Genomic DNA, 115343 nt, shown 5'->3' on the forward strand with positions numbered 1-115343 from the left:
TTTCGGCCGTTATTGGGCTGGGCGACTGCTTGGAGTTTTGATGCTTTAAAATTATGGTTAGAGAAGGGGTTGCACCCTAGATTACTAATTAGAAGAACAATGACATACTGGCTCGTATGTTTTTTATTTGCATTTGTATGGATGTATCAAGGAATAGTGCCGAAACTAGTGTTTACTCATTCAGAAGAACTAAAAATGCTATCTGTGATGATTGGTTCAACTGAACATAGTATTTTTGTACTTAAAATAATGGGATTACTAGAAATTATTTTTGGTGTCCTATGGCTGTTGCCATTTCCGAAACGAAAAGTATTTGTCGTACATATCTTTATGTTAATAGCCTTAACGATTTCGGCAGGATTTACGAATATCGTAAGCTTTACAGAGCCGTTTAATCCAATTGCATTAAATGTTCTACTAATGGGGTTATCAATTGTCGGTTACATAAACAGCACGAATTTGCCAAGTGCAAAAAATTGTAAGAGGAAGAGAGAGGGATAATGTATGGCTAATATGTATGAAAGACTATTAGGGGATTCTTATAAAAAACTTCATCCGAAATTACAGAAACGCTATGAGATTACGGAAGAAAAGTGCTTTACTGGAGAAGGAAAGATGGATGAAATTTACGGAGGTTCTATTTTCGTAAAATTAATATTAAAAATTGCATCGAAGTTTAGAATGTTTTTCTCTGAGCGGGGGAAGGAAGTGCCATTTACAATCCATAATACCGCTGAGCGAGATGAACATGGAAATGAACTTGTGCGGTGGAATCGTACTTTTTATTTTCATAATAAGAAAAGATACTTTAACGCTATTATGCAGAGGGATAAAGAGAATAATGAAATTGTAGATTATTTTGGTGAACCGCATATACTTATTTCTACATTGCATTTTCATATTGATGAGGTGGGGGCAATGCATATTTCTTCAAAGAAACAATGGTTTTACATGTTTGGAAGGAAAGTTCCGTTACCTACGTTTTTATACGGGGATGCCAACATTGTAGAAAGTTATGATGAAACACTACAATGCTTTCGAATTCATGTACAAGTACGAAATCCGTTAATTGGTTCATTATTTTCATATAAGGGAACATTTGTGGAGAGGAAATAAATGATATGAAAAATATAATAGTTGGACTTGCTTGTTATATTATTTTTCTAATATGTGAGTGGTCAAATGTAAACCCAGTGGAAGCAATTATTTTATTATCTATTTTGTTATTTATACCGATGTCATTTTACATCATTGATAAGAAAACAAGAAATGGATCATATGTATTCTTTTATAAACTGGTATCGCTGTTATATCCAATCGCAGCAATTAGTGAAACGCTAGCTTTCGTAACAAATCACTATTTCTTTGCGTTACTTTGGTTTGTATATACAGGAATTGTTGCGTTATTTGGTGTAAGTAGATTACTAGAAAGAGGCTGGAAACCGTTAGAAGAGGTGGCTATTGATAGTGCGTTTATGTATTTGTTTTTAGGTGGTTTCTGGTTTTTTGCTTCAGTAGCAAAACTTTCCATTATGCATTTTAGTTCTGAAATTGTTTTGCTTACCGCTGCACACTTTCATTATTCGGCATTTCTATTGCCGTTATCAGCTGGTTTCATTGGGAGAAAAAGAGAAAAGAGAAGTAAAATATATGATGCTATTATGTTTATCATAATCATTTCACCTATGACAGTTGCAATAGGAATTACGTACTCAAGAGTATTTGAATTTTTTGCAGTGTTCCTATATTTATGTGCGATTTATGGTTATGGGATGTATGTTTGGCGCACGAAATTTAATGCTATCAGTGCAAAGGTTCTTCTGATCATATCGTCTAGTACACTCATGGTAACAATTATGTTTTCACTTATATATTCATATGGGAATTTGAAACATGTAATGACGATTACAATTGCTCAAATGGTTTGGATTCACGGTGTTGTCAATGGAATTGGAGTGGCGTTACCAGCATTTGTCGGTTGGATGATTGAAGAGAGTGCTCCGAATTATAAATATTACGGGAAATCAATGAGCAGGTTAAGAGGAAATACGACAGTTGGGGAAGCATTTTTACATAACAGAAATTTAATAGATAGCAAGGAATACAAAGGTTTAGTTGATAATATGAATGATTTTCATAGTGAGGCATTTAACATGGCGAAGGTTCCTTTAAGTATTATTCGGTTTTATGAACATACAAAAGAGTATGAGTTACAATCGCATATTAAATGGACTCGCTGGTTCCGCCCGGTTGCATTTTGTTATGAGAAAATGAGTAAGCGTGTAGGTCAAGTACATTTAGGAATGGGCGGCAAGTGGGAAACGATGCAAGGCTCTATCATTGGGATAATAGATGCAAAGGATGGAAGAGAGAATGTAAGGGCTTGGCTGAGAAAAAATGAAGCAGGAGAATCTATATTTGTAGCTCTTTACTCAAAGCATACATATATGAACGAGACATATATGAATATTGCATTACCTTTACCATATTCAAATATGACGGGGGTTTTGAAATTATGTAATAAGAGTAATGATTTAATTATTACTAGTAAGCTAAGAGAAAATGGTAAGGGAGATGAGGGTATTTATTTACATACTCATTTCTTTACAATACGTTTACCGTTAGCAGAGACATTTATTATTACAGAGAGAACGGATCACATATTAGAAGCTAATCATAGAATGTGGATATTTGGAGTTAAGTTTTTAGAAATTGATTATGAGATTAAGAAAATAGAGGAGAAGTAGGAAAAGCTTGGAGAGATTCCAAGCTTTTTTATGTATGGGTAATTGTCATAGCAACTTGTTTATCTAAGTCTCGGTCCCAGACGCGTTGAATTTCAAACGTACCTTTTTCAAAAAATAATGGGAATCTCTCTTTAAACCAATCTTGCATAGGAAGATTTAATGCTGTATCGATTGGTACCCATAATAATTCGCCCTCTGGAGGATTCATAAGAAGTTCGCCTTCAAATGAGTCTGTCCAATAATTAAATACCATATATCGAACATTTTCTTTCGGATTTACGTATTCATCTAATCCCTTAAAATTTAAATTTGAGACAAGTAATCCAGTTTCTTCTTTTACTTCTCGTGTAGCAGCTTTAACGATACTTTCTGGGAAATCTACTTTTCCGCCAGGAGCGATATAGCCAGGGAAGCCTAGATGATCGGGGCGCTGTATTAGCAATACTTCGTTATTCCGCTGAATCATACACATCGTGTAAATACGGTGTTCTATATCTTTCCAATTGTTGCTCATATGAATCTCTCCCTTATAAAACCTTATAGTTTTTAACTATAGTTATATATGACAAAAAATACAATAATAATACAAAATTATACAAATTACAATTGACTATTACTAATTTTCAGAACTATAATTAGTCTGTTACATAAATACATTGTACTTGAGAGGGGAATATATTCTATGAAAAATAGAATAATCGCAGCAGGAGTAATCGCAGCTAGTATATTATCTTATTCATCTAGTAGTTTCGCACAAACAAAAAAATTTCCAGATGTCCCAGCTAAACATTGGGCAGAAGATTCTATTTACTATTTAGTAGATAAAGGTGCAGTTAAAGGTAACGATAAAGGAATGTTCGAGCCTGAAAAAGAAATCACTCGTGCAGAAGCAGCTACAATGATGGCTCAAATCTTAAACTTACCAATCGATAAAAATGCTAAACCATCTTTCGGTGATTCTCAAAACGAGTGGTATACTCCATTCATCGCAGCTGTAGAAAAAGCTGGTGTTGTTAAAGGGAAAGGACCAGGTGTATTTGATCCAACTGGGAAAATTGACCGAGTTTCAATGGCCTCTCTTATTGTAGAAGCTTACAAATTAGATTCTAAAGTAAATGGTACTCCAGCAACTAAATTCAGTGATCTAGAAAAAAGTTGGGGTAAAGCAAAAGCTAACATCCTAGTTGAATTAGGTATTTCTGTTGGGACTGGTGACAGATGGGAGCCTGAAAAAATTCTAACTAAAGCAGAGGCAGCTCAATTTATTAAAAAGGCAGATTCTCTTAAAATAGGCAACCCTTTAGTAGAACAGATGATTATTATTGATCCAGGTCATGGAGGAACAGATCCTGGGAAAGCGACACAAGGATTACATGAAAGTGATATTGTATTAGATACATCTAAAAGATTACAAAGTTTAATAGAGAAACAAACTCCATTCCGTGTGATGTTAACACGTGAAACAGATATTCGTCTTGGTGAAAAACAAGGAGAAGACCTTAAAAATCGTGTGGATTTCGCGAAGGAACATAATGGAGATATTTTTGTAAGTATCCATGCAAATGCTTCTCAAAAACATGATGGACATGGAACAGAAACTTTTTATTATAAAGGATCTGAAAAGAAAGAATTAACTGAGCGTGAAAAAGATAGTTATATGTTAGCTGATAAAATACAAAAGCGATTAGTTAAAGCTCTAGATACAAGAGATCGTGGTGTGAAACCAGAAGACTTTTATGTACTAAGAGAAAATGAGATGCCAGCAGTATTAACGGAGCTAGCGTTTTTAGATAACAGCGCGGATTATGAGAAGTTAGCTTCAGAATCAGGAAGACAAATAGCAGCTGAGGCAATTTTTGCGGGTATTTTAGATTATTATGAGTGGAAAGGTTTTGATGTTTCAAAATCTCGTTTAACAAAATAATAATGTTGATTGCTAGGCCCATCGTCTATATAGAGATGGGCTTTTTATGTAAGTTTTTGTAATTTTATATCAGGATAAAAAGATATATCGTATTATACTAATTATGAATAAAATAATGGTAGATTAGTTTATTTTTATCACGTATACTTTTACTGTTGACTAATTAAGAGTTTGTTAGTTTAATAGGGAAAATTATACGATAAAGGGAGGCAAGTTAACACGGGACAAGTATATACATAACGTGTTAAAAAAAATATGAAAAAAGTTATTTCTAATGTGTTAGCAGTGACAGTCGCACTTCAAGTAGTGATGGCTCCAGCAACTTCGTTTGCAGCTGAAAAAGAATTTCCAGACGTACCGAAAAATCATTGGTCATATAAAGCAATTACTAATTTAACGTCAAAAGAAATTATTGCAGGATATGATAATGGTAAGTTTGGCTTTGGGGATGTTGTAAATCGTGAGCAAGTAGCCGCATTAATATATCGTGCATTAAAACCAGAAGCAAAAAGCGATTATAAAAATCCATACTCTGATATTAGCGAAGGAATAACAATGTTCCAAAAAGAAATTTTAACTTTAACAGATATGGGGATTTTCGTAGGTGATGGTAAAGGAACATTTAGACCGAAAGAATCTTTAACTCGTGCTGAAATGGCGGTAATTTTACAGAAAGCTTTTAAACTAAAAGTAAAAGCCGATCATACATTTAATGATGTTCCGAAAGATCATTGGGCAAGTGAAGCGATTAGTGCATTAGAGTCTAACGGCGTGACTGCAGGTAATGGAGCAGGTGCATTTAATCCAAATAGTGTTTTAACGCGTGAGGAATATGCACAATTTTTATATAACGCTATGGCATCGTATATCAATCTAGATGTAACGTTACCATCTAATATAACGGCACAACAGATTGATAATTTTATTAAAGAATGGCATCCTGACAGTCCGCTTATTGGAACGGGTAAAGATTTTATTCAAGCACAAAATGAGTATGGTGTGAGCGCATTATACTTAGCTGCACATGCAATCTTAGAATCTGGTTACGGGAAATCAGAAATTGCATATCGTAAACATAATCTATTTGGACTAAAGGCATTTGATTGGGATCCATTTGCATATGCAAAATATTTACCATCGTACGGGCAAAGTATTTCGTATAATGCTGATTATGTAAGAAAGAACTACTTAGAAGAAGGCGCTCCTCATTTCAATGGTTACACATTACCTGATATGAATGTTAAGTATGCAACAGATAAAGCATGGGCTGGAAAAATAGCTAATATTATGGAACGTATTAAGCCTTTCAATAACAAAGATTATCAAAATGTAAAACGATTAGCGAAAAATCCTAATACATTAAATGTAAATGCACTAGGCGAAGCGATTCCATATAAAGATTATGCAAAAGATGCAAAAGCTACAGTTCAATCGGTAGGATCTTACTACCAAGTTCCATTCCCGTTTAACAATCCAATTAAGAGTGTACCAAATGTTACACAAAATGAAGTTGGGAAATTAGAAAATGGTAAGAAAGTAAATGTATATCGTGAAGATCCAAACGGCTGGGTAGAATTTTCATTTGAAAATGCTCAAGAAAAGTATTGGACATTGAAGAAGAACTTAAAATTATAGAAAAAAAGGTGTTTTCATTTATGAAAACACCTTTTTTATATTTTTACCAATAATTTAACAGTTTCATATATAATTTAAAGTGTTAAAGATTGAATTTTCTGTTTTATATTTGGTGTTAACTTAATTTGAAAAGAGGAGAGCAGTATGCAAGGAGAAATACGAACAGAGAAACATGTAAGTTATGTCGGTAAATTGTTATTGCCAGTTAAAGCGTCACCACATTTTAAATTTTTGTGGATTGGGCAATTACTTTCGACTTTAGGTAGTTCGATAACGATGGTTATTTTGCCGGTCGTTGTGTATTCATTGACTGGTTCAACAGTTGTAATGGGAATGACTATGGCGATGTACATGCTTCCTAATATTCTTGCGTTACCGTTTGCTGGATTAGTAGTAGATCGAATTGATCGAGTGAAATTAATGTTATTTACAGATATACTTCGTTGCATATTAATGCTATTACTTGCAACGCTTATATTTATGGACGTTTTAACAATTCCACTTCTATACGTACTCGTAGCGTTATATGGGCTTATGGAAGGGATATTTCAGCCAGCATATGCGGCTGTAAGGGCGAAAGTATTTGTACCGGAAATTCGAAATGCAGCTAATGCATTAACGCAAATGAGTAATCAAGGTATACGACTAATTGGGCCGGCTCTTGGAGGATTGATTGTTTCAGTTGCATCTGCCGGAATAGGATTTGGACTGGATGCAGTAACATATTTGCTATCATTTTTATGTTTAATATTTTTAAGAGAAATAAAGTTTAAAAAAGTAAAACCCATCGAAAAGAGAAAGATTGATTATAAACAAGAGTTTATGGAAGGTGTTTTCGTTTTAAAAAGTCATCCGTGGCTGTGGGTTACAATTTTAGTTTTTTCTTTCGTAAACATTTGTTATGCCGGCATTATCGTCGTATTAATTCCATGGTTATTTAATGTTCATCATCATTTTGAAGCATACGTGTATGGATTAGGAATGGCATCTTCTGGTGTTGGAGCTGTAATTGCCGCACTTATTTTTGGTGGGAAGGAGCGGTGGCCTAAGCGGGGATTACTTGCCTATGGTGGTGTTTTAATAAGTGGTTGTGCGCTTTTGATAATGCCGTTTATTACTTGGGCACCTGTTTTAATTGGATTAATGGCAATTGAAGGTTTCGGTATGATGATATTTGGACTCATTTGGGAAACAAGTTTACAAGAGCTTGTGCCAGAAGAAGCATTTGGAAGAGTGGCAAGCCTTGATATGTTAGGTTCATTTGCTTTATTGCCACTAGGTTATGTGGTTGTAGGATGGCTAGCTACTGTCATAGGTGGCGAGATAACGATTATAACATTAGCTATTTTAGTACTTGTAACAATTGGAGTAGCATTATGTGTACCGAGTATTCGAAGATTTGATTGATGATATAAGGGAGGGGGAAACGACTTATATGATGATAAAAAACTTGAACGATATAGTCGTAAAGGAATTGGACAGCCAATACACTTTGCAGGAAAAGATCTTTGAAGCAAAAAATTTCACAGTCTATATTGCTACCCATAGAGAAAATAAGCTAGCATATAACCAACTAGTATTAATAAAACATTTTTGTAACGAAAAGCCTTCCGTATATATTTGGCATAAGAAAATTAGCACCGATGCAACAAAACTGGATATCACAAAAGAAGTGACAGAAGCAATTCAATCTGGTTTTGTAAATGAAGAGTAAGCCCTAATCAAATTAGGGCTTATTCTTCATTAAATACAAATGATTGTTTCATTTGTTTCCCTTCATTTACCGGATGACCGTTGTAAGAGAAATTCTTTTCTTCCCAAGTGATGACGACTTTGAAATTGTGGCTGTTAAAATCTAAAGGGAATACAATGTAGTCAAAGCTCGTCTGATTTTTTGAAACGTTGCTATTTAGCAAAGTAGGATTAAAAGTAGCTTTAGAGGTAGGGGTGTTATCAACTATTTCTACAGCTACGTTTGACACATCATTGCCGATGTTTTTTACGAGTAAGCGATATGTATCGTATACACCTTGTTTTGGCTGCACTGCTTGCTTGTTTGCGTTATGGGATTTATCAATTTCGATATACCACTGTTTAGACTTTGATTCAATTGGTAGTGATTGAAATGTGTATGCACTAGCTTGTATTGGTAGTGCTAAACAGATTAGTGCAAAGAGAGAAAATATTTTTCGTTTCATTTTTAGAGAGCTCCCATTCTGTAACGGATTTATTTATTATTATTTTCTTTTTGTGAAAGGGTATACCATATAATGTAAGAGTTTGTTTTGTGAATATCGGATTAGGAGTTATTATCTTAGTTGTTACGCTTATACTTAGTGTTAGTACAGCTTTTTCCCAACAAGAAAGCCGATTGCCTTTAGGCATAGAATGAAAGGGAAGCTGGATCCGGAATGCTACTAAAAATCGTAAGGTCCGTGGTAATTTAAGTATCCAAAGTATAGGTAGTTTCTTCAGGTTTTTTGTTTAATTTTTCCGAAATAAATGATTATAGAAGGGTGTTTCAAAGTATTGGTTGAAGGGATATGTAACGAGCTTGATATGGTTAGTATCGCAATGTTATGTGATACTAATCGCGTTCATTTGTTTTTAAGTACACGGACAATCACTCCTTAGCCCTGCGAATATAAGGAGAAAATAAAATGAGTGACATCAAAATGTTTGAGAGCAGAATGCCCTCATTAGAACGTTAAATAGTATATTCAATATATTTAGGGGATTAGAGGAAAAAGCTGTGTAGAGGCCATACTACACAGCTTTTTTCGTACGTCTGACTCTAGGATAACCACTTAAGCTTGTTTAATTGTTACGTATACGCACTTCTGTATCACTATCAAAAAAATGTGCTTTTGTTAAACTAAAGGCTACTGAAAGCTTATCGCCAGCTTTCAGTTCTGATCGAGCATTAATTCGTGCGACAAAACTTTGATTTTCAAGTTTTCCATGTATCATAGTCTCAGCACCTAATAATTCAGCAACTTCAATATTAATTTCGACAGTTGAATCGGGAGAAGATTGAAGGACAATTGGTTCATCGTGAATGTCTTCTGGACGAATACCGAGTATAAGTGTTTTTTGGTTGTATCCCTTTTTCTGCAATTTTTTTAATTGTCCTTCTGGTACTTTAAAACGAATGTTTTCTATATGAAAATAGTTATCTTTTAATGTTCCAGTAAAAAAATTCATGGCCGGAGAACCAATGAATCCGCCAACAAAAACATTCTCTGGAGTATCATAGACTTCTTTTGGTGTACCAACTTGTTGGATGATACCATCTTTCATCACAACAAGGCGTGATGCCATTGTCATTGCTTCCGTTTGGTCATGTGTTACATATATAGTAGTTGTGTTTAAACGACGATGAAGCTTAGAAATTTCTGAACGCATACTTACACGTAATTTAGCATCTAAATTGGATAGAGGCTCGTCCATTAAGAATACTTTTGCGTCACGAACGATAGCTCTTCCTAATGCAACACGCTGTCGCTGCCCACCTGATAATGCTTTTGGTTTTCGCTTTAAATAATCTTCAAGACCTAATATTTTTGCCGCCTCAGTTACGCGATGATTAATTTCATCTTTTGGTAGTTTTCGTAATTTTAAACCAAACGCCATATTATCGTAAACAGACATATGTGGGTATAGTGCATAATTTTGAAATACCATTGCAATGTCACGATCTTTTGGAGCGACATCATTCATAAGTTTACCATCAATATAAAATGAGCCATTAGAAATATCTTCTAAACCTGCAATCATACGTAGAGTAGTTGATTTTCCACAACCAGAAGGACCAACAAATACAATAAATTCTTTATCTTGAATATGTAAATTGAAATCAGAAACAGCAGTTGTTTTATTATCATATAATTTGAAAATATGATCTAATACGAGTTCGGCCATTATACATCACCCCTATTTTTATAATTAACTGAATTATAAGGTTTATTGATTGTAAGGTGAATTGGCAAGTTGCACAAAAAATGTTAATTTTTTTATGCAAAATTACGAGATGTTCAAAGAAAGAAAAGCCAAATAGACAGCCACAGCACCTTCAAATGTTTTTATATTCAATCCTGTTTTTTCAATAAATTTGTCAATTCGATACTGTAAAGTATTTCGGTGTAAATATAATTGTTTGGCCGCAAGTGATACATTTAAATTACATTGGAAGAATACTTTAATACTCTCTATTAGCTCTTTATCATTGAAAACATGTGCTAATAAATGATTTGTATATTTTTCCCTCTTTTCTTTTGGTAATAAGGTCATTAATTGATAAGGAAGGAGTTGTTCAATGTATGTAATTTTCTTTGATAGATAGGGAGAAAGATAAGAAAATAAATTTCGTTCCCATTGATACAAGTGAGAAATTTGATTGGTATGGGTGTAGTGTCTGCCGACAAAAAAGGATAAGGATATAAAAAAATCTGTTTCCAGCGTATCAAGGGCTGTTTGCAAGCTATATTCAGATATATTTTCTGTTAAGATGAGGACTCCAGTTTGTGAAGTTTCCCATATTGTAGGATTATCAAAACCAAGTATTGAATGTAAAGCATTATGAAATTCTTCTCGTTCCGTTATAGGGTGCGTTGTGAAGAAATGTAAAAAGCGTACAGATGTTATTTGAATATCTTTACTCTGATATAATGCTTCGTACCAATACTTTTCTATTTCTGTTTCATAGCATGTGTCAGTATGGAGGGGGGTTAAGAGGGATGAAAGTAATTGACACTCTTGTTTATGTAAGCGAGATTTACGAATTCCTACTCTATTCCCATCAATCAAAAACCAACTGTACTCTTCAGAAAGTATGGCCTCATTAATTTTTATATCTTTATCGTAATATCTTTTTAATTGTTGAATCATATGAACACTCCTTATCTTTATATTATTTATTAATAACAAATGCTATAGGGATAATGGATTGACATAGTTTGTGTTAAAAATTTAAAAAATTCAGAAAATATATTGCGGAGGAAAAAGTGATAGTGTTATACTTCATAACAACTGGTAATGACAACATCATGTCGTGATCGAATTGGTATATGTATAAATAATATATCAATGATAGTTTATTCCTTCAACTGGTAATGACATAAGTCTACTAAAATTGATAGGAAGGGAGAGAAGAGCATTGTTTTTATAAATGAATAAAATTCGTTTGTAAACGCTTTATTTATAAGGTGCTCCAAATCTTTTGTAAAGTTGATTATATTAGTTTGATTTGTTGTCAGTGAGTTACAAGAAACAGAAGTAAGGATTTTGTTATATAGATGATTGTTTCTAGAGGAGGAAAAGGGATGAAAAAGTGGTTTATTTTCTTTTTGTCAACATTGCTATTGGTAATAGTAGGATGTTCTAACAGTGGCGAAAAAGTTAACACGTCATCTAAAGATGAAAAGATAGAATTACGGTATGCACTTTGGGATAAGAAACAACTACCAGCAGTGGAGAAAGTGGTTCAACAGTTTAATGAAAAACATCCGAATATTAAAGTGAAAATAGAATTAACAGCGTACGGACAGTACTTTCAGAAGCTTGAAACGGCAGCAACAGGAAATGCATTGCCGGATGTATTTTGGATGAATGGACCAAATGTCGTGAAATACGCTTCGGGAAAAGTATTGATGCCTTTGGATGATAAAGCGAAAAAAGATAATTATAAATTGGAAAATTACCCAAAATCTTTAGTTGATTTATATACAGTAGATAATAAAACTTACGGTATTCCAAAAGATTTTGATACAACGGCACTTTGGTATAACAAAAAATTATTTGATGAAGCTGGAGTAGCATATCCAGATGATTCATGGGATTGGGAGAAAATGAAAGAAGCTGCAAAGCAATTGACGAAAAAGGAAAAAGGTGTTTGGGGATTTGCAGCAGCAATGGGAAATCAAGGTGGTTATTATGATCTCATTTATCAAAATAAAGGGTATGTTCTTTCTAAAGATAAAAAAACAGTAGGATTTAATAAACCACAAGCAATTGAAGCATTTAATTATAACATTAGTTTTATTAAAGAAGGATTATCACCAACATTTGCTCAAATGACAGAGACAACAGCATCTGATTTGTTTTTATCAGGTAAAGTAGCGATGATTTTTGACGGGCCTTGGATGGTACCAGAATATAAGAAAAATCCTGATTTAAATATTGCTGTTATGCCAAAAGGGAAAGAAAGAGCTGTTATGATTCATGGTCTAGCAAATGTCATCTCAGCGAAAACAAAATATCCGGATGCAGCTTGGGAATTTGTGAAATATTTAGGTTCTAAAGAGGCAGCAGATGTGTTTGCAGAAACTGGAACAGTCATTCCTGCTTTTAATGGAACACAAGAAGCGTGGGTTAAATCCGTTCCAAACTTGAATTTACAAGCGTATATCACTGGTCTTGAATATTCTTACCCATTACCGAGTGTGAAAAATACAGGAGCTTTATGGGAGCAAGAAACAAAAGTATTAAAAAGGGTATGGGGAGGAGAATTGAATGTTGAAGAAGCAACAAAAGAATTAACAGAGAAAGCAAATGAAGTTCTTTCTAAAAAATAAGGAGAGGGATCCTCTCCTTGCTTTAAATCAAAAATTATGGGAGGAGTGAAGAGATGGAGGATCTATCAATAAAGGTAGTGGAGCAAAAAAACACACATATACAAAAAAAATATAAAAAGAAAAAGAAATTAGATTATATATGGGCATATGTCATGATTGCCCCAACTATGTTAGGGTTATTCATTTTTTATATGTGGCCAATTGTGCAAAATATTTATTTTAGTTTTACAGCGTGGGATGCGTTTGGTAGCTATGAATGGATTGGACTAGAAAACTATAAAAAGATGTTTACTGATAAAGATTTAGGAAAGGCTTTTCAAAATACATTTATTTATATCGTGCTTACTGTTCCAATCGGTATATTTTTATCCATCATATTAGCGGTGCTATTAAATCAAAACATTAAAGGGAAATCCCTTTATAGAACATTATATTTTTTACCTGTTATTACAATGCCTGCTGCAATCGCTATGGTATGGAAATGGATCTATAATTCTGACTATGGGTTACTCAATTACATGTTATCATGGTTTGGAATTGATGGTCCTAATTGGCTTACCAACCCTAACATTGCATTATATTCAATTATTATAGTTGCGATTTGGGGGGGGATAGGATATAACATGGTTATTTTTCTATCTGGTCTCCAAAACATCCCTAAAACATACTATGAAGCGGCAATTATGGATGGAGCCCGGCCAATTACAATTTTCTTTAAGATTACATTGCCACTTTTATCGCCAGTTATTTTCTTCGTAACGATTATGTCTTTAATTGGAGCATTTCAAGTATTCGATCTCATCTTTATGATGATTGGTAGAACAAGTAATGTAATTGAAAATACACAATCTATTGTTTATTTATTTTATCAAAGTGCCTTTATTTTAAATGAGAAAGGATATTCGGCAGCCATAGCAGTTGTATTATTAATTATTATATTAATCATTACAGCGATTCAAATGATATTACAGAAAAAGTGGGTGCATTATGATGAATAAAAGAGTAGGTGCAGTCAATAAAAATACAATTATGATTCATGCAATACTTATCATAGGTGCCTTATTAACCATTGGTCCTTTTATTTGGATGATATTAACGTCTCTAAAAACTTATACAGAATCTGTTCAAGTTTCACCAGTTATTATCCCATCTCAATTTATGTGGAGTAACTATACAGAAATATTCAACTTATTACCATTTTTTAAATTTATGATGAATACTGTAATTGTTACAATAGCTAGAACGGTCGGGCAGTTGTTTTTATGCTCATTAGCAGCTTATGCTTTTGCTAGAATACAATTTCCAGGTAGAAATGTACTGTTTTTACTAACTCTTTCCGTCCTAATGGTTCCGGCTCAAGTGTTTTTGCTTCCACAATATTTAATTATGGTAAAACTGGATTGGTTGAATACATTACAAGCGGTAATTGTACCTGGGTTATTTAGTGCATTTGGTACCTTTTTATTACGTCAGTTTTTTATGGGCGTTCCAAAGGAACTAGAAGAAGCAGCAAGATTAGATGGTTGCAATCACTTCCAAATTTATTGGTATGTTATGCTGCCTCTTGCGAAACCAGGTTTAATTGCGCTTGGTATATTTACAACACTCTGGTCTTGGAATGAATTGATGTGGCCGATGATTGTAAATAATTCACCAGATATGATGACATTGTCAGTTGGTTTATCTTCACTACAAGGGCAATATGCAACAAACTATCCGGTACTAATGGCGGGATCATTTTTAGCGATTTTACCAATGTTGCTATTGTTTGTTTTTTTACAAAAACAATTTATTGAAGGAATTACAATTACAGGTGGAAAATAAGAATAATAGAATAGGAGAGGATATGAATGATTACAGCGGCATTAATTGGGGCAGGAAGTCGTGGAATGTACGCTTATGCTTCTTACGCGTTAGAACATCCAACAGAGATAACTTTTGTTGCGGTTGCAGAATTGGATAATGCAAAAAGACAGAAATTCTCTGAAATGCATAGCGTTTCGGAAGATATGCAATTTGAAACATGGGAAGAGTTATTAGCGAAAGAAAAGCTTTGTGATGTATTGCTTATTTGTTCGCCCGACCGGTTTCATTATAAACCTGTTATGCAAGCGATTGAGAAGGGATACAAAATTTTATTAGAAAAACCAATGTCACCAAGCCCTACAGAGACATTGGAAATTGCAGAGGCTGCCACGAGATATAACGCATTATTAACAGTATGTCACGTATTAAGGTATGCACCGTTTTATAGGACTTTAAAAGAAATTGTTGATCAAAAGAAGATAGGGGACATCGTTTCAATTCAATGGAATGAAAATGTTGGTCATTGGCATCAAGCGCATAGTTTTGTAAGAGGGAATTGGCGTAATAAATCTGAATCAAGTTCAATGATTTTGCAAAAATGTTGTCATGATATGGATGTGCTACAATGGCTTGTGGGTGCAGAGTGTGAAAAGATTTCATCTTTTGGAAGTTTGACTCATTTTAAATCCGAACATGCACCTAAGGGTTCGACGTTACGTTGTACAGATGGTTGTGAAGTTGAAGAAAACTGCCAATATTCTGCTTTAAAATGGTATTTACACGAGAGAGATGAATGGCCAGCGAATGTAGTTTCTATTGATACAAGCATTGAAAATAGACTGGAGGCACTAAAAAAAGGACCTTATGGGCGTTGTGTGTACCATTGTGACAATGATGTTGTAGATCATCAAGTAGTAAATTTACTATTTGATAATGATGTAACAGTTGCTTTTACAATGTCTGCATTTACGAAAGAGTGTTGCCGTACGTTTAAAATTATGGGAACACATGGTGAAATTCATGGTCATGATGTATTAAATGAATTGAAGGTCAAATATTTTTCAGGTGAGGTTGAAACGATTTACCCAGAAACAATAGAAGGTGGACATATGGGAGCAGATAATGCAATTATGAATGATTTTATCGAAAAGGTAAAAAGCAATAAAACAGAAAGTTTAACGTCTGCAATGATTTCGGCAAATAGTCATTTGATTGCCTTTGCCGCTGAAAGATCAAGAATAACGGGTGAAACAGTAAATCTTAAGCAATATGTGACAGACTTACAAGAATCGATGAATCCAGCAAAATAAGAAGAGCGCATATAAAGGAACAAATTAAATGTACGATTAAAGTAAATTTTAACAGTTGGAATAAGCTTATCTTTCTATGTGAGAAAGTGATGGTAATTCCTATTTTCATTCGATATAATAGCCGTAAACTGGTTATAACAACTTTATAGATGAGGGAGTAAAACATGATTGCAAAAGATAATCGAACACCATTATACTACCAATTAATGGATATTATTGTGGAGCAAATTGAAACTGGGAATTTACAAGAACATGATAAGCTTCCATCAGAACGCGAGCTATGTGAGATTCATGATGTAAGTAGAACGACAGTAAGACAGACAATGCAAGAACTAGAAAAAGAAGGATATATTTATAAAAAACATGGTAAAGGGAGTTTTGTCTCACCTCGTGTATTTAATCAAAGCCTTGTTCGCTTTTATAGTTTCACAGAAGAAATGAAAAAATTTGGAAAGGTTCCATCATCAACAGTCGTATCATTTTCCATAATTCATTGCGATAAAAAAATATCGAAAATTATGAATCTTAATCATGAAGAAGAGGTATATCAAATTACAAGACTAAGGTTAGCTGATAAAGAACCGATGCTATTTGAAACATCTTATATTCCTGTAAAGTTCTTTCCATATTTAACGAAGAAAGAATTAGAAGAAACACCAATGTACGAGATTTTTCGTACAAAATATCAAGTCCATATCACGCGCGCGGTGGAAAGTTTCAAAGCGATTGCAGCAGAAAAAGAGCATGCAACATGGCTACAAGTTGAAAAGAATGAACCATCTTTATCTCTAGAACGGATTGCATATGCGAAAGAAAATATAATCGAATACACGCAAACCATTGCAAGAGGAGATAAATTTACTTACACAGTTGAATTACAATAAGTATGGTTATACTTATTGTAATTCAACTGGTAATGATGACGTAATAAGATATGAACTAATATTAAGGGGGTTCTCAAATGTTATTACATGCAAATGATGAAATAAGAGAAATATATGGAGCATGTTTTACAGCGAAAGAGATTGCACAACAGCCAGATCTTTGGGAGCAAGTATATTTGAATTTTCAAAGCAAGCAACATGAAATTATAGGTTTCTTTTCAAGTATTTCAAGAAAGCATGAACAAGTGAGAGTTATTTTCACTGGTGCAGGGACATCTGCTTTTGTTGGAGACACAATTGTTCCATATATAAAAAGAATAACAGATTTAAAGAAAATGCATATTGAAAGTATTCCCACAACAAATATAGTTTCAAGTCCTTATTACTATCTTCAGCCAGACATCCCAACAATTTTAGTATCTTTTGCTCGCTCTGGCAATAGTCCAGAAAGTTTAGCGGCAGTACAATTAGGAGAACAAATTATTCGTTCAGTTTATCATATTATTTTAACATGTAATGAAGAAGGAAATTTAGCGAAGCAGTTTCAACATAAAGAGAACGCTTTTGTTATGTATATGCCGCAGGAGGCAAATGATCAAGGATTCGCAATGACAGGAAGTTTTACCTCTATGATGTTAACTGCACTTATGTTATGTAACTATAATCATATCCATCTTTTAGAACCTAGCATTATGGAAATTGTAAGATTAGGAAAAGGTGTTATCGAAAAACAAGAACGGGAAATTCAACGAATTGCAGAAAAAGAATTTCGTAAAATTGTATTTTTAGGATCAGGCGTATTTGAAGGGCTTTCTCGAGAGGCTGCTTTAAAATTTCTAGAGTTAACTGCTGGTCGTATCCCAGTTATGTTTGACACCCCCCTTGGGTTTAGGCACGGACCGAAATCAATTTTAGATAAGGATACAGTTGTTGTATTATTTTTATCTAATGATGAGTATACGAAAAAATATGATCTTGATTTATTAAAAGAGATTTTTCAAGAGAAAGAAAGGAGCGAGATTATTGTTATAGCACATCAAGATAATCAAGAAGCAAGGAGACATTGTAATACGTTTTTATGCAATGAAGGACGAAATCTAAAAGATGACATGTATATTACGTTTATTTATATATTATACGGACAAATTTTAGCATTATATAAATCAATTGCATTAGGGATTACTCCAGATAACCCTTGTCCAAGTGGAAGTGTAAATCGTATCGTTCAAGGGGTAACAGTACATCCTTATAAAGGAAAGGAATAGTAATTTATGAACTACTACGTCAAAGCATCTATATATCTACTAGAAGATGGTGTTCGTGAAAGTGGATATTTACATATTGTAAATGGATACTTTCTAAAACATGTTGAAGAAATAGTAGACGGAGCGTTAGTAATGGATTTTGAAGGTAGAATTATTTCTCCAGGATTTGTTGATACACATATTCATGGTGTAGCGGGACATGATGTCATGGATAGCACATATCAATCGTTAAACAATATCTCTATTAAGTTATTGGAAAATGGTGTTACGAGCTTTTTGCCTACAACATTAACTGATTCTTCGGAAAATATAATGGGAGCTTTGAAAAATATAGCTCATGCAAAAAAAAGAGGGGTAGAAGGGGCAAGTATTATTGGATCTTTTCTTGAGGGACCTTGTTTTACGGAGGTATATAAAGGTGCACAAAATCCTAAATATTTTATTGATCCAACCATTGAAATGTTAGAGGAGTGGATTGTTGCATCAGAAGGGACCATTAAAAAAATTGCAATGGCACCAGAGAGAAGAGATGCTATTGCTTGTATACGTCATGCTGTGAAAAAGAATGTCCGTGTAGCAATTGGTCATGCGAATGCAAGCTATGAGATATGCCAGAATGCGATTCAAGCAGGAGCGACGATTTTTGTGCATACGTTTAATGGAATGAGAGGATTACATCACCGTGAACCTGGCGTTGTTGGAGCGGTACTCTCAACTGAGCATGTGTATGGTGAAATCATTGCAGATGGACATCATGTACATCCAAGCGTAGTGAATATTTTATATAAATGTAAAGGATACGACAAAACTTGTTTAGTTAGTGACTGTATGCGAGCGGGCTTATTAGGGGATGGCACATATAATTTAGGAGAATTTGTTGTCCAAGTGCAAGACGGCATTGCCCGAACAGAGGCGGGTTCTTTAGCGGGAAGTACACTTCGATTTATTGATGGTGTGAAGAATATGGAGAAATGGACAAATGCATCGTTATGGGAATGTGTTCATATGGGATCGTTAATTCCTGCTAAAAGTATTGGAGTTGATAATGAAATTGGAAGTATAGCACCAGGGAAAAGAGCTGATTTTCTTATATTAACAGAGGATTTAGATCTTATAGGAACAGTTGTAGGGGGAGAAATGAAATATAAAAAGAATAAAGAGAGGATTTGAGAGTATGCTTGTTTCAACTCAATTTATACTGAGAAATGCACAAGAACAGGGTTATGCGGTTCCGGCTTTTAATATTCATAATTTAGAAACTTTAAAAGCTGTAATTGAATCCGCAGTAGAGCTTAGGTCACCTGTTATTATAGCTGCTACACCAGGCACGATAAAATATATGGGAAAAGAATATCTTTTGCATATGATTGAAGCAGCGAGAAAGCGATATGATATACCAATTAGTCTACATTTGGATCATCATGAAGATATAAGTGATATTAAAAATTGTATCGATTTAGGAGTTAGCTCTGTTATGATTGATGCTTCGCATCATCCATTTGAAAAAAATATTCAGATTGTTCAGGAAGTTTCGGCGTATGCAAAACAATATGGAGTAACAGTAGAGGCTGAGTTAGGGCAATTATCAGGAATAGAAGAAGATATAGTAGTGGAAAACTCAATTTATACAGATCCTTACCAAGCGAAAGAGTTTGTAGAACGTACAAATATTGACTCATTGGCAGTTGCAATTGGAACGGCACATGGACTATATAAAGGGAAACCAAAATTAGATTTACAAAGATTAACAAATATTAGAAAGCAAGTTGATATTCCCCTTGTATTACATGGTGCCTCCGGATTATCGGACAGTTTAGTGCAAGAAACGATTCGTTTAGGAATTTGTAAAGTGAATATCGCAACAGAGTTAAAAATTGCATTCGGAACAGCATTACGTCATTATTTATTTTCTCATCCAGAAGAAAATGATCCGCGTAAATATTTTTCAGATGCAATTATGGCGATGAAACGGGTTGCTGCAGATAAAATAAAGATGTGCAAAAGTTTAAATCGTGTGTAAGGAGATATTCTTATGATTGCGACAATTACATTGAATCCATCTGTTGATATGCGATATGAATTAGGAGAATTAAAACTAAACAAAGTACATCGCACGAAAGACTATGAAAAAACTGCGGGTGGAAAAGGCATTAATGTATCGAGAGTACTTCGTTTGCTAGGAGAAGAAGTAACTGGAGCCGGGTTACTTGGTGGTAGTAATGGTGAGTTCATAAGAAAAAACTTGAAAGATTTATCAATTATTGATGAGTTTGTTTCCGTTAAAGAAGAAACTCGCAATTGTATAGCGTTAATCACAAAAAAATCTGCGTCAGCTACTGAAGTATTAGAAGCAGGACCAGCTATTTCAGAGGATGAAATAGCTCTTTTTATAAAAAAATATGAAAGGATAGTAAAAGATTTTGAGTTTATTGTTGCATCGGGAAGTTTACCTAAGGGTATTCCAAATTCATTTTATCAGCAGTTGGCACAAAAGGCAGCTGAAAATGGTAAAAAATTCATATTAGATACAAGTGGAGAACCATTATTGCATGGCATACAAGGAAAACCATTTTTAATTAAACCAAACAGGCAAGAAATTTGCCAGTTGCTTCAAAAAAAATGTGTGTCACAGGAAGAAATGATTACGGAAGCAACTAAAATCTGCGAGAGGGGCGTGCAGTATGTTTTGTTATCACTTGGAAGAGAAGGAGCGATACTTATTACGAAAGATGAAAGCATAAGGGCGATTATTTCAGAAATAAAAACTATCAATGCTGTTGGCTCAGGTGATGCAATGGTTGCAGGAATAACGTTAGCACTCGCAAAGGGGTATGGGATAAAGGATGCACTTCGTTTTTCAGTGGCGTGTGGAATGGCTAACGCAGCTGAGGAAATAACAGGTTACATACAGCTTAAAAATGTAGAGAATTTCTATAATGAAATTATAATTGTCTAAAAGTAGGAAGGGGAGAAATATGGGGAGGTACGTTGCTTGTTTTGATATTGGAGGAACTTTTATAAAATATGCAATGATTGATGAACAAGGAATAGTACATGAACAAGGGAAAATAACAACACCAGTACAAAATCAAAAGAAAGAAATTTTGTATCGTATTTGTGAAGTAATATATGAGTTTGAAAAGAGCTATAAAATTCATTCTGTAGGTGTATCATCGTGTGGGATTATCGATAATATCAAAGGGGAAGTTCTGTATTCTGCCAATATTTCGGGATATAGCGGTACAAAAATAGCAGATTATATTTATAGTAAGACAGGGTATGTTACGAGTGTTGAAAATGATGTTCGTTCAGCTTGTCTCGGTGAAATGTGGAAAGGGGCAGGCAAGGGGAAGGAACATATAGTTTTAATCACACTTGGAACCGGGATTGGTAGTGGAATCATTACAAATGGCAAAATGCTTCAGGGAGTGAAAGGGCTAGCTGGAGAGCTTGGTCATATGATAATTGTTCATAATGGAGAAAAATGTAGTTGTGGCGGAGAGGGATGTTATGAGAGATATGCATCGACTTCGGCGTTGATTCGTCAGTATAAAGAAGCATCCAAAATTCAAGGGCTAGAGATAGGCACAATCACAGGTGAAGAAATTATAGAACGTATGTACAGAGGAGAGTGGTTGGCGAAAAATGTATATGAACAGTTTCTACAGTATGTTGTTGCTGGTTTAGTAAATATTACTTATATATTTAACCCCGAATTAATTATTATTGGGGGAGGTATTACAGGGCAAGGTGAACCATTTTTGAAACAAATTCAAGAAAGGTTCTATGACAAAATAATGGAAATCTATCAAAATAAGGTGAAAATCGTTTTAGCATCATTACATAATGATGCTGGTGTATATGGAGCTTGTTATGTAGCGTTGAATCGATGTGAGGAAAAGTCAATGAATATATAATCTTAGAAGATATTTATCGAGAATAGTTAACATGTGTAGAGCTTTTTTATTCAATTCACACAACCATCATCTTGTTTATGTAGAAGATGATGGTTGTTTTTATTTTGGGATTTAAGGGGAATATACATTCGTTAATGATGTACTATAAAGTATTTACGGATGTGATTTATCATTTCGGTTTTCGATTTGAAGTATAAGTCAAAAGGAATATAATTATGAAAAAATTTCCAAAAATACGTTAAAATAACATTGTCATACAACAAGGGGGATTTGTTTTATGGAAAATGGAGTTCTTGCTAAAGTAGATGTAACGAAAAGAATTGAATCGAAATCTAAGTACAATAAGAAACTTGAAAAATATCAAAGACGCTTATTAGCATTGCAGCAAATAGTAAAAGAAGAAAAAATCGCAGTTATGCTCGTTATGGAAGGCTGGGATGCGGCTGGAAAAGGCGGAGCGATTAAGCGAGTGACAGAACACCTTGATCCACGTGGGTTCCAAGTAAATCCAATTGGAGCACCAGCGCCTCATGAAAAACGGTACCATTACTTGCAACGTTTCTGGCGGAAACTACCTCAGTACGGGCAAATTACTATTTTTGATCGCTCATGGTACGGCCGTGTGTTAGTTGAGCGTGTTGAAGGTTTTGCTACAAAGGAAGAGTGGACGAGAGCGTATGATGAGATTAATGATTTTGAAAAACTATTAACAGATGATTATTATATAGTCGGAAAGTTTTTCTATCATATTAGTAAAGATGAACAATTAAAGAGGTTTAAAGATAGAGAGAACAACCCTTTGAAAAAATGGAAAATTACAGACGAAGATTGGCGTAACCGTGAAAAATGGGACGAGTATGTTGAAGCGATGGAAGACATGTTTGAAAAAACAAATAAGCCAAATGCAAAATGGCAAATTATCGCGAGTAACGATAAATTATACGCTCGATTGAAAACGTTGAAAGTGATTATTTCATTAATTGAGGATTATCTCTTAGAACATAATATAGAATTACCTTCGTATTATTATGAAATAAAAGAAGGAAAGACAGAGGGTTTTGCAGCTAATGAAGATGCAGTTGTAAAATAGTACAGAGTTTACATATGAAATATAAAGTAGAGTTACCCTGTAAGTTTGGGAACCCCTCGGTAATGGGAAAACATAAACCGTGGGGTTCTTTACATGTATAAATAAATTTTAGTATTTTAAATTTGGGGATTTTGTTGTTCTATAGTACATTAACAAGAGGTATTAGTTTTATAGAAAGGATGAGAAAATGATAGATACAGCAGATGCTTCAATAAGTAATCATATATATACAGAAGAAGAGCAACAAAAATTATACAAACGAACATTAGTAATCGTAAGTATTTCACAAATGTTCGGCGGAGCAGGATTGGCTGCTGGGATTACAGTAGGTGCACTTCTTGCGCAGCAAATGCTTGGGACAGATGCATATGCAGGATTGCCGGCAGCTATGTTTACAATGGGATCTGCGGTAGCAGCTTTCTTTGTTGGGAAGTTATCGCAAAAACATGGTCGCCGCATAGGGCTTTCAGCAGGTTTTATAGTAGGTGGATTAGGAGCTATTGGAGTTGTGGGGGCAGCTTTAACAAATAGTATTATTCTTTTACTAGTTTCTTTACTTATATATGGCGCGGGCACAGCTACGAATTTACAAGCGCGTTATGCTGGAACGGATTTAGCGAATAAGAAGCAAAGAGCAACTGCTATTAGTATTACGATGGTAATGACGACTTTTGGTGCAGTCGCAGGTCCCAATTTAGTAGGAGTAATGGGAAGGTTTGCTCATTCAATTGGAATTCCTGAACTTGCTGGTCCTTTCATATTATCGGCAGCAGCATTTATACTAGCCGGTCTTGTTCTATTTGTTATGCTTCGTCCAGATCCGTTACTTATTGCAAATATGATAGAAACATATAAACAAGAACATACATATAAAGGGCAAGCAGTAACAGAAGAAGCGACAGAAAACAAACGAGGTATTACTGTTGGAGCAATTGTAATGATACTTACGCAAATTGTGATGGTTGCAATTATGACGATGACACCAGTTCATATGGGGCATCACGGTCATGGATTAAGTGCAGTAGGACTAGTGATTGGTTTTCATGTAGGTGCAATGTATCTTCCATCTCTCGTTACGGGAATGTTAATTGATAAAATTGGAAGAACTACGATGAGTATAGCTGGTGGAGTAATTTTACTAGCGGCAGGTGTCATAGCTGCAATAGCTCCGAGTGATTCTTTAATACTATTAATTGTTGCTTTGTCTTTACTTGGATTAGGATGGAACCTCGGTTTAATAAGTGGTACGGCTCAAATTGTTGATGCAACTATACCTTCCACACGTGCAAAAACACAAGGGAAGATAGATGTGTTTATTGCGCTAGCTGGAGCTTCAGGCGGAGCGATGTCAGGTATGGTAGTAGCGAATTCAAGTTATGCGGCATTGTCATTAGCTGGAGGAGTTTTAGCTTTCATGCTGATTCCTGTTGTGATATGGACTCGGACAGGTAAATAAAATTAAGATAAAAGAAGCTGCGTTCAAAGAGAGATAACCAATCTTTGAATGCAGCTTTTTTGTAGTTAGTTGTATAAAAGAAAAATGTTAGTTTAAATCCCACTCTATAATAAGTCCTAAATGTGTAAGACCACCGCCAAATCCATATAGTAAAAGTGTATCTCTGTTATTTAATTTCCCTTCTTTTCTAGCTAAATCTAGAGCGAGTGGAATGGAAGCTGAAGATGTATTCCCCATGTATTTTACACTCATTAAAGTTTTTTGAATTGAAATTTCGGTTTTCTCACAAATAGATTCAATCATTCGTAAGTTAACACTGTGTGGTATGAACCAGTCTATATCATTTATTTGCATATTTGCAGTATGTAATAGTTCTTTTATACCTGCTGGCACCGTGCGTGTTGCCCATTTATATACTTCTCTTCCATTTTGCACGATTTTTTCATTTGTTTGCAGTGGTGTACCATTCATAGTAGTAGATAAGTTTGTTCGGTATAGATGAATACCACCGTGCCCATTTGTTCCCATATGCGTAGCAATAAAGCTTGGTTTGTTTTCATCTCTTTCTAATAAAATAGCTCCAGCACCATCGCCAAATAAAATACAAGTCGTTCTATCGGTGTAATCAGTAACTTTAGATAATGTCTCTGTTGCTACGACTAGTACTTTTTCATGTGATCCAGAAGTGATTAAGCTATTCCCAACGTGCAATCCATATGTGAAACCAGCGCAAGTTGCATTTAAATCAAATGCAATTGTATGAGGTATGCTGAAGTGTTGTTGTATTTGACATGCGACACTCGGAAAAAAATAGTCAGCGGTTGTTGTAGCGACGATGATACAGTCTATATCTTCTAAGTTCTTTTTAAAAGTTGTACATAAATTTTCAATTGCTTTAATGGCTAAGTGTGAGGAGTATTCGTCTTCGCTCGCGATTCGTCTTTCCTTCATTCCTGTTCTTTGTACAATCCATTCATCATTCGTATCAATCATTTTCTCTAAAGCGTTATTAGATAATATGTGATCTGGAACATAAGTACCAATTGCAGTAATACGAGATTTAGAATGCATAGGAACATCTCCTAACTTGTTTTTATAACCTGATACTAATATCAGGTTATAAAAATGTCAATAAAGATTTTTATTGTATTGAAGTGATACTCCTTAACTTACTATGAAGGAATTTGGCGAGTGGTGTAAAAATAATATACGATAAGTTTTTAAAATTGATTATGAAGAGAGTTGGGCTCTTTGAAAAGAATTTTGTATATATTGCCTGTTGTCATTATTTGTAGCGTTATTCTTATTATTTTTCCAGGGAAATCTTATGCTTGTGATTGTATTAACGTATCAGCAGAAGATGCATTTCAAAAAAACGATGTAGTATTTGAGGGGAAGGTAATTGAGGTTGGAAGGAAAGAAGGGATTGGGATTGAAGTATTATTTGAAGTGAAGGGAATTTGGAAAGGGACAACGTCTTCGCAAATTATTGTGTATACAAATGGTGGGGATTGTGTGTATCACTTTTTAGAGGGAGGAGAGTACTTAGTATATTCTTCTCAAAGAGGATCTGAAAAACAATTACACACACATAGTTGTAGTGGAACGAAGAGATTAGATGAGGCAGGAGCGGACAAAGTGGCTTTAAGTCAAATTGCAAAAGAATCTGTTCCGACGAAGAAAGTCGATTTAAAAGATGACATGTTGAAAGGTTTAAGTTGGTGGCAAGTTGTTACTCTTTCTATAGGTCTGTTACTGATAGTAGTTCTTGTGATTTTTATTGTAAGAAAAACGCGCAAAAAATGACGATTAAAGTAAATATATAAAGATTTTCTTTCGGTTTCTATAGGTGGTTTAATCTTGTGAAAGCGAATTACTTATGCTACACTTTATGTAACTTAAATGAACGGAGGGGCTTCCTTTGATCTTAATCAGATTACGTCTCAATACTTTGTGCCAATAATTGAATAGCGCTCAAAGGCTCTGTCTGTGTACAGAGTGAACGGGATTGGTCTGCCTATTTTAAAGGAACCCTTTATTAAGCTTATATGTGAAAAAGAGGGAGGGACGAATACGCCCTCTTTTTGTTTTGCCTTTATAAATAGAATGGGATCGCATAGGTGAACACTTATTGTGGATGCCTATATGATCTTGGGACTTTTTGACTATGAGATAGGATGAAAGTATAACTTTCTTCTATTTCTTTGGTGAACCCTTATCCGTTTACGAAAACACAGGCAGTAACCTGTGTTTTTTATTTTACGTAATCGAAATGGAGGAATAAATATATGGAAGAATTATTACAAAGAGCAGTTTTAGTTGGAGTAAATTTAGGTAATGAAGATGATTTTGCATATTCGATGGAAGAGTTAACAAATCTTGCAGAAGCTTGTGATGTAGAAGTAATTGGGCAAGTGACGCAAAATTTACAACGAGTAAATCCATCACATTATATTGGAAAAGGAAAGATTGAAGAAGTAGCAGCCTACGTAAATGAAGTAGATGCGAATATGGTAATCTTTAATGACGAATTGTCTCCTTCACAAATTCGAAATTTAGAAGCGGATTTAGATTGTAAAGTAATTGACCGTACCATATTAATTTTAGATATTTTTGCACAACGTGCGAAAACGAAAGAAGCGCAGTTGCAAGTTGAGGTAGCGCATCTTCAGTATATGATGCCTCGTTTAATCGGTCTTCGTGAATCGTTAGGAAGACAGAGCGGCGGAGTTGGTACGAAAAATAAAGGTGTCGGTGAGAAGAAATTAGAGTTAGATCGTCGTAAAATTGAAGAACAAATTTCAGTTTTAAATAAAGATCTAGAAGCACTTGTTGCCCAGCGTCAAACGCAGCGAAAGCAGCGTAAGAAAAATGAAGTACCAGTTGTAGCATTAGTAGGATATACGAACGCAGGAAAGTCAACGACGATGAATACGATGCTTGAGATTTATAATGGTACAGAAGAGAAGCAAGTATTTGAAAAAGATATGTTATTCGCGACGTTAGAAACATCGGTACGAAATATTGATTTGCCAGATAACAAATCATTTTTATTAACGGATACAGTTGGATTTGTAAGCAAATTACCGCATCATCTTGTGAAGGCGTTCCGTTCAACATTAGAAGAGGTAGCGGAAGCGGACTTACTTATTCACGTTGTAGATTACGCAAATCCAAATTACGAACAGTTAATTGATATTACAAATGAAACGTTAAAGAAAATTGGAGTAGAAAATATTCCAACCATTTATGCTTATAACAAATCAGATATGGCAGACGTTGAAATTCCGAAAGTACAAGAAGACCGTGTTTATTTATCAGCGAAGAAACACGTTGGAATTGAAGAACTTGTAAAAATGATTCGCTCACACATCTATAAAGAGTATACGAAGTGTGAAATGTTAATTCCGTATGATCAAGGACAGGTAGTTTCTTATTTCAATAATCATGCGCACGTTCTATCTACGAGTTATGAAAACGAAGGTACGAAACTAGAAGTAGAATGTAAGACGAGCGATTACGAAAAGTATAAGCGTTTTGCAATTTAATAAAAAAGGCGATCCTAATATGTTTTAGGATCGCCTTTTTCTTATTCTGTAATAGAGGCCCACTTATAAGAATAAATTCCTGCAAATGGACGAACAACAACACCTTTTACTGTTGGACGTTCTAAATATACAAGTCCTGATTGGAAGATTGGAGCGATAGCCGCATCATCTTCAAGTAAGATTTTCTCAGCATCTTGGAACGCTTTCCAACGTGCCGGTAAGTCAGTTACTAAAGTAGAGCTCGTTTTCTCAATTAATTCATCGTATTGTTTGTTTGAATAACTCATTTTATTAAACGGTCCGTCAGTGACAAACATATTTAAAAATGTTGTAGGATCAGGATAATCTGGTCCCCATGTAGAAAGTGAAATGTCATAGTCACCATTTCCTTCACGATCTAAAAATGCTTTTACTGGAAGAGGCTGTAATGTGATTTTTAAGCCAGGTAAGTTTTTCTCTAGTTCACCTTTTAAAAACTCGCTAATTTTTTTATCGTTAGATTCATCAGTTGTTATGATGGAAAGAGAAGCGTTTTGTAAATTTGTTTCTTTTTTCGCAGTTTCCCATAGTGTTTTAGCTTCTTTCACATTTGTTTCTACTTTGACATGACTTGTACTACGAAAATCTTTATTATCAGGTCCTTTTACAAATCCTTTCGGAACGAATGCATTCGCAGGTATAGAACCATTATTTAAAATTGTTGTTGCGATTCCTTGTTTATCAAAAGCAAGCGAAATAGCTTTTCGAGCGTTTTTGTTTGCTAATAAAGAATTTTTTTGGCTAAATCGGAAAAACGTCATAGAAGGACGTTCCATCTTCTTTAAGCTCGGATCTTTTTGATATTTATCAACAAACTCTGAATTAATCGTAATTCGGTCTACTTGTTTACTTTCAAATAAATTAACAGCTGTTGAAGTATCTTTTACGATATTTACATTAATTTCATTTAATTTCACATTTTTATTATCCCAGTAGTTCGGGTTTTTTGTCATTTTGTAACTTGTATCATGTTTCCATTCACTTAATTGGAACGGCCCGTTATACACTACATTTGCAGCTTCAAGTCCGTAATTTTTCCCTTGTACTTCTACAACCTTTTTGTTTTGAGGATAAAAGGTTGCAAATCCCATTAATCCTAAAAAGTATGGAACAGGGTGTTCTAACTGTACTTCAAGTGTTTTATCGTCAATTGCTTTTACACCAAATGAGTCAATTGGCAATTCTTTTTTATTTATTTTTTCTGCGTTTTTAATATCGAACATAATATGTGCGTATTCAGAAGCAGTTTCTGGATTTACGGCACGCTTCCATGCATATTCAAAATCATGAGCAGTTACTGGATCACCATTTGACCATTTTGAATCGTGTAATGTAAATGTATATGTTTTTCCGTCTTCGCTCAGTTTGTATGATTCAGCTGCCGCAGGAACAGGTTTATTGTCAGGACCAGGCATATATAATCCTTCCATTACGTTGTTTAAAGCAGCGTAAGAAAACCCATCGGTTGCGATAGACGAATCAAGTGTAGAAATTTCCCCAGCTTCTACAATATTTAATACTTGTTTTGAAGATTCTTTTTTCTTTTCCCCGGTAGTTGTTGCCTCTTGTTTTTGACCACATGCTGTTAAAAACATAGATAATGTGATTGAGAGTGCAACGATCCCTTTTGTTTTTTTCTTCATATTTGTCAACCTTCCCTTCATCTCTGCCTTAGTATAAAAGAAAATATAGAAAATTTCTATAAATAAATCCGATAAAACGTATAGAAAAAATATATTATGTAAGAAGTGATATTTCTGGAAAAAGAAATGAAACCAGTATAGAATAGAAATGTTTCAAAAGTCAGAATTTACCGAGGTTAAAGTTTTACTTTATTACACTTGCTGTAATAAATATATATTTTGTACAGGAAGGAGAGATTCATATATGCAGGCAGTTTCGAAAAAAAATACGATAGAAACACCGACTATATATCGAATACTATTTGCGATTAGTTTCGGTCACTTTTTAAATGATTCGATGCAAGCAGTTGTGCCGGCACTGTTTCCTATTTTGGAAAAAACGATGAATTTATCCTATATGCAAGTAGGGTGGATTGCGTTTGCGTTAAATATGACGTCATCGATTATGCAGCCAGTTTTTGGTATGTATTCTGATAAGAAGCCTTCACCATTTTTATTACCGCTCGGTATGTTTTCGAGTATGCTTGGGATGATTGGACTTGCATTTGCACCGAACTTTATTATTGTTATTATTTCTGTTTTATTTATCGGATTAGGTTCCGCAGTCTTTCATCCAGAAGGGGCTCGAGTTGCTTATATGGCAGCCGGTGCAAAACGAGGTTTAGCGCAAGCGATTTATCAAGTAGGAGGAAATACAGGGAATTCCCTAGCACCTATTTTTACAGCTTTAATTTTCGTTCCGCTTGGCCAAATTGGCTCTTTAGGTTTTACCGCATTTGCAGCGGTAGGAATTGTATTATTAATTTTCGTATCAAATTGGTATAGGAATGAATTAGCTACTGGTGCTGTAAGAAGAAAGAAGAGGGCTGCGCTTGAGGCTGAAAATGCGATAGTAAGTACACATATTAAATTTGTTATTATACTTCTTGTTTTTCTTACTTTTGTACGTTCTTGGTACGGTGCTGGTATCGGGAATTTTTATCAATTTTACTTAATTGAGCATTACGGTTTATCTATAAAAAATGCCCAGTATTTCGTATTCGCATTTATGATTGCCGGTGTATTAGGAACTTTTTTTGGTGGACCGTTAGCGGATCGATTTGGAAAGAAAACAATTATTGTATTTTCAATGTTAGGTTCGGCGCCACTTGCCCTTTTATTACCTCACGTTTCGCTCGTGTGGGTCGTACCGCTATTTTTATGTATCGGTTTTATTAGTTCAAGTAGTTTTAGTGTAATTGTTGTTTATGCGCAAGAGCTTGTTCCTGGAAAAGTAGGGATGGTATCTGGATTAATTGTAGGGCTTGCGTTTGGACTCGGCGCTTTAGGTTCTGTAGTTCTTGGGAAATTGGCTGACATATATAGTCTACAATTTATTATGTTACTATGTAGTTGTCTACCATTAATTGGACTTACTTCTTGGTTATTACCAAGTGATAAGAAAACGATAGAATAGGAGATGCACTATGAAATTATGTGAAAATGTTACAGAATTAATAGGAGATACACCTGTCGTCCGATTATCTAAATTTATTCCAGAAGACGCAGCAGATGTGTATGTAAAACTAGAAATGTTTAATCCGTCACGCAGTGTGAAAGACCGTGCTGCCTATAATTTACTGCACGTTGCAGAAGAGAATGGTCTTATCAAACCAGGAGATACAATTATTGAACCGACAAGTGGAAATACAGGAATAGGCTTAGCAATGAATGCAGCTGCGAAAGGATATAAAGCGATTTTAATTATGCCAGACAATATGTCAAAAGAGCGTATAAATTTATTGAAAGCATACGGCGCAGAAGTAGTTTTAACACCAGCAGAACAAAGAATGCCAGGAGCAATTGCGAAGGCGTTAGAACTACAAAAGCAAATACCAAATAGTTTTATTCCGCAACAATTTGAAAATCCAGCGAACCCGAATATTCATCGTTATACGACTGCACTTGAAATTTATGAACAAATGGATGGGGAGCTTGATGCATTTGTAGCAACAGCTGGAACTGGTGGGACGATTACAGGGACTGGAGAAACGTTAAAAGAAAAACTACCAAACTTATATATTGCAGTAGTAGAACCGAAAGGATCTCCCGTTTTATCAGGCGGTGTTCCAGGTCCTCATAAATTAGTAGGAACAAGTCCAGGATTTATCCCGAAAAACTTAAATACAGAAGTGTATAACGAAATTATTCAAATTGCAGACGAAGAGGCTTTAACGACAATGAGAAACTTAGCAAGACAAGAGGGGTTATTAGTTGGGCCATCTTCAGGAGCTTCTGTTTACGCAGCGATTATGATAGCAAAACGATTAGGCGCTGGTAAAAAAGTTTTATGTATTGCACCTGATACAGGTGAGCGTTATTTGAGTATGGGATTATTTGAATGAAAATGATAGAAACCCCTTAATGGTGAAATAGCGCTATTAAGGGGTTTGTTATAGGTTATTAAGAGAGGAGAAACACAATGAAACTATTAAAACCGACAAATGAATATAGCGAACTAATTATGGAGTATCGAGAGGCATTTTCACATGTGGATGAACAACCACATGGCAGTAGTTCTTTACAAAATTTTGATTCTCTCGATGAATGGTTTGAAAAAGTGAGTATACAAGAAGTGGGAGAAAACTTACAAGGTAATCGAGTACCATCTAGCCAATTTTTAAGCTTTGAAAAAGGGGAACTTATAGGTTTTGTGAATATTAGACATCGATTAAACGAAGAATTATTGCGGGAAAGTGGTCATATTGGATATAGTGTTCATCCGAATAAACGTCGCCAAGGTTACGCGACAAAACAATTGGAACTTGCATTAGATGAAGCACAAAAATTAGGATTGCAGAAAGTGTTAATAACTTGTGATAAAGCTAATATTGCTTCGGCTAAAACGATTCAAAAGGTTGGTGGTGTGATAGAAAATGAAGTAGTTTCTTCTCATACTGGTGAAATTGTTCAGCGTTATTGGGTAGAAATATGATTTAGTGGAACTTTGAAAAGGGAATACAATGCGCAATATCGAAATAGATAAATGAAAAAGTAAGGGTGTACTGCAATTTTAGGGGGAAATAAAGTGGGATTAAAAGAGAAAGCAGTAGAAATGTCGGAGATTTATAGGAAGAATCCGAAAGTGGAGGCTGTTATTTTAGCAGGTTCAGTAGCTAGAAAGTTAGAAGATGAACATTCAGATATAGAATTACATATATTGTGGTCAACACCACCAGAGGATAAGGATCGTAAAGGGCCTATTAATCATATTGGTGGAACAATTTTGTCATATCATCCTTACGAGGAAGAAGAATGGTCGGAAACATATTTGACAAAAGAGGGGATTAAATTAGAAATTAGTAACTTTTTAACAGAAACAGTAGAGAAAGTTATTTCGGATGTGGTGGATCAATATGATATAAGTTATGAAAAACAATGTATCGTGTCATCCGTTCATGACGGTGCTAGTTTGTATGGAGACGAGAAAGTGAATGAATTAAAAGATAGAGTGGTACCATATCCAGAAGACCTTGCGAAACAGATGATTTCAGAAAATCTTTGGCTAAGCAATCGCTGGCATAATCGAGAGGCGCTTTTAAAACGAAAAGACTGGCTTATGTTATATGATGTTATTTGTGAAGTACAAAGAAATATATTTGGGGTCTTATTTGGTTTAAACCGAATGTATGTGCATCACCCGGCGTTTAAATGGATGCCGAATAATGTGGAACGAATGAGTATTAAGCCTGAAAACTTATATGAGCGTATGGCGAATACGTTAATAGGGAAACCGGAGTATAGTGTACAGGAGTTAGAGGTGTTAATCGAAGAATTATTACATTTAGTAGAACAACATACTCCAGAATTACATATTGCTGAACAACAAAAACATATTCAATATGCGAAGTAAAAAAGAAGGGATGTAACAATGCGTTACACCCCTTCTTTTTATTTAATTAATTTACCTAGTACGGGTAATCGTTGAATCTTATCACCGAGAATATGTGAAGCAAGTCCGCTCGTTAGGACGAATAAAAGGTAAACAATTCCTCCTGCAGCGCCGCATATAACAACAATGAGAAGTGATTCCATATAAGATTGTCCAGGAATTAACCATTTTAAAATAGCTTTTAATGCAATTACAACAGCAGACATCGCTGCGGAGTAAATTGTAATAAGAAGTACTGTTTTTGCTGTTTCATCAATTTTAAATTTCGCAAACTTAATGATGCAATACAACATAATAAGATTGGAAACGAGGTATCCAAGAATGGTTCCAATTACAGCACCGTGTCCGCCAAATAAATGTAAGAGCGGTGTATTTACTAAAACTTTAACGAGAATACCGACTGAGAAAGCAATCATCGTTTTTCTTTGATAATCGATTCCTTGTAAAATAGCTGCTGAAACTGTGAAAATCGCACTTAATATAGCAGAAGGTGCAAATGAAATTAAATATTGCGATCCACCAAGTGCAATTTCAGGATTTACATAAACCATACGGAATGCATCGTAAGCGATACTAGCAAGACCGAATGCAGCTGGGATAGTGAAGAATAATAAGACTTGAAATATCTTTGCAATTTGTTCCTGTAATTCTTCTAGTTTCCCGCTTGTATAAGATTTCGTTATAGCCGGAATGATCGTTAATGAGAATCCGGTTGCAAGTGAAGCTGGAATCATAATTAACTTTTGGGCATAGTTCGTTATATAAGCGAACACTGCATTCGCTGTTTCTAACGGCTCTCCCATCGCTCTAAGGACATCAGCTACAGTATATTGATCTACTAACGTATAGAGCGGAATTGCAATGCCGACAAATACAATTGGGATTGCATATCGTAGTAATTCCATATAAATATTTTTTAATGGTATATTCGATGCTCTTGATTTTAGTTCTCCTTCGGGAGGCTTTAATCTATTATATTTTTTCCAGTACAGCATTAAAATCGAAACGCTGGCAAGTGCCCCGATAACAGCGCCAAACGTAGCAACTGCAACAGAAGAGGCGATTGAACCTCCTAATAGTTTTGAGACGATAAAACTACCAACTAAAATGAAAACAACTCGCGCAATTTGTTCTACGACTTGAGAAACAGCACTTGGTTTCATATGTTGAAAACCTTGGAAATAACCACGTGTAACACTCATAGCTGGTACGATAATAAGTGCGAAACTTAATGCTCGCATCGTAAGTGTTACGTCAGCGATAAATTGTGGATCTGGCGTTTTTGAGCGAATAATAAATTGTGATATGTACGGTGCTCCAATAAATAAAGTTAAAAACCCTAAAAAGCCCATAAACAGCATTAATTTTACGCTTGAGTTGTATAATTTTTTGCTTGTACTATAATCACCGAGCGCATTATGTTTTGCAACAAATTTAGAAACGGCAATAGGAATACCAGCTGTTGAGAAGCTTAATAAAATACCGTACCAAGAGTATGCATATCCATATAAAGCGACCCCTTGTGTTCCGACTAATAATTGAAAAGGGAAGAAGTATATAAAACCTAATATACGTGATATCATTGTTGCACCACTTAATAAAGCGGTACCTTTTAAAACTTTTGAAGTAGACAAAATTCTTTCCTCCTACTCGTGCTGTCTTGCATTCATCGTATACTACTATAAACCTGTTAGAGTAGTTAATATAGTATGGAACATAAATATTCTAATATTATTTATTTAAAAGTCATATTTTACATTTTTAAATAGAATGTAATACATAAAAATTCAAAATATAAGTTGACACTATTTTTAATGTATGATAAAAATGATAGTAATCAATTCGGAAAATAATATTTGGGCAATGAAAGGGTATAGTAGTGAATATCTCCCTATTTCAGAGAGCTGATGGTTGGTGTGAATCAGTATATAGATTATTCATGAAGTTCGTCCTGGAGCATCTTTCATAAATCTCACATTATGAGGAAATGAAAGACGGTAGTTTATACCGTTATCAAATAAAGTGGTGAAGATTGTTTCACAACTAGGGTGGTACCGCGATATTTATCGTCCCTACGTATTTACGTAGGGACGTTTTTTATTTAGGTCTTACTTTGTTGTGGCTTCATAACTAGGGTGGTACCGCGATAATTTATCGTCCCTACGTATTTGCGTAGGGGCGTTTTTTATTTAGGTCCTAACTTTGTTGTATCTTCATAACTAGGGTGGTACCGCGATATTTTTGTCGTCCCTACGTATTTACGTAGGGGCGTTTTTTTATTAGTAGGGAGGAAGTGAACGTATTAGAAAAGAGTGTGGATAGAACAATATAAATACCGAATTGTAACAAAGAAAAAGAGATAGAGAGGAGATTAACAAATGAATTCACAGCAATGGACATCGAAATTAGGTTTCGTATTAGCTGCAGCAGGTTCAGCAATTGGTCTTGGAGCGATTTGGAAGTTCCCATACATGGCCGGAATTGGAGGGGGCGGCGCGTTCTTCCTTATTTTCATCGGTTTCACATTATTAATTGGTTTACCGCTATTATTAGCTGAATTCGTTATCGGAAGAAGTACACAAAAAGAGGCCGTTGATGCATATAGAGAAATCGCACCAAAAACATTATGGCCATGGTTAGGGAAATTAGGGATTGTAACATGTTTCATATTACTTTCTTTCTACAGTGTTGTAGGGGGCTGGATTTTATTATATTTATGGAATGCAATTACAGGTAGACTATGGGAAGGAAATGGGGCATACGAAGCTACGTTTGGTGAAATCATTTCCAATCCGTATCTAGCAGTTGGATCACAGCTATTATTCATCCTTATTACTATTTTCATCGTAAGTAAAGGTGTACAAAATGGTGTTGAAAAAGTAAATAAATATTTCATGCCAGCATTATTCGTTTTATTCTTTGTTTTAATCGTTCGTGCACTTACGTTAGATGGCGCTGGAGAAGGAGTTCGTTTCTTCTTACAACCTGATTTCTCACATGTAACATCAGAAATCATATTATATGCAATGGGACAATCGTTCTTCTCGTTATCTGTCGGGGTAGCCGTTATGGTAACGTATAGCTCTTACTTACCGAAAGAAGAAAGCTTACCACGTTCAGCATTTTCTATCGTAGCTTTAACGCTTGTGATTACATTACTTGCAGGGCTTGCAATTTTCCCAGTAGTGTTCGCATTTGGAATGGAACCATCTCAAGGACCGGGGCTCTTATTTATCGTACTGCCAGCTATTTTTAGTAAAATGGCATTCGGAAAATTATTCTTCATCGTTTTCTTATTACTATTCTTCTTTGCTACTATTACATCAGCAATTTCGATGTTAGAAATTAGCGTTGCATCTTTAACTGCAAAAGGTAAAGGGAAACGTGAAAAAATGGCTTTAATCGTAGGGTTACTAATCTTCGTTGTTGGAGTACCATCAGCATTATCATTTGGTATATTAAGTGATCTGAAGATTTTTGGAAAGACAGTCTTTGATTTAGCGGATTATGCAGTTAGTAACGTACTAATGCCACTTGGTGTTTTATTAGTTTCTATCTTCGTTCCTTTAAAAATGAAGAAAGATGTATTAATGAAAGAGCTTGGTGTAAGTAAAAATAAAGGCTATAAATTATTCGTATTATGGTTATTCTTACTTCGCTTTATCGCACCAATTGCGATTATTATCGTATTCTTAAATGTACTTGGCATTATTTAAAAAGAAAGGTAGCGTATCATTGTATGATACGCTACCTTTTTATTTTGCTCTTTTTTGCAGTGCGTTTACTGTTACGAACTGATAGCCCTTCTTAGATAAAGAGTCTAAAATACCTTCAATGGTTTGTAAATTTTCATTAGATTCATCATACATAGAGTGCAGTAAAATGATAGAACCTGGTTTTACATTTTTATTAACATATTCAATTTTATCAGCGGCAGACTTATAAAAGGTATCAGGTTCAAGGTCCCATGTGATTGTTTCGATATTGTTTTTATTTAAATAATAGGGCAGCCCAATTAGCTTTTTTCCGTTAGGTGGTCTAAAATCGATTGCGCCTGTAAATCCTGTTTGGCGGATTAATGAATTCGTTTTTTCTATTTCTTCTTTAATAAAAGAAGGTGTTTTAAAAACCATTCTGTTATGAGAATATGTATGGTTTCCAACTTGGTGTCCAGATTGTACGATAGCTTCTCCTAACGATAGGTTTTTTTCTAATTCATTTCCGATTAAAAAGAAAGTAGCTTTTGCATTGTATGTCTCTAGTAGCGGTAATATTTGTTTTACATTGTTCGTAGGGCCATCATCAAAAGTTAAAGCAATCACTTTTTCATTTGTTTCTACTCGGTTTGTTAAATCTCCAAATAATTGAAAACTTCTTGCGTTCATTAATTTGTATGTTCCAAATAATGCTACGGTAATAATGAATAATGTAACGATTGTAATGATTATTTTCTTTTTCATAAAGCAACCTCACTATACTTTTGGATTGGACTAAAAAGTATTATATCAAATTAAGTAATTTCATGCTTTAAAAAGGATGTGGATGCAAGGGGAAGGAATTTATCATATAATAAAATGCAAAAGGTATATTAGGAGGTGTTTATATGGCGATTATAATTCAATTGCCAGACACTGCAGCGTCTCATGCAAAGCCAAGTATGGAAATGGCGATACTTTGCGTGAGGTAGACAAGTAATATACAATCGCCTAAATGAGCTCGTATCATTTTTTATATTTGGCTTTGCACCTTATTGAAATGAATCATAAAAAATAAGGGGCGAGCAGAAATGAAATACGTTAAAGCTGCGACAGTTTTACCAGAAAGTTTAATTGTTGAAATTCAAAAGTATATACAAGGTGAAACAATTTATATTCCAAAACAAGAAACGAAACATTATAAATGGGGTACACGATCTGGAGGAAGAAAACAACTAGATGAACGAAATAAAGCGATTAAAGACGCGTTTAAAAGTGGGATTTCCGTTCATCAACTTGCAGAGGAGTATTTTCTATCCGGAGAAACGATTAAAAAGATAGTGTATTCTAAATGAAGATAAAAGAGTCTAGTTCAAATATTATTTTGAACTAGACTCTTTTTGCTTTGTATTTATTGGATATATTGCGTATGAGTGGGAAAGATAATAGAAAAATATGCCGTTTTTTTACTAAATAGAATATAGAACATTTGAGTGAAAAGCAGAAAGGTGAACATATATGAATCATATTGGACAAATAACGATAGAGCTTTTAGTTGGCTTTTTTGTTCTATTAATTGCTACAAAAATACTAGGAAAAACACAAATATCTCAGCTAACCCCCTTTGATTTTATTTCTGCTATCGTCCTTGGTGAGCTCGTTGGAAATTCAATATATGATCCTAAAATTAAAGTGTGGTCTATTTTATATTCAGTATTTGTTTGGGTAATTTTAATTTATTCAATAGAAGTGATAACACAAAAAATAAGAGGAACAAGAAGGTTTTTTGAAGGATATCCTTCAATTATTATTCGTAATGGAAAGATTGACCGAGAACAATTAAGTTCAAATCATTTGGATATTAATCAATTACAACAAATGCTTAGGCAACAAAAAGATATTTTTTCAATTCGAGAAGTTGAATATATGATATTGGAACCTAACGGAAACATAAGTGTACTGAAAAAGAGCAAATATGAATCTCCTACTATAAATGATTTAAGTTTAAAACATAAGCCTGTATACTTACCAATTTCATTAATTAGTGATGGAAAAGTAGTGAAAGATAATTTGAGGGAGGCTGGTTTTGATGAAGGATGGCTGTATAAGCAAATAAAGCAAAGAGGGATTACTAAATTTGAGGATGTATTATATGCTGAATGGAAAACAGACGATGGCTTCTTTTGTCAGGAAATGAAGCGATAGAACATAATCGATGTATGTAATATTCGTTTCTAAGTTATCTTTTACATATCAAAAAGCTGAATCATTGTATACAATAAGACTAGATTAACAATTTGTATGGAGTGATAAAGATGGAAGCTTTTATTAGAAGTGATCAATACAATTTTATAAAATCACAAGCTTATATTTTAGCAAATGGGCATGCAACGGCAAATGATAGAGGTGTCATTCAAGCGTTAAAATCACTTGCGATTGAAAAGATAATACATGTATTTGAGAATTTAACGGATGAACAGAAAGAGTTAATTGATACGGTATTAACAGTTCAAAATAGAGAAGATGCAGAATCGTTTTTAATGAAAATAAATCCGTATGTCATTCCGTTTCAGGAAGTTACAGCGCAAACATTAAAAAAATTATTTCCTAAAGCGAAAAAGTTAAAGCTGCCTGATATGGAAGAACTGGATATGAAAGAATTATCTTATTTAAGCTGGATTGATAAAGGGTCAAGCAGGAAATTTATTATAGCGAAAAATGATAAAAATAAGTTTGTTGGTCTGCAAGGTACGTTCCAAAGTTTAAATAAAAAAAGCATTTGTTCATTATGTCATGGGCATGAAGAAGTAGGAATGTTTTTAGTTGAAATTAAAGGTGATGTACAAGGAACTTTCGTTAAAAAGGGAAACTATATTTGCAAAGATGGTGTAGCTTGTAATCAGAATATGAAATCACTTGATAAATTGAACGATTTTATTGAACGATTGAAGAAATAAAGAAGGAACCTCTAGTATTTAAACTGGAGGTTTTTATTTTTGAAAGAATTAATAATAGGCTTCTTTTGTAGCTGTAAATTTATAAAAAAAGTCGGGTCATTTATAATGAAATTAGATAAAAATATCTAATTGGATACAGTTACTCATATGCAAGGAGGTAAAACATGAATTACATTTCACCGAAAGAAGAGATGTTAAAAGCGAAACGGTGGCCTAAAGATACGATAGCAGCGGGGCGTGGTCATACAGTTGCTCTGAAATTAGATGGCACGGTAGTAGCAGTAGGACGAAATAAAGAAGGAGAATGCAATGTAAGTGGCTGGTATGACATAGAAGCTGTTGCAGCGGGCAATGTTCATATGGCGACGAACACCGGTAATGCTCATACAGTTGCTCTGAAATGTGATCATACTGTGGAAGCAGTGGGATGGAATAAGCATGATCAGTGTAATGTGAAAGACTGGAATAATATTGTATCGGTTGCGGCAGGGTGGCGTCGTACTATTGGTCTTAAACCGGATGGCATGGTAATAGCGGTGGGGCGAAATAAAGAAGGAGAATGTAATATAAGCAGCTGGAGAGATATTGTGGCGGCTGCGCTGGGTGACTGGCATACAGTTGGTCTTAAATTGGATGGAACGGTGACGGCAGTGGGGAATAATCGATATGGCCAATGCAATGTAAGCGAATGGAGTGGTATTGTGGCGTTGGCGGCCGGTTATCTTCATACTGTTGGTTTGAAATCGGATGGCAAAGTGATGGCAGTGGGTAATAATAAACATGGTCAATGTGATGTAAGCAGCTGGAAAGATATTGTGGCAATAGCGGCAGGGAGTAAGCATACCATTGCTCTTAAATCAGATGGTACTGTAGCGGCTGTAGGGTGGAATGAGTATGATCAATGTAATGTAAGCGATTGGAACGATATTGTAGCGATAGCGGCGGGGTGTGCACATACAGTCGGCCTAAAATCAGACGGCACGGTGGTAGCAGTAGGTGATAATACATACGGTCAATGCGACGTAAGTAGCTGGCGTAATATCCGATTGCCTGGCAAATAGTTAATTTACAATAAATCACTAGTAATATTATTATATTTTAGGAGTAATTATGGAATAGGATATGTAGATAAGAATCCCTTTTAAAAAGAGGTTCTTATTTTTTCGTAAAATGAGTGTCTAAATGGAATTTTATAAATCTACAGTAGACGATATAATTTATAAAAAAACATAGGAGAGGTGAAGAATTGTTTAAAAAGCTTCTATTTTCTTTACCAGATATTTTACTTGTGTGTATTGTTTTCTACATAACATATACAAAAACTTTTAGTTTTGGACAGACGTTAGTAATTTCAATTGCAATCGGAATCATTGGTGGTCTTGTTATAAAAATTTGTAAGGATGTATTCACGTATATAAGGTGGACAATTAAACAGAGGAAACCTTGAACATATTGATAGCTATGAGGAGGAGAAGAAATGAGTAAGAAAAAGAATAGAGTGAAAAATGAAATCATACTTTGGACATTAACAGCGGTTGTTCTTATCATTGCATGGTACTTTTTTCAAAGATAAAAACGCATCATACTTAAAAAGTATGATGCGTTTTTATTATTTTTTTTGCCAATTTTCTTTTATAAAGTCTTCACGCCCAGATTCCTTTTGCTCAGTAGCATATTTCTCTGGGTTCTTTTTATAGAAATGTTGATGGTATTCTTCAGCCTCATAAAAAGGCGCAGCCGGGCGAATTTCAGTTACGATTGGGTCTTTAAACATACCGCTTTCTGCAAGAGCTTGTTTTGATTTTTCAGCAAGCTCTTTTTGCGTTTCATTATGATAAAAAATAGCAGTGCGATAAGATGGACCACGGTCAAAGAATTGTCCGCCATCATCAGTTGGATCGATTTGTGGCCAATATAAATCTAGTAATTTTGCATATGGAAAAATAGAAGGGTCGAATGTGATTTGTACAACTTCTAAATGACCAGATGTACCGGCTTTTACTTGTTCATATGTTGGGTTTTCTACATGACCACCTGCATAGCCAGAAAGTACTTTATGAATACCAGGTAGTTCATCAAATGGTTTTACCATGCACCAAAAGCAACCGCCTGCGAAGGTTGCGAGTTCGTATGTTTTTTCGGACATTGCTGTAATCCTCCTAAATATATATGTTTTATATAGTATTATACAAAAAGTTTTATTGCGCAATAAAAAAGATTCGAAAATATATGTATTATTAAAAATATTTTCTGAAAATATATTGACAATGAAAAGAACAACGTCCTATAATACGTTTAACAAATAAAAGTTAATTAAGAATTTTCTAACTTTATATGTTACATATGCAAAGAAGAGGAAAGTAGATGGTTATGATCGTTTCAGAGAGCTGCTCCTAGGCTGTGAGAGTAGTAACAATCGAATCATTGAAGATCACCTCAGAGCATCGCTTGCGAAAGGGAAACTGAGTAGAGGGCGACGGCATCGTCTCCGGTAAAAAGACGGGGGTCTAATTGGACCTACAAAGCTTATATTTCGCGAGAAGTATAAGGAAGCTGAGTGGTACCGCGGAACTCTCGCCTCAGCAATCAAAGCTACTAAATTGTAGTAGTTGATTGCTGAGGCGAGAGTTTTTATTTTAAAAAATAGAATAAGAGAATGCGTAGAAGAGGAGAGTAAATGATAAAAATTGTTTCAGAGAGCTGCCCAAAAGCTGTGAGGGTAGTAACAATTTCATCATTGAAAATCACCTCGGAGTACTACTTTTGAAAACTAGTAAAAAGTAGCGGAGTTGTTTCCGATAGAAAAACAAAAGTCTAATTGGACTTGCAGAGCTTATATTTCGTGAGAAGTGTAAGGAAGCTGAGTGGTACCACGATTCCCTCGTCTCAGCAATGGATTGCTACAAGTATGTATGTAATCGATTGTTGAGACGAGTATATTTTTAAGGTTTATATACTGAATATTCTGTTAAAAATGCTCATCTCAGCAATCGATATAAAAATAGGTTGCAAAAATAGAGAGAAAAAAAGAGGAGCGATGTGAGATGGGAAACCAGTACATTTATATGAATGGGGAATTTGTAGAAAAAGAAAAGGCAGTTGTTTCAGTATATGATCACGGTTTTTTATATGGAGACGGTGTATTTGAAGGGATTCGTAGTTACGGTGGAAATGTATTTTGTTTAAAAGAACATGTAAAACGATTATATGAATCGGCAAAATCTATTTTACTTACAATCCCGCTGACGGTTGAAGAAATGGAAGAAGCAGTTTTACAAACATTGCAAAAAAATGAGTATGCTGATGCTTACATTCGGTTAATTGTTTCAAGAGGAAAAGGTGACTTAGGGCTCGATCCGAGAAGTTGTGTGAAACCGAGCGTTATTATCATTGCAGAACAATTAAAGTTATTCCCACAGGAATTTTACGATAATGGATTAAGCGTTGTATCTGTTGCATCAAGACGTAATACGCCAGATGCATTAGACCCACGTATTAAGTCAATGAACTACTTAAATAACGTACTTGTAAAAATTGAAGCGGCACAAGCTGGAGTGCTAGAAGCACTTATGTTAAATCAACAAGGATATGTTTGTGAAGGATCTGGAGATAATGTTTTCGTTGTGAAAGATGGAAAGGTGTTAACACCTCCTTCTTATTTAGGAGCGCTAGAAGGTATTACGAGAAATAGTGTGATTGAGTTATGTGAGCGACTTAATATTCAGTGTGAGGAAAGACCGTTTACTCGCCATGACGTATATGTAGCAGATGAAGTATTTTTAACGGGAACGGCAGCAGAATTAATTCCAGTTGTAAAAGTTGATTCAAGAGAAATTGGAGATGGGAAACCAGGAAGTGTAACGAAACAATTGACAGAGGAATTTAAAAAGTTAACGAGAGAAAGAGGAGTACGTGTTCCAGGATTAGCGGAAAGCTTACTGTAGGTAGGGAGAGGAGTTAATTGAAATGGAGCAACAGTATACAACACGTGAGAAATTGCATTGTGAAGAAGTGACAGGAGCTGGACACGTTATTCAATGCTTGAAGAATTTAGGTGTAACCACCGTTTTCGGTTATCCAGGCGGAGCGATTTTGCCAGTGTATGATGCGTTATACGGAAGTGGTTTGAAGCACGTTTTAACTCGTCATGAACAAGCTGCCATTCATGCGGCAGAAGGATATGCGAGAGCTTCTGGAAAGGTCGGGGTAGTCTTTGCTACCTCTGGCCCAGGGGCGACAAATTTAGTTACAGGCTTAGCAGATGCTTATATGGATTCGATTCCTTTAGTTGTCATTACAGGGCAAGTTGCAACACCTCTCATCGGAAAAGACGGATTTCAAGAAGCGGATGTTGTCGGGATTACAGTACCTGTAACGAAGCATAATTATCAAGTTCGTGATGTGAATCATTTATCACGTATTGTACAAGAAGCTTTTTACATCGCCGAAAGCGGTCGACCAGGACCAGTATTAATTGATATTCCAAAAGATGTTCAAAATGAAAAGGTAACAAATTTTTATAATGAAGTAATTGAGATTCCAGGATACAAAATAGAGCCTATGCCAGACAGTATAAAGCTTAGAGAGGTGGCTAAAGAAATTTCAAAAGCTACACGCCCACTTCTTTATATTGGAGGAGGTGTCATTCATTCGGGTGGATCTGATGAACTCATCAAATTTGCGAGGGAGAACCGTATTCCTGTCGTTTCCACCTTAATGGGACTTGGTGCATATCCGCCAGGAGATTCATTATTTTTAGGAATGCTCGGCATGCATGGAACGTACGCTGCAAATATGGCAGTAACAGAATGTGATTTACTACTTGCTTTAGGTGTTCGCTTCGATGATCGTGTAACAGGAAAATTAGAACTCTTTTCTCCGCATTCAAAAAAGGTACATATTGATATAGATCCTTCGGAGTTTCATAAAAATGTAACTGTGGAATATCCGATTGTTGGAGATGTGAAAAAAGTGTTACACATTCTGTTACGTATGCCGATTGATACACGGACAGATGAATGGCTTACGAAAATCGAGGGATGGAAAGAAGAATACCCACTATCCTATAACCAAAAAGAAAAGGAGTTAAAACCACAGCATGTGATTAGTCTAGTAAGTGAAGTAACGAATGGTGAAGCGATTGTTACGACAGAAGTAGGGCAGCATCAAATGTGGGCTGCGCATTTTTATAAAGCGAAAAATCCACGGACTTTTCTCACATCTGGCGGACTAGGAACGATGGGGTTTGGTTTCCCGGCGGCAATTGGTGCTCAGCTTGCAAAAGAAGAAGAACTCGTCATTTGTATTGCGGGCGATGCTTCTTTTCAAATGAACATTCAAGAACTACAAACAATTGCTGAAAATAATATTCCTGTAAAAGTATTTATTATAAATAACAAATTTTTAGGAATGGTAAGGCAATGGCAAGAAATGTTTTATGAAAATCGTTTGTCAGAATCAAAAATCGGCTCGCCAGATTTTGTGAAAGTGGCAGAAGCTTATGGAGTGAAGGGATTAAGAGCGACGAATTCAACCGAGGCGAAACAAGTGATGTTAGAAGCAATTGCTCATGAAGGTCCTGTCGTAGTTGATTTTTGTGTAGAAGAAGGTGAAAACGTATTTCCGATGGTTCCGCCAAACAAAGGGAATAACGAAATGATTATGAAGAGGTGGGAAGAATGAGTCATACTTTTTCACTCGTTATTCATAACGAGCCAAGCGTCTTATTACGTATAAGTGGAATTTTTGCTCGGCGTGGTTATTATATTTCTTCTTTACATTTAAACGAAAGAGATACTAGTGGCGTTTCTGAAATGAAACTCACAGCAATTTGTACTGAAAATGAAGCGACATTACTTGTTGGTCAGTTGAAAAAATTAATTGATGTACTGCAAGTAAATAAATTATAAGGAGTGTATGGAATATGAAAACGTATTATGAGAAAGATGCAAATTTAGAGTTATTACAAGGGAAAACAGTTGCGGTAATTGGTTATGGATCTCAAGGTCATGCACAGGCACAAAATTTACGTGATTCTGGTGTGGAAGTTGTAGTCGGTGTTCGACCTGGTAAGTCTTTTGAAGTAGCAAAAGCAGATGGGTTTGAAGTAATGTCTGTTTCAGAAGCGGTTCGAACCGCGCAAGTTGTACAAATGTTATTGCCAGATGAACAGCAAGCACATGTGTATAAAGCAGAAGTAGAAGAAAATCTCTGTGAAGGGCAAATGTTACTTTTCTCACATGGATTTAATATTCACTTCGGACAAATTAATCCGCCAAGTTACGTAGATGTAGCGATGGTCGCACCAAAAAGCCCAGGACATCTCGTTCGCCGTGTATTCCAAGAAGGAAATGGTGTTCCAGCATTAGTCGCAGTAAATCAAGATGCTACGGGCACGGCATTACGTGTAGCGCTTGCGTATGCAAAAGGTGTAGGTTGTACACGTGCAGGTGTAATTGAAACGACATTCCAAGAAGAAACGGAGACAGATTTATTCGGAGAGCAAGCAGTGCTTTGTGGCGGGGTAACTGCACTTGTGAAAGCTGGTTTTGAAACATTAACAGAAGGCGGATATCGTCCTGAAATTGCATACTTTGAATGTTTACATGAATTAAAGTTAATTGTTGATTTAATGTACGAAGGTGGTTTAACGAACATGCGCCATTCTATTTCAGATACGGCAGAGTTCGGAGATTATGTAACAGGATCGAGAATTGTTACAGATGAAACGAAGAAAGAAATGAAACGAGTACTTACAGAAATTCAGCAAGGTGAATTCGCGAAGAAATGGATTTTAGAAAACCAAGCTGGGCGTCCAACATATAATGCGATGAAAAAAGCAGAGCAAAATCATCAGTTAGAAAAAGTAGGGGCAGAGCTTCGTGAAATGATGAGCTGGATTCATGCACCGAAAGAATTAGTAAAGAAATAGAGTAAGTGATTGTAAGTGAAAAATACGTAAGAGGGGATTTGACAAGATGAGAAGTGACATGATTAAAAAAGGTTTTGATAAAGCGCCGCACCGTAGTTTATTAAAAGCAACTGGTTTGAAAGATGAAGATTTTGATAAACCGTTTATAGCTATCTGTAATTCTTTTATTGAAATTATTCCAGGTCATAAGCACTTAAATGAGTTTGGGAAACTTGTTAAAGAAGCAGTGCGTGCAGCAGGTATGGTTCCATTTGAATTTAATACAATTGGAGTAGATGACGGTATTGCGATGGGGCATATCGGTATGCGTTATTCGCTTCCGAGTCGTGAAATCATTGCAGATTCAGTAGAAACGGTTGTAAATGCACATTGGTTTGATGGCATGATTTGTATTCCAAACTGTGACAAAATCACACCTGGTATGATGATGGCTGCACTTCGTATTAACATTCCAACTGTATTTGTTTCAGGTGGCCCGATGGCGGCTGGAAAAACGTCAAAAGGAGACGTTGTTGATTTAAGTTCTGTTTTCGAAGGAGTAGGAGCTTATCAATCTGGTAAAATTTCAGAAGAAGAATTAAAGGATATTGAAGATCATGGCTGTCCGTCTTGTGGCTCTTGTTCCGGTATGTTTACAGCGAACTCTATGAATTGTTTATGTGAAGTGTTAGGTTTAGCTCTTCCGGGTAACGGAAGTATTTTAGCCATTGATCCAAGACGCGAAGAATTAATTAAACAAGCAGCAGAGAAATTAAAGATTTTAATTGAAAAAGATATTAAGCCAAGAGATATCGTAACGGAAGAAGCAATTGATGATGCGTTCGCGCTTGATATGGCGATGGGCGGTTCAACAAATACAGTGTTGCACACATTGGCGCTGGCGCAAGAGGCTGGATTAGATTACGATATGAACCGTATTGATGCTGTTTCAAGACGTGTACCACATTTATGTAAAGTAAGCCCTGCTTCCAATTGGCATATGGAAGATATTGATCGAGCAGGCGGGATTAGTGCAATTTTGAAAGAGATGAGTCGAAAAGAAGGGGTACTTCATTTAGACCGTATTACTGCTACTGGGCAAACATTAAGAGAAAATATTGCTCATGCAGAGATTAAAGATAAGGAAGTTATTCATTCTCTCGAAAACCCCCATAGTGAAGAAGGGGGATTACGTATATTAAAAGGAAACCTTGCGAAAGATGGGGCAGTTATTAAAAGCGGAGCGACCGAAGTAAAACGGTTTGAAGGACCTTGCGTTATTTTTAATTCACAAGATGAGGCGCTTGCGGGCATTATGCTTGGGAAAGTGAAGAAAGGCGATGTAGTTGTTATTCGCTATGAAGGACCAAGAGGCGGCCCTGGTATGCCGGAGATGTTAGCACCAACGTCAGCGATTGCTGGTATGGGATTAGGTGCAGATGTTGCGTTATTAACGGATGGACGTTTCTCTGGTGCTTCACGTGGTATTTCAGTAGGGCATATTTCACCAGAAGCAGCTGCGGGCGGAACGATTGCACTTCTGGAACAAGGAGATATCGTTTGTATCGATGTTGAGGAGAGATTGTTAGAAGTAAGAGTGAGTGATGAAGAATTAGATCAGCGTAAAAAAGAATGGAAACGACCAGAACCGAAAGTGAAAACTGGCTGGCTTGGGCGTTATGCACAAATGGTAACATCGGCGAATACAGGTGCAGTCCTAAAAATCCCGAATTTCGATTGAGCCAATTTAAAAGAGATAAGGATGATATGAAATGGTGCAGAAGCTAAAGGAGAGAGTGAAAATTGAAGATATCTTAATGGCTCATAATTGCATGAAAGATATCGTTATTAAAACACCGTTACAACGTGATACAGTTTTATCTGAGAAATATGATTGTGAAGTTTATGTAAAAAGAGAAGACTTACAATTGATTCGCTCTTTCAAAATTCGTGGTGCGTACAATTTAATTCAAAGTTTATCGGAAGAACAATTACAAAACGGCGTTGTTTGTGCAAGTGCTGGCAATCATGCACAAGGAGTTGCTTATACGTGTAATTTATTGAAGATTCCGTCAAAAATATTTATGCCGACAACGACACCTAAACAAAAAGTATCGCAAGTACAGTTTTTTGGTGGCGATTTTGCGGGAATTGTATTAGTTGGTGATACATTTGATAGTTCGTTCCAAGAGGCACAGCGCTATTGTGAGGAAAATAGAATGACGTTCGTTCATCCGTTTGATGATCCGTATGTTATTGCTGGTCAAGGAACAGTGGCAGTTGAAATTATGCATGATATGGAGAAACCAGTGGATTATATCTTTACAGCAATCGGTGGCGGTGGGTTAGCATCAGGTGTTGGTACATATGTGAAAGGTGTTAGTCCTGCTACAAAGATTATTGGTGTAGAGCCGATGGGAGCTGCATCTATGAAAGAGGCTTTTCTTCAAAATGAAAATGTCGCATTGGAGAAAATAGATAGTTTTGTTGACGGGGCAGCTGTTAAAAAGGTAGGAAAGTTAACATTTGAAACTTGTAAAGATGTAATTGATGACATTGTTTTAGTACCAGAGGGAAAGGTTTGTACGACGATTTTAGAACTGTATAAGAAAAATGCAATTGTAGCTGAACCGGCGGGTGCGCTATCCATTGCAGCGCTTGATTTATATAGAGATGAAATAAAAGGTAAAACAGTTGTATGTACGCTAAGTGGTGGAAATAACGATATTGATAGAATGCAAGAAATGAAAGAACGTTCGCTCATTTACGAAGGCTTAAAGCATTATTTTATCATTGAATTTCCGCAACGTTCCGGTGCACTAAGAGAATTTCTCGATAAAGGATTAGGGCCAGAAGATGATATTACGCGCTTTGAATACATTAAGAAACATAATAAAGAAAATGGTCCAGCATTAGTCGGCGTAGAATTAAAACATAAAGAGGATTATGAGCAATTAATTACTCGTTTTAAAGAAAATAATATTCAATTTATGGAGCTTAATAAAAATCCTGTTTTGTTTGATTTACTTATTTAATAGAAGGAAAGAGGAAACATACAGTTGTACCTGAAATAAAAAAGATAGATGCAAACAGCGGAAATGCTGCTTGTATCTATCTTTTTATAATCAGACTATATACTTTCCATATTCAAGAAGGATAAAGCTAGTTAACCAAAAGAGTATCGCAATGCGAATAATTACATACATAGTAAATTCAAAGGTAGTAAGTTTTCGCTCGCGTTTTATTTTTTTTAGAAATCTAACAGAGAAAAATGAACATAAAAGTAGAACGGCTATAGATATTTTATAAATATTCTCTAACAAACTTATATTTTCTAATAAGTCTTTCAGCATGTTCATCACCTATTCTGTAAAGTATGTTACAGAGAAATAGATCTTGCGTTGTCTAGTTCCGTTTGTTTTTTATGTTCCCTGTATCATCAATTTCTACGTCAGTTGAAATCGTTTGTAAATATTGTAAAGCTTTTTTCTTTTCTTCCTCATTTACAGGAGAAACTTGGTTGTTGCGAATGATGTAAGGATTGAATGACATTTGGACATCCTTTCCTTTAAAAGTTAAAGTTAATACGCCAGTTTCGGCGCTTTTCCCGCTCACATAACTTGGGAATAAAAAGTTTCCTAATGAGTAAGCGATAGGAACTTTATTATAATACTCAAATCCTTGAAGCCAATGTGGGTGACTTCCGACAATCGCGTCAGCTCCTGCTTCAACCATTTTAGGAACATATTGTTTTTGGTATTCTACCGGACGATTTGATTTTTCAACGCCCCAATGCATATAGACGATTAAATAGTCTGCATCTTGCTTTTGCTCTTTAATTGTTTTTGTTACGAGATTTAAATCATATCCGTTCGCAACACCAGGTTTATTGTCACCAGCTATCCAATTCGTATCAGGCATAAATCGAACGAAGGAAAGAAATTTGAACTTTTTCCCTTTTACGGTCATTTCTCGTGCAGTATATGCATCCTTTTCATTTTTTCCGGCTCCAATGTAAGGGAACTTTAATTTTTCTACGTGAGAAATCGTGTCTAATAATCCATCTTGCCCATAATCAAGTGTATGGTTATTCCCGATATTTACGATGTCATACCCAGTGTTTTTTATCGCTTGAAGAGTGGATGGATCACTTTTAATCCAAAACAGTTGTCCAGGAGCTTTCTTTTCTCTCATTGTAAATGCTGACTCTAAATTAACGAAAGAAATATCAGCTTTTGTTATTTCTTCTTTTACATGCTGGAATGGATAATCAGCCCCGTTTTTTTCGATTACAGGACGTAATTGCCAATCGAACATTGTATCACCAGAGAAGGTGAGTGTGATTTCCGGGTTTTCTATTTTCTTTTCATTTGTTGAAGCGGTTTTACTAGATTTGTTTTGCAAATCGGGTTTGTCTTTCGCTTTTGAAGTAAAAGAGTAGTTAACTAATAAAACAATTGGTGTAATGCAAAAGGCTATTAACAGAAATCGTTTTAGTAAAGTTTTCATAAATACCGTCCCTTTTGAGTTTATACCGCAATTTGAGGGCAATAAAACTCACGTTAATTAAAGTTTCACATTATGTATAACTACAAAAAATTGCGGTTTATGTTGTGAAAAACATTTGTTAATATTCTCAATATTAAGTTAACATATAGATAACCTGTAAATCAATGAATAAACCAAAATATAGAAATAAAGAATTCGAAGGGTGAAGAATGAGAAATGGTTATATTAGGAGCAGTTGTAAATGGTATTTGTATTATATTTGGTACTTTACTAGGTAAATTATTTAGTAGAATTCCAGAAAGCATGAAGGGAACAATTATGCATGCAATCGGTTTAGCGGTTACTGTGCTTGGACTTCAAATGGCATTGAAAAGTGAAAATTTTCTTGTTGTCATACTAAGTTTAGTAATTGGTACCGTCATCGGGGAATGGCTACAATTAGAGGGAAAGTTAAAACAGTTAGGAGATTGGCTAGAAAATAAAGTTGGATCGAAAGGGAAAGGGAGCATATCAGAAGGTTTTGTAACAGCTACTTTAATTTTTGCCATTGGTGCGATGGGTATACTTGGTGCACTCGACAGCGGGATTCGCGGAAATCATGATATTTTATTTACAAAGGCGATTATCGATGGATTTATTTCTATTATATTAACGACAACTTTAGGAATTGGCGTAGTATTTTCGGCGATTCCAGTTATTTTATACGAAGGAGGTATTGCGGTTTTTGCAACACAAATTAATAGTTTGGTCCCGAAAGCATTAATGAATCAATTTATAGTGGAAATGACAGCAACAGGTGGTATTATGATAGCCGCTATTGGATTGAACTTACTTGGTATTATTAAAATTAAAGTGGCAAATTTACTGCCAGGTATATTGGTAGTTGGAGTAATTGTTTCACTTATTTACGGTTACGGTTTAATAGTAAAGTAGTAGGGGATCAAGGTACATATGGAGGTACATATGGAGGAATTTCAATTTACAAAACGTGTTCATAACATATTGCAGATTGCAGTAGAAGAGGCGAAAAATAATATTATTCAACCAGTTCACTTGTTTGTTGGCACCTGTAAAGAAGGCACTGGAGTTTGCAGCGAGTTGTATATGTATTTGTTTCGTAACTTTGGTACGGATTTTTTAGAAAAACTTTCGATACGAAAACAATACGATTTACCAGATCAAGAGTATAAAAAAATAGGACAATATAAGGTATCTTATAAGGTGCTAGAAATTTTACAAATAGCGAAGAAACGTATGGAACGTTTTCAACAAGTAATAATGAATGAAGGACATGTTATATATGCACTATTTCGCGCGGATACGTTTATTGAAAATCTACAAATACAAAAAGATATATTACGTATTCTAGCTGAGCCAAGAGATTTAGCGGTTGATCTAAAATGTTTTGTTCCAACTTATAATGATTTAGCTTGTACTGTTAGAAAGGCTAACGCTTCTGATTTTGAACAATTAGCAAGTTTTGTTAATGAGGAATTTGGTGAACGTTGGTTACGTTCACTAGAATATGGATTTCGTACATATATAGACAATTTACCTATTTATATAGCAGAACAAGAAGAAGTGATAGTAGGTTTTGCTTGTTATGATGTAGTGAGAGGGAAGAAAGGATTGTTTGGTCCAATGGGCACAGCAAAGCAAAATCGTGTGAAAGGTGTAGGGAAGCAATTGTTACATCGTTGTTTACATAGTATGAAGCAAGATGGATATGAATACGCAATTATTGGACAAGCAGGTCCGATTGAGTTTTATGAGAGAAATTGTAATGCGCGTTTAATACCGTTAGAGAATAAGTAACCAACTCCATATAGGGGAGTTGGTTTTTTTATGGAAATAATGTAGAGATGTAGTGATTTTTAATAGAAAATAGCGGGTTATGTAGTAAATCTTACAAGTAAAGCAAATTACTAAACTTTTTACAAGAAAGGGTGTAGAATGGGTATCTAAAGAAAGAAGGTGTGAAAATGGCCAGCTGGAAACGAAATTTGATGATTTGTTGGCTAGGTTGTTTTACCACTGCAGCCGGTATGAGTTTAGTAATTCCTTTTTTATCTTTTTATATTGAAGAATTAGGAGTAACTGGCACTTCAAGTATTGCACAGTGGTCGGGACTTGCATTTGGTATAACATTTTTAATGGGTGCGATCGTATCACCAATATGGGGAAAACTTGGTGATATACATGGACGGAAATTGATGCTGATTCGTGCGAGCCTAGGTATGGCTATTATAATGACGCTTATGGGATTTGTAACGGATGTGTATCAACTAGTCGCACTAAGATTTTTAATGGGAGCAGTATCTGGTTTTCTTTCAACGGCGATGACATTTATTGCGGCAGAAACTCCGACAGAACATTCAGGATGGGCAATTTCCACAATTTCAACTGGTGGCGTGAGCGGTTCTTTACTTGGTCCATTACTTGGAGGATATTTGTCTGAGTTAATTGGAATGCGCCATGTTTTTCTTGTTACAGGAGCTTTTTTATTCCTTTCTTTTCTCATCGTTTTTTTCTTCCTACATGAAGAGAATCACTCCGCTCAAGCAAAAAAAGTACAAACGAAAAAAGTATGGACGATGGTTCCAGCAAAGCATTTAATTATTAGTTTATTTGTAACGACATTTATTATTCAACTTGCTAATATGTCTGTTCAGCCAATTGTTACATTGTACGTGAAAAATTTAGTAGGTCCTCATACTGCACATATTGAAACAATAGCGGGTGCCGTTATGTCAGCGACAGGGTTAGCAGTTATTTTGGCAGCACCAAGACTAGGAAGATTATCAGATCAAATCGGTCCTCAAAAAACGTTAGTTGTAGCGTTGTTTGCTGCAGGAATTATTTTTATCCCGCAAGCATTTGTAACCTCAGCTTGGCAACTATTAATTCTTCGATTTTTATTAGGTATCGCACAAGCAGGATTATTACCTTCCGTACAAACTCTACTAAAACAACATACACCAACCCATGTAACGGGACGAATATTTGGATATAATCAATCGTTTCAGTTTTTAGGAAATATGATTGGACCAGTACTTGGTGGACAAATTGCAGCACATGCGGGCTTCCAATATGTTTTCTTCTCTACATCATCACTATTATTTATTGCGTGCATTTGGGTTTATTTTCATAATAAGAACGAAGAGATATCAGAGAAACGACATTTGGAAGTTAGTTAACTAAGTGAATGAAAAAAAGGATGAAGCAACGATTGCTTCATCCTTTTCTTTAAAATTGAAGACAAAGATAACTTAATGTACCAAGCTCGTAACTGCGATGAATGACTTCACCGTTATTTTCACCACTACCCATAGCGATAAATAAAGGAACGAAATGCTCTGCTCTTGGTACTGCTAATTGTGCATGAGGGGCCTTGTTCTCCCAATTAAATAATGCATCTTTATCAGTAGTCTGCATATGTTTAATAATCCAATCATCAAATTCAATTGCCCATTGTTCGGGTGTCGTTTGATTCCATTTCAAAGCTCGTAAGTTATGAACGGTAACACCGCTCTCGATTATTAAAATATCTTCTTGTCCAAGTCCTTTAAGTGCTTCTCCAATTTTAAATTGCTCTTTTGCAGGAAGGAATGGATTAACTGATATTTGGACGACAGGAATATTTGCTTCTGGATACATGCGATGCAGAAGTGTCCATGAGCCATGATCTAAACCTCTCGTCATATTATGATGGACTGGAATACCTTTATTTTTAAATTTTGTTGCTAACATAGATGCAATGTTAGAAGAGCCTTTCGCACGATATTTGATTTCGTATAACTCAGGAGGAAAACCTCCAAAATCATAAATTGTTTCATATTCGTTATCTGAAGAAGAAATCGTTAATACTTCGCTTTCCCAGTGAGCGGTGAAAATAACAATTGCTTTCGGTTTGTATGTTTCTCCAAGGGTTTTTAAAAAACTTGTATATTCTGTATCTTGAATAGCGAGCATTGGTGATCCGTGTGCTAAAAATAATGATGGCATCATATTAGAAACCTCCCAAACAATATTATAATTACTTTATGTAAGTAACTATATAATTTTATTTTATGTTCGTCAATATATAAGTTTTAGAGCTAATTGGAAAAGTGAGTCATTTGTCATAATGAAGGCAATTGCATATAATACATAATAAGAATAATGAATGGATATTCACTTTTTGATATACATAATAGAGTTGGGGGCTGACGAAATGAACGTACAGGAAAGTTTCGTTACGGCATTGGATGGATCGGAAATTTATTTACGTAAGTGGTTACCAGAAGGAGATCCGCGAGGGGTTATTCAAATTGCACATGGTATGACAGAACATGCAGGTGTTTATACAGATTTTATTGCTGCGTTATTAGAAGCAGGGTATGGTGTTTATGCACATGATCATAAAGGTCATGGGAAAACAGTGAAAAGAGAAGAAGATTATGGTCATTTTGAACCAAATGTAGGTTGGAGTAAGGCTGTATCTGATGTTATTTTTGTATCAGAAACGATAAGAAAAGAGCAGACATGCCCGTTATTTTTACTTGGACATAGTATGGGTTCTTTTTTATCAAGACGTGCTGTGCAACTGAAAGGTGAATTATATGATGGATTCCTTATTTCAGGAACTGGTGGAAATCCAGGGATTTTAGGAAGTATCGGTCATAAAGTAGCGACAATTGAGATGAAATTACGCGGGGAAAAAACGAAAAGTCCAATGTTAAATTTTTTATCTTTCGGAAACTTCAATTCACACTTTAAACCAAATCGTACAAAATTTGATTGGTTATCTTCAGATAACAGTCAAGTAGATAAATATATTGCGGATCCATTATGTGGATTCATTTGTACAACGAGTTTTTATCGAGAATTATTTTCTGGTGTATTAGAAGTAAATAAACTAGAAGAGTTCAAAAAAACACCGAAAAACCTTCCAATACATATTTTTTCAGGAGATCGTGATCCTGTTGGGGATATGGGGAAAGGTGTAAAAGAAGTATATGAAAACTATAAAAAATGTGGAGTGAAAGATGTAACGCTGCGTTTATATGAAAATGGCAGACATGAAATGTTCCATGAAGTAAATCGAGATGAAGTATTTCAAGATTTGATTTCTTGGTTAGATAAGCATATTGTATGAGAAGAAACCTCACTTTTTTGAAGTGAGGTTTCTTTAAGGAGATGGAGGAGTAGCTATGAGTGAATTTGTAAATAAAGAATATGTAGAAATAGATTTTCAAGATGTCTTGATTAAAGAAGAGGAATTGAAGAATAGTACATTCATAAAATGCCGTTTTAGAGGGGTAGATGCATCGGAAGTATCTACTGAAAATTGTAATTTCATAGAATGTGATTTTACCGGTTCTCTTTTTAACGCTTCTATCCATAAAGGAACTACATTTGCGAATTGTAAGTTTGTTGGTGCGAATTTATTCGTATCGAAGTTTGAAGAATGTAAAATGACTGGATCTGATTTTGAAGAAGCGAATTTAGACGGAATAACTATCATATCGGGTGATTGGTCATATACGAATTTAAGGTTTGCGAACTTAAGTAAACAAATGTTAAAGGGTATACGTTTCATGGAAGCGGACCTATATGAATGTAATTTAGAAAAGGCAGATTTACGTGAAGCGGATTTAACCGGTGCACAATTAGGTAAGGCGAAACTTAGCGGTGCAAATTTAAAAGGGGCGATAGTTGATAGAATTGATTTTACAAGTTTTGATTTGAAAAATGTAAAATTAGATATAGCACAGGCAGTTGCAGTAGCAAGATGTTATGGGGCTAAGGTGAACTAAATAGTTTGAAAAACCGTTCAAAATGCTGAACGGTTTTTCAAATCATAACAGTAGTATAATAGTAAATGAGGTGTTCATACTATGGAAGATAAAACGTTAGGTATACTACTAGATGTAGTTGGGGAATTATTTTCAGATGAAATATCAATTGCCGTTTCGAATACGAAAGAATATATTTATTATCGGCCAAGTAAACGAATTGATTTAAAGATTAGCGCTGGTGATCCTATAAAGGAAGGGACGATTGCTCATAAAGCAATGGTAACGAAGCAAAAAGCCTCTGAGTTTATTAACCGGGATGTTTTCGGTATTCCATATCATGGAATGGCCGTACCGTTTTCAAATAATGGGAAGATTGAAGGGTGCGTGACGGCAATTTATCCGGCTTTAACGGATGGAAAGTCAGTCGTTACTTTAAAAACAACAGACGGATGGGTTCCGGTTCCTTTCTCAAAGGTAATGTATTTAGAAGCTAAAGATAAAAAGACGTATGTAAATTCAGAAGAGTTAACAGGAACACATAAGTACTCGCTACAAGAATTTGAATACTTGCTGCCGAAAGATTCCTTTATTAGATGTCACCGTTCTTTTATTGTAAATATTAATCATATTAAAGCGATTTACCCTGATACGCATTCTACTTTTTTACTTTCTATGGATAACGGAGAGAGGGTACCAGTGAGTCAATCATACGCTAGTTATTTTCGTAAGCTTCTAGGATTCTAAAATTTTCTGCTTTAGAACCTAGATCCGCTGTTTTATCTGAATTTTCGGCATTGTGTAAGAAAACCCCTATTTTGATGGTGTTAATGTGTAAAATAATTATGAATATTCATTAAGAGAGGGATTACATATGGAGAATAATTTAGATAGAATTAGGGATCAACGATTAAAAGATCGCGTAGTTACACCCGAAGAAGCAGCTTCATGGATTGAAAGTGGAATGACTTTAGGGTTAAGTGGATTTACACGTGCTGGGGATGTAAAAGCAGTCCCGTTTGCACTTGTAAATCGAGTTAAAAATGATAAATCTTTTAAAGTAAATGTTTATACGGGAGCTTCCTTAGGTTCGGATGTAGATAAATTATTTGCTGAGGCAGGAATTTTAGGGAAAAGATTGCCTTTCCAAGCCGATGCGACTATGCGAAAAGGAATTAATAACGGAGACCTTTTATTTGTGGATCAGCACTTATCTCATACAGCAGAGTTACTTCGTGCTGACGTTATGGGTATAGATGTCGCTATTTTGGAAGCGGTTGCGATTACTGAAGATGGAATGATTATTCCAACCACTTCAATTGGAAATTCCTTAGCATTTTCCTTAAATGCTAAGTCCATTATTATTGAAATGAATATGGCTCAATCTACGCAACTAGAGGGGCTACATGATTTATATGAACCAGGTAAACAAGGGGAAAGACTTCCGATTCCGCTCGTAAAAACGGATGATAGAATTGGAACAATTGGTATCCCAATTGATGCTGAAAAAGTGAAGGGGATTGTGTTTACGAATCAACTGGATTCACCATCGACAATTGTTCCTCCAGATGAAGAAACTGTCATTATGGCACAACATTTAATAGAATTCCTTCGAGAAGAAGTTAAAGTAGGCCGATTAACAAAGAGTTTAGCACCGTTACAATCGGGAATTGGTTCAGTTGCCAATGCAGTATTGCACGGCATGCTAGATTCGGAGTTTGAAGATTTAGAAGTGTATTCTGAAGTTTTACAAGATGCGGTCTTTGATCTAATGGACGCTGGGAAAGTTAATTTTGCTTCTTGCTGCTCGATCACGCTTTCTGAAGAGAAAATGCAACAAGTATTTTCTAACTTTGAAAAATATCGTAACAAATTAATGATGCGCCCGCAAGAGATTTCTAATCATCCTGAAATCATTCGTCGCCTTGGATTAATCTCGATTAATACTGCTTTAGAATTAGATATATACGGAAATGTTAACTCTACTCACGTTTTAGGTACAAAGATGATGAATGGTATTGGTGGTTCTGGTGATTTTGCGAGAAATGCACGTCTAGCTATATTTGTTACTAAATCGATTGCAAAAGGTGGTAACATTTCAAGTATCGTTCCTTTCGTTTCGCATGTAGACCATACGGAACACGATGTAGATGTTATCGTCACTGAACAAGGATATGCGGACTTAAGAGGACTAGCGCCAAGAGAAAGAGTGGAGCTAATTATTGAGAATTGCGCACATCCAATGTATCGTGACCAGCTAAAAGCTTATTTCGAAGAAGCACAAGCAAGAGGTGGACAAACTCCTCATGTTTTAGAAAAAGCTTTTTCTTGGCATACGAATTATGCTAAAAATGGAACAATGCTTGAAGAGGTAGTAGAAACTGTATAGAAGTGTAAAAATGATTCTTAAAATACTATGCCATAAAGGTTAAAAGAAAAAGAACGCCAATTTTCAGGAATGGCGTTCTTTTTCTTTTTTGAAATTTTTACCTATTATGAAGAATTATAAAAGTAACCTCTTATTTACGGAAATAAGAGGTTTTTTAAATTAATTTTCGAATCATTTTAATAGTTTATATATCAAAGGTGAGGAGAAAGAATCATGAAGATAAGAAAAGCATTATTAAGTGAAGCAAATGAATTAAGTGAACTCGCACTACATTCAAAAGCAACGTGGAACTATAGTGAAGCATTCATACTTGCTTGTAAGGAAGATTTAACAATTACAGAAGAGTACATAAATAATAATTTTGTATATGTTTTAGAAAACGATAATACGAAGATTGGATTTTTCTCATTTTTACGTAATGATAAAGCTCTTGATTTCCTGTACATTCATCCTCGTTACAAAGGGAAAGGATACGGGAAAATACTTTGGGGGTATGTAATACAACAAGCAAATGAATTAGGAATAAAAAGTTTTACGATTGATAGTGATCCGAATGCAAAAGGCTTTTACTTGAAGATGGGAGCGAAGTTAATAGGAGAGACACCATCAACGGTTTTTGAGGATCGTTTACTGCCTCTTTTGAAATATGATGTGTAAAACAATTAATAGTAGGAGAAGATTAGAATGGATGATGTAAAGATAAAAAGGATATATGAAGCACTAATAAAATCATGGTCGATTGAAACAAGTTCAAAGTGGACTATTGAGAATCCGGCAAAGGGACAGTGTGGTGTAACTGCTTTAGTCGTTCAAGATATATACGGAGGAAAAATCAAAAAGACAAAAGTAGGGGAGGTGTGGCATTTTTATAACTGTATAGCTGGACAGAGGTTTGATTTTACAGAAACTCAGTTCAATGAAAGGTTGAATTATTTGGATGTGGAATCAAATCGAGAAGAAGCATTTGCAGATACAAATGAAAAACAATATAGCATTTTGAAGGAAAAGATAATGAAAGAATTGAAATTATCTTTTGACTCTTAATCTTTAATAAGTTACTATAATGGTGGTAACTTATTAAAGGGAACTTCATAGAGTTGAAAGGGGAAATACTTTTGAAAACAACTTATGTAAACGCTACAATCGTAACGATGAATGAACAAAACGAAGTGATAGAAAATGGATATATCATTGTAGAAAATGATCAAATTATAGATGTAAAGAGCGGAGAATTCGCTAATGATTTTGCAGTAGATGAAGTAATTGACATGAAAGGAAAGTGGGTTTTACCAGGGCTTGTAAATACACATACACACGTTGTAATGAGTCTCTTAAGAGGTATTGGCGATGATATGTTATTACAACCATGGTTGGAGACGAGAATTTGGCCACTTGAAAGTCAGTTTACTCCAGAGCTTGCGGTTGCTAGTACGGAATTAGGATTACTTGAAATGGTGAAAAGTGGTACAACATCATTCTCTGACATGTTTAATCCAATTGGAGTAGATCAAGATGCAATTATGGAAACGGTATCAAAGAGTGGAATGCGAGCTGCTGTTTCAAGAACTTTATTTAGCTTCGGAACGAAAGACGATGAAAAGAAAGCAATCGAAGAAGCTGAGAAATATGTGAAGCGTTACTATAACGAAAGTGGCATGTTAACTACGATGGTTGCACCGCATAGTCCATATACATGTTCCACAGAACTGTTAGAAGAGTGCGCTCGTATTGCAGTAGAAAATCAAACGATGGTTCATATTCATCTTTCGGAAACAGAGCGTGAAGTACGTGATATTGAAGCACAGTACGGAAAACGTCCAGTAGAATATGCAGCAAGTTGCGGGTTGTTTAAACGTCCAACGGTTATTGCGCACGGCGTAGTATTAAATGAAAATGAGCGTGCATTTTTAGCAGAACATGATGTTCGAGTAGCACATAACCCGAATAGTAATTTAAAACTAGGTTCTGGTATAGCGAATGTAAAAGCGATGCTAGAAGCAGGAATGAAAGTAGGAATTGCAACAGATAGTGTGGCCTCTAACAACAATTTAGATATGTTTGAAGAAATGCGCATTGCAACATTATTACAAAAAGGTATTCATCAAGATGCAACAGCGTTACCAGTTGAAACAGCTCTTACACTTGCGACTAAAGGAGCTGCTGAAGTAATCGGCATGAAACAAACAGGATCACTTGAGGTTGGAAAGTGTGCTGATTTTATTACGATTGACCCATCTAATAAGCCGCATTTACAACCAGCAGACGAAGTATTATCGCACCTTGTATATGCTGCTAGTGGAAAAGATATTAGCGATGTTATTATTAACGGAAAACGTGTCGTTTGGAATGGCGAATGTAAAACATTAGATGAAGAGCGTATTATATTTGAAGCGAGTCGTTATAAACGAGGTTTGCAAAGATAGATATTTTTAGGCTGTGGAGAAGGTTTTCTCCACAGCCTGTTTTTGTACCTTTGCCTGTGCTATGTGTCAACACTGATAAAAAGAGGGAAAGGAGAAATTTTTTATGAGTGTTGATTAATAAAACAGAAGAGAATGGTTTAGATAAAATCACTAGTTTCAAAAAATCCTTCACGCAATAATGATTGCATGAAGGATTTTGATGTTTTCTTATTTTTTTGTTTCATTGACCCATGCAATAATGTCCTGGATGACGTACTCGGGAACATTTGCAGGGATTTCGTACTCACTTGGAAGACTCAATTCCCCGTCACCCTCCGTGAAGAAATGATTCAATTTCGGATATTCTTTGAACTGAACATTCCCGCGTTTTGAAAGTCCTTCCTGCCATTTTGTATAATCTTCTTTTACTGTTACTTGATAATCGCGTGCCCCTTGCAGAATCAGCAAAGGCTCTTTTCGTGATTTTGCCTCCTCAACTGGACGCCACCTAGTAACATCATACATAAAATGAGGAGACGGAAATGGAAAATTGTAGCCAGCTGGCGGATGGTCAGGATCGAAAGTAGGATCCAGGATAAAAGCGAACTGTCTTTTTAGTTCATCGATTACTTCCTTTGGCGCCCCAAGGTATTGACTCACATCAATGGCAGTGTCAGTCAAAGGGCGTGCAGGTGGTGCGAGTAAGATACTTCCTCGAACAAGTGAGGAAGGCGCTTTGCTCAGTATTCGTGGCATTGTGCCAGCACCTTGGCTATGTCCGAGAATGAAAATATTATTTGGATCAATGCCTTCCTGCTGCGCTGCTGATTTTGCTGCATATATGGCATCATCTGTAGTATCACGGTCTAACGTAACCGGTTCTGCACTCATCTTTAATGCGTGTTCAAAGGTGCGTTTTTCATAGCGTAACACCGCAATTCCGTTGGACGAAAGGCCCACCGCAATGTCTCGTAAGATTTTTGTTCCCAGATATGTACTATCGCGATCATGGATGCCAGCACCATGAACAAGAACAACTACGGGTACCTTTTCACCAGGCTTATGTTTCGGAACCGTTAATGTGGCAGGTAACGGATAGGTAGAACTTCCAATGACGATTTCACGTTCTTTATAGGAAGCAGGTTGATCGTAGCTAGGCTGCGGGATAATATAAGATTCTGGAGGCGTCCTTACCCCAACTTCATCTACTTTCCCACCAGGTGTGAATTTAAGGAGTAACGGTATGGTAGCTCCTTGGGTGGTTCCTGGAATTTCCACCGTCAGATGGACCAAGTTTCGTTCTTTTATCACGGGGGTTCCCATACTTTTTATCCCGCTCCAGTCACTTTGTTTCCACCAGTTTTGTAATGTGTTTGCTGTAAACTTAGATTGAAAAGCAGCAGACGTCAACTGAAGTGCCTCTGCATACTTACCTTGCTGGAGATATTCAAAAAATAACGATGTCCGCTCTGTTAAAGAGACTCGTTCCTTTTCTGTAGATTGTTTCGCATGTGTATTTGCGTGAATAGCTGTTGTAAGCGGGAAAGATGAAATGCCAAAAGAAAAAAGCAGGGTAAAGGAAAGTACTGTTTTTTGTATTTTCTTTTTCTTATTCATATTTTAACCTCCAATATGTGATGGTAAAAACAGGCATGGTAATTATGGTTCTGGTGCAAAAAGGCCTAATCCATTGATATGTTCATCTAAAACCAACCGTGCTGATTTTGTCTTAATAACTTTGGTAACTCTTAATCTCTCTTTCTTCCTTCACTTCATATTTTGACTATACGAAACAAAGCTCTCGTTTTTCTTACTTGATCCTTACAAAAACCTTAAGTGTATAAGGTTTGTCAAATACCACTTTCTATCTGAACTTCTTTTTATGTGTTAACACGGATAAAAAGAGAATAAGGAGAGATTTCTTAGGGTGGTACTTTAATAATCATTGTGACGAATGTGTATCAGTTTCTGTTGAAGAGTTAGTTCCGAAAGAACATTTCCTTCATACAATTGAGGGCACAATTAGTTTTGATTTTATTAAGGAAAAGCGATCCTTTTTTAAAAGGATCGCTTTTTTCTTGAACGAATAAATATTCAAAAAAATGTCGCATCTTTCTATTCATATTTCTGCTATAATATATAACGCTTTATAATATTTTATACTTAAGGAGAACAACTCATGAAGCTAAAAAAGAGCCATTTAATGGTAATGGCACTTGTTACAACTTTATTATTAACAGCTTGTAATAATAAAGCAAATAAAAGTGACGCAGAGGCAAAAAAACAAGTATTAAATGTAACAGTATCAGAAGAAATTCCTTCTCTTGATACTGCGAAAACGATGGATGGTACATCAGCACACGTTATGCAAAACATATTTGAAGGTTTGTATGTATTAGATGATCAAGATCAGCCTATTCCAGCGGTAGCAAAATCGTTTAAAAGAAGTGAAGATGGTAAAAAATATACATTTGATTTGCGTAAAGATGCAAAATGGTCAAATGGAGACAGTGTGACAGCAAATGATTTTATGTTTGCATGGAAACGTGCAATTAACCCTGAAACAGCGTCTCAATATGCATACATGCTCTTTCATGTGAAAAATGCGAAAGAAATTAATAAAGGAACAATGGCTCTTGATAACCTTGGTGTTAAAGCGATAAATGATTATAAGTTAGAAGTGGAACTCGAACAGCCAATTCCGTATTTTTTACAGTTATTAGCACTGCCGATATACTTACCACAGCATGAATCATTTTTGAAAGAACAAGGAAAGAATTATGCATTGGAAACTAGTAATCTCATATATAATGGGCCATTTGTATTAGAGAAATGGAAGCATGAACAAGAGTTTCAATTAAAGAAGAATGCTACATATTGGGATGAAAAGAAAGTGAAATTAGACGAGATAAACTTTCAAATTGTAAAGGATACAATGACGGCTGTTAATTTATACGAAGCTGGTAATTTAGACCGGGTGCCTATTAATTCTCAATTTGTAGACAAGTATAAAGGGAATAAGGAATTACATATGTCGAGCGATCCTGGAATCGCTATGCTACGTTTTAATGAGAAAAATAGTGCGTTAGCAAATAAAAAGGTGCGTCAATCTATTTCATTAGCGTTAAATAAAGAAGATTTCGTTGCTCACTTTATTAATAACGGGGCAAAGTCTGCAAGCGGACTTGTACCAGCTGGTCATATAAATGAAGAGACTGGCAAAGAATTTAGAAAAGAAAATGGAGATCTTTCTCCATATGATTTGCAAAATGCGAAAAAGATTTGGGCGGAAGCGAAAAAAGAACTGGGAGTAGACGAAGTAAACCTCGAATTTTTAACATATGAACAAGATAATGCAAAACGTATGGCAGAATATATAAAAGGTGACTTAGAAAAGCATTTGCAAGGATTAACGATACAAATTAAACAACAGCCATTTAAGCAAAAATTACAGTTAGAACAAACAGGAGATTACGATATATCTATGGCAAATTGGGGACCGGATTATAAAGACCCAATTAGTTATTTAGAACTCTTTACGACGGATAATCAGAATAACAAAATGAATTATTCGAACCGTCAGTACGATGAATTAATAAAGAAAGCAAAAAGCGATTTAGTACTAGATCAGAAGAAAAGATGGAAAGTATTGCAAGAGGCCGAGCGTATTTTATTAGAGGATGCTGCGGTCGCACCGCTTTATCAAATGGGCTCAGCATACGTACAAAAGGATTATGTAAAAGGAATTGAGAAGCATCAATTTGGTGGTATTTATACTTATAAGAATGCTTATATCCTAAATTAATAAATACAAAAAACCTTACTTTTTAAAAGTAAGGTTTTTTACGCATGCATTCTATTAAACCGATTTTAATAAAGAATAAAAATTCGTGTCATAGGGGATATCATCTTGATACATATAATTTTTTAGAACGCCTTCTTTTTCAAATCCTAATTTTAATAGCACTTTATTGGAAGCTTCATTTTCAAGAAATACAATTGCCCCAATACGCTTTAAGTGAATGGTATGGAAACCGTATGATATAACCTCAGAAACAGCTTCAGTCGCATATCCTTTTCTCCAGTATTCAGGGAAAAAGGCATAACTTAAATTGGCCCGTTTATGCTCAGAAGACCAATCGTGAAAACCGATGGTACCAATGAGTTCTTTCTTGTTTTTTAATTCAATTCCCCACTTTATACCGCTTCTTGCATTGTAACTGAGTTTAAAGTTATGAATGACTTGTTTCACTTGATCAACATCTTGTAATGGTTTTTGGCCATAATAGCGCAGTACGTCAGTATTAGAGAAGCATTGTAGTATACTCGGTGCATCTTCTTCGGTAAGTTCTCTTAAAATGAGTCGGTCGGTTTTCAATATAGGAAACATGCTTTCACTCCATTTCTTTTGAAACTAGAATGTGTTGTTATTATATAATCTAGTCTGAAAATAAAGATTATTCAAGAGGGAAGTATGGTTTTAATTTATGATAAAATTGATTGTGAAATATATTTTAAAAAGAGGTTTGTATATGGAGAAAAACTCAATTTTAATTGTAGATGATGATCAAGATATTGTTCGATTTGTTAACGCGAATTTAATGCAAGAAGGTTTTAAAGTTTTAAGTGCTCATAACGGAGAAGAGGCTTTAGAAATCATAAATAATAACAGTATTCAACTTGCTATTTTGGATATTATGATGCCACACATGGATGGGATAGAATTGTGCAGAAGGATTAGAGAGAAACATAGTTTACCAATTATGTTCTTAAGCGCAAAATCATCGGATGTAGATAAAGTAATTGGATTTAGTACTGGCGCAGATGATTATATTGTGAAGCCGTTTAGTACAATTGAATTTATAGCGAGAGTGAAGGCTCAATTAAGAAGGTATACATATTTCAATCAAAATACTGTCCAAGTAATAGAAAAGAAAATAAACATTAGAGGTTTAGAAATAGATGAAGTGTCTAGAACAGTAATGTTATATGGAGAAACGATCAATCTTACGAAAACTGAATATGATATTTTGTACTTAATGGCAGCTGCAAAGAATCGTGTGTTCACTATTGAAGAAATATATGAAAGCGTTTGGAAAGAAAGAGCCTATGAAAGTAATAATACAGTAATGGTTCATATCGCAAGATTAAGAAATAAAATTGAAGAGAATCCAAAAGAACCGAAGTTTATTCAAAATGTTTGGGGAGTCGGATATAAAATTGAAGATTAAATCATTACAAGGTATTAGAGCTAAGTTTTTTATCGCATTCATATGTAGCATCTTATTAGCAACTGTAAGTATAATAACGTTTCAAATATTAATTGGAAATATATATGGTCAAGTTACCGAATTAGAGAAAAAATATTCATTTTTATATGTAATAGCTTTTTTAATTTTTACTACAATATATTTTGCATTCATGACAAAAACAATGATGAAAAGGTTATCTGAAATAAATAAGAACTTGAAAGAAATAAGTAATGGTAATTTGGAAATACATATACCTATTTCGAAAAATGACGAGATTGGTGAATTAGCAACGAATGTTAATAGGATGGCTAAAAGTTTAAAAGAGTCTATCGAAAATGAAAAAAAAACGCAGGAAACGAAAAATGAAATGATTAGCAATATTTCTCATGACTTACGAACACCTGTAACATCTCTAATCGGTTATGCGGACCTGTTAGGAAATCAGCTTCATTCAAATAGAGAAGAATGTGAACAGTATGTAAGTATATTAAAGCGAAAAAGTTATGAATTAAAAAATCAAGTAGATGATTTATTAGAATATTGTCAAATAAATTATAGGGAGATTGAATTACATAAAAGTGTAGTAAATATGAAAGCGTTCATTGAACAAATCATGATTGATTTTGTACCACAACTAGATGATGCTGATATGAGCTTTTGTATTAATGGTGATAAGGAGTTACATGTGGAAATGGATGTAGCGCTTATGGTGAGGCTGTTCGAAAATGTAATTAGTAATAGTATTATGTACGGGAAAGACGGAAAACAGATTTTGATTCGAATTTCTAAAAGAGACATGAATGTTGAAATAGAAATTAAAAATTTTGGACAATGCATTCCGAAAGAGAACCTTCCTTATGTTTTTGAGAAGTTTTATCGTGGCGAAAAATCACGTAGCTCTTATACAGGTGGAAAAGGAATGGGACTTGCAATTGCGAGAAGTATAGCAGAGCTCCATAAAGGGGATATCACTGTGTGCAGTAATGAGAAAGAAACTGTTTTTACCATCGTTTTACCGCATTATAAAGAATTGTAAGAAAATCGTAAGTATTTCTTTTATATGTCGTAATTTTCACTTCGTATTATGTAGAACAAAGATATGAGGGTGGGGGGTACAACATGTGGAAGAGATATGTATTAGTAATTTTAGTAGCGTTTTTAATTATAAGTTGGAGTGTAGTTTATTTAGCCCATGGTGTTATATCAGTCATTGTTTGGTGGGGGTTACAAGCCTTTAGCTTAGTATCAATCTTTATTTTGATAGGTTCAGTATTACTATTTTTGTGGAAAGGCATTTTCAGAAAGCGAATAGATAGAACACTACTCTTCATCGTTCTTTTCTCTATAATTGGAGCCTGGCCTTTAGGATGGTTTGCTAACATAGGGGGACTTGCTTACCCAGCAGATGTACAATCTATGAGTCCTAAAGCAGTCGTTCGCTTTCCTCTGAATGAACGAGCATTAGTGGGCTGGGGCGGTGATCGATTAGAAACGAACTATCATGCTATAAAACCAAATGAACGATGGGCATATGATATTCTTATTCCGCCTGCTGAAGTGAAAAGTAGTAATTTAGGGGATTATGGAATATATGGAGCGAAAGTAATGGCACCAGCTTCTGGAACAGTTGTATCTATCAATAATGATGAAAAAGATGTAGTTCCAGGATCGGATGATTTTCAGTCAATGGCGGGGAATCATATTTATTTACGACTAGATGAATCAGGGACATTTTTGATTCTTGCCCATTTAAAACAAGGATCAATTAAAGTGAGGGAAGGACAACATGTAAATGAAGGAGATGTTCTTGCCCAAGTCGGTAACTCTGGAAGTTCAAGTGAGCCGCATTTACATATTCATCATCAAAGGCAGGATCCATCCAAGGTGAGCATGTTTTTTTCGGAAGGATTACCACTTTACTTTCGAACTGAGAAAGGTGCGATAATGCCAGAAAGAGGTACATACATAAGTGGTAATGAAAAAAGGTATTCCAGTTTTATTGGAATACCTTTTTCTATTACCCTACAAATGTTTGATACAGTAAGAAAATATTTAAAATGATAACAAGTGCAGCAATGATCCAAGCGATAAAGGTTGTTATGCGGTGATTAACGAGTGCACCCATAATTTTTTTATTGCTTGTAAACATAATAAGTGGTACTAATGCAAAAGCAATACCGAATGATAAGACGACTTGGCTCATGACTAGAGCGTAAGTTGGATTTACACCTAAAGCGATAATAACTAAAGGTGGAATCATTGTAATAAAGCGGCGTAAGTATAAAGGAATATGCATTCGAATAAAACCTTGCATAATAATATCACCTGACATTGTACCGACAGAAGAGCTAGATAGTCCTGCTGATAAGAGCCCAATTCCAAATAAAGCAGCTGATACTGGACCGACTAAAGTACTGAACTGATTAAAAGCAACATCAAGATCTTCAACATGCAAGCCATTTTTAAAGAATAATGCAGCAGCAACAATTAACATACTCGCATTAATTGCTCCAGCGATAACCATTGCAATAATGATATCAATAAATTCGAAACGGAAAATCTTTTTCTTTTGTTCTTCAGTTGTTCCAACCACGCGGCGTTGTGTCAATGCAGAATGTAAATAGATTGCATGTGGCATAACTGTTGCGCCTAATATCCCTGCTGCAAGTAATATACTGTCTACACCTTGGAATTTCGGAATCAATAGTCCTGAAAGAAGGGGACTTAATTCGGGTTTTGCATAAAAAACTTGGATCCCAAATGCTATTACTACAATAAAAATCATCCCTGTAATAATAGCTTCTAGTGGGCGAAATCCTCTGCGTTGAAACTCAAGAATAATAAATGATCCGACTGCTGTAATTAAAGCAGCTGGTAACATAGGAATTCCAAATAATAAATACAATCCGAGTGCTGCCCCGATAAATTCAGCTAAATCTGTAGCCATAATAACGAGTTCACCTTGTATCCATAAGCCGATAGACACAGGTTTTGGAAAGTGCTCGCGAGCTATTTCCGGTAAATTATTTCCTGTAGCAATTCCTAATTTAGCTGATAAAGTTTGAATTAATACCGCCATTAAGTTAGAAGCGAATATAACCCATAATAGTAAATATCCATATTGAGAACCAGCTGCGATATTTGTAGCAAAGTTACCAGGGTCAATATAAGCTACGGATGCGATAAAAGCGGGTCCTAAAAACGGTAACAGTCGTTTCCAGCCTTTCGTTTCGCCACTTAAAGCTAAGTGTGCGGATTGAACAGTTGTGCTTTGAGAAGGGACTTGTTCATCTTTTGATATATCTTTATTCATAGTAGTTTTCCCCTTTGAAATGTTAACTTGATGAAATTATTGTAAGTATTCTTATTGTTTATTTCAATACATTTAGATGTATTAGATGATATTTTTATTTGAACATAAATGTTTCCTTAGTGCAAATTATATGCCTTGCTGCAATGGATGGTGTCGTGTAATAAAAAATTGGGAGTTTATGGTGTGATGACGTGGGGAAACATAATGAATTAAAGGGCTATTTTTGAAATTTATGTGAACAAAAAGCCGATAACCCAGCATATTAATTGATGGAATTGCATTTGTATGATATATAATATATTGGGATTACAACATAACCACAGGGTTTTGGTGTGTAATCTTGTTTTTTATTTTTGTTAACTGATAGAAAATAGTATAAAGAGAAGAAAATGGATTCATTTTCTTATTATATATGTTTTGATATGAACGTTAACTTATACATGATTTTAAAAATTAGATAGGTGGTAGAAACACATTGGCAACTACAAAACCATATAGAGTATTACTATATTACATGTACACAACAATTGAAAATCCAGAAGAATTCGCGGCAGAGCATTTAGCATTTTGTAATTCACTTGAATTAAAAGGTAGAATTCTTGTAGCAAAAGAAGGAATTAACGGAACTTGTTCTGGTACTGTAGAGCAAACTGAGAAATACATGGAAGCAATGAACAACGATCCACGTTTTGACGGTATCGTATTTAAAATAGATGAAGAAGAAGGGCATGCATTCAAGAAAATGCACGTACGTCCTCGTCCCGAGTTAGTGACACTTCGTTTAGAAGACGACATTAATCCAAAAGAAATTACTGGTAAGTATTTAGAGCCAAAAGATTTTTATGAAGCAATGAAACAAGAAGATACAGTTATCATTGATGCACGAAATGATTATGAATTCGATTTAGGACACTTTAAAGGTGCGATTAAACCTGATATTGAATCATTCCGTGAATTACCAGATTGGATTAGAGAAAACAAAGAAACACTTGAAGGTAAAAAGATTTTAACGTATTGCACAGGCGGAATTCGTTGTGAGAAGTTTTCTGGTTGGTTAGTTCGTGAAGGTTATGAGGATGTGAGTCAGCTTCACGGTGGTATTGTAACGTACGGAAAAGACCCAGAAGTACAAGGTGAGCTTTGGGATGGACAATGCTATGTGTTTGATGAGCGTATCGCTGTACCAGTAAACCAAAAAGAACATGTTATTGTTGGTAAAGACCACTTTTCAGGAGAACCTTGTGAGCGCTATGTAAACTGTTCAAATCCAGAGTGTAATAAGAAGATTTTATGTTCTGAAGAAAACGAAGCGAAACATTTACGTGCATGTTCTCATGAATGTCGTGTAAGCCCACGTAACCGCTACGTAATACAACATGAATTAACGGAAGAGCAAGTAGCTGCTGCATTAGAGAAAATCGAAGCAGGGAAGTAAGCTGAATTAGTGTAATAAAAAAGTACTCCAGGTTTTAGATTGGAGTACTTTTTTTATTATGTAGTTTTTCTTTTGTCAGTAATTCGATATATTGTAAAAATCGCTCATGAAAATTTCATTTACTGAATCCTGCCACGTATTTGTAATTTGAAAATAACCTTCTTTACTTCTTATCATCTTTCTCTTTTACAGCAGAAAGTACAGTTTGTTTTACCCATGCTTTTCTTCGTTTATGTTGTTGACTCCATTGGTATAAACTTTGCGTACCTAAAATAAGTGAAATGACGATACCGCTAATTGCTATTAAAAGTGCGAAAAATTCCAGTGGTGACGATATTTTGTTTGAATCAGTGTTTCTTAAAAGATCAATCATAGTAAACCCTAACATTTGGCCTACTACAGAGTAGAGCGTTAAAATTAATAGTAAAAGGCTATCTTTTTTAGAAGCGACATTTTCTTGATATTTAAATAAACTATCAAGATTTTGTTTTGCATTTGAGTATAGTACTTCAATGTTAAATAGATTTCTTAAGCGGAAGAAAATATCTTCACTCTGTGATTGGGATACTAGCTCTAAAGAAAAGTAATTCGCTGTAAATGAATTGATTGAATAAATTAATTTCTCTATTTCATTTGTATCTTGCTCAATATTTAACTCAGCATAAGCATTTGCCATTTTTAATAAAACAACTTTATGAAATAAATTCAATAATAAGGCGTAATAAAACTCCCCGTACATTTGACTAGCAAGTTTAGAGAATTCGTGTTCACCTTCGTTTGTTATACATGTGAAAATATGTTCTTCCATAATAAAGTAGCGATTAGGAGCCCATCTTTGATAAGAATGTTTTATTAAATAATCTTGAATATAAGGAACATTATTTGCACTAATATAAGGCTTACCATCGTCTGTTAATCCGGAAAGACTGGAAGCTCGGTATACATCAACTACATGAAGGTCCGACTCTTTGTTTATAGATAATAAAGTTTGTACATACATTCGTTGATCTTCAAAGAATGGGAATGTTTGAAAGTAAGAGCTCCGCAATCTCTTTTTCTCAAAGAAGTCTGTTAAGCCATGAAATAAATCGCCGAATATGAGCTTCTCTACTTGTGAATATTGTTTGCCATTACATTCGATACAGATAGTTTCATTTGTACCATTTTTAGTTTCAAGTACACGGAAGCGGGCGGCAAATTCAATTGCTTCTGATAATGTCATGTTTGGAGCGGTTTCTACTTCTGTCCGAATTGTTAAGAATCCAAGCTCATAAGGACAAAGTGTTACGTCAATAGAATGAATCTTGAATGGAACGGAAATCAAATTTGTTGTTAAATGTCCAGCTAAGTTAAGGTCTTTAGAATAGCGCTGCAATCCTTTTTGATGTGCTGAGTGAGGAAAGAGTATTTTATTTGTAAATGAAAGATAGTAAGCTTCCATATTTTGATGTGAAACTTGAAACTTTCCGTAGTATGTATTTTCATTTTCAAGATGATCAAGTCGAAAAGGGTGAAAATCATTTTTCTGTAAGAAAGGGAACATATTTTGTTCATATCCAGTTTTAAAAGAAAACGGGAATATAAATTGAAATATGGCTGTTGTTACATCTTTTTCCTCGATTGTTTGTATTACCTCCATTAACATTGTTTCCTTTCCATATATGCTATAAAAACAACATGCCCAAATTCATTTGAAAATAACCACTGTTTTATATTTGATTGAGTATGAAAATTCAGCTTATTTAGTAGGGGACATGTATAATGTTATGTATACGAAATGTTATAAAATTGTATTTTGAAAAGGGGGATGTTGTATGCGTATTTTAGTATTAGGAGCTGGAGGCGTTGGAGGTTTTTTTGGAGGGCGCTTAGTAGAAAAGGGAGAGGATGTTACGTTTCTTGTTCGTAGTAAACGGAAAAAACAATTGGAGGAAAGAGGACTTGTAATTAGAAGCATAAACGGAGATTTTTCCTTCCAACCGAAATTAATAACGAAGGAAAATCGAACTGCTCCATTTGATGTCATTTTATTTTCAACAAAAGCGTATCACTTAAACGAGGCAATGCAAGATTTGAAGCCGTTTGTAGGTGAAAATACGGTCATCATTCCATTGTTAAATGGTATTGCCCATGTATCACTATTACAAAAGGAGTTCGGCGAAGAAAAAGTAATTGGCGGTTTATGCTTTATTGAGACGACGCTCAACGATCAAGGAGAAATAGTACAAACGAGTGCTGCCAACAGACTTGTATTTGGAGAAATGAAGTCTCAAGATTCAGAGAGAATACAGCATATTTCTAAAGCATTTGCAGGTACGAAATCTAGTTTTGTATTAAGTGAAAATATTACACAAGATATGTGGCATAAATATTTATTCATTACTGTAATGTCGGGTGTGACGACATTGATGCGTGCACCGATAGGGCCGATTCGCGGTAGCGAAGGTGGTCGCGATTTTATCCAAAACTTATTTGAAGAATGTGTGCAAATTATGAAATATATAGGGGCACCAGTTAAGGAAGACATTGTCCAGGAACATATGAAAACAATTGATAAAATTTCGTACGATATGAAGTCATCGATGCAGCGGGATATGGAAAAAGGTGCGTCTATTGAAGGGTAACTAACTGTTACGATTTATTTAACCAATTATAACCAAAGTTAATTAAATATATCAGTAAGCCCTGCTAGTCAAGTGATTGGCTAGTAGTGAGGGGTAACTGCGGGCAATCCCTAAAGCTGATTGAACTACAACGTGGCTAGAAATGGCGAGCGTGAATGTCGCGAAAGCAGAAAAAATCAATCAGATGGTGCAAGGTTAAATCCTAAACACTAGAACAATGGGTCTTCCGCCTCGAATCATCTAAGTCAAAATGGATAAGATGAACGTTCAACGACTATCTCGTATAACTGACGAGAGTACACCACAAGCCTACGGTGGTGGAAAAATCCTCTATCTCTAAAGAGATAAACATATAGTCTGCGCTCATGTGAAAACATGAGAAGTTCATAAGAGAACTGGCTAAGGAATTGCGCCCTTAGTTGAACAAGATAAATTTTATTAAATCTATCAAACTTCATTGAAAATACCGAACGTACGTGCTATGTTAGGTTCAATGAGGTGAGAATAATCATGAAATTTTCACGAGTTAGTCAAGTATCAGAATTAACAGGTTTGCATCCGAGTAGTCTAAGGAGAATGCTGGTGGAACACGCTACGATTCAGAAGAACAAATCTTTCATTAAAGGAGTTACATTCTGATGATATTAGCGAAGAAAGTCAGACTGATTCCAACGCCTGAACAAGAACAAGTGCTTAGAAACCATGCTGGTGCTGCAAGATTCGCTTATAACTATTGTAAAAGAATGAGTGATAGATACTATAAGCTATTTGGAAAATCTGTTTCACAGTTAGCTTTACAGAAACGATTTACAAAGATCAAGAAGCGAAAGAGATATGAGTGGTTAAATGGCATCAACGCACAAGTTCCTAAACAGGCTTCAAAAGATTTTGATAAGGCGAGAAAACATTCGTTCAAAAAGTACAAAAATGGTTATCAAACTTCTTATAAATCCAAAAAAGATGTAATCCAAGGATTTTATGCCAATTATGAAAGACTGGTTATAGGAAAGAAAGTAGTTCATATTCAGTCTATTGGAGAAGTGAAAACAAGCCAGCAACTACCAAGAAACAAAAAACCATCCAATCCAAGAGTTACCTTTGATGGTCGTCACTGGTGGATGAGTGTAGGATTCCAAGAAGACTTTGAATTACAAGAACTAACCGATGAGTCGATTGGTGTGGATGTTGGTTTAAAAGAGCTGTTTGTAGCTTCTAATGGTATGAAAGAACGAAATATAAACAAAGATGCCAAGGTTAAAAAACTTTTGAAAAGGAAAAAGTCAGCGCAAAGAGATATGTCTAGGAGATTTAAAAAAGGTGTAAAAATTCAATCTGCCGGATATGAAAAAGCGAAAACTGAGCACCTGCGGTTATCTAGGAAAATTACGAATATCCGAAATAACCATATCCATCAAGCAACAGCTAAATTGGTGAAAACCAAACCAATGAGAATTGTTGTGGAAGACTTATTTATCTCAAACCTGTTAAAAAACAAAAAACTATCGAAAGCATTTTCATTTCAAAAATTAAACTTCTTCTTTCAATGTTTGTCATACAAGTGCGAGAAGTATGGCATTGCGTATGTAAAAGCTGATAAATGGTTCGCCTCAAGCAAGATTTGCTCATGTTGCGGAGTTAAATACGACCATTCAGTTCAACCAGAAGGACAGTGGAGTTTAAAAATACGTGAGTGGTGTTGTGCTTCATGCAATAGCCATCACGATAGGGATGTAAATGCGTCGATAAATTTATCAAGATGGGTAAAATGAATACTTGATAATAGGAGGTAACGATACTGCCTCGTGTGGAGTGTTATACCCCTCGTCCCTTTGGGGCTGCGAGAACACGATGAAGCACTAACTCGTGTAAATTTGATTGAATTGTATAGATTTAGTTAAGTTTATCGTATCGGAAGCATTTACAAGGATACTTACTAGATCCAGCAGAACAATTTTCTATAGAAGCACCATTATTGGGAGCGGTATATCAAAATTTGAAAGTGTATGAAGAACTGCTCCTTAACAAATCAGCAATAGAATTGGATGTATGAAAAAATAAAAAAGAAAGCAATATATAAGTGTATTGCTTTCTTTTTTTATGACAACTTATTTATTTCTTTTTGTTCTATCTGTCAAATTTATTTCCTGTTCACGTTTACCGTATAATTGATTAATTTCATTTGCTAACGCATCTAAATAGGAATCGGAAAAAATAGGCTTCTTTTCTTTAGACATGTGGGTCTCCTTTATCGATTTTTTAGTATTCATTATGTATATTTACCGGCGGATTATGCGCAATCATTTAAATTTTTTCTTTTTAAAAATTTTTGTTTACATTTTGAAAATAAAGGAGTATTATAATCCACAGTTTCAATTTTCTAAATCGCTGAAACCGCATGGTGCGGGGGACCCGTTCTTATGGATTAGTTCTTAATCCAATGGGGTGAATCCTTGAAAAAGGTAGGGCTACTCATAGGCCCGAATCCGACAGCTAACCTCGTAAGCGTTATATTGAGAAGGAAGGTGGAGCTTGTGCGACAAAAAAAATAATGTCTACAAGTCTATTTCGCTATGGCTTGTAGACATTTTTTGTTTTCTGAAGAAATAGTTTGCTGGCTGTAACAAGCAGCATCGTTCGTACAAAATTATTGGAGAGTGGACAGCAGTGGTTTCATCTATTAAAAGATTTTTAATTGGAAGACCGTTAAAATCAACTGAGCTAGGAGAGCAAAAGCTTAATAAAACGAAGGCGTTAGCTATTTTATCTTCTGATGCATTGTCATCGGTTGCATACGGACCAGAGCAAATTTTAATTGCTTTAGCAGGTCTTGGAGCGATTGCTTATTGGTATTCTATTCCGATAGCTGTTGGGGTATTAGTGTTATTGACAGCCCTTATTTTATCTTATCGTCAAATTATTTTTGCTTATCCGCATGGCGGGGGAGCGTATGTTGTATCAAAAGAAAATTTAGGGATGAATCCAGGGTTAATAGCTGGAGGATCTTTATTAGTCGATTATATTTTAACTGTTGCGGTAAGTGTTTCAGCAGGTACAGACGCGCTCACATCAGCTTTTCCTAGCTTACATGCACATAATGTAATCATTGCGATTATATTTGTTATATTGATTACTATTTTAAATTTAAGAGGGGTAACAGAATCAGCTTCCGTTTTAGCATATCCAGTTTATTTATTTGTTCTAGCACTATTTATATTAATTGGGGTAGGGATTTATAATATTTTAACTGGTCACGTGTCACCGACTTTACACACGCCGATTGGAACACCAGTTGCAGGAATTAGTTTGTTCTTACTGCTACGAGCATTCGCATCGGGTAGTTCGGCTTTAACAGGTGTTGAGGCGATCTCTAACGCAATTCCAAACTTTAAAGATCCTGCACCTAACAATGCTGCGAAAACATTGCTTGCAATGGGTGCATTACTCGCAGTTTTATTTTCTGGAATTGTTTTCTTAGCTTATTATTACGGAATTACTCCAAGTAAAGAAGTAACAGTTGTTTCACAAATTGCTGAACAAACTTTTGGGCGTAATTTCATGTATTATTTCATACAAGGTACAACTGCTTTAATATTAATTCTTGCTGCTAACACAGGGTATTCTGCATTTCCATTATTAGCAGTTAACCTTGCAAAAGACAAATTCATACCGAGAATGTTTACGATTAGAGGAGATCGCCTAGGTTACTCAAACGGTATTATTATACTTGGAATTGCTTCGATTATTTTAATTGTAGCTTTCCAAGGCCAAACAGAACATTTAATTCCGTTATATGCAGTAGGTGTATTTATTCCGTTTACCCTTTCTCAAACTGGTATGGTATTAAAATGGCTTCGTGAAAAACCTGAAGGATGGATTTTACGATTATCGATTAATTTGATTGGTGCAGTTATTAGTTTTATCGTAATGAGTATGTTCTTTTTAACTAAATTCGCACAAGTATGGTCGATTCTTATTTTCTTACCTGTTATAATCTTCTTGTTCCACCGAATTAAGAAGCATTATGATGCGGTAGGAGACCAACTAAGTTTAAAAACTTGTGAGCCACTTGTTCCGATTAAGGGAAATGTAATTGTCGTTCCGGTAGCTGGTATGACTCATGTAGTAGAAAATTCATTGAATTATGCTAAGGCTCTTTCTGCAGATCAAGTTATCGCTGTATATGTTGCTTTTGACAGAGAAGAGGAAAAGAAATTCGAAGAGAAATGGAAGAAGTGGCAACCTGAAGTAAGACTTGTTACATTACATTCGCATTATAGAAGTATTATTCAGCCGCTCACAAAGTTTATTGATACAGTGCAATATAAAGCGAGTGAATCAAATTACCGAGTTACAGTCGTTATACCACAGTTCATTCCGAAAAAAGGTTGGCATAACATTCTTCATAACCAATCTAGTTTACTTATTCGTGCGTATTTACTTTATAAAAGAAATGTTGTTATTACGACAGTGCCATATCATTTAAAAAAGTAAGAAGATTTTTTAAGGATAGCTTCATGAAAGTGAAGCTATCCTTTTTGTGTATACGCTATGCATAATTGCATATGAGCCTAAAAGATATATTTATATAATTTTTACGTCTGTGAATAAGTAGAGATTTTTGTTGTGATATATGGATATTTCAATTGGAATAGTGAAGCGGATTATATTTTGAAATAAGGACAGGAAAGCTTGAAAATAAAGGGAGTGAAAATACTTCTTTACGTTATATAAATAGCTGTGTTTAAATGACCTTACAGTACAAAACTTACATGAAAACAAAACAGAATTTCATATTGACGTACGTTTTTTAGTTTATAATGAATAATATTTTCATGTAATATATTCACTGTGTGAATATGGAAATGGCTATAAAATAGAAATTTTATACAATATTATTCATACTAATCACATATGAAATGTTTTATAACAATAAGTAAGTACTGTAGCAATAAAGGTTGAGAAAGGTGGTTCATACATGGATCGCGGTGAGAACGTTCTCTATTTTAACCATCTCAAATTATGTGTAAGAAAATAGAATAATAAAATGCGATAGTAATAGTTACTAATACATAGGAGGAGTTAAAGTGAAAAAGACTTTAATTACAGGGTTATTGGTTACGGCAGTATCTACGAGTTGCTTCATTCCTGTAAGCGCTTACGCTAAGGAGGGGCAAACAGAAGTGAAAACAGTATATGCACAAAATGTAATTGCTCCAAATACATTATCCAATTCAATTAGAATGTTAGGATCACAGTCACCACTAATACAAGCATACGGATTAGTTATTTTACAACAGCCAGACATTAAGGTGAATGCGATGAGTAGTTTGACGAATCATCAAAAGTTTGCGAAGGCAAATGTAAGAGAGTGGATTGATGAATATAATCCGAAGCTAATTGACTTAAATCAAGAGATGATGAGATATAGTACTAGATTTAATAGCTATTATAGTAAGCTCTATGAACTCGCAGGAAACGTAAATGAAGATGAACAAGCAAAAGCAGATTTTACAGGCGCATATGGAAAGTTACAATTGCAAGTACAAAGCATCCAAGAGAGTATGGAGCAAGATTTATTAGAGTTAAATCGATTTAAAACGGTATTAGACAAAGATAGCAATAACTTATCGATTAAAGCTGATGAAGCAATAAAAACACTACAAGGATCAAGTGGAGATATTGTGAAGTTAAGAGAAGATATTAAAAGAATTCAAGGGGAAATTCAAGCTGAACTAACTACTATTTTGAATAGACCTCAAGAAATTATTAAGGGTTCTATAAATATCGGTAAACAAGTATTTACAATTACAAATCAAACTGCACAAACGAAAACAATTGATTTTGTTTCTATCGGTACTTTAAGTAATGAAATTGTAAATGCTGCAGATAGTCAAACGAGGGAAGCAGCTCTTCGCATTCAGCAAAAGCAAAAAGAGCTACTACCACTTATTCAAAAGTTATCACAAACTGAAGCAGAGGCGACACAAATTACATTCGTTGAAGATCAAGTAAGTAGCTTTACAGAACTAATCGATCGTCAAATCTCAACTTTAGAAACGTTATTAACGGATTGGAAAGTTTTAAATAATAATATGATCCAAATTCAAAAGAATGTTGAAGAAGGCACGTATACAGACAGTAGTTTACTACAAAAACATTTCAACCAAATTAAAAAAGTAAGTGATGAAATGAATAAGCAAACGAATCAATTTGAAGATTACGTTACAAACGTTGAAGTACATTAAAAATAAGTAACGATATAGGGAGAGAAGAAAAATGACAAAAAAACCTTATAAAGTAATGGCTCTATCAGCACTTATGGCAGTATTTGCAGCAGGAAACATCATGCCAGCCCATACGTATGCAGCTGAAAATACAGTGAAACAAGCTCCAATTCATACGGTAGCAAAAGCTTATAATGATTATGAGGAATATTCATTAGGACCAGAAGGCTTAAAAGATGCAATGGAAAGAACAGGTTCAAACGCTTTAGTAATGGATCTGTACGCTTTAACAATTATTAAACAAGGTAATGTTAACTTTGGTAATGTATCGTCTGTTGATGCGGCTTTAAAAGGGAAAGTAATTCAGCACCAAGATACAGCTAGAGGAAATGCGAAGCAATGGTTAGATGTATTAAAACCACAGCTTATTTCAACGAATCAAAATATCATTAACTACAATACGAAATTCCAAAACTATTATGATACTTTAGTTGCTGCGGTAGATGCAAAAGATAAGGCGACTCTTACGAAAGGTTTAACTAGATTATCAAGTAGTATTAATGAAAATAAAGCACAAGTAGATCAGTTAGTAGAAGACTTGAAGAAATTCCGAAACAAAATGACATCGGATACGCAAAACTTCAAAGGTGATGCGAATCAAATTACATCTATATTAGCTAGTCAAGATGCTGGAATTCCGCTTCTGCAAAATCAAATTACAACGTACAATGAAGCGATTAGTAAATATAATGCAATTATTATCGGTTCATCAGTTGCGACAGCTCTAGGGCCAATTGCAATTATTGGTGGTGCAGTAGTTATTGCTACAGGTGCAGGAACGCCGCTAGGAGTCGCATTAATTGCAGGTGGTGCAGCAGCTGTAGGCGGTGGTACAGCTGGTATCGTATTAGCGAAGAAAGAACTTGATAATGCACAAGCTGAAATTCAAAAAATAACAGGACAAGTTACAACTGCTCAATTAGAAGTAGCAGGATTAACGAACATTAAAACACAAACTGAGTATTTAACAAATACAATTGATACTGCAATTACAGCGTTGCAAAATATTTCAAACCAATGGTACACAATGGGATCAAAATACAATTCTTTACTTCAAAATGTAGATTCAATTAGTCCAAACGACCTTGTTTTCATTAAAGAAGATTTAAACATTGCGAAAGATAGCTGGAAAAACATTAAAGACTATGCAGAAAAGATTTATGCTGAAGATATTAAAGTAGTAGATACGAAAAAAGCTTAATTAAATACGAATCGTTAGAGCGTTACGTATTGATGAAAGATTTGAAGCTCCTGTTCAGTTGTGAGCAGGAGCTTTTTATACCTTTATAAAGAAAATAGGTGAAAAGAATGCAGAAACGATTTTATAAAAAATGTCTTTTAACGTTAATGATTGCTGGGGTGGCAACGAGTAACGCATTTCCTTTACATCCTTTTGCAGAAGAACAAAACGTAAAAACATTGCAAGAAAGTGTGAAAAATTATTCGTTAGGGCCAGCTGGATTCCAAGATGTAATGGCGCAAACGACATCAAGCATATTCGCAATGGACTCATATGCAAAATTAATTCAAAATCAGCAAGAGACTGATCTAAGTAAAATAAGTTCCATTAATGGTGAGTTTAAAGGAAATATGATTCAGCATCAAAGAGATGCAAAAATTAACGCGATGTATTGGTTAGATCATATGAAGCCGCAAATTATGAAAACGGATCAAAATATTATTAATTACAATAATACTTTTCAAGCGTATTATAATAGCATGCTAATTGCGATAGATCAAAAAGATAGCGTAAAGTTAAAGGCGGATTTAGAAAAGTTGTATGCGGATATTGTAAAGAATCAAAATGAGGTAGATGTATTATTAGGAGATTTGAAAGCCTTTCGCGATAGAATGGCGAAAGACACAAATAGCTTTAAAGAGGATACAAATCAACTAACCTCGATTTTGGCAAGTACGAATGCTGGTATTCCAGCTCTAGAACAACAAATTAATACATATAACGATTCAATCAAAAAGAGTAATGATATGGTCATTGCTGGTGGCGTACTTTGCGTTGCATTAATAACATGTCTTGCTGGCGGACCGATGATTGCCATTGCGAAAAAAGATATCGCAAATGCAGAAAGAGAAATAGCAAATTTAAAAGATAGAATTTCTGGCGCACAAGCAGAAGTTGCAATTTTGACAGATGTAAAAAATAAAACAACAAATATGACTGAAACGATTGATGCAGCAATTACAGCATTGCAAAATATATCAAATCAATGGTATACAGTAGGGGCAAAATATAATAATTTACTACAAAACGTAAAAGGAATCAGCCCTGAAGAATTTACGTTTATAAAAGAAGATTTACATACAGCGAAAGATAGCTGGAAAGATGTAAAAGATTATACAGAAAAATTACATGAAGGTGTGGCGAAATAAACAGTGGACTAGTTCCCCTGTTTATTTTTCATCCTGTTTTTTGTGAGAAGTGGACTTGTAATTTGATATATAAATTTTCTATGTTTTTTATCTATGTTATTAATAACATTTAGACAAATTGATACTAATAACATAGATGAATTTCTGATGGGGTACCACCAGAAAAATGCGGATTTACAACGCTAAGTCCATTTTCAAGCCGATCCCCTCATTTTTAACAATGTTAAGAAAGTTTCAATGGTCTTAAAGAATGTAACGAAATCATTTTTTGAATTAAAATGGTATTCTCCAAGTAAATTAAAGAGTAATTATTAAACAAAGTAAAGGTAGAAGTTGAAATAAGTAAATTGTTTTCAATCTTATAAAATATATTATTTTTGTATAAAAATAATATATTTTACAGCTCTTTTTTATTATTATTGTAATACCCTAATCATTTGCAGCAGAATAGGGAAAAAAGATACCCTAAGGTACCTTCCTCCGAATTGATATTAACCATGTTAAATGCTTGCCGGTGCATCGATTGAAACATTGATAGTAGTAGGACTTCCGAAAATAGAGATTTTTACAGCATCAACTACTATCTCATTGCTATCTTTATTAAATTCATTTCCTTCAACCATTCTATCTAGTTTGTCTGACCATGTTAACCCTGTAGCTTTTATCATGGCTTTAACAGTGTCTAGGTCTGGAGCGCCATTATATAAAATACTGTTAATTGTTTTATCATCTCTTCTCAGGCTCACACTAACCCATTTAGCTTCTGATGTACTATCTTCAGCTTTTGTGTAATAAAAACGATGAGTTTCAGTGCTTTTTTCATATTCAAGATTAAAAGGTAGTATTTGAATACCTTGATTAGTTGAATCATCTTTAATATTGTTGTAGTTTTGCAGATATTGATCTGTAGTCATATCCTGAAATGCTAATTTCCCTTTTGGTTTTGTTTCATCCTTTTTGTATGTAGGTTCAGATGACTTTGATTCAGTTGTAGTTTTCTCATCTGGGTTACAAGCAACCATACCTATAAGTAATGCGCTAAAAGTTAATGCTGTAAGTAATTTTTTTTTCATTATTATGCTCCTTCGTTTACAGATGACTTTCAACCAGTTTTTTAGCTTCCTTGTGAAAAATACGGCGTTTTCTTCTTTTGTTACTTCTAATTTAGTTCTTTTTGTACCCGATTTACTAATCAATTCGAAGTGAATATAACCGTTAGTTAGTGACTTAGGTTTCTTAAATTTGATTTTCTTAATATCCTGGTATTATATCTCTACAATCCTCTTGCTAATGCCCAACACTTCTGAAGATTTGAAAGCGATTTGTTCATTATCGACGATTAAAACCCAGTTATAAGTCCTGAATTATTTCATCTTTATATCTCTCAAATAAAATATTTAAAGTAAGTATAACAAATTAAGGTCATCCATTTTGTTATACATTTTTCCTTTGTAAAGCGTAAAAAAGTAATGAATAGAACGATTGGATTATAAGAAGGCAATATCCAAAGTAATGTGAGATGCGTATGTTAATAATTTTTAGTTTGAAAGTCTAGTTGCATCTTACGTTAAGGACGTTCTTTTGCAGTTATAACTATCTTGTTAGAAAATAGGGTCTAAGCTTCAGATGACAAGAATGGAAGTCATTCAAATAGAAACGAATCCAGTAATAAAACATTTAGTCAAAAAGGATCTTCTTAAAAAATTTATTAATCATTTGTTTTCTAACTAAAACAAAAACCCCAATTATATACTTTTCAGGAAAGTTAACGGAAGGTGACAGTAATTGAATTAAAATTTGTATTTATCATTTGAATTAACCTTTACTGTTTCTATAAGTTCATGTTGTATACTGAAATTCGGTAGTAACAATAGAAATAGGAAATCAGACAAAAACAGTAATCTATGTAGAACCAGAGGTTACTTATGAATTTTTTACTATTCTTAAATATGAGAAGTTTATTATAGGTAATGTAGATTAATTAGTGGAATAGGTATTGGTAATGATAGGATAAAAAAGTCAAAATGAATAATTTTCGTTATAATTTTACCGCTTAACCGGAAAAAATGTAGCGAAAATACTATTTTGTGTTTGTTATAATTTAATTGAGTTTTTTATGAACTGTATTGTATTTATTCAAGTTCAGTATCTTATTCACTGTGTTTTAAAAAGCATTCACTTGTAATAAAAGTGAATGTTTTTTAATTTGTAGTTCTATTAAAGAGAACTTAATTAGCATGAAACGATTTAAAACCCTATAAAATCGTTTCATGCATATTTAAAGGAGGAAAATCATGATAAACAAAGCAATTTCTGAATGTATTGGTACATTTGTGTTGGTACTATTTGGAACTGGAACAGCTGTAATAGGTGGAGGAGTGGAAGGAATCGGTATTTTAGGAATTGCGATGGCCTTTGGATTATCAATTGTTGCTATGGCATATAGCATTGGAACAATTTCTGGTTGCCATGTTAATCCTGCGGTATCTATTGCCATGTTTATAAATAAACGAATGACGGCTAAGGAGCTTGCGTATTATATAGTAGCACAAATCTTAGGGGCTTTATTAGGAACTGTAACCTTAGTAACCATTTTAAAATCATCGGGCATGACATTAAGTAACTTAGGTCAGAATAGTTTTGGAAATTTAGGGGCATCGGGTTCATTCATAGTTGAATTCGTGTTAACATTTGTCTTTATTTTAGTTATTATCGCTGTAACTGGTAACAAGGGGATTACTAATTTAGCTGGAATTGTAATTGGTCTTACTTTAGTATTAGTGCACTTATTAGGTATCTCATTAACAGGAACTTCTGTGAATCCTGCACGTAGTTTTGCACCGGCATTATTTGCTGGTGGAGAAGCTATTTCTCAATTATGGGTATTCATTATTGCTCCAACCTTAGGTGGAATCGCTGCTGCTATGGTGGGGAAATCTTTATTGAATACTGAGAAATAACATGATCTATTTTTTAATAAACACGTTGTCTTATAATAATCATAATGTAATAAAGATAGCTTGATATGATAATTAATAGTATCCACTTCAAGTAGTAAGAGAAAACGTTCTACTTTGCCTTGATTTGAAAATGCCTCCAATTGGAATTGGAGGCATTTTCATTTAATATAAGAAAATATGTAGGGTTAATAAAATTCACTAATTTAGTGAGTCTTCTATATAAATACAAAAATAGCCGGTACTCGAATTGAGTATCGGCTATTTTTCCGTGTCATAATATCTATTATTGCTTTCCCATCTTTGCAATTATATTATAACTTAATGGGAGTTGTTAAACGTTTTCATTTTTTCCTCTAATAAGGAAATTTAAGAAAACTTATTGAAAAGGATCTGTGTAATAATAATAACTGACAACTAAATATGTTGTCTCCTTAAAAATTGCAAGAGCAAGATCCCTTATTGTAAACCTCTTCTGCATTCCTAGCCAGAAGAGGTTTCTTCCGATATAAATAGAGAATCTATCTTGCTTCCTCCTTTACTTTTGCTAATATGAAAAACTAAGATATTCGAAATTGATTATTATTAGAATCAATGATGTACCTTTGTGTATTCTTAAAAAATGATTTGAAAAATAAGAATAATCTGATGCGAAATTTCCGTATCAAGAGAAAAATCATTAATTTTTTTGAAGAATTACTTTGATAGAATAAATATAAGAAGTTTTTCTTTGGTATTCGTCTCATGTGTCTAAAAAATTTGTATACAAAAAAACAAACATATCCAATGTATGTTTGTTTTTTTTGTAGCTAATTAAGAAATATTTTTGACTAGATTAATAATAGGTATTTAAAATAGCTTCAATACAATTAATGAGAATAGTAATGCTTGAAATATAAACATGCATTTTAATATCATCGGCAATTCAACTATGTATATAGAAATACAAATGCAATGACTTAAATTATATGTTTTGTTACCCTATAACTAGCTTAATTTGTTTTTAGCTTAAACATAATTAAGCTTATTTGAATATTTTTAGGAGGTTTTTTTGAATGAAGTTATGTAAGGTGAAAACCTGGTTACCACTATCTGCAGCAATGATTACAATAATATCAAATCCAGTAGGGGCTGCAGCTTCAACAGTCTATACGGTTCAAAAGAATGATACTATGGAAGCGATAAGTAAACAATATGGAGTATCCGTACAATTACTTAAACAAGCTAATAGCAAAGCAAATGATCAAATTAATATTGGAGAACGTTTAACAGTACCAAGATCGTCAACTGCAAACGAGTATGTTCAAAAGAATACTTCAACAGCTTCAACTAATACATATCAAGCAATTTACCAAGTGAAAAGCGGAGATACATTAAGTTCTATATCACAACAATATAAGGTTTCAATAGAGGCTATAAAACAAAACAATAAAATAGACGAAAATCATATTTTTGTCGGTCAGCACTTAAAGATCAATACTGGTATTTCATTACAAGAAGTGGACTTAATGGCTCGATTAGTAAATGCAGAAGCAGGAGGGGAACCTTATGCAGGGAAGGTTGCGGTTGCAAAGGTAGTGTTAAATCGGGTTAACACTAATGGCTTTCCAAATACAATTAAAGACGTAATTTATGAACCCATTAAAAACGGTTATGCATTTACTCCTGTTACAGACGGTAGGATTAATCAGCCTGCTACTCAGGAAGCAAGAATGGCAGTAGAAGAGGCTCTCACTTCTAAAGAAACAAATTCGGATTGGCTCTATTTCTATAATCCTCAAACATCCACTGACAAATGGATTACAACACGTCAAACTGTGGCACAAATTGGAAATCATTTGTTTGCTAAATAATAAATAATAATTGAAGTTTATTAAACTGTGACTATCTTTCATTTATATGCGTTTGCGTGTTAAAATTCATTTCATTATGTCAAGAATAAACCGACTCACTTTGTTTTTTTGCGTGAGTCGGTTTATTTGGAAGAAAATCAGGGTTTGCTACCCCATGTTGTTATGACATGAACTTTTAATCAAATAGTAAATCATTCATATCTTGGATATCTCTTTTAGTAATAAATTGATGAATGAAATAAATGGGTGAATTATTAGGGTAAGAAGTTGTTCTATCATTGGTAATTATAAGATCGTATTTTGTTGAATTGTCTAGGTTTAAATGAATATTTATAGACTCTTCAAAGTGTGCCTTTAAAGTCATATTGGCAAGTTTTGCATACGCTGGATTTCCTGAAAAAGAAAATAATACATTCTTTCTGGAATAGGTGGAGTAAAGAATATGAATTGTGTGTTGTGCTAGGTGACTAATGTCATTTTCATTAAATTTATTCTCGTTGATAGTAGTATTCCACTTAGAAATAATAAGATGATTTGTATCATACATTTCTTTTAAGCTGGGAACTAGGTAATTTGGCTGTGTATAAAAGCAGTCCATTGAGAATTTATACTGTTTAGCAACATAAAGTTTATAAAAATAGATACATAATTCTGATTTTAAATGGTCACTTTTGATAGTATGTCTTTTATTATTAGAAATAATCATATCCACAAGCTTTAAAAAATCTTGATAATAGTTTTCGTTTTTTTTCTCAAGATATTTAAGCGTTTTGACTTTTTGTTGCGTAATACTAGTTGAACAAAGAAAGAAAGCAAGATTTAATGTGTCTATTTCGTCCTGAGGTAGGTTCACCATACAGTAATCCTCAATGATAGAAATTATTTCATTGAAACAAAGTGATTGTTCAAATGTAAAAATAACAGGGAACTTAATTTTAGTATCTGCGAAATGATTGCCAATAATTCTCTGAATAGAGACATAAATAATTACTTTTAATAAATTAGAATCTATTTTTACATTATGCGAATTAAGGGTGTTGTTAATATTTTCCGTTAAATCGTTTGGTAGTGAAATTACGTTTGTATACTGTTCTATACTAAAGAAAAAAGCTTTATAAAGAAATCTTATATTGATTTCTTCTCCGTTAATTTTAATCAAGCCTAGTTTAAATTCTAAATTATTGGGAGTTAATATAGTTTTTTCAAAATCCTTTAAATTACTCCGTAATGTGGATTTATTTATATATAAAATTTGTGACCACTTTTCTAAAGAATAATACTTATTTATGAATATTTCTGTAAGGATTTTGAAAACCATACTGTCTTTTATGGATGACATAATAATTGGAGAAAGACTATCAGTTGTTGGTTTTTGTAACATGTAGCCCCTAGATTTTTCTCCGATTATATCCCACGTTTCAGGAAGCGAAATATTAAGTTCACTAATTTCACTTGTAATAGTCCGATTTGAACAGTTAATTTGTTTTGCCAATTCAATGGAGGATATGGATTTTTGTTCTCCACTTAGTATTTCAAGGATTTGAATTTTTCTTTTTGCAGATTTGTTATAAATTAAGTTTGATACAAGTATATTCATAGATTGTCTCTCCTAAAGCTATTCCTAAAAAATTTACATAGCTTTACAAAATACCCTGAATTTATTTTACAAACATAAGATTGTAATGGCTAGTAAAAAATCTTCAATTTATTTATGTTGTAATTTTCGTTTTTTTTATAAATTGTCATATTTTTTATAGTAGAAATTTACAGTTAATTATACTTTTGAAATCTACAAAACTGTAATTACTTTCTTTTATGGGGAAGTGATGTGACTTTATAGAAAGAGTCGCCGGATTGTGATTCAGAACTGTTTATCTTTTGCGTTGTGTATTGTCCTATCATTAAACTGTTTGAAATACCTGATCAGGGGATACGTGAAAAAGAAAGATTTAGAAGAGAAAGGTAATATTAAGTTGCTGTAATGCTTTAGAAAACAATTGTAATTCATCAGAAATCGATAAACTCATACGAAAACGCGACTCTTTCTGTATATTTCTACAAAAAGAATCGCGTTTTTGTGTTTTATGGATACAATTTTTTATTTTGATGGAGATGTGGTGGTACCCCATTTATGGAATGAATATGTTTGGTTATCCGGTAATATCGCTGTAAAATATGTGTTAATAATATATTATGTCTAGAAAAGGAGATTGTTTTTTGAAATATATATTAAGAAAAAAAGTTAAGGGTATTTTTATAGGGTTATTCGTATTGGTGATAATTGCTTCCATTTTTGTTTATTATAAATTTTTAACGCCTTCAGCAGATATTCAGCAATACAAGGAATATTATGCTCCAAAGACAATACAAAAAGTATTGAATCAAGGAGAGGTAAAGGTCACATTTTTAGGAACATCATCATTATTATTTGATGATGGTAATACACAATTAATGATTGATGGTTTTATTTCTAGGCCATCTTTACCAAGGATAGTGTTTAGCAGTTTAAAAACAGATGAAGATACTGTAGATAGAGTTTTTAATAGAATAGGGGTTGATAATAATAAACTTAAGGGATTGTTTATCGCACATACACATTATGATCATGCATTTGATTTAGCTTATATTGCTAAACGAACTAGAACATATGTATATGGTTCAGAATCAACAATCAATGTAGGTCTTGGTGGTGGTATAAATAAGAAACAGATGTCTGTATACGAGATAAATAAGGCTATAGAGTTTGGTGACTTTACTATCACTGTCCTTCCGTCAAAACATTCACCAACCTTTGACGAAGGAGAAAAAATAACGAAGCCATTAAAACAACCAGCTAAAGCTTTAGATTATCATGAGGACTCTTCATATGATTTCTTAATTACACATAATAATAAAGCTTTCCTTGTTAAGCCAAGTGCTAACTATATAGAAGGGGGATTAGATAATATTCAAGCTGATGTTTTATTTTTAGGAGTAGGGGGATTAGGCAAGCAGGAAAGTACGTTTCTAAATATGTATTACGAACAAACGGTAGGAAAGGTGCAACCGAAACTTGTTATTCCAATACATTGGGATGATTTCACCAAACCATTGGCAGATACTCTGGAAGTAATGCCTAAATATGCAGATAATGTTAATAATGGATTGGATTTTATAATTCAAAGGACAAAAGCAGATAAAATTGATTTTCAAATACTTCAAGGTTTTCAAAGTATATATTTCTAAAAGGAGGAGCGTCCATTAATAAAGAAAAGGCACCCTAAGGTGCCTTTCTCCGACTTGATAACCACATTAATTTTAATAATATGAGTGGTACTGGAAAAAGCTATAGGATTTAAGCCTATTTTTATATTAAAGGCGACGAACTCAAATTATAAGAAAGGACTGGTTTATTGTACGAAAAATTGTTTGAAATGGTTACGAATAAAAGAGCAGCTAGCAAAAGCTAACTGCTCGGCTGGTTCTCCAAAAGGGGGAGAGGAGAAAGGTTAGGGACTTCATTAAATAAGTTATGGCTACCGCCTAGCTATATTATTGACGGAATATTGGGTTTTTATTCAAGCGATTATGTTACATGTTTGACGATATAGTCTTTTATTAGTAAAAAAGCTGCAAGGAGAAACATTACGTCAATCGAGAACCAAAACATATCTTTTTGAGGTTTTTTAAACTCTGATATTATGGAAAACATTAAAAATAAAGCAACGGCTATTACAATAAAAAGTTTAATTTTATCAGACATTTATAGCACTCCTAATATTTAATCTTTTTTATTATATAGTTATTTCCAATGTTGAGGAATTTAAAAAATGTTTTATGAGAATTCAAACAAAGTGATCCTTTAAATGGAAAGTGAGGAATAACAATGGGACGAGGTAACCGTGGAATGGCGTTTGAAAAGCTTATTAATCTATCGAATGAAATGTATCAAAGAGGGGGGCGCTTATAAACAAGCGTCCGACTCCTGTGAAGGTATTAAAAAGCAAAGGTGGCCGTGTATTAAGTGGTTACTATGAAGCTAAGAGTACAGTAGATTATAACGGTGTGTATAAGGGACGAGCTATAGCATTTGAAGCGAAGAATCCTACACGATTTGAATTAAAGAATATTGCGCAGCACCAATTGGATTACCTGGAGAAAGCAGAGAAGATGGCAAACAAGAAACGAAAATTATTAAAGGCTTAATGGATAACGGAATCATGTAGAGTGGATTGGTGGGGGGATACTTTACTAAGCATGTTTTCCTTATTTATCAAAGAGATAGTGAAATTTCATGTACCGTAATGATAATAGAATTTTATATAAAACTATAGTTGTTTGGATCAGAAGTGTAAAATTTCTCCTTGTAAAGAAAAAATGTTTTTAAATTTACCTTTAAAGTTTGTTAAAATAGAATTGCTTCTCAATGATGGGTAATTTGCGATATGTTACTTATTTCTTTATGTAGGGAATAAAACCACTATCCTATGTGCATAGTGGTTTTGTTTTGTGTGAAATAGATGCAGATTGTATAAAACTTTACATATAGAATTGTCTAATACAAATCAAGAATTTTCCCCTGGATTCACATTAAAATATATATGTTTATAAAATAATGAGAAAAGTTGTTAGATAAAAGTGTGTAGTAATGAATCGTAAAAATAGTGTGAAACGGGGATATTAAATGCGTACATACAAAAAGAACAGGCGCAATAAATTTAAAATCGTGTCACAAGAAGTCATGATTATTATAGGAGCACTTATAACCGCTTATGGACTAGAGTCAGTATTAATCCCTAACAATGTATCAGATGGTGGTGTGACAGGATTAAGTATCGTTAGTTCGAAATTATTTGGATTGCCATTAGGAATTCTAATCGCAGTCATTAACATCCCTTTTGTATGGTTAGGGTATAAGCAGATTGGTAAAAGTTTTGCCATTAATTCGATTATCGGTATTGCTTCACTAGCAGTGGGTACTGTTCTTATGCACGGCATACCAACTATTATTCATGGCGACACGTTGTTAGTTACCGTTGTTGGGGGAATTATTATCGGTTTTGGTATGGGATTGGCCTTACGTAATGGTGGTGCATTAGATGGAATCGATATGTTGGCTGTATTACTTTCTCGAAAATTACCTTTTGGGACAAGTGACCTCATCTTATTTTTAAACTTGTTCGTTTTTATTGTTGTTTCAACAGTATTTGGCTTGCAAGGGGCTTTTCTTTCGGCAATTGCATATTTTATTGCTTCGAAAGTAATTCATATTGTTGAAGAAGGGCTAAGTGGCTCTAAAACTTTCCATATAATAACAAAAAATCCTGAACTAATGGTAGAGACAATTCGAGATCGCTTAGGTCGAAGTGCGACTTATAATGAAGTTTACGGCGGTTATTCGAATGAACAATTTAAAGAAATCAGTTGTGTCATTAACCGTTTAGAAGAAAGTAAAATGAAAGAAATTATTCATGAGATTGATCAAAAAGCCTTTGTTACGATATATGATGTAGCAGAAGTAAAGGGGGGGAATTTCAATAAACATAATATTCATTAAACAGAACTATAATATTATATGAAATATAAAAGCCTTGCATTATAATTGTAAAACTGCATGTTATCAAGAAAAAATAGTGGGGATTTTTTTGATAGGATTGTTATAATATAATTAAGTTTCTTATTAATTGTTAAATACGTGTAATTATTAAGAAGCGAATAATATATTCGCACTTGAAAATTAAATATTTTATGCTGGTGGAAAAGGTTTCTCTTCCTTTGAGCGTACAGTACGTTGATAACGAATACGCTAATTCAAAATCAATATTCTATATACGCTGTATGTTGAAAGGTGTTTAAATACCCTACCCTAGTGCATTTATTATACATAGCACTACTTTTGATGAAAAGCTCTGTTTATCCAAAGCAGGGCTATTTATCATTTAAGTCGACTAACTGAGTGCTTTCGTTCTATTTATACTCTTTATAAAATTTGCAATGGATCCTTATGATGGTTATTTTGTTGGAATGAAAGTGTAAAAAAAGTAAGCAACAGAAGAAACTCATTAAACATGTAAGAAATAATAGCTTTTATGATAGTCTAATGTGAGGGGCAAGGGGAAATGAATTTTAGAAACTAATGAAAAAATATGAAGTAGAATTGGATTTGTCAATGATGAGGTTTATATGCACTCAATTGTTGTAGGGAAGTTAGAATAACACCAAACTACTATAAAGATTATCCTAGATGAAAGGATAGAGGAATTTTACGGTGTGATTCACCTATTAACGTATTTATCATAAAAAGTACGAGGAGAGATATTATGGAGAAAGTGTTAGATACCTTTAAAAATCGTTTAGGAAAATCAGTAGGTTCATTAATTGTAATCATTATAGGTATTGTGGCGATTTTTGGATTTCAAGAAATAAGAATAGAAACAGTAAAAGGCTTTTATAGCAGTATATTTAATGGCCGGGAAAGTTTAGACATGATGTGGACATTGGCGATAAATCTTTTAAGTTTAGTTTTTAATATTGTAATGATATGGCTATGGTTAAAAGATATATTGAAAGATAACTATGAGGATATGGATCCTACAACTGTAAGAGTTGTATCAATAATTGTAGCGATGATTCATGTTATATTTTCACTTATGTTCATTACCTATGTTTTTTCTAACTTATTGGGAATTGTGGTAGGTATTTTGATCTTCGCTGTAATTATTTGGGTACTTTATTTAGGAGTTAAAAGAAGAAGAAATAAGGACCGAAAATAATGAGGATAATTTCATTATAAGCAGTATACCAAAGAGAACCTAACCGAAACGGAAGGGTTCTTTTTGGTATCCAAAAGTAGATACCTCTATTAGGATGAATCACTTTGAATGGCCATGAGTTTGGTGAATAGATAAAGTTTATTTCATGTTTATACTCGCTATGAAATCGGTATATTAAATAAATAGAATAGCATCTAGGGTAACGGCAGGTAATGGATTTGTGATTGCTCACGGGAATAGTGCAGACGGTATTGCAAAGTTTCAGTCTGGGGATATATAATTTTAAATTTATATAAAAATGAAGAGACACATGAACTGGTTGCTTATGCAGCTGTAATTGATGGTCAGTACTTAGATGGATATGTGAAAATTAAAAAGTCTAGTAACATTTTGATATGAGAGTTAAAAAGAGCGATAGCTATACATTGCTCTTTTTTTTCTATGTATCTCTAACATATGGTGACATGAAGCGAGAGGGAGGATGATTTATATATACGTTTTGATTAAAAACGGTATTTAGACGAATGCCTTCTTACTAATGTGCATATTTCAGAAGTATTATGTTGCTATCGAGTTAAGAGTGAGTAAGGATGTTTTAGAGTAACTATTTTATACCTCCGCATTTTCAAGAGAGAGATCTTCTGTCGGAAAATGAGAAGGTATAAAATTAGAACTGTAGGTAAGGGATAACTGCCTTATAATCGTAAGTCCTAAGTCTAAGTTTTATAGTATACTGTATGTATCCTATATAATATGAGTACATATATATGGTAAAGGCGGTGAATATAGTATGTATAAAGTTGGATTAATCGGTTTAAAAACTTCTATAGATCAGATTCTAGGCATGGTAGAAGAATACAAACATGAGTTGGAATTTACCTCTTATTCCTATGAACAAATAGAGGAAATAGAGAGAATTGTAAATGAATATACTCCTCATGTCCATGCGTGGCTTTTTTCTGGCCCGCTTCCCTATGAAATTGCAAAAAAATATATAGGCACCGATAAAATAATGGTTTATGTTCCTGCTACAGAATCAGGCTTATATAAATCTCTTTTAGAGATGATTTATGAACAGGGGAGAATTATTGAGAAACTAAGTATCGATACAATGTCTTTAAATAATATTAGTGAAGAAGCTTTATCACAGTTACATATAAAGAAGCCACAGATTTATACGAAAGTATTTGATTTGGATATTGATATGGAGGAATTATTAAATTTTCACATGGATTTATGGGGAAAAGGAAAAATATCAGGAGTCTTAACTTGTTTCCCGTCAGTATGTGATTCCCTAAGAGAGCGTGGAATTCCATCTTATAGAATGTCGATGAGTAAGATGGAAATTCGCCAGACACTCAGAATACTTTCTGAGAAAGTAAAAGCCGCCTATTTTAAAGATGCACAAATTGGTGTCGAAATCATTGAAGTTGAGTATTTTAATAAAGTCGCGGAGGAAATGAAGACTCCATATCATTTGCAATACTTGGAGATTAGATTGAAAGAAATAATGATTCAGCTTGGTGAAACAATTAACGGGTCTGTTTCAGATAAGGGCAACGGTAGATATATGATTTTTAGCTCTCGTGGTGCAATTGAAAGAGAAATACAGATGCTGCAAGATGCTATTCAGAGATTAGCGTTTGAAGCAGATACAACTGTTGCCGTTGGAATTGGTTTTGGTGAGACTGCATATTCGGCAGAAATTAATGCTTTTCGTGCAATTCAGCATTCTAAGGGAATGAAAAAGCATGGGATTGTAATTGTTCAAGATGATGGTACAATTGTTGAATCGCCGGGTGATAAAAAAGAATTAAGTTTTACAATTCGTACCCAAAGTGAATTCCTTTTAGAGAAATTAAAAAAAGGAAATATAAGTGTGAAAACGTATAAAAAAATATCGGCTCTTATAGATAAAATGAAATGGAATTGCTTCACAACAAAGGAATTAGCGACACATCTTGAGATGACAGAACGGAATGTGAGACGTATTGTTACGGATATGTGCGAGGTTGAATTGGCACAATGTATCGGGCAAGAGACCTATGCAACACGTGGGAGACCAAGTAAAATTTATCGATTGTTATAAGCATCCATTAGGGGTGCTTATTTGTTTTGTAATTCATACAATATTTTATTTATCTGAAAATATTGAAATTTATTTTAATAACTAATATACTTCATTTAAGGAATTTTTTCCTTAAATACACCTAAAATAGAATTTTTAATGAAGTTTAAATTGAAAAGGAGTTGAAATACATGTCTCAAATAGAAAGAGTTCATAATTTAATTGAAAATATTCAAGGTGAAGTTGTTAGTTGGAGGAGGCATTTGCACAAATATCCGGAACTATCATTTCAAGAAGAAAATACTGCACAATTTGTTTTTGAAAAGCTACAAAGCTTTGGTAATCTAGAAATTTCACGTCCGACAAACACAAGTGTTATGGCTCGTTTAATTGGTAAGCAGCCAGGAAAGGTAATTGCATTACGGGCAGATATGGATGCGCTTCCAATTGTGGAGGAGAATGATTTTGACTTTGTGTCACAGAAGAAAGGCGTAATGCATGCTTGTGGACATGATGGACATACGGCAATGTTACTGGGTACGGCATGGGTTCTTGCACAATTAAAAAATCAAATTAAAGGGGAGGTTCGTTTTATATTTCAACACGCTGAAGAACTTCCACCTGGTGGTGCTCAAGAGTTAGTACAAGCTGGTGTACTAAATGGAGTAGATATGATTGTTGGAAGTCATCTGTCGTCGGCGCTTCCTGTGGGTAAGATCGGCTTAAGTTACGGTCCAATGATGGCTGGAGCAGATACTTTTAATATTACGGTGTTAGGTGAAGGAGGACACGCATCGCAACCTGAATTAACGATTGACCCCATTGTAATTGGAACTCAAATTGTTACTAATCTCCAACACATTGTTTCGAGATATCGAGACGCTCAGGAAACACTTGTAATTTCAGTGACTCAGTTTAATGCAGGAGGTGCAATTAATGTTATTCCAGATAAGATAAGCATAGGGGGATCTGTTAGAAGTTTTAATCCAGAATTAAGAGAAAAAGTTCCAACTTTTATCGAACGAATAGTAAAGGGAATTACAGAAGCACATGGAGCTACATATGAATTCAATTATCAGTTTGGCTATGCTCCGACTATAAATGATGAAGAAGTAACAAGATTGATGGATGAGACAGTATGTGAAGTATTTAGTGAAGACAATCGAGAGATTTTAAAACCAATTATGGGGAGTGAAGATTTCTCTGCCTACCAATATATGACTCCATCATCTTATATTTTCATAGGGGCTCGTAATGAAGAAAAAGGAATTGTCTATCCTCATCATCATCCCAGATTTACCATTGATGAACAAGCTTTACGATATGGAGTACAGTTATTAGTTCACGGTACTTATAAGATGTTAAACCTAGCGTATTAGGGGGATAAAAGTATGAAAATCATACATTGGCTTAGCTTTATTCCATTCTTAGGGTTTGTTGTAGGGGCTTTATTTACAAATAAGGTAAATCCTTATGTTTTTGGAATGCCATTCTTCCACTTTTGGATTGTACTTTGGTCACTTATAACTACAGTTATCTTAGCGATTATTTATAAAATAGATCCCATTAACCGGAAAGGGGATTCAAGATGAATATTTCAGTGTTATTCATTTTATGTTTTTTCGTCATCCCTATTTTGATTAGTATTCGTGCTACAAAGGGGCAAGAAATGGATTTAGAGCAATGGTCGGTTGGAGGTCGTGGAATGGGAGCCCTGTTGATTTTCCTTCTGTCTGCAGGCGAAATGTATACGACCTTTACCTTTTTAGGGGCAAGTGGTTCAGCTTATGGAGAGGGGGGATCTATTTTTAGTATCATAACATATGGTTGTTTAGCAACGGTAATCTCCTACTGGACCTTTCCTGTTATTTGGAGGTATGCAAAGAAACATAAGTTAGTTTCACAGTCGGACTTTTTTGTGAAAAAATATCAAAGTCCTTATCTTGGGGTACTTGTTGCAGTTATTGGTGTAATAGCCTGTACATGCTATTTAGTACTGCAATTGAAGGGACTAGGATATATCGTTTCTGCAACATCTTACGGTGCTATATCTTCTACAACAGCTATTTGGTTTGGAGCGATAGGGGTAACTGTTTTTGTGATGGTTTCTGGTATTCATGGCTCTGCGCAAACATCGATTTTAAAGGATATTTTAATTCTTGGGATTGTCGTATTTTTAGGACTTTATTTTCCTATTCATTATTATGGTGGGATTCAACCTATGTATGAGGCAATTGAAAAAGTAAAACCGAACTTTACCATACTTCCTGAACAGGGGATGAGTATATCATGGTATATATCAACAGTAATATTAAGCTCTATTGGATTTTATATGTGGCCACATGGTTTTCCCCCCATTTTTGCTGCATCAAGTGAAAGAGCATTACGAAAAAATGCAATTTTAATGCCAATGTATCAATTAATTTTACTATTTGCCTTTTTCGTTGGATTTGCTGCAATCTTGCGGATGCCAGGATTAAATGGTAGTGATATTGATACTATCTTGCTGCAACTGTCTAAACAAGCTTTTGACCCATGGTTTGTTGGTGTAATTGGCGGAGCGGGAGTGTTAGCGGCACTAGTACCAAGTTCATTATTATTAATGGCAATATCAACATTGCTTGCCAAAAATATATATCAAGTATTTAATCCATCTGTAACGGAAATGCAGCTTGGTAAATTGGTAAAATACTTAGTCCCATTTATTTCTCTTGTAGGAATTTATTTGACCTTTAAAGGAGGGAATACCCTGTTTAGTCTAGCTCTAATTGCTTATAATTTCATTACACAACTCGCTCCTGCATTTTTTGCGAGTTTGATGAGAAAGAACTTTGTGACTAAACAAGGGGCGTTTGCTGGGATTATTACAGGAGGGTTGTTAGTCTCAATTATGGACTTAGGAAATATTAGTATTGATAAACTATTCCCTGGTTTTCCTCAGGTTATTAAAGATTTGAATGAAGGGATTATCGCTTTATTTGTGAATATTGTAGTTTTAGTAATAGTCAGTTTGATGACCAAAAATATTTCAAATGTTCATCGGGACAAGACAATTGTAATTGAGAGTAAGACCTAATTTGATTTTAAAGGGGATTACTGTAAAAAGATAAGGGGTTGACGAAAGGATAACTGATGCATGGTTACTCTTTTGTAATATTTATTTTCTGCTTAAAAGGAAAAAATATAAATATTTAAGTGGTGAACTTATGTGAAAATAAAAAGGTGGGCTCATTCCACTTTTTAATAGTAACTTCATATACGGGGAAGGGTTTTCCTTTCCTTTGAGCGTAGAGCAAATGAAAGGCAGTCGGGTAATATTATATTCTTCTGCTGTACGTTGAAAGGTGCGGAAACACCAGAATAAAGATTATTTATGACTTTTATAATTCCTATTTTTTAAAATCCTGTATATTCCTATATCTTAGGATTCCAGTTTTTGTAATTTAAGAGTAACTAATGGGTTGCTCTTTTTTGCCATAAAAGCAACCTCTAATTATATTATATATAGTGTAAGATTAATGAAACGATAAAGAGGAGATTACAACATTAAATAATAAAGAACAAGATATTTCCTTTGTAGTATGGAGCGCTCCTCGAGAAGATTTAAAGGCTATTGCCAAAAGTGAAGATAACAAACTTTATTTTTAAGTGAAGACTTCAAAAATATTAAATTAGTTACAGTAACATTTTTGAGTAAAATAAAAAGCATCCATTCGGGTGCTTTTTATTTTGGAGGAGGATGAATGATGAATGATGAATGAACAGAAGAATGCATTATCAGTAAGGGGCGTGGATACGAAATAAGCGAATAAAAGCATGTAAAGAATTAACTGATTTGGTTAATGAATGTGTGGAAGCATTTGAAAAGTTGGGTTTTTAATATTGGAATTTCCTTATCGTTGTAAATCCGCATTTTCCTATCGGATCCCCTGATCAAGTCTTTTATATTTAATGTTGTAATGAAAAAAGCTATACTGTAAGCAAAACTAAAAATTGGAAAGGAAATACTAGAACATGGAAAATTATCTATTATTTATCCTTACAGCAATGTTAATCATAATGATGCCTGGTCCTGGTTTTGCACTAGTTACAAAAAATACTATCTCGCATGGTAAAAATGGTGGGATAAAGACTGTTTTAGGAACGATATCTGGAATGATGATTCATACAATAATGGCTACGTTAGGACTTTCTGCTATCTTAATGAAATTTGCTATGTTATTTACATTTATAAAATATGCTGGGGCTGTTTATTTAATTTATTTAGCTGTAAAGTCAATTAAAAGTGCCTTGCATAAAAAAGAAGATATGTCAGGTTCAATAGAAATGAACTCTAAGGATATAGGAGCAATTAAAAGCTTTAGGCAAGGATTTACTACGGCAATTTTAAACCCAAAAACTGCTGTGTTTTTCCTTAGTTTTTTACCCCAATTTATTGTAAATAATCAAAATCATTTCCTCCAATTTCTTTTATTAGGAGTCACATTTACGACTTTGACAGCGGTATGGTATTTACTTTATATCTCACTCATACGTCAATTAAGAACTTTTTTAAGAAAAGAAAGAGTGAACCGTACAATAGAGGGGATTACGGGCGCTGTATTATTAGTATTTGGAGTGAGATTGTTTTTCCAAAAATAAATATGTATATGAAAAAAGAAATAATCACTATTGATTATTTCTTTTATTTATTCTACAACTACTATTTTACAATTGATTTTACACCCTCATACTAATTTTATACATATATCTAATTTGAACTTTAAAAATGACTTCCTCAATAACCTGATCGGTTTGCTTTATAAGAAAAAATCAAGGTAGTTTAGATGACTAAAAAAATGTGGAGGTTGCCTCTAAAAGATGAATGATTGAAATATGATCTATAATAAATTTTGAGAATAAAAACCTTTACTATTTTTCATTTTTACTTATTGTCTAACGGTGCAGATTAATGGAACAGATAAAGGAGTTTTGCTTACCGTAAAGAAAAAATAAAGAAAGAAAAAAGTAAGGGGATGAATAAAATTTTAGAACGAAGCAATCATATTATTCAAATTAAACCTTGGGAAGACAAGGACCTTGATTTACTTTATCGTATTAACACCCCAGTGATGATGCAGCATCTTGGAGGTCCAGAAAATGAAGAACAAATTTTGAAGCGACACAAACGGTACCTTGAACTGGTTAGTAGAGGATGTATGTTTAGCATTTTATTGTTACCAGAACGAGAATCAGTAGGTTCTGTTGGCTATTGGCAAAATAATTGGAATGATGAAAGTGTGTACGAAACTGGCTGGAGCGTCCTTCCCGCATTTCAGGGGAAAGGAATAGCGACAACTGCAGTAAAGTTGGCGATAGAAGAAGCATCCGCTGAGAATAAGTATAGGTATATTCATGCTTTCCCCTCAGTTGACAATCCAGCTTCAAATGCAATTTGTCGGAAGCTTGGATTCGAATTAATCTCCGAATCCGAATTCGAATACCCTCCTGGTAACTTTATGCAATGTAATAATTGGCGTTTTAACTTAATTTCCAGTAAATCGCCTTTATAAAATAACAGGGGCGTTTATGTAATAGGAGTCACCACATATGCCCATCAAGCTAAGGTTTTAAATGACATTACGTATGGAATTAAGAAAAAGCATGAAAAAGAGACCAAAAATGGTCTCTTTACTAACTCTTACAGAAAAACGGATGGAAATTCTATAGGAATGAGAAAAAAGTCTTTAATATCCTAGGCCTCATATACAACCTTTTCTATGTTCAATAACTTGATTCTATCATGCAATTTGAACGGCTTTGTTATCGTTACTGCAGAAAAAATGCGAATTAAATGTTAATCAATTTACATGCTTCAAGCGTATCTATATTAAGTTTGTAAATCTACACAATAAGTTTTCATTACATAAATTAAGTGTAGTAGAAGTTCAGTTAGAAAAAATTCGGGAGTCGAATTTTTTTGCATAAAGCTGTATAATGCTTGTAACGAAAAGGAAATACAGGAAAGGATATGTAGCGAGTTACTATGGATAAAGATAAACAACAATTAAGCGTTGAAGTTGCAAGATTATATTATCAATCAGATTATAGTCAGCAAGAAATTGCTAATAAATTAAATATTTCAAGACCGACTATCTCTAGATTATTAAAGTACGCAAAAGAAAAAGGATTTGTTCAAATTAGTATAGCCGATCCATTTGCTGATTTAGATAACGTTGGGAATTTACTGAAAGAAAAGTATAACTTGTTAGAGGCACATGTCGTATTTTCTCCAGTGCCAGAATATGCAACGATTACAGAGTATATAAGTAAATATGCAGCTGAGTATATGGAAAAGACGGTTAAAACTGGTGATATCGTTGGGGTAAGTTGGGGAATGACGATGTATGAAATCGCTAGAAAAATTGTACCGCAACATGTAAAAGGTGTAGAAGTTGTCCAGTTAAAGGGTGGTATTAGTCATTCGAGTGTAAATACATATGCGAATGAGACGATAGCTTTATTTGCAGATGCTTTTCAAACGACGCCAAGAAATCTACCCCTTCCAGTTATATTTGATAATGCAGTGACAAAAGAATTAGTAGAGCAGGATCGACATATTCATCACATTATCGAAATGGGGAAACAAGCAAATATTGCAATTTTCACTGTAGGAACAGTGCGAGACGAAGCGCTATTATTCCGATTAGGTTATTTCGATAAGGATGAAACGAGTTTACTCAAAAAACAATCGGTCGGTGACATTTGTTCACGATTCTTTGATGGGGACGGAAATATTAGTAGTGAAGAAATTAATAAGCGGACTATTGGAATTGAGTTAGAAGAACTGAAATTAAAGAAACGCTCTATTTTAGTTGCTGGTGGTAATAGAAAAATAAAAGCAATTGATGGTGCGTTACGTGGTGGGTATGCAAATGTATTAATTATCGATCAGCATACGGCAAAAGAAGTGTTACATTATAAAAAAGGTTAGAAATAAAAGGCTTTCTCAAGATGTTAATTTTGAGAAAGCCTTTTATTTTGTTATGTATAAATTATGGGAGTGTTTTTTGAATACAAATTGCCTTTTTAAAAATAATTATGGATATTGAGATACATACTACCATTGTTAATATAAAAGTTTTGATTTTAAATAGGAAGTGTTTCTTCGTTAGAATGCGCTTTATTTACTACAAGAAAATAACTTTTCAAAAAGAGTGAACAAAATTTCAAAAGTGTATTTACATTTGTTCAACTTAGAGTTAGAATGAAGTTGTTAAAAGATATGAGGAGTGAAGATAATGAATATTGCAAAGTTAATTGACCATACAATTTTAAAAGCTAATACTACAAAAGAAGATGTTATGAAAGTAATCGAAGAAGCAAAAGAATATAAATTCGCTTCTGTTTGTATTAACCCAACATGGGTAAAATTAGCGGCTGACGAGTTAGCTGGACATGATGTAGACGTTTGTACTGTAATCGGTTTCCCATTAGGAGCAAGCACTACTGAAACAAAAGCATTTGAAACAAAAGATGCTATCGCAAAAGGCGCAACTGAAGTTGATATGGTAATCAACGTAGGTGCTTTAAAAGATGGCGACAACGAATTCGTTGAAAAAGACATTTATGAAGTGGTACAAGCAGCAAAAGGAAAAGCTCTTGTAAAAGTAATCATTGAAACTTGCCTATTAACAGATGAAGAGAAAGTACGCGCTTGTGAATTATCAGTAAAAGCTGGCGCTGATTTCGTAAAAACTTCAACTGGATTCTCAACTGGCGGAGCAACTGCTGAAGATATCGCATTAATGCGTAAAACAGTAGGACCAAACGTTGGTGTAAAAGCATCTGGTGGCGTTCGTACACGTGAAGATGCAGACAAAATGGTAGCTGCTGGAGCTTCTCGCGTTGGAGCAAGTGCTAGTGTTGCAATCGTATTAAATGATGCAAAAGGTGCTACAGATAACTACTAATCATTAATGAAATCAAAAGCAATAGATACACAAAGTAAAGTGTATCTATTGCTTTAACAATTGAAAAGAATGTAAGCGGATACGAATGGGAGGAAACGGCTTATGAAATACTTAATCGGTGTTTTTGGCCTCGTATTGATTTTAGGTATCGCTTGGCTTGCTAGTAATGATAGAAAGAAAGTCAAATATCGTCCAATCATAACGATGGTTATATTACAATTCATTTTGGGATTTCTATTATTAAATACAAGTGTTGGGAATATATTAATTAGCGGAATAGCAGATGGTTTTGGAGAATTATTAAAATATGCCGCTGACGGTGTGAATTTCGTATTTGGTGGATTAGTAAATCAAAAAGAGTTTTCGTTCTTTTTAAGTGTATTAATGCCAATCATATTTATATCAGCTTTAATAGGTATTTTGCAACACATTAAAGTATTACCTATTATTGTGAAATCTATTGGTCTAGCATTAAGTAAAGTAAATGGAATGGGGAAACTAGAATCATATAACGCTGTTGCTTCTGCGATTTTAGGACAATCTGAAGTGTTTATTTCAGTTAAGAAGCAACTAGGATTATTGCCAGAGAAAAGAATGTATACATTATGTGCATCTGCAATGTCTACCGTTTCAATGTCTATCGTTGGATCGTATATGGTGTTATTAAAACCACAATATGTTGTAACCGCTTTAGTGCTTAACTTATTCGGTGGTTTCATTATTGCTTCTATCATTAACCCTTATGAAGTTACTGAAGAAGAAGATATGTTAGAAGTACAAGAAGAAGAGAAAAAGACTTTCTTTGAAGTATTAGGGGAGTACATTATAGATGGATTTAAAGTTGCGATTACAGTAGCAGCTATGTTAGTCGGTTTCGTTGCTCTTATCGCATTCATTAATGCCGTATTTAAAGGTGTAATCGGTATTTCATTCCAAGAAATACTTGGTTATGTATTTGCACCATTTGCATTTATTATGGGTGTACCTTGGCATGAAGCAGTTAATGCCGGAAATATTATGGCAACAAAATTAGTATCAAATGAATTTGTCGCTATGACAGATTTAGCACAAGGAAACTTTAATTTCTCAGATAGAACGACAGCGATTATCTCTGTATTCTTAGTTTCATTTGCAAATTTCTCTTCAATTGGAATTATTGCAGGAGCAGTTAAGAGTTTAAATGAAAAACAAGGGAATGTAGTCGCAAGATTCGGTCTGAAATTACTGTTCGGTGCAACATTAGTAAGTTTCTTATCAGCAACAATCGTTGGCTTATTATTTTAACAGATTCATATCATATAAAAAGGAATGGTGATTGTAATGAGAATGGTAGATATTATTGCAAAAAAACGTGACGGCAAAGAATTAACAACTGAAGAAATCAAATTCTTTATTAATGGATATACAGACGGAAGTATTCCTGATTATCAAGTGAGTGCACTTGCAATGGCAATCTTCTTTAAAGATATGACAGATCGTGAACGTGCAGATTTAACGATGGCGATGGTTGAGTCTGGAGAAACAATCGATTTATCAGCAATTGAAGGAATTAAAGTAGACAAACATTCAACTGGTGGTGTTGGTGATACAACAACATTAGTATTAGGACCATTAGTAGCTGCTTTAGATGTACCAGTAGCAAAAATGTCTGGTCGTGGTTTAGGACATACAGGCGGAACAATTGATAAATTAGAAGCGGTAGAAGGGTTCCACGTTGAAATTACGAAAGAGCAGTTCATTGATATTGTAAACCGTGACAAAGTAGCTGTTATTGGACAAACAGGAAATTTAACACCTGCAGATAAAAAGATTTATGCATTACGCGATGTGACAGGAACAGTAAACTCAATTCCTTTAATCGCAAGTTCAATTATGAGTAAAAAAATTGCAGCTGGTGCTGACGCGATCGTACTTGATGTAAAAACAGGTGCTGGGGCATTTATGAAAACAGAGGAAGATGCAAAAGAATTAGCACATGCAATGGTACGTATCGGAAATAATGTAGGACGTCAAACTATGGCTGTTATTTCAGATATGTCACAACCTCTTGGATTTGCGATTGGTAATGCTCTAGAAGTGAAAGAAGCGATTGATACGTTAAAAGGTGAAGGTCCAGAAGATTTAACAGAATTAGTACTTGTATTAGGAAGTCAAATGGTCGTACTTGCGAAAAAAGCAAATACATTAGAAGAAGCTCGTGAAATGCTAATTGAAGTTATGAAAAACGGAAAAGCAACTGAGAAATTTAAAGAGTTCTTAAGCAATCAAGGTGGAGATAGCTCAATTGTAGACAATCCAGAAAAAATGCCACAAGCGAAGTATGTAATTGATGTACCTGCAAAAACTTCAGGTGTTATTTCAAACATTGTTGCAGATGAAATTGGTATCGCAGCTATGTTACTAGGCGCTGGTCGTGCGACAAAAGAAGATGAAATCGATTTAGCAGTAGGATTAATGTTACGTAAAAAAGTTGGCGATGCAGTAAAAGAAGGCGAACCATTCGTAACAATCTATGCAAACCGTGAAAATGTAGAAGATGTAAAAGCAAAAATCTATGAGAACATTTCTATCGCTGAAACAGCAGTGGCTCCTAAATTGGTTCATACAGTTATTACTGACTAATCATAATTACACCTACTTTGAGGAGGAAATAATATGGATAAGAAAAAATATATTGAAGAAGCAAATAAGATGTTAGCAAAAGCATATATTCCGTATTCGAAATTTCCTGTTGGTGCAGCGTTAGTTACGAAAGAAGGTAAAATCTATACTGGTTGTAATATAGAAAATGCTTCTTACGGTTTATGTAACTGTGCAGAAAGAACAGCGATTTTTAAAGCAGTATCAGAAGGTGAGCGCGATTTTAGTTACTTAGTTATTACAGGCGAAACGGATGGGCCAATTTCACCATGTGGTGCTTGTAGACAAGTAATTGCTGAGTTCTGTGAACCGAAAATGCCTGTATTACTAACGAATGTAAAAGGTGATGAAAAAGAAGTGACTGTTGAGCAATTACTTCCAGGTGCTTTCTCAATAGAAGATTTAAAATAAATAAAAAAGCCATTCCACAAATATGAATTGTGGAATGGCTTTTTTATTTTGGAAAGTTGAATGTAATATTTTGTTCATATTCCGTTCATAAACTTTGCTTAAAATAATTGCAGCGAATATAGAAAGTTTACAACAGGAGGAATAGAATGAAGAGATTATATAATGCGGCATTCATTTACTTAATTATCGGTTTATTATCAGGAGTATTTGCAAGAGAGTATTCGAAAGCACAAGGAATTAAAGGATCCACAATGTTGCAATTGGTGCATACACACGTATTGGTGCTTGGTTTCGTCTTCTTTTTAATCGCTTTGGGTCTATTTAAAGTATTTCGTGTGCAAGAAACAAAGAGTTTTCGTGCATGGTTTGTTGTTTATAATGCAGGATTAATTTTTACTATTGCTACAATGCTATGGAGAGGTCTTCTACAAGTAAATGGAACTGACTTTAACGGTTTAAGCCATATGGCTGGATCAGGTCACGTTATTATAAGTATCGGGCTCGTTTGGTTTATGATTTTGCTTAAAAAGCCTTTTAAATAGATAGGAGTGGATAATATGATAGCACTTTTATCAAGTATTGTTGCAGTTTGTATGGCTGTTGGTGTCATGTTTCTTCGCTTTAAAGCAGCGAAAAAACCGGTAACGAAAAAGAAAATTATATTACCGCCAATTTTTATGAGTACTGGCGCAATGATGTACTTCTTACCGGAGTTTCAATTAACATCGTTAGAAATAGTAGAGGCGATTAGCATAGGACTTCTTTTCTCTATATTTCTTATTAAAACAACTAAGTTTGAAATAAGAAGTGAAGATATATATATGAAACCGTCAAAAGCATTCATATTTATTTTAGTCGGGTTATTAGCTGTACGAGTAGCGTTAAAATCATATTTAAGTCAATCAATTGATTTAGCAGAGTTAAGCGGAATGTTTTTCTTGCTCGCATTTGCGATGATTGTATCGTGGAGAATTGCGATGTATCGTTCATATGTTAAATTAGAAAAGACAATAAAAAGAGCTGGAATTTCTAAATAAGAATTCCGGCTCTTTTTATGTTTTATACGAGTGTTTGTTTAACTTTGATTTCATTTGCTTAATTTTAAACGTATTTGAGCATCTTGTAATGCAGCTGGTGTAACGTTAAGACCATGTTGATCCACAATTTTTGTGTTTAATAAAATGGAATCTAAGCTTCCACGAAATGTTTTTGTATAGTTGTGACGCAGCATTTGTTGTTCTTGTTTTTCATCAACTGTTAATCCAGATGCTTTTTCTTTTTTTGATAACTCGTTAATACGGAATAAAATGTTTTTCATTCGATTCACCTCTAGTTAGATTTAATTACATTAGTAACTTACTAATGTATAGTTATTGTAACGTATCTTTTAATAAGTGTCAATGCTTATAAACATTCCTTGTTTTGTAAGTGTATGGGATAAGAGTGAGTGTAAATAACTACTAATACTTGAAATAGAAAACACGTTAATATACAATACCTTAGTAGGGTATATTAACGTGTTGTTTTACATTATGAAAGTAACAAGCAAAAAGGAGTATGTAATAATGAATGCAGTAATTTCAAAGAAAGAAACAATCATCTCATATACAATTGCTATATTATTTATTTTAGCTATGGTAACAGCAGGTGTGTTATTAAATGATCCAGAAGTCATTTTGCCGGAAATAGCAGCAATGGCAATTGCTTTATGGGCGTATCGTGAGCCAGGATGGTTAAGACAGCCAGAAAAAATCTTTATTGCACCGTCAATAACAGCTGTAATTGGTTTTATGGTGAATCAAATGGATATAGCCTATTTGGGGAAAGTAAGCATAACACTTTTACTAATGATGCTGTTTTTACGTGTAATTCGATCTAATTTAGCGCCATCTATTGCGACTGGCTTATTACCATTAGTAACAAATGCAACAGAATGGTCATTTGTTATCGCAGTCTGCGCTTTAACATTTATATTAATGGTTGGTGTTCTTATATTTAAATTGAACAACGGTATTGAGCGAAAAGTGAATATACAGTATAAATATATGACTGTGTTTCTAATACTAAATTTCGTTTGGATCAGTTTATGTTGGATAACAGGTTATGAACAATTAGCAGTTATTCCGCCAATATTAGTTGTCGTGTATGAATCACTTCAAAAGCCGATGTACAGTGAAAAAATGGCGTTTAAACAAATAGTAGTTTTAACTATCTCGGCAACTGTTGGAACGTTATTGTATTTTGCAATTGATTCATGGATTGTAGTCACTTTATTCAATATGATAGTAATGCTTATTTTGTTAAAAATCGTTAGAGTACGTATTCCAGCAGCATATGCATTTCCGTTATTACCGCTCGTATTTCCTGATGAAATGATAAAAATGTTACCGGTAGCTTCATTTGTTGCGGGGGTATTTTTATTTGGTGCAGTACTGCTGTATAAAAAGTGGGAAATGAAGCAAAAGGGCATGCAGAAGAGTTAAATATAATTTTGAAAAAAGGTAAGTTCAAGTCAATGGAACTTACCTTTTTATTTATACCCAATATAAGGATATATCATAAAGACCAATTAAAATGAGTAATATCCCTGCTATAAGTTGAATGGTTTTTCCTATTTTTCGGCTCTTTTTAAGTAGTGTCCCATTTAATCCAAGGTAGGAGATGATGAACATTAATATAACGATAGGGAGAGCAGTCCCTATCGAAAAGAATGTCGGAAACAAGTAACCATAATTATATGAGAAAGATAAAGGAATTAGCGTTCCGAAAAATAGAACGAACATAGTCGGACAGAAAGCTAAGGAAAAGAAGAATCCAAGTAAAAATGAGCCAACCTCATTTTGTTTCCCTATAAATTTGATCGAGAAGAAATTTCGTCCTTTAATAATGCCTGCCAACATTAGCCCCATTAAAATTAATAAAGGTCCAATTATCTTTCGTAACCACGGGAAGTACAAAGTTAATATTTGCTGAATCTCTTTTCCTAAAAACCATACAAATAGTCCAAGAGTTGTAAAAGCTATTATTTTTCCTAAAATGAATAACAATATATGTTTCCATGCACGTCCCTTTTGTAAAAAAATATTTCCATAAAATGTAATAGCACTAACGTTTCCTGTTAATTGGCAAGGAGCAAAGGTTCCTACTACGCCTAATAAAAACGCAAATAATAGAGGTACTGATTTCGTAGCATTCGCGACATCCATTAAAGGAGACAAGAGTTGATAGCTACATTCACTAATTGTTGAAAACACGTTATATTCACCCTTCTAATTAAATTGGAATGTTCCCTCTTTCATAATCTGCTTCCACGTTTTACCCTCATCTGTAGAAAGGAACACATTAGCTGTCATTGTAGCAAATACCATTTCAGCTGAATTTTGAGGGTTTTGTGATATGTACATAATTGTATCTTTAGGATCTAAAGGTGGTATTTGTATACTCCTCTCTTCATTTGTAGCAATGGATTTCCTCGTTACGATTTGTTTATTGATAGGGGCGTAAATAACATCTTCATTACTTAATGTAACTGCTGTCGATTCAAGTGATGTAGAGAATAGTTCAAATGTATTTCCGTAATCTGTAGATAAATAAACACCGTCTTTAGCACTTACCGCGACTACACTTGGTTGGTCCGGATGTACGGAAAAGGAATGAATTGTACTTGAAAGACCTTTTAACTTACTATTTTTCCAATCTTGTCCGTTGTTCGTACTGAAATAAAAACCTTGTTGCAATTTGGAATTTGGACGCTCATTGTATAAATAAATTGCTTCCGTATTATATCCGACAGCAAGGTTATGAAAATCAGATTCTCCATAAAAAGCTAGCTTTTCGAGGGTATTACCGCCATCAGAACTTTTCATTAATCCTAAAGGGTTTTTTAAATTTGCACCTCGTTCAGGATGACCGCTGGCAAAGAACCCATTCTTCGTTGCTTGAAATCCCATAAAATCATGTAGCGCAGTTTTAGTTTCAAACCATTTGCCATCTTGATAAACTTTTATTCCGCTATGAGTGGCGATAGAAACCCCGGGCATATTTCCTGCATAGCCAATTCCATGAATGTGCTCGATTTTTCCAGATGTAATTTCTGTATAGAAGTTTTGCGGAATCGTATTTACTGTTTTTGTATGTTTTGGCTGAGATTGCACCGTTTCTTTCTTCACTGGTGCTGTTTCCGCATTGCTAGAACATCCTGAGATGATGAATAAAGAAGTAATTGCTAACCCTGTTGCTACATAATGTTTCAAAGTTGTAGCTCCTTTCCTATATATGAGATTTTAAGTATATGGAATAAATGTCAAGAAATTGTGGAGTAGTATGCATAATTTAGATTGGAAGGGGGACTAGTAATGAAAATTTTCCTTTCTCCATGAGTACTATCAATTGACGAAAAATTATAACAATAATAGAATGAATTGTATTGGGTGATTAGATTTGCAAGTATACATAGAACGCTAGGGGGATTATTATGAAATCAACATTTTTTGCTCAAAATAGAGAACGATTAGTAAACACATTACCAGATGAATCTATTACTATTTTATTCGCTGGACAAGCACCTCATATGTCAGCGGATGCACATTATAAATTTGTGCCGAATCGAAATTTTTACTATGTAACAGGAATTGATGAACCGAATGTTATTTTCATGTTGAAGAAGTTTGGAAATAGTGTAGAAGAAACACTTTTCATTGAAAAGTCAGATCCAGTAATGGAAAAATGGGTCGGTAAAACAGTTTCTAACGAAGAAGCGGAGAAAATTTCAGGTATAAAGAAAGTTGTATATTTAGATAGCTTTGAAAAGACAATGTCAAATATACTTTTTACAGAAAATGTGAAGCATCTATATTTAGATTTAGAGCGTCGTGAGTGGAATGGTACGGAGACAAAAACGCTAGCATTTGCTAAACATGTAAGAGAACAGTATCCACACGTTTTAATTGGTAATGTATATCCGAATATTTGTGAATTACGAGTGTTTAAAACAGAAGAAGAAATTGAAATCATTAAAGAAGCGATTGCTGTAACAAAAGAGGGCATTTACAACGTACTTAAGCATGCAAAAGCAGACATGATGGAATATGAATTAGAAGCTCAGTTTGATTTCACACTGAAATCATCTGGCATTAAGCATCATGCGTTCAATACAATTTTAGCAAGTGGAAAAAATGCTACAGTTCTTCATTATGAAGATAATGATGCACAAATTCAAAATGGTGATTTAGTACTACTAGATTTAGGCGCTCAAAAAGATTACTATAATGCTGATATTAGTTATACATTCCCGGCAAATGGAACATTCTCTAGTCGTCAAAAACAAATGTATAATATTGTATTAAAAACATTGAAAGAAACAACGAAACTCATCAAGCCAGGAGTAAAGTTTGCTGCATTAAATGAGCATACAAAAAAGGTACTAGCAGAAGAGTGTAAAGCAATTGGTTTAATTCAAGAAGACGAAGAGTTATCAAAATACTATTATCACGGTGTCAGCCATTTCCTTGGTTTAGATACGCATGATGTAGGAACATATAAAGAGAGAGTGTTAGAAGAAGGTATGGTTATAACAATTGAACCTGGTCTTTATATTGAAGAAGAATCAATCGGCATTCGTATTGAGGATGATATTCTTGTAACGAAAGACGGACATGAAAACTTGTCAAAAGATATCATTAGAGAAGTTGAAGAAATTGAAACGTTTATGAGAGAAAATAATGTGAATGTAAAAGAAAATGAAGTGGTTACAAAATAATCATTAGTAGAGGCGCTCAATTTCGGGCGTCTTTTTATTTGATCCATTGCACATCTCCATATTTTCTTGAAAATCATTTTTTATAATGATTTTGAAAAAGAAAAAGGAGGGGTTTTTCATGAAGCGATTTGTATTAACAGCAGTTACAGTCTCTGTTATATCTTTAATTGCTGCATGTTCAGCAACCACAAATACAACAAACGATCATAAAAATATGAATGATAAAAAAACACCACAGACTGAAACGGCTTCAAAACCATTGAAAGTTGAAAAAGGACCAGAAGTGACTTTAATAGCGAAAGAAGAAAAACAAAAATTAAGTAACGGTGTTATTGTTCCAGTTTGGACATTTAATGGCTCATCTCCTGGTCCAGAAATTCGGGTGAAAAAAGGCGAAAAGGTGAAAGTAACATTGAAAAATGAATTATCTGCCCCAGTATCTATTCATTGGCATGGATATCCTGTCCCAAATAATATGGATGGAATTCCAGGCGTGACCCAAGATGCGGTTGAATCAGGAAAAAGTTTCACCTATGAATTTGAGGCGAACGTAACAGGAACGTATTGGTATCATTCACATCAAGATTCTGTAAATCAATTAGATAGAGGTTTATATGGAGCGCTCATTGTAGAAGATACAAAGGGAAAATATGATAAAGATTACACATTAATATTAGATGAATGGATAACAGATAAAGAAGAGATTAATAATCAGTTAAAAGAAATGACAAAAGGGCAAACAGGTAATAAATCTAAGGGAAATGAAAATAAGAAAAAAAATGGTGATAGGAACGGCATGGATCATTCCGGTATGGACATGGGCAGTGATAAAAAAGACTCTAGTAATATGGCAGGAATGGACCATGGAAATATGAAGATGGAAGGTCATGATATGAGTATGTATGATTTATTCGCAATCAATGGTAAAAGCGGGGATTTAGTAGAACCATTAAAAGTGAATAAGGGAGATAAAGTTCGTCTTCGATTCGTTAATGCTGGTTATCTATCACATGATATACACGTTCACGGTCATGATATAAAAGTAATTGCGACAGATGGCCAACCAATAAATGATCCAAAAGTTATTAAGGATAAAGTAATTTCAATCGCACCGGGGGAACGTTATGATATTGAATTTGCTGCTAATAATCCTGGGAGATGGTATGTTGAAGACCATTCAGAAAATAAAGGTGCAAAAGGAATGAAAGCTGTTATTGAATATGAAGGTAGTAAAGAGATGAAAGACAAAG

At 34.4% G+C, this 115343-nt stretch carries 102 protein-coding genes, 3 pseudogenes, 1 riboswitch and 3 other annotated features (2 of these 109 only partly in view); of the genes and pseudogenes, 82 read left to right on the forward strand and 23 right to left on the reverse strand.

All coding sequences use genetic code 11. The features are described from left to right. The 3 genes in view from ACXVYO_RS25150 to ACXVYO_RS25160 are tightly spaced (at most 5 nt apart) and all read left to right on the forward strand, a layout consistent with a single transcriptional unit that may run on beyond the window. Positions 1–501 carry the 3' portion of a DoxX-like family protein gene (locus ACXVYO_RS25150; protein WP_458468837.1) on the forward strand. Its footprint begins 408 nt before the window's first position, so only the last 501 of its 909 coding nucleotides appear in the window; the start codon falls outside the window, past its left edge; the stop codon is at positions 499–501. Positions 502–504: 3 nt separating this feature from the next. Next, positions 505–1116, forward strand: coding sequence for a DUF4166 domain-containing protein (locus ACXVYO_RS25155; RefSeq protein ID WP_458468839.1), 612 nt, complete (start codon positions 505–507; stop codon positions 1114–1116). Positions 1117–1121: 5 nt separating this feature from the next. Further along, positions 1122–2747, forward strand: a complete 1626-nt coding sequence (locus ACXVYO_RS25160; RefSeq protein WP_458468840.1) for a YndJ family protein — start codon at positions 1122–1124, stop codon at positions 2745–2747. Between the two features lie 28 nt (positions 2748–2775). Here the strand turns inward: ACXVYO_RS25160 and ACXVYO_RS25165 are convergent, their stop codons facing one another. Then, positions 2776–3261 carry an NUDIX domain-containing protein gene (locus tag ACXVYO_RS25165; protein ID WP_458468842.1) on the reverse strand — a complete coding sequence of 162 codons (486 nt, stop codon included), beginning with the start codon at positions 3259–3261 and terminating at the stop codon, positions 2776–2778. A 168-nt stretch (positions 3262–3429) separates the two neighbouring features. Here ACXVYO_RS25165 and ACXVYO_RS25170 point away from each other — a divergent pair, with 168 nt between their 5' ends. The 4 genes from ACXVYO_RS25170 to ACXVYO_RS25185 all read left to right on the forward strand — a co-directional run bounded on the left by ACXVYO_RS25170 (position 3430) and on the right by ACXVYO_RS25185 (position 8020). Next, entirely contained in the window at positions 3430–4671 is a 1242-nt protein-coding gene (locus ACXVYO_RS25170; RefSeq protein WP_458468844.1) for an N-acetylmuramoyl-L-alanine amidase, read from the forward strand. A 255-nt stretch (positions 4672–4926) separates the two neighbouring features. Continuing rightward, positions 4927–6306, forward strand: a complete 1380-nt coding sequence (locus ACXVYO_RS25175; protein ID WP_458468846.1) for an S-layer homology domain-containing protein — start codon at positions 4927–4929, stop codon at positions 6304–6306. A gap of 144 nt (positions 6307–6450) precedes the next feature. After that, positions 6451–7713 carry an MFS transporter gene (locus ACXVYO_RS25180; RefSeq protein ID WP_458468848.1) on the forward strand — a complete coding sequence of 421 codons (1263 nt, stop codon included), beginning with the start codon at positions 6451–6453 and terminating at the stop codon, positions 7711–7713. Positions 7714–7741: 28 nt separating this feature from the next. Beyond that, on the forward strand, positions 7742–8020 hold the full coding sequence (locus tag ACXVYO_RS25185; protein WP_458468850.1) for a hypothetical protein: 279 nt from the start codon (positions 7742–7744) through the stop codon (positions 8018–8020). A 19-nt stretch (positions 8021–8039) separates the two neighbouring features. Here the strand turns inward: ACXVYO_RS25185 and ACXVYO_RS25190 are convergent, their stop codons facing one another. The 3 genes from ACXVYO_RS25190 to ACXVYO_RS25200 form a co-directional block, all read right to left on the reverse strand. Next, complete coding sequence (locus ACXVYO_RS25190; protein WP_458468851.1) at positions 8040–8504, reverse strand: hypothetical protein; 465 nt, start codon at positions 8502–8504, stop codon at positions 8040–8042. A gap of 619 nt (positions 8505–9123) precedes the next feature. Continuing rightward, on the reverse strand, positions 9124–10227 hold the full coding sequence (locus tag ACXVYO_RS25195; protein WP_000829430.1) for an ABC transporter ATP-binding protein: 1104 nt from the start codon (positions 10225–10227) through the stop codon (positions 9124–9126). Between the two features lie 102 nt (positions 10228–10329). Beyond that, positions 10330–11193 carry a PucR family transcriptional regulator gene (locus ACXVYO_RS25200; RefSeq protein ID WP_097817682.1) on the reverse strand — a complete coding sequence of 288 codons (864 nt, stop codon included), beginning with the start codon at positions 11191–11193 and terminating at the stop codon, positions 10330–10332. A 434-nt stretch (positions 11194–11627) separates the two neighbouring features. Here ACXVYO_RS25200 and ACXVYO_RS25205 point away from each other — a divergent pair, with 434 nt between their 5' ends. From ACXVYO_RS25205 to ACXVYO_RS25260, 12 genes are all read left to right on the forward strand, one after another. After that, positions 11628–12878, forward strand: a complete 1251-nt coding sequence (locus tag ACXVYO_RS25205) for an ABC transporter substrate-binding protein (RefSeq protein WP_458468852.1) — start codon at positions 11628–11630, stop codon at positions 12876–12878. A gap of 53 nt (positions 12879–12931) precedes the next feature. Further along, positions 12932–13876, forward strand: a complete 945-nt coding sequence (locus tag ACXVYO_RS25210) for a carbohydrate ABC transporter permease (RefSeq protein ID WP_458468853.1) — start codon at positions 12932–12934, stop codon at positions 13874–13876. After that, on the forward strand, positions 13869–14702 hold the full coding sequence (locus ACXVYO_RS25215; RefSeq protein ID WP_033659821.1) for a carbohydrate ABC transporter permease: 834 nt from the start codon (positions 13869–13871) through the stop codon (positions 14700–14702). Before ACXVYO_RS25210 ends, ACXVYO_RS25215 begins: the two co-directional genes overlap by 8 nt. A 26-nt stretch (positions 14703–14728) precedes the next feature. Then, entirely contained in the window at positions 14729–15994 is a 1266-nt protein-coding gene (locus tag ACXVYO_RS25220) for a Gfo/Idh/MocA family protein (RefSeq protein WP_458468855.1), read from the forward strand. A gap of 164 nt (positions 15995–16158) precedes the next feature. Then, on the forward strand, positions 16159–16878 hold the full coding sequence (locus ACXVYO_RS25225; RefSeq protein WP_000560687.1) for a GntR family transcriptional regulator: 720 nt from the start codon (positions 16159–16161) through the stop codon (positions 16876–16878). 77 nt (positions 16879–16955) lie between these two features. Continuing rightward, on the forward strand, positions 16956–18143 hold the full coding sequence (locus ACXVYO_RS25230; RefSeq protein WP_458468857.1) for an SIS domain-containing protein: 1188 nt from the start codon (positions 16956–16958) through the stop codon (positions 18141–18143). Between the two features lie 6 nt (positions 18144–18149). Next, positions 18150–19313 (forward strand): N-acetylglucosamine-6-phosphate deacetylase, encoded by a 1164-nt coding sequence (nagA, locus tag ACXVYO_RS25235; protein WP_458468859.1) that lies wholly within the window; start codon positions 18150–18152, stop codon positions 19311–19313. 4 nt (positions 19314–19317) lie between these two features. Next, entirely contained in the window at positions 19318–20163 is an 846-nt protein-coding gene (locus tag ACXVYO_RS25240) for a tagatose-bisphosphate aldolase subunit GatY (protein ID WP_458468861.1), read from the forward strand. A gap of 12 nt (positions 20164–20175) precedes the next feature. Beyond that, on the forward strand, positions 20176–21099 hold the full coding sequence (gene pfkB / locus ACXVYO_RS25245) for a 1-phosphofructokinase (RefSeq protein ID WP_458468862.1): 924 nt from the start codon (positions 20176–20178) through the stop codon (positions 21097–21099). Positions 21100–21118: 19 nt separating this feature from the next. Further along, positions 21119–22060 carry an ROK family protein gene (locus tag ACXVYO_RS25250; protein ID WP_458468863.1) on the forward strand — a complete coding sequence of 314 codons (942 nt, stop codon included), beginning with the start codon at positions 21119–21121 and terminating at the stop codon, positions 22058–22060. 277 nt (positions 22061–22337) lie between these two features. After that, positions 22338–23150, forward strand: a complete 813-nt coding sequence (locus ACXVYO_RS25255) for a polyphosphate kinase 2 family protein (RefSeq protein WP_458468865.1) — start codon at positions 22338–22340, stop codon at positions 23148–23150. A gap of 187 nt (positions 23151–23337) precedes the next feature. Beyond that, positions 23338–24606: an MFS transporter gene (locus ACXVYO_RS25260; protein ID WP_458468867.1), complete on the forward strand. Its 1269-nt coding sequence runs from the start codon at positions 23338–23340 to the stop codon at positions 24604–24606. An 87-nt stretch (positions 24607–24693) separates the two neighbouring features. On the opposite strand, the gene ACXVYO_RS25265 is transcribed toward ACXVYO_RS25260, so the two are convergent. Next, entirely contained in the window at positions 24694–25677 is a 984-nt protein-coding gene (locus ACXVYO_RS25265; protein WP_458468869.1) for a beta-ketoacyl-ACP synthase 3, read from the reverse strand. A 180-nt stretch (positions 25678–25857) separates the two neighbouring features. On the opposite strand from ACXVYO_RS25265, the gene ACXVYO_RS25270 reads away from it, so the two are divergent. Both ACXVYO_RS25270 and hflX read left to right on the forward strand, forming a co-directional pair. After that, entirely contained in the window at positions 25858–26412 is a 555-nt protein-coding gene (locus tag ACXVYO_RS25270; RefSeq protein WP_061676631.1) for a hypothetical protein, read from the forward strand. A 482-nt stretch (positions 26413–26894) separates the two neighbouring features. Next, entirely contained in the window at positions 26895–28154 is a 1260-nt protein-coding gene (hflX, locus tag ACXVYO_RS25275; protein WP_458468871.1) for a GTPase HflX, read from the forward strand. 41 nt (positions 28155–28195) lie between these two features. On the opposite strand, the gene ACXVYO_RS25280 is transcribed toward hflX, so the two are convergent. Then, positions 28196–29836 (reverse strand): ABC transporter substrate-binding protein, encoded by a 1641-nt coding sequence (locus tag ACXVYO_RS25280; RefSeq protein ID WP_458468873.1) that lies wholly within the window; start codon positions 29834–29836, stop codon positions 28196–28198. A gap of 244 nt (positions 29837–30080) precedes the next feature. On the opposite strand from ACXVYO_RS25280, the gene ACXVYO_RS25285 reads away from it, so the two are divergent. From ACXVYO_RS25285 to ACXVYO_RS25300, 4 genes are all read left to right on the forward strand, one after another. Then, complete coding sequence (locus tag ACXVYO_RS25285) at positions 30081–31292, forward strand: MFS transporter (RefSeq protein WP_061673186.1); 1212 nt, start codon at positions 30081–30083, stop codon at positions 31290–31292. Positions 31293–31302: 10 nt separating this feature from the next. Beyond that, positions 31303–32220: a cysteine synthase A gene (gene cysK, locus ACXVYO_RS25290; RefSeq protein WP_000762271.1), complete on the forward strand. Its 918-nt coding sequence runs from the start codon at positions 31303–31305 to the stop codon at positions 32218–32220. A gap of 77 nt (positions 32221–32297) precedes the next feature. Further along, positions 32298–32810, forward strand: a complete 513-nt coding sequence (locus tag ACXVYO_RS25295; protein ID WP_458468875.1) for a GNAT family N-acetyltransferase — start codon at positions 32298–32300, stop codon at positions 32808–32810. Positions 32811–32903: 93 nt separating this feature from the next. Further along, positions 32904–33728, forward strand: a complete 825-nt coding sequence (locus tag ACXVYO_RS25300) for a DUF4037 domain-containing protein (RefSeq protein ID WP_458468877.1) — start codon at positions 32904–32906, stop codon at positions 33726–33728. A 38-nt stretch (positions 33729–33766) separates the two neighbouring features. On the opposite strand, the gene ACXVYO_RS25305 is transcribed toward ACXVYO_RS25300, so the two are convergent. Then, the gene (locus ACXVYO_RS25305) at positions 33767–35401 is read right to left on the reverse strand and encodes a putative polysaccharide biosynthesis protein (RefSeq protein WP_458468878.1); all 1635 of its coding nucleotides are present in this window, start codon (positions 35399–35401) and stop codon (positions 33767–33769) included. A gap of 220 nt (positions 35402–35621) precedes the next feature. Next, positions 35622–35844 (forward strand) — a binding site (T-box leader). A gap of 301 nt (positions 35845–36145) precedes the next feature. On the opposite strand from ACXVYO_RS25305, the gene ACXVYO_RS25310 reads away from it, so the two are divergent. Beyond that, positions 36146–37483, forward strand: coding sequence for a sodium-dependent transporter (locus tag ACXVYO_RS25310; protein WP_087968130.1), 1338 nt, complete (start codon positions 36146–36148; stop codon positions 37481–37483). Between the two features lie 39 nt (positions 37484–37522). Here ACXVYO_RS25310 and ACXVYO_RS25315 read toward each other — a convergent pair whose 3' ends face one another. Continuing rightward, positions 37523–38227: a polysaccharide deacetylase family protein gene (locus tag ACXVYO_RS25315; protein WP_458468880.1), complete on the reverse strand. Its 705-nt coding sequence runs from the start codon at positions 38225–38227 to the stop codon at positions 37523–37525. 326 nt (positions 38228–38553) lie between these two features. Here ACXVYO_RS25315 and ACXVYO_RS25320 point away from each other — a divergent pair, with 326 nt between their 5' ends. From ACXVYO_RS25320 to ACXVYO_RS25340, 5 genes are all read left to right on the forward strand, one after another. Beyond that, positions 38554–38817: a CD3324 family protein gene (locus tag ACXVYO_RS25320; protein WP_458468882.1), complete on the forward strand. Its 264-nt coding sequence runs from the start codon at positions 38554–38556 to the stop codon at positions 38815–38817. 163 nt (positions 38818–38980) lie between these two features. Continuing rightward, entirely contained in the window at positions 38981–39667 is a 687-nt protein-coding gene (locus ACXVYO_RS25325; protein ID WP_458468883.1) for a DUF421 domain-containing protein, read from the forward strand. 110 nt (positions 39668–39777) lie between these two features. After that, on the forward strand, positions 39778–40419 hold the full coding sequence (locus ACXVYO_RS25330) for a FusB/FusC family EF-G-binding protein (RefSeq protein ID WP_000387068.1): 642 nt from the start codon (positions 39778–39780) through the stop codon (positions 40417–40419). Positions 40420–40583: 164 nt separating this feature from the next. Next, positions 40584–41480: an RCC1 domain-containing protein gene (locus ACXVYO_RS25335; protein WP_458468885.1), complete on the forward strand. Its 897-nt coding sequence runs from the start codon at positions 40584–40586 to the stop codon at positions 41478–41480. 185 nt (positions 41481–41665) lie between these two features. Then, entirely contained in the window at positions 41666–41866 is a 201-nt protein-coding gene (locus ACXVYO_RS25340) for a hypothetical protein (RefSeq protein ID WP_458468887.1), read from the forward strand. Between the two features lie 162 nt (positions 41867–42028). Here the strand turns inward: ACXVYO_RS25340 and msrA are convergent, their stop codons facing one another. Beyond that, the gene (gene msrA / locus ACXVYO_RS25345; protein WP_458468889.1) at positions 42029–42565 is read right to left on the reverse strand and encodes a peptide-methionine (S)-S-oxide reductase MsrA; all 537 of its coding nucleotides are present in this window, start codon (positions 42563–42565) and stop codon (positions 42029–42031) included. A 193-nt stretch (positions 42566–42758) separates the two neighbouring features. After that, positions 42759–43004: a binding site (T-box leader), on the forward strand. 67 nt (positions 43005–43071) lie between these two features. Continuing rightward, positions 43072–43311 (forward strand) — a binding site (T-box leader). 152 nt (positions 43312–43463) lie between these two features. Between msrA and ilvE the strand changes: the two genes are divergently transcribed. Genes ilvE through ilvA form a run of 6 tightly spaced genes read left to right on the forward strand, consistent with a single transcriptional unit; the run spans position 43464 to position 50364 of the window. Further along, a complete protein-coding gene (ilvE, locus tag ACXVYO_RS25350) occupies positions 43464–44363 on the forward strand; it encodes a branched-chain-amino-acid transaminase (protein WP_458468891.1) in 900 nt (299 codons plus the stop codon). A gap of 22 nt (positions 44364–44385) precedes the next feature. Next, positions 44386–46101: an acetolactate synthase large subunit gene (gene ilvB / locus ACXVYO_RS25355; RefSeq protein WP_458468893.1), complete on the forward strand. Its 1716-nt coding sequence runs from the start codon at positions 44386–44388 to the stop codon at positions 46099–46101. Beyond that, positions 46098–46328 (forward strand): ACT domain-containing protein, encoded by a 231-nt coding sequence (locus ACXVYO_RS25360; protein ID WP_458468895.1) that lies wholly within the window; start codon positions 46098–46100, stop codon positions 46326–46328. Before ilvB ends, ACXVYO_RS25360 begins: the two co-directional genes overlap by 4 nt. A gap of 14 nt (positions 46329–46342) precedes the next feature. Further along, positions 46343–47350, forward strand: a complete 1008-nt coding sequence (ilvC, locus tag ACXVYO_RS25365) for a ketol-acid reductoisomerase (RefSeq protein WP_458468897.1) — start codon at positions 46343–46345, stop codon at positions 47348–47350. A 46-nt stretch (positions 47351–47396) separates the two neighbouring features. Beyond that, positions 47397–49070, forward strand: coding sequence for a dihydroxy-acid dehydratase (ilvD, locus tag ACXVYO_RS25370; RefSeq protein WP_458468898.1), 1674 nt, complete (start codon positions 47397–47399; stop codon positions 49068–49070). Between the two features lie 31 nt (positions 49071–49101). Next, entirely contained in the window at positions 49102–50364 is a 1263-nt protein-coding gene (ilvA, locus tag ACXVYO_RS25375; protein ID WP_458468900.1) for a threonine ammonia-lyase IlvA, read from the forward strand. Positions 50365–50454: 90 nt separating this feature from the next. On the opposite strand, the gene ACXVYO_RS25380 is transcribed toward ilvA, so the two are convergent. Both ACXVYO_RS25380 and ACXVYO_RS25385 read right to left on the reverse strand, forming a co-directional pair. After that, a complete protein-coding gene (locus ACXVYO_RS25380; protein ID WP_458468902.1) occupies positions 50455–50682 on the reverse strand; it encodes a hypothetical protein in 228 nt (75 codons plus the stop codon). 52 nt (positions 50683–50734) lie between these two features. Then, positions 50735–51838 carry a CapA family protein gene (locus tag ACXVYO_RS25385; protein ID WP_458468904.1) on the reverse strand — a complete coding sequence of 368 codons (1104 nt, stop codon included), beginning with the start codon at positions 51836–51838 and terminating at the stop codon, positions 50735–50737. 216 nt (positions 51839–52054) lie between these two features. Here ACXVYO_RS25385 and ACXVYO_RS25390 point away from each other — a divergent pair, with 216 nt between their 5' ends. From ACXVYO_RS25390 to ACXVYO_RS25400, 3 genes are all read left to right on the forward strand, one after another. Further along, on the forward strand, positions 52055–52771 hold the full coding sequence (locus tag ACXVYO_RS25390; protein ID WP_458468905.1) for a DUF554 domain-containing protein: 717 nt from the start codon (positions 52055–52057) through the stop codon (positions 52769–52771). A 30-nt stretch (positions 52772–52801) separates the two neighbouring features. Further along, positions 52802–53653 carry a GNAT family N-acetyltransferase gene (locus ACXVYO_RS25395; RefSeq protein ID WP_458468907.1) on the forward strand — a complete coding sequence of 284 codons (852 nt, stop codon included), beginning with the start codon at positions 52802–52804 and terminating at the stop codon, positions 53651–53653. 167 nt (positions 53654–53820) lie between these two features. Then, positions 53821–55035, forward strand: coding sequence for a multidrug efflux MFS transporter (locus ACXVYO_RS25400; RefSeq protein WP_458468909.1), 1215 nt, complete (start codon positions 53821–53823; stop codon positions 55033–55035). 49 nt (positions 55036–55084) lie between these two features. Here the strand turns inward: ACXVYO_RS25400 and ACXVYO_RS25405 are convergent, their stop codons facing one another. Beyond that, a complete protein-coding gene (locus tag ACXVYO_RS25405) occupies positions 55085–55846 on the reverse strand; it encodes a DODA-type extradiol aromatic ring-opening family dioxygenase (RefSeq protein ID WP_458468910.1) in 762 nt (253 codons plus the stop codon). Between the two features lie 205 nt (positions 55847–56051). Here ACXVYO_RS25405 and ACXVYO_RS25410 point away from each other — a divergent pair, with 205 nt between their 5' ends. The 7 genes from ACXVYO_RS25410 (at position 56052) to ACXVYO_RS25440 (ending at position 62427) form a co-directional block, all read left to right on the forward strand. Beyond that, positions 56052–56975 (forward strand): alpha/beta hydrolase, encoded by a 924-nt coding sequence (locus ACXVYO_RS25410; protein ID WP_458468912.1) that lies wholly within the window; start codon positions 56052–56054, stop codon positions 56973–56975. A gap of 55 nt (positions 56976–57030) precedes the next feature. Next, on the forward strand, positions 57031–57636 hold the full coding sequence (locus tag ACXVYO_RS25415) for a pentapeptide repeat-containing protein (RefSeq protein ID WP_458468914.1): 606 nt from the start codon (positions 57031–57033) through the stop codon (positions 57634–57636). 81 nt (positions 57637–57717) lie between these two features. Then, a complete protein-coding gene (locus ACXVYO_RS25420) occupies positions 57718–58362 on the forward strand; it encodes a LytTR family DNA-binding domain-containing protein (protein WP_458468916.1) in 645 nt (214 codons plus the stop codon). A 127-nt stretch (positions 58363–58489) separates the two neighbouring features. Further along, positions 58490–60004 carry an acetyl-CoA hydrolase/transferase family protein gene (locus ACXVYO_RS25425; RefSeq protein WP_458468917.1) on the forward strand — a complete coding sequence of 505 codons (1515 nt, stop codon included), beginning with the start codon at positions 58490–58492 and terminating at the stop codon, positions 60002–60004. Positions 60005–60217: 213 nt separating this feature from the next. Further along, positions 60218–60661 (forward strand): GNAT family N-acetyltransferase, encoded by a 444-nt coding sequence (locus ACXVYO_RS25430; protein WP_458468918.1) that lies wholly within the window; start codon positions 60218–60220, stop codon positions 60659–60661. 27 nt (positions 60662–60688) lie between these two features. Next, positions 60689–61048, forward strand: coding sequence for a YunG family protein (locus tag ACXVYO_RS25435; RefSeq protein WP_144610958.1), 360 nt, complete (start codon positions 60689–60691; stop codon positions 61046–61048). Between the two features lie 53 nt (positions 61049–61101). Further along, positions 61102–62427: a bifunctional S-methyl-5'-thioadenosine deaminase/S-adenosylhomocysteine deaminase gene (locus tag ACXVYO_RS25440; RefSeq protein WP_458468919.1), complete on the forward strand. Its 1326-nt coding sequence runs from the start codon at positions 61102–61104 to the stop codon at positions 62425–62427. Positions 62428–62634: 207 nt separating this feature from the next. Here the strand turns inward: ACXVYO_RS25440 and ACXVYO_RS25445 are convergent, their stop codons facing one another. Beyond that, a complete protein-coding gene (locus tag ACXVYO_RS25445; protein WP_458468921.1) occupies positions 62635–64023 on the reverse strand; it encodes an alpha/beta fold hydrolase in 1389 nt (462 codons plus the stop codon). A gap of 562 nt (positions 64024–64585) precedes the next feature. Between ACXVYO_RS25445 and ACXVYO_RS25450 the strand changes: the two genes are divergently transcribed. Next, the gene (locus ACXVYO_RS25450) at positions 64586–66211 is read left to right on the forward strand and encodes a peptide ABC transporter substrate-binding protein (RefSeq protein WP_458468922.1); all 1626 of its coding nucleotides are present in this window, start codon (positions 64586–64588) and stop codon (positions 66209–66211) included. 54 nt (positions 66212–66265) lie between these two features. On the opposite strand, the gene ACXVYO_RS25455 is transcribed toward ACXVYO_RS25450, so the two are convergent. Next, positions 66266–66796 (reverse strand): GNAT family N-acetyltransferase, encoded by a 531-nt coding sequence (locus ACXVYO_RS25455; RefSeq protein ID WP_458468924.1) that lies wholly within the window; start codon positions 66794–66796, stop codon positions 66266–66268. A gap of 142 nt (positions 66797–66938) precedes the next feature. Here ACXVYO_RS25455 and ACXVYO_RS25460 point away from each other — a divergent pair, with 142 nt between their 5' ends. The 3 genes from ACXVYO_RS25460 (at position 66939) to ACXVYO_RS25470 (ending at position 69719) form a co-directional block, all read left to right on the forward strand. Next, positions 66939–67637 (forward strand): response regulator transcription factor, encoded by a 699-nt coding sequence (locus ACXVYO_RS25460; RefSeq protein WP_458468926.1) that lies wholly within the window; start codon positions 66939–66941, stop codon positions 67635–67637. After that, a complete protein-coding gene (locus ACXVYO_RS25465) occupies positions 67627–68694 on the forward strand; it encodes a sensor histidine kinase (RefSeq protein ID WP_458468927.1) in 1068 nt (355 codons plus the stop codon). The genes ACXVYO_RS25460 and ACXVYO_RS25465 overlap by 11 nt, the downstream gene beginning before the upstream one ends. 83 nt (positions 68695–68777) lie before the next feature. After that, entirely contained in the window at positions 68778–69719 is a 942-nt protein-coding gene (locus ACXVYO_RS25470; RefSeq protein WP_458468929.1) for a M23 family metallopeptidase, read from the forward strand. On the opposite strand, the gene ACXVYO_RS25475 is transcribed toward ACXVYO_RS25470, so the two are convergent. Further along, the gene (locus tag ACXVYO_RS25475) at positions 69676–70971 is read right to left on the reverse strand and encodes an Nramp family divalent metal transporter (RefSeq protein ID WP_458468930.1); all 1296 of its coding nucleotides are present in this window, start codon (positions 70969–70971) and stop codon (positions 69676–69678) included. The two genes, ACXVYO_RS25470 and ACXVYO_RS25475, sit on opposite strands and share 44 nt — an antisense overlap. 475 nt (positions 70972–71446) lie before the next feature. Between ACXVYO_RS25475 and trhO the strand changes: the two genes are divergently transcribed. Further along, positions 71447–72406 carry an oxygen-dependent tRNA uridine(34) hydroxylase TrhO gene (trhO, locus tag ACXVYO_RS25480; protein WP_458468932.1) on the forward strand — a complete coding sequence of 320 codons (960 nt, stop codon included), beginning with the start codon at positions 71447–71449 and terminating at the stop codon, positions 72404–72406. A 163-nt stretch (positions 72407–72569) separates the two neighbouring features. On the opposite strand, the gene ACXVYO_RS25485 is transcribed toward trhO, so the two are convergent. Next, a complete protein-coding gene (locus ACXVYO_RS25485; protein ID WP_458468934.1) occupies positions 72570–74045 on the reverse strand; it encodes a hypothetical protein in 1476 nt (491 codons plus the stop codon). Positions 74046–74220: 175 nt separating this feature from the next. Between ACXVYO_RS25485 and ACXVYO_RS25490 the strand changes: the two are divergent. From ACXVYO_RS25490 to ACXVYO_RS25505, 4 genes and pseudogenes are all read left to right on the forward strand, one after another. Then, positions 74221–75027: pseudogene (locus tag ACXVYO_RS25490) on the forward strand (ketopantoate reductase family protein); the annotation flags it as partial. Between the two features lie 513 nt (positions 75028–75540). After that, positions 75541–75669, forward strand: coding sequence for a hypothetical protein (locus ACXVYO_RS25495; protein WP_000672785.1), 129 nt, complete (start codon positions 75541–75543; stop codon positions 75667–75669). Next, positions 75669–76799 (forward strand): RNA-guided endonuclease InsQ/TnpB family protein, encoded by a 1131-nt coding sequence (locus tag ACXVYO_RS25500; RefSeq protein WP_458468935.1) that lies wholly within the window; start codon positions 75669–75671, stop codon positions 76797–76799. The genes ACXVYO_RS25495 and ACXVYO_RS25500 overlap by 1 nt, the downstream gene beginning before the upstream one ends. Positions 76800–76945: 146 nt before the next feature. Beyond that, a pseudogene (locus ACXVYO_RS25505) lies at positions 76946–77080 on the forward strand (oxidoreductase); the annotation flags it as partial. A gap of 55 nt (positions 77081–77135) precedes the next feature. Here the strand turns inward: ACXVYO_RS25505 and ACXVYO_RS25510 are convergent. Next, complete coding sequence (locus ACXVYO_RS25510; RefSeq protein ID WP_000031869.1) at positions 77136–77264, reverse strand: hypothetical protein; 129 nt, start codon at positions 77262–77264, stop codon at positions 77136–77138. Positions 77265–77403: 139 nt separating this feature from the next. Beyond that, positions 77404–77550: riboswitch (cyclic di-AMP (ydaO/yuaA leader) on the forward strand. A 144-nt stretch (positions 77551–77694) separates the two neighbouring features. Here ACXVYO_RS25510 and ACXVYO_RS25515 point away from each other — a divergent pair. The 4 genes from ACXVYO_RS25515 to nheC all read left to right on the forward strand — a co-directional run bounded on the left by ACXVYO_RS25515 (position 77695) and on the right by nheC (position 83702). Then, entirely contained in the window at positions 77695–79521 is a 1827-nt protein-coding gene (locus ACXVYO_RS25515) for an APC family permease (RefSeq protein WP_458468937.1), read from the forward strand. A gap of 593 nt (positions 79522–80114) precedes the next feature. Further along, positions 80115–81275: a non-hemolytic enterotoxin NHE subunit A gene (gene nheA, locus ACXVYO_RS25520; protein ID WP_458468938.1), complete on the forward strand. Its 1161-nt coding sequence runs from the start codon at positions 80115–80117 to the stop codon at positions 81273–81275. A gap of 31 nt (positions 81276–81306) precedes the next feature. Next, positions 81307–82515 carry a non-hemolytic enterotoxin NHE subunit B gene (gene nheB, locus ACXVYO_RS25525; RefSeq protein WP_458468940.1) on the forward strand — a complete coding sequence of 403 codons (1209 nt, stop codon included), beginning with the start codon at positions 81307–81309 and terminating at the stop codon, positions 82513–82515. 107 nt (positions 82516–82622) lie between these two features. Further along, a complete protein-coding gene (gene nheC, locus ACXVYO_RS25530; protein WP_458468941.1) occupies positions 82623–83702 on the forward strand; it encodes a non-hemolytic enterotoxin NHE subunit C in 1080 nt (359 codons plus the stop codon). A gap of 500 nt (positions 83703–84202) precedes the next feature. Here nheC and ACXVYO_RS25535 read toward each other — a convergent pair whose 3' ends face one another. Then, positions 84203–84775, reverse strand: coding sequence for a hypothetical protein (locus ACXVYO_RS25535; RefSeq protein WP_458468943.1), 573 nt, complete (start codon positions 84773–84775; stop codon positions 84203–84205). 1221 nt (positions 84776–85996) lie between these two features. Here ACXVYO_RS25535 and ACXVYO_RS25540 point away from each other — a divergent pair. Then, positions 85997–86662 carry an aquaporin gene (locus ACXVYO_RS25540; RefSeq protein WP_458468944.1) on the forward strand — a complete coding sequence of 222 codons (666 nt, stop codon included), beginning with the start codon at positions 85997–85999 and terminating at the stop codon, positions 86660–86662. Between the two features lie 1052 nt (positions 86663–87714). After that, entirely contained in the window at positions 87715–88512 is a 798-nt protein-coding gene (locus ACXVYO_RS25545; protein WP_458468946.1) for a cell wall hydrolase, read from the forward strand. 175 nt (positions 88513–88687) lie between these two features. Here ACXVYO_RS25545 and ACXVYO_RS25550 read toward each other — a convergent pair whose 3' ends face one another. After that, positions 88688–90109, reverse strand: a complete 1422-nt coding sequence (locus ACXVYO_RS25550; protein ID WP_458468948.1) for a helix-turn-helix domain-containing protein — start codon at positions 90107–90109, stop codon at positions 88688–88690. Between the two features lie 620 nt (positions 90110–90729). Between ACXVYO_RS25550 and ACXVYO_RS25555 the strand changes: the two genes are divergently transcribed. Next, positions 90730–91737, forward strand: coding sequence for an MBL fold metallo-hydrolase (locus tag ACXVYO_RS25555; RefSeq protein ID WP_458468950.1), 1008 nt, complete (start codon positions 90730–90732; stop codon positions 91735–91737). A gap of 340 nt (positions 91738–92077) precedes the next feature. Here the strand turns inward: ACXVYO_RS25555 and ACXVYO_RS25560 are convergent, their stop codons facing one another. Beyond that, positions 92078–92254, reverse strand: coding sequence for a hypothetical protein (locus ACXVYO_RS25560; RefSeq protein ID WP_458468952.1), 177 nt, complete (start codon positions 92252–92254; stop codon positions 92078–92080). A 123-nt stretch (positions 92255–92377) separates the two neighbouring features. Between ACXVYO_RS25560 and ACXVYO_RS25565 the strand changes: the two are divergent. The 16 genes and pseudogenes from ACXVYO_RS25565 to ACXVYO_RS25640 all read left to right on the forward strand — a co-directional run. Continuing rightward, positions 92378–92664 (forward strand): annotated as a pseudogene (locus ACXVYO_RS25565) (Holliday junction resolvase RecU); the annotation flags it as partial. Positions 92665–93175: 511 nt separating this feature from the next. After that, a complete protein-coding gene (locus tag ACXVYO_RS25570; protein WP_458468954.1) occupies positions 93176–94048 on the forward strand; it encodes a YitT family protein in 873 nt (290 codons plus the stop codon). Between the two features lie 763 nt (positions 94049–94811). Further along, positions 94812–95264, forward strand: a complete 453-nt coding sequence (locus ACXVYO_RS25575) for a hypothetical protein (protein ID WP_458468955.1) — start codon at positions 94812–94814, stop codon at positions 95262–95264. Between the two features lie 790 nt (positions 95265–96054). After that, positions 96055–97353, forward strand: coding sequence for a hypothetical protein (locus ACXVYO_RS25580; RefSeq protein WP_458468956.1), 1299 nt, complete (start codon positions 96055–96057; stop codon positions 97351–97353). A gap of 170 nt (positions 97354–97523) precedes the next feature. Beyond that, positions 97524–98711 (forward strand): M20 family metallopeptidase, encoded by a 1188-nt coding sequence (locus ACXVYO_RS25585; protein WP_458468957.1) that lies wholly within the window; start codon positions 97524–97526, stop codon positions 98709–98711. Between the two features lie 12 nt (positions 98712–98723). Further along, the gene (locus ACXVYO_RS25590; RefSeq protein ID WP_458468959.1) at positions 98724–98924 is read left to right on the forward strand and encodes a DUF3311 domain-containing protein; all 201 of its coding nucleotides are present in this window, start codon (positions 98724–98726) and stop codon (positions 98922–98924) included. Continuing rightward, entirely contained in the window at positions 98921–100408 is a 1488-nt protein-coding gene (locus ACXVYO_RS25595) for a sodium:solute symporter family protein (RefSeq protein ID WP_458468960.1), read from the forward strand. The genes ACXVYO_RS25590 and ACXVYO_RS25595 overlap by 4 nt, the downstream gene beginning before the upstream one ends. Before the next feature lie 938 nt (positions 100409–101346). Further along, entirely contained in the window at positions 101347–101973 is a 627-nt protein-coding gene (locus ACXVYO_RS25600; RefSeq protein WP_458468962.1) for a LysE family translocator, read from the forward strand. Between the two features lie 374 nt (positions 101974–102347). Beyond that, the gene (locus tag ACXVYO_RS25605) at positions 102348–102884 is read left to right on the forward strand and encodes a GNAT family N-acetyltransferase (protein WP_458468964.1); all 537 of its coding nucleotides are present in this window, start codon (positions 102348–102350) and stop codon (positions 102882–102884) included. Positions 102885–103357: 473 nt separating this feature from the next. Beyond that, positions 103358–104305 (forward strand): sugar-binding transcriptional regulator, encoded by a 948-nt coding sequence (locus tag ACXVYO_RS25610; RefSeq protein ID WP_087959481.1) that lies wholly within the window; start codon positions 103358–103360, stop codon positions 104303–104305. Between the two features lie 307 nt (positions 104306–104612). Beyond that, positions 104613–105284, forward strand: a complete 672-nt coding sequence (deoC, locus tag ACXVYO_RS25615) for a deoxyribose-phosphate aldolase (protein WP_001017440.1) — start codon at positions 104613–104615, stop codon at positions 105282–105284. A gap of 102 nt (positions 105285–105386) precedes the next feature. Then, positions 105387–106568 carry a NupC/NupG family nucleoside CNT transporter gene (locus ACXVYO_RS25620; RefSeq protein WP_458468966.1) on the forward strand — a complete coding sequence of 394 codons (1182 nt, stop codon included), beginning with the start codon at positions 105387–105389 and terminating at the stop codon, positions 106566–106568. A 36-nt stretch (positions 106569–106604) separates the two neighbouring features. After that, positions 106605–107906, forward strand: coding sequence for a pyrimidine-nucleoside phosphorylase (locus tag ACXVYO_RS25625; protein WP_001983022.1), 1302 nt, complete (start codon positions 106605–106607; stop codon positions 107904–107906). 33 nt (positions 107907–107939) lie between these two features. Then, the gene (locus ACXVYO_RS25630; RefSeq protein WP_000358522.1) at positions 107940–108335 is read left to right on the forward strand and encodes a cytidine deaminase; all 396 of its coding nucleotides are present in this window, start codon (positions 107940–107942) and stop codon (positions 108333–108335) included. A 146-nt stretch (positions 108336–108481) separates the two neighbouring features. Further along, entirely contained in the window at positions 108482–108877 is a 396-nt protein-coding gene (locus ACXVYO_RS25635) for a DUF2871 domain-containing protein (RefSeq protein WP_458468967.1), read from the forward strand. 15 nt (positions 108878–108892) lie between these two features. Continuing rightward, positions 108893–109372, forward strand: a complete 480-nt coding sequence (locus tag ACXVYO_RS25640; protein WP_458468968.1) for a CcdC family protein — start codon at positions 108893–108895, stop codon at positions 109370–109372. A gap of 50 nt (positions 109373–109422) precedes the next feature. On the opposite strand, the gene ACXVYO_RS25645 is transcribed toward ACXVYO_RS25640, so the two are convergent. Beyond that, on the reverse strand, positions 109423–109653 hold the full coding sequence (locus ACXVYO_RS25645; protein ID WP_000789774.1) for a DUF896 domain-containing protein: 231 nt from the start codon (positions 109651–109653) through the stop codon (positions 109423–109425). Between the two features lie 247 nt (positions 109654–109900). On the opposite strand from ACXVYO_RS25645, the gene ACXVYO_RS25650 reads away from it, so the two are divergent. Continuing rightward, positions 109901–110818 carry a hypothetical protein gene (locus ACXVYO_RS25650; protein ID WP_458468969.1) on the forward strand — a complete coding sequence of 306 codons (918 nt, stop codon included), beginning with the start codon at positions 109901–109903 and terminating at the stop codon, positions 110816–110818. A 51-nt stretch (positions 110819–110869) separates the two neighbouring features. Here the strand turns inward: ACXVYO_RS25650 and ACXVYO_RS25655 are convergent, their stop codons facing one another. Beyond that, on the reverse strand, positions 110870–111589 hold the full coding sequence (locus ACXVYO_RS25655) for an urease accessory protein UreH domain-containing protein (protein ID WP_458468971.1): 720 nt from the start codon (positions 111587–111589) through the stop codon (positions 110870–110872). Between the two features lie 15 nt (positions 111590–111604). Continuing rightward, on the reverse strand, positions 111605–112588 hold the full coding sequence (locus tag ACXVYO_RS25660; RefSeq protein ID WP_458468973.1) for a F510_1955 family glycosylhydrolase: 984 nt from the start codon (positions 112586–112588) through the stop codon (positions 111605–111607). A gap of 221 nt (positions 112589–112809) precedes the next feature. On the opposite strand from ACXVYO_RS25660, the gene ACXVYO_RS25665 reads away from it, so the two are divergent. Both ACXVYO_RS25665 and ACXVYO_RS25670 read left to right on the forward strand, forming a co-directional pair. Next, positions 112810–114093, forward strand: coding sequence for an aminopeptidase P family protein (locus ACXVYO_RS25665; protein WP_458468975.1), 1284 nt, complete (start codon positions 112810–112812; stop codon positions 114091–114093). A gap of 118 nt (positions 114094–114211) precedes the next feature. After that, positions 114212–115343 carry the 5' portion of a multicopper oxidase family protein gene (locus ACXVYO_RS25670; protein WP_458468977.1) on the forward strand. 509 nt of this gene lie beyond the right edge of the window, so the window shows 1132 of its 1641 coding nt (coding positions 1–1132); the start codon lies at positions 114212–114214; the stop codon falls past the right edge of the window.

This window comes from Bacillus sp. BC08, from assembly GCF_054326875.1.

What these genes read in the sequence shown, in the direction of transcription:
- pfkB (WP_458468862.1), top strand. Translation starts at nt 20,176, where the DNA reads ATGATTGCGACAATTACATTGAATCCATCTGTTGATATGCGATATGAA.
- ACXVYO_RS25495 (WP_000672785.1), top strand. Translation starts at nt 75,541, where the DNA reads ATGAAATTTTCACGAGTTAGTCAAGTATCAGAATTAACAGGTTTGCAT.
- msrA (WP_458468889.1), bottom strand. Translation starts at nt 42,565, where the DNA reads ATGTCCGAAAAAACATACGAACTCGCAACCTTCGCAGGCGGTTGCTTT.
- ACXVYO_RS25395 (WP_458468907.1), top strand. Translation starts at nt 52,802, where the DNA reads ATGGAGGAATTTCAATTTACAAAACGTGTTCATAACATATTGCAGATT.
- ACXVYO_RS25500 (WP_458468935.1), top strand. Translation starts at nt 75,669, where the DNA reads ATGATATTAGCGAAGAAAGTCAGACTGATTCCAACGCCTGAACAAGAA.
- ACXVYO_RS25610 (WP_087959481.1), top strand. Translation starts at nt 103,358, where the DNA reads ATGGATAAAGATAAACAACAATTAAGCGTTGAAGTTGCAAGATTATAT.
- ACXVYO_RS25385 (WP_458468904.1), bottom strand. Translation starts at nt 51,838, where the DNA reads ATGAAAACTTTACTAAAACGATTTCTGTTAATAGCCTTTTGCATTACA.
- ACXVYO_RS25165 (WP_458468842.1), bottom strand. Translation starts at nt 3,261, where the DNA reads ATGAGCAACAATTGGAAAGATATAGAACACCGTATTTACACGATGTGT.
- ACXVYO_RS25280 (WP_458468873.1), bottom strand. Translation starts at nt 29,836, where the DNA reads ATGAAGAAAAAAACAAAAGGGATCGTTGCACTCTCAATCACATTATCT.
- ACXVYO_RS25435 (WP_144610958.1), top strand. Translation starts at nt 60,689, where the DNA reads ATGGATGATGTAAAGATAAAAAGGATATATGAAGCACTAATAAAATCA.
- ACXVYO_RS25255 (WP_458468865.1), top strand. Translation starts at nt 22,338, where the DNA reads ATGGAAAATGGAGTTCTTGCTAAAGTAGATGTAACGAAAAGAATTGAA.
- ACXVYO_RS25225 (WP_000560687.1), top strand. Translation starts at nt 16,159, where the DNA reads ATGATTGCAAAAGATAATCGAACACCATTATACTACCAATTAATGGAT.
- ACXVYO_RS25250 (WP_458468863.1), top strand. Translation starts at nt 21,119, where the DNA reads ATGGGGAGGTACGTTGCTTGTTTTGATATTGGAGGAACTTTTATAAAA.
- ACXVYO_RS25420 (WP_458468916.1), top strand. Translation starts at nt 57,718, where the DNA reads ATGGAAGATAAAACGTTAGGTATACTACTAGATGTAGTTGGGGAATTA.
- ACXVYO_RS25360 (WP_458468895.1), top strand. Translation starts at nt 46,098, where the DNA reads ATGAGTCATACTTTTTCACTCGTTATTCATAACGAGCCAAGCGTCTTA.
- ACXVYO_RS25595 (WP_458468960.1), top strand. Translation starts at nt 98,921, where the DNA reads ATGAATATTTCAGTGTTATTCATTTTATGTTTTTTCGTCATCCCTATT.
- ACXVYO_RS25475 (WP_458468930.1), bottom strand. Translation starts at nt 70,971, where the DNA reads ATGAATAAAGATATATCAAAAGATGAACAAGTCCCTTCTCAAAGCACA.
- ACXVYO_RS25155 (WP_458468839.1), top strand. Translation starts at nt 505, where the DNA reads ATGGCTAATATGTATGAAAGACTATTAGGGGATTCTTATAAAAAACTT.
- ACXVYO_RS25425 (WP_458468917.1), top strand. Translation starts at nt 58,490, where the DNA reads ATGGAGAATAATTTAGATAGAATTAGGGATCAACGATTAAAAGATCGC.
- ACXVYO_RS25650 (WP_458468969.1), top strand. Translation starts at nt 109,901, where the DNA reads ATGAATGCAGTAATTTCAAAGAAAGAAACAATCATCTCATATACAATT.
- ilvE (WP_458468891.1), top strand. Translation starts at nt 43,464, where the DNA reads ATGGGAAACCAGTACATTTATATGAATGGGGAATTTGTAGAAAAAGAA.
- ACXVYO_RS25485 (WP_458468934.1), bottom strand. Translation starts at nt 74,045, where the DNA reads ATGGAGGTAATACAAACAATCGAGGAAAAAGATGTAACAACAGCCATA.
- ACXVYO_RS25445 (WP_458468921.1), bottom strand. Translation starts at nt 64,023, where the DNA reads ATGAATAAGAAAAAGAAAATACAAAAAACAGTACTTTCCTTTACCCTG.
- ACXVYO_RS25335 (WP_458468885.1), top strand. Translation starts at nt 40,584, where the DNA reads ATGAATTACATTTCACCGAAAGAAGAGATGTTAAAAGCGAAACGGTGG.
- ACXVYO_RS25200 (WP_097817682.1), bottom strand. Translation starts at nt 11,193, where the DNA reads ATGATTCAACAATTAAAAAGATATTACGATAAAGATATAAAAATTAAT.
- ACXVYO_RS25460 (WP_458468926.1), top strand. Translation starts at nt 66,939, where the DNA reads ATGGAGAAAAACTCAATTTTAATTGTAGATGATGATCAAGATATTGTT.
- ACXVYO_RS25185 (WP_458468850.1), top strand. Translation starts at nt 7,742, where the DNA reads ATGATGATAAAAAACTTGAACGATATAGTCGTAAAGGAATTGGACAGC.
- ACXVYO_RS25640 (WP_458468968.1), top strand. Translation starts at nt 108,893, where the DNA reads ATGATAGCACTTTTATCAAGTATTGTTGCAGTTTGTATGGCTGTTGGT.
- ACXVYO_RS25550 (WP_458468948.1), bottom strand. Translation starts at nt 90,109, where the DNA reads ATGAATATACTTGTATCAAACTTAATTTATAACAAATCTGCAAAAAGA.
- ACXVYO_RS25315 (WP_458468880.1), bottom strand. Translation starts at nt 38,227, where the DNA reads ATGAAAAAGAAAATAATCATTACAATCGTTACATTATTCATTATTACC.
- ACXVYO_RS25630 (WP_000358522.1), top strand. Translation starts at nt 107,940, where the DNA reads ATGGATAAGAAAAAATATATTGAAGAAGCAAATAAGATGTTAGCAAAA.
- ACXVYO_RS25590 (WP_458468959.1), top strand. Translation starts at nt 98,724, where the DNA reads ATGAAAATCATACATTGGCTTAGCTTTATTCCATTCTTAGGGTTTGTT.
- ACXVYO_RS25220 (WP_458468855.1), top strand. Translation starts at nt 14,729, where the DNA reads ATGATTACAGCGGCATTAATTGGGGCAGGAAGTCGTGGAATGTACGCT.
- ACXVYO_RS25455 (WP_458468924.1), bottom strand. Translation starts at nt 66,796, where the DNA reads ATGTTTCCTATATTGAAAACCGACCGACTCATTTTAAGAGAACTTACC.
- ACXVYO_RS25535 (WP_458468943.1), bottom strand. Translation starts at nt 84,775, where the DNA reads ATGAAAAAAAAATTACTTACAGCATTAACTTTTAGCGCATTACTTATA.
- ACXVYO_RS25230 (WP_458468857.1), top strand. Translation starts at nt 16,956, where the DNA reads ATGTTATTACATGCAAATGATGAAATAAGAGAAATATATGGAGCATGT.
- ACXVYO_RS25620 (WP_458468966.1), top strand. Translation starts at nt 105,387, where the DNA reads ATGAAATACTTAATCGGTGTTTTTGGCCTCGTATTGATTTTAGGTATC.
- ilvC (WP_458468897.1), top strand. Translation starts at nt 46,343, where the DNA reads ATGAAAACGTATTATGAGAAAGATGCAAATTTAGAGTTATTACAAGGG.
- ACXVYO_RS25390 (WP_458468905.1), top strand. Translation starts at nt 52,055, where the DNA reads ATGGTTATATTAGGAGCAGTTGTAAATGGTATTTGTATTATATTTGGT.
- ACXVYO_RS25415 (WP_458468914.1), top strand. Translation starts at nt 57,031, where the DNA reads ATGAGTGAATTTGTAAATAAAGAATATGTAGAAATAGATTTTCAAGAT.
- ACXVYO_RS25215 (WP_033659821.1), top strand. Translation starts at nt 13,869, where the DNA reads ATGAATAAAAGAGTAGGTGCAGTCAATAAAAATACAATTATGATTCAT.
- ACXVYO_RS25295 (WP_458468875.1), top strand. Translation starts at nt 32,298, where the DNA reads ATGAAACTATTAAAACCGACAAATGAATATAGCGAACTAATTATGGAG.
- ACXVYO_RS25575 (WP_458468955.1), top strand. Translation starts at nt 94,812, where the DNA reads ATGGAGAAAGTGTTAGATACCTTTAAAAATCGTTTAGGAAAATCAGTA.
- ACXVYO_RS25510 (WP_000031869.1), bottom strand. Translation starts at nt 77,264, where the DNA reads ATGTCTAAAGAAAAGAAGCCTATTTTTTCCGATTCCTATTTAGATGCG.
- ACXVYO_RS25450 (WP_458468922.1), top strand. Translation starts at nt 64,586, where the DNA reads ATGAAGCTAAAAAAGAGCCATTTAATGGTAATGGCACTTGTTACAACT.
- ACXVYO_RS25470 (WP_458468929.1), top strand. Translation starts at nt 68,778, where the DNA reads ATGTGGAAGAGATATGTATTAGTAATTTTAGTAGCGTTTTTAATTATA.
- ACXVYO_RS25605 (WP_458468964.1), top strand. Translation starts at nt 102,348, where the DNA reads ATGAATAAAATTTTAGAACGAAGCAATCATATTATTCAAATTAAACCT.
- ACXVYO_RS25160 (WP_458468840.1), top strand. Translation starts at nt 1,122, where the DNA reads ATGAAAAATATAATAGTTGGACTTGCTTGTTATATTATTTTTCTAATA.
- ACXVYO_RS25570 (WP_458468954.1), top strand. Translation starts at nt 93,176, where the DNA reads ATGCGTACATACAAAAAGAACAGGCGCAATAAATTTAAAATCGTGTCA.
- ACXVYO_RS25320 (WP_458468882.1), top strand. Translation starts at nt 38,554, where the DNA reads ATGAAATACGTTAAAGCTGCGACAGTTTTACCAGAAAGTTTAATTGTT.
- ACXVYO_RS25645 (WP_000789774.1), bottom strand. Translation starts at nt 109,653, where the DNA reads ATGAAAAACATTTTATTCCGTATTAACGAGTTATCAAAAAAAGAAAAA.
- ACXVYO_RS25325 (WP_458468883.1), top strand. Translation starts at nt 38,981, where the DNA reads ATGAATCATATTGGACAAATAACGATAGAGCTTTTAGTTGGCTTTTTT.
- nheC (WP_458468941.1), top strand. Translation starts at nt 82,623, where the DNA reads ATGCAGAAACGATTTTATAAAAAATGTCTTTTAACGTTAATGATTGCT.
- ACXVYO_RS25190 (WP_458468851.1), bottom strand. Translation starts at nt 8,504, where the DNA reads ATGAAACGAAAAATATTTTCTCTCTTTGCACTAATCTGTTTAGCACTA.
- ACXVYO_RS25540 (WP_458468944.1), top strand. Translation starts at nt 85,997, where the DNA reads ATGATAAACAAAGCAATTTCTGAATGTATTGGTACATTTGTGTTGGTA.
- ACXVYO_RS25265 (WP_458468869.1), bottom strand. Translation starts at nt 25,677, where the DNA reads ATGCATTCTAAATCTCGTATTACTGCAATTGGTACTTATGTTCCAGAT.
- ACXVYO_RS25310 (WP_087968130.1), top strand. Translation starts at nt 36,146, where the DNA reads ATGAATTCACAGCAATGGACATCGAAATTAGGTTTCGTATTAGCTGCA.
- ACXVYO_RS25330 (WP_000387068.1), top strand. Translation starts at nt 39,778, where the DNA reads ATGGAAGCTTTTATTAGAAGTGATCAATACAATTTTATAAAATCACAA.
- ACXVYO_RS25430 (WP_458468918.1), top strand. Translation starts at nt 60,218, where the DNA reads ATGAAGATAAGAAAAGCATTATTAAGTGAAGCAAATGAATTAAGTGAA.
- ACXVYO_RS25580 (WP_458468956.1), top strand. Translation starts at nt 96,055, where the DNA reads ATGTATAAAGTTGGATTAATCGGTTTAAAAACTTCTATAGATCAGATT.
- ACXVYO_RS25545 (WP_458468946.1), top strand. Translation starts at nt 87,715, where the DNA reads ATGAAGTTATGTAAGGTGAAAACCTGGTTACCACTATCTGCAGCAATG.
- ACXVYO_RS25560 (WP_458468952.1), bottom strand. Translation starts at nt 92,254, where the DNA reads ATGTCTGATAAAATTAAACTTTTTATTGTAATAGCCGTTGCTTTATTT.
- nheB (WP_458468940.1), top strand. Translation starts at nt 81,307, where the DNA reads ATGACAAAAAAACCTTATAAAGTAATGGCTCTATCAGCACTTATGGCA.
- ACXVYO_RS25380 (WP_458468902.1), bottom strand. Translation starts at nt 50,682, where the DNA reads ATGCTGAAAGACTTATTAGAAAATATAAGTTTGTTAGAGAATATTTAT.
- ACXVYO_RS25205 (WP_458468852.1), top strand. Translation starts at nt 11,628, where the DNA reads ATGAAAAAGTGGTTTATTTTCTTTTTGTCAACATTGCTATTGGTAATA.
- ACXVYO_RS25210 (WP_458468853.1), top strand. Translation starts at nt 12,932, where the DNA reads ATGGAGGATCTATCAATAAAGGTAGTGGAGCAAAAAAACACACATATA.
- ACXVYO_RS25625 (WP_001983022.1), top strand. Translation starts at nt 106,605, where the DNA reads ATGAGAATGGTAGATATTATTGCAAAAAAACGTGACGGCAAAGAATTA.
- ACXVYO_RS25175 (WP_458468846.1), top strand. Translation starts at nt 4,927, where the DNA reads ATGAAAAAAGTTATTTCTAATGTGTTAGCAGTGACAGTCGCACTTCAA.
- cysK (WP_000762271.1), top strand. Translation starts at nt 31,303, where the DNA reads ATGAAATTATGTGAAAATGTTACAGAATTAATAGGAGATACACCTGTC.
- ACXVYO_RS25410 (WP_458468912.1), top strand. Translation starts at nt 56,052, where the DNA reads ATGAACGTACAGGAAAGTTTCGTTACGGCATTGGATGGATCGGAAATT.
- ilvD (WP_458468898.1), top strand. Translation starts at nt 47,397, where the DNA reads ATGAGAAGTGACATGATTAAAAAAGGTTTTGATAAAGCGCCGCACCGT.
- ACXVYO_RS25665 (WP_458468975.1), top strand. Translation starts at nt 112,810, where the DNA reads ATGAAATCAACATTTTTTGCTCAAAATAGAGAACGATTAGTAAACACA.
- ACXVYO_RS25285 (WP_061673186.1), top strand. Translation starts at nt 30,081, where the DNA reads ATGCAGGCAGTTTCGAAAAAAAATACGATAGAAACACCGACTATATAT.
- ACXVYO_RS25405 (WP_458468910.1), bottom strand. Translation starts at nt 55,846, where the DNA reads ATGATGCCATCATTATTTTTAGCACACGGATCACCAATGCTCGCTATT.
- ilvB (WP_458468893.1), top strand. Translation starts at nt 44,386, where the DNA reads ATGGAGCAACAGTATACAACACGTGAGAAATTGCATTGTGAAGAAGTG.
- ACXVYO_RS25600 (WP_458468962.1), top strand. Translation starts at nt 101,347, where the DNA reads ATGGAAAATTATCTATTATTTATCCTTACAGCAATGTTAATCATAATG.
- ACXVYO_RS25195 (WP_000829430.1), bottom strand. Translation starts at nt 10,227, where the DNA reads ATGGCCGAACTCGTATTAGATCATATTTTCAAATTATATGATAATAAA.
- ilvA (WP_458468900.1), top strand. Translation starts at nt 49,102, where the DNA reads ATGGTGCAGAAGCTAAAGGAGAGAGTGAAAATTGAAGATATCTTAATG.
- ACXVYO_RS25240 (WP_458468861.1), top strand. Translation starts at nt 19,318, where the DNA reads ATGCTTGTTTCAACTCAATTTATACTGAGAAATGCACAAGAACAGGGT.
- ACXVYO_RS25260 (WP_458468867.1), top strand. Translation starts at nt 23,338, where the DNA reads ATGATAGATACAGCAGATGCTTCAATAAGTAATCATATATATACAGAA.
- ACXVYO_RS25180 (WP_458468848.1), top strand. Translation starts at nt 6,451, where the DNA reads ATGCAAGGAGAAATACGAACAGAGAAACATGTAAGTTATGTCGGTAAA.
- ACXVYO_RS25400 (WP_458468909.1), top strand. Translation starts at nt 53,821, where the DNA reads ATGGCCAGCTGGAAACGAAATTTGATGATTTGTTGGCTAGGTTGTTTT.
- ACXVYO_RS25585 (WP_458468957.1), top strand. Translation starts at nt 97,524, where the DNA reads ATGTCTCAAATAGAAAGAGTTCATAATTTAATTGAAAATATTCAAGGT.
- deoC (WP_001017440.1), top strand. Translation starts at nt 104,613, where the DNA reads ATGAATATTGCAAAGTTAATTGACCATACAATTTTAAAAGCTAATACT.
- hflX (WP_458468871.1), top strand. Translation starts at nt 26,895, where the DNA reads ATGGAAGAATTATTACAAAGAGCAGTTTTAGTTGGAGTAAATTTAGGT.
- nagA (WP_458468859.1), top strand. Translation starts at nt 18,150, where the DNA reads ATGAACTACTACGTCAAAGCATCTATATATCTACTAGAAGATGGTGTT.
- ACXVYO_RS25635 (WP_458468967.1), top strand. Translation starts at nt 108,482, where the DNA reads ATGAAGAGATTATATAATGCGGCATTCATTTACTTAATTATCGGTTTA.
- ACXVYO_RS25170 (WP_458468844.1), top strand. Translation starts at nt 3,430, where the DNA reads ATGAAAAATAGAATAATCGCAGCAGGAGTAATCGCAGCTAGTATATTA.